Source organism: Mesorhizobium sp. CNPSo 4688 (assembly GCF_057784295.1).
The window spans coordinates 1-90,994 of sequence record NZ_JBWLUY010000021.1; the positions used below are offsets into that span (position 1 = coordinate 1).

A 90,994-nucleotide genomic window follows, 5' to 3' on the forward strand; every position below is an offset into this window, starting at 1 on the left:
CGGTGATTTCCTCGGCGCGGCCATTAGAACGCCAGATGGCGCGCGGAAACTTGCCGACGATGCGCTCGAGATCGGCGAAGACGCGGTAGCGCCGCTCGGCATGGAGCTGGTCGATCGCTTCCTCGAAGAACCGCTGATAGTTCATGTCGCCTTCCCAGTTTTGCGCGGGATCATAATCATTGGCCCATTCGCCGTCCACCGGGCCTGTTTGGTCAAAATGCCACGCCCCGCCACTGTTCCTAACGACCCGGGATCGTGCCTTATTCCCTTGATGTGCATCAACTTTGTTTCACTACGATGCCTTGGGCCGCTGAGACTGTTACGGACTTAACATACCGGTCTTGTATAGCCCTGCGATGGTCTTTCCAGTAAGGCGGCATTTGGGACAGTTTCCGATAAATCTTGAATAGCGAGGATACGGAATGACGGTTTTGGTGACAGGCGGCGCCGGCTACATCGGCAGCCACATGGTCTGGGAACTGCTGGATGCCGGCGAGAGCGTCGTCGTTCTCGACCGGCTTTCCACCGGCTTCGAATGGGCGGTGGCGCCGGAAGCCAAGCTGGTTGTCGGCGATGTTGCCGATAAGGAACTGGTCGGCCAGATCATCCGGGAGAACAAGGTCGACGCGATCATCCATTTCGCCGGTTCGATCGTGGTGCCGGAATCGGTTGCCGATCCGCTCGCCTATTACGAGAACAACACCTCGAAGACCCGCACGCTGATCGAAACCGCGGTGCGCGAGGGGGTGCCGCATTTCATCTTCTCCTCGACCGCCGCCGTCTATGGCGGCGCAGGCCTCGAGCCGGTGCGCGAGGATGCCCGCCTGGCGCCGGAATCGCCCTACGGCCTGTCCAAGCTGATGAGCGAATGGATGCTGCGCGATGCGGCGCTTGCCCATCCCTTGCGCTACACGGCGTTGCGCTATTTCAACGTCGCCGGCGCCGATCCCAGAGGCCGCACCGGCCAGTCGACCCCGGGCGCCACCCATCTGATCAAGGTCGCCTGCGAGACCGCGCTCGGCAAGCGCCCCTTCATGCAGGTGTTCGGCACCGACTATCCGACCCCGGACGGCACCTGCATGCGTGACTACATCCATGTCAGTGACCTGGCCGCGGCGCATCGCCTGGCGCTGGAGCGGCTGCGCGCAGGCGGCGACAGCCTCGTCGCCAATTGCGGCTACAGCCATGGCTATTCGGTGCTTGAGGTCATCGACAGCGTGCGCCGCGCCTTCGGCCGCGATTTCGAGGTCAAGATGGGCGACCGCCGCCCGGGCGACGCCGCTGCGGTGGTCGCCAATTCCGATCTCGCCCGCGCCGAACTCGGCTGGACCCCACAACGCGACGATCTCGACCAGATCGTTGCCGACGCGCTCGCCTGGGAGCGTATCCTGACCGGCAAGAACTCAGCCCGGGGCTGAGCCGAGAGGCTCCCAACGCCCCCCAAAGGGCTCGCAAGGCGCGCGGCGAAGCGCTATTGAAGGCATTCGCAAGCAAAGCGTGGAGGCACTGCGCCGCGAAGAGCTTTTGGGGGGTGGCATGAGGATAACGGTGCTCGGCGCCGGCGTTGTCGGTACGGCGGCGGCCTACTACCTGGCCGCCGATGGCCACGAGGTCACCGTGGTCGAGCGCCATCCGGCGCCGGCGCGCGGCACCAGCCAGTCCAATGCCGGCCTGGTATCGCCCGGCGACGCCACCGCCTGGGCCTCGCCGGCGGCGCTGAAGACTTTTCTGCGCGCGCTGTGGAATCATGATCTCGGCATCAAGGTCAGGCTGCGCTTCGATCCCTACTTCCTCGCATGGAGCCTGCGCTTCCTGCGCCAATGCACGGTGGCGCGGCTGCGCGCCAACAGCCGAGTCAAATTGCGGCTGGCGCTCTATTCGCGCGACCGCATCAACGCCATTTCGGCCGACACCGGCATCCATTATGACGAGCGCAAGAAGGGCATCCTCTATTTCTTCCGCTCGCAGCACAGCCTCGACACCGGCACCGACAATTATCGCTATCTCGCCGAACACGGCCTGCCAATCGAGATCGTCGGCCGCGACCGGCTGATCGAACTGGAGCCGGGCCTCGCCGGCGTGAAGGAAAAGATCGCCGGCGGTGTCTATTCGCCGATCGACCAGACCGGCGATTCCCGGCAGTTCGTGGAAAAGCTCGCCGCCTATGCCGCCGAAAAGCTCGGCGTAAAATTCCTCTATGGCACGACGGTCGAGGGCCTCGATATCGAAGGCGACCGCGTGCGCGCGGTAATGACCTCGGCCGGTCCGGTCACTGGTGATGCCGTGGTCATCTCCATGGGGCCGGAGAGCGGCCTGCTCGGCCGCCGTTACGGCATCGACCTGCCGGTCTATCCAGTGAAAGGATACACCGCGACCATACCGCTGGAGGACCAGAGCAAGGGTCCGACAATGGGCGGGGCCGACGAGGACCAGCTGATCGCCTATTCCAGGCTGGGCAACCGCTTGCGGCTGGCTTCAACCGCCGAATTCACCGGCTTCGATCGCACCCATCGTCCAAGCGACTTCGCCGCCATGTTCCGGACCGGCAAGGATCTGTTCCCCGGCGCCTTCGACGAGAAGAAGGCCGAACTCTGGGCAGGCTTGCGACCGATGATGCCGAACTCAGTACCGGTCATCGGCCAGGCGCGTTACAAAAACCTCTATCTCGACACCGGCCATGGCCATGTCGGCTGGACCATGGCTTGCGGCTCCGGCAAATTCCTGGCTGACCTCGTCGCCGGCCGCAAGCCGGAGATCGACCCGCAAGGTCTGGTCTACGGAGGCTAGGTATGTCGGGACCGCAAGTCGCCATCGACCTTGGCCGTATCGAGCGCAATGCGCGCACCATCGTCGAACGCTGTGCGCTGTCGGGCATCAAGGTCTTCGGCGTCACCAAGGGCACCTGCGGCATGCCGCAAGTGGCGCGCGCCATGCTGCGCGGTGGTGTTTCGGGCATCGCCGAATCGCGTTTCGAAAACATCCGCCGGCTGCGAGACAACGGCGTCAGCGCGCCGATCATGCTTTTGCGCAGCCCGCCAATGGCGCGCGTCGAGGAGGTGGTGCGCACCGTCGACATCAGCCTGCAGTCGGAGCTGACCACGATCCGCGAGATATCGCGCATCGCCGAGCGCATGGGCCGCGTCCACGACATCATGCTGATGATCGATCTCGGCGATCTCCGCGAAGGCATCTGGCCGAGCGATCTCATCCCCACCGTAGAGCAGATCTTGGCGTTCAAAGGCGTACGCATCGCCGGCATCGGCACCAATCTCGGCTGTTTCGGCGCGATCATGCCGACGCCGGAAAATCTCGGCCAGCTTGTCGCCCATGCCTACAAGACCGAGCGCCTGTCCGGCAAAAGCCTCGACTTCATTTCCGGTGGCGCCTCGTCATCGCTGACGCTGCTGCTCGAAGGCAAGCTGCCGGCCGGCATCAACAATCTCCGGGTGGGCGAGGCGATCCTGCAAGGCGGCATCGAAACCTTCCGCGATGTGCCATGGCCGGAACTCGAACCCGATGCCTGCCGGCTGACCAGCGACATCATCGAGGTCAAGCTCAAGCCGTCGCGGCCGATAGGCGAATCCGGTTACGACGCTTTCGGCAACCAGCCGGTCTTTCCCGACGAAGGCGACCGGCTGCGCGCCATCGCAAATATCGGCCGCGAGGACGTGCTGGTCGAAGGGCTGACGCCGATCGCCAAGGGCGTGAGGGTGCTCGGCGCTTCCAGTGATCACCTGCTGCTCGATGTGCAGGACGCCGATCCACGGCCTGCCGTCGGCGACCGTGTCGCCTTCCGCATGAACTATGGCGCCATGCTCTTGGCGATGACTTCGGAATATGTCGAGAAGGCGCCGATGCACGACGTCGCCGACTTTTCCGGCCGCAAGATGGTGTCGATCTCGGCCGAACAGGCAGCCGCCGGCATCCTCGCCCGCGAAGGAACCGGCGCGCGGCTGGAGGCGATGAATTTCGACGTGGTGGAACTGGCCGACATCGAACGGCCACCCTCAGGGTTGATCCGGCTCGCTGCCGGCGCCGACCGCCGCATCGCCCACAAGGCAATGACCGCAACGGCGCGCGCGACGCATTCCTTCGGCCTGATCTGGATCGATTCCATCGCCGCCTTGATGCCTGAGGATGAAGAGGGCAGAGATCTGCCGGAAACCTCTGTGCTGGCGCGTACACTCGGTCTCGACCACAAGGTCGGCGCACTGCAACCGCAGTTGTCGCCGGAAAATGTCGTCATCATCGGCCTGCGCCATGCCGATCCGGCGGAAGCGCGGGTGCTGAAGGATTCGCGCGTTTCCGCCTTCACCATGACCGACATCGACGCCATGGGCATGCGCGACCTGATGCATGAGGCGATCCGCATCGCGACGTCAGGCACGCAAGGCTTTCACGTCAGCTATTCGCCAACGGCCACCGAATTCGCCGGGTGGGCCGCGGGCTCTGGCGGGTTGACGGTGCGCGAAACGCATCAGGCGATGGAGGCGATCTCGCTCTCCGGCGGCTTGCTGTCGATGGATGTCTCGGGCCTGACTGCTGGTCTGGAGTCCAGGATCGGCACCGACGTGGTCAACTTCGTCATGTCGGCCTTCGGCAAGCGGATTCTCTAGCTGTATTGACGTGCGATCGGACCGTAGCTTCACTTCAGAGAATTTGGCATTGCTTGGGTGTCTGGATGGCGCAGACTTGGAAAGTAAATAGATCTTATTTCATCCTGGTCGCGGCAACTGCATTTTTGTCGGGGCTTATTTCCTGCCTTCTAGTTAAAGTCAATAATTGTGATTATAATATCGGAATTGGTATACCCTACGGAGATCGTGGAGCAGAGTGCGATTCGTATCTATCCACGAACTATGGAATAGATATCTTATCGCAATCTAGTAAATCTCTATTTGATATTCTGGCGTTGCCAATGATTATATACATGGCTGTCGTGCTTGTCGTTTATTTATTTTGGCTAGTTTCCAGAAAATTTAATTTTTCGATTATGAGCTATCTCTCCGTCAGTAATTTTGTGATTTTGTATTCCTCATACCTTTTTCCATTGATCATGCTTTGATGCGACCGCCTTGCGCCAGGCGCTGACATAGGCCGCCCAGATCGGGTCGGTCTGCGGGTCTATTCGCTCGCCCTTGCCGTGCGCCGGCTTCTCCTCGGATGCCAGCAGTGCCGCGCCGATGCTGGTGCCGGTGGCCGCCTCGGAGGCGATGACGGTGCGCGCGGTCGCTGCGGCGAGCATGCCGACAAAGAGGCGGTTGCGGGCAAAGGGTCCTTCCACGGTGGTCGGGCCATCGGCGCCGATCAGCTCGAGGCAGGTCGCCGTCATCAGCGCCAGATAGAACGAGATGGCGGCGAAGCGCTCGCCCTTGCTGATGCCTTCGGCATTGAGCCATGCCGCGGCATGGTCCGGAAATGGCCCTGATCCCTGCTGTGTCGAGGGCAAAAGCAGCATTTTTCTTGTCAGAGCGGCCAGCACATCGCTGCCGCTGCAATCCTGCGGTTTGTCCTTGGTCAGCAGGGAAAACTCACGACCACCCATGAACCTCGCCGAGGGTACGGGAGCACCAAGTGCACTGACATTGACCAGCGTATCGCGCGCCGCATCGAGTGCAATCTCTTTGCCGCCGACGGCCATCGACACCACCCAGGTGCCGGTCGAGACGACGGAAAAGGGCGGCGCGTCGGACAGGAGATGCGGCAGCAGCGAGGCGTTGGAATCGTGCAGGCCGCAGAACACTGGTGTCTGCGGACCAAGCCCGGTTCGTGCGGCAAGCGAAGGCAGGATCGGGCCGAGCCGATCCCTGGCCGGCCGCACCGGGGCCATCAGGCTGCGCCATTTCAGGCTGTCGACGATCGACGAAAAATCGGCTGTCCACGGTTCCCACAGATCGGTGTGGCAGCCGAGCGAGGTCACCTCGTTGGCGGCGACGCCGGTCAGCCGCAGCGCCCAATATTGTGGATACATCAGCATCGCGGCGGCCTTGGCGAATTCGGCGGGAAAACGCTTCTGCTGCCAGAAGAATTGCGCGCCGAGATTGAGGCCGAGCGGCAGGCGCGGCGTGCCGGTTTCAGTGAACGGCGGACGGATTGCGTCATACTCCGCCGCCAGTCTGTCGGGGGCATCGAATTCATAGTCGAGCACCGGCAGCACCAGTTCTCCCGAAGCGTCGACCAGCACGCCTGTTGCGCCATGGGTGGTGATCGAAATGGCGTCGATGCGCTGCTCGCGGTTGAGGCTGGCCAGGCTGTTGAGGATGAACGTCCACAGCCCTTCGACGTCGTGATGCGGGTAGGGCGGCTGCCGCAGCGGCGCATTGGCCATCCGGCGCAAAGCCACCTCGCTCAGCGTGACGAGATCGACCAGCGCCACCTTGGCGTTGGTCTTGCCGATGTCGATGACGGCGATATGCCGAAGGGCGCTCATGCCATATGGAACATTGTTTCCAGCGGTATGGCCACCGGCTCGTTGTCGGGTCTGGTCTCCATGATGTCGGCCATATGCGCCCACCAGCGCTGCATCACTGGATGGCTCGGCAGGTCGGCCATGCCATGATCGTCGCGCCGCCACAGTACGCCGAACAGGATGTTGGTCTCATCGTCGAGATGGATCGAATAGTCGGAAACGCCGGCCTGTTGCAGCAGCGCCACTAGTGGCGGCCAGATCTCGTCGTGGCGCTTCTTGTACTCGGCCTTCATGCCGGGCTTAAGCTGCATCTTGAAGGCGTATTTCTCAGGCATCAGCTGACACCACGCAGCCGCCGCCAGACGATCGGCAGCGCGATGACGACAATCAGCAGCAGGCCGATGAAGATCGACATGACGATGCCAGGCACGTTGAGCAGGCCGAGGCCGAAGGTCACCAGACCCATGATGAAGGCGGCGAGCACGACGCCTAAAATGCTGCCGGAGCCGCCCAGAATGCTGACGCCGCCCAGCACCACCATGGTGATGACTTCGAGCTCATACCCCTGCGCGATCGACGGCCGCGTCGAACCGAGGCGCGAGGTGATCAGCACCGAGGCGATGCCCGCCATCAGCCCAGTCAGGCAAAACAGGATGAATTTGATACGGCCGACGCGCACGCCGGAAAACTGTGCGGCAACCGGATTGTTGCCGATGGCGAAGACGCGGCGGCCGAAACTGGTGCGATGCAGCAGGAACCAGTAGACGACGGCCGCTATGAGAAACAGCACCAGCTCGAACGACACCACCCACCAAACATAGCCCTGGCCGAAGAACGCGAAGCGCTCGGGGTAACCCTTGTAGGCCTGGTCGCCGAGGATGATGAAGGCGATGCCGCGAAACAGGCTCATCGTGCCGATGGTGACGACGATGGAGGGTAGGCCGAGCCTTGTCACCAAGAGCCCGTTGAAGGCGCCGCAGCCGAGCCCGACGACGATGCCGATCGCCACCAGCACGGGAGTATCCGCGCCGGCCTGCACCGCCATCCCCATCATGGTCGACGCGAGCGCGATGATAGCGGCGACCGACAGGTCGATCTCGCCCGAAATGATCAGCAGCGCCATGGCGAAGGCGATCAGACCCTTCTCGGTGAAATTGAAGGTCAGGTCCGACAGCGAATAGGCGTCGAGGAAATAGGGCGAAGCGAAACTGTTGATGGCAAAGATGGCGACCGCCACCACGACCAGCAGCGCCTCCCAGGAAAAGATCGCCGAGGAGAGCGGCTTGTCGAGCCGGTCGGGGATGTGGCGCGGAGCAGGAACGTCGCTCATGCCGCCTCCGCTTTTCTGAGGATGATGCGGCCCTGCTGGCGTTCGCCGCGCGCGTTGAGCACGACGGCCAGAATGATGGCGCCGCCCGAAATCGCCATCTGCCAGAAGGGCGAGATGTTGATGACCGGCAGTGCGTTGGAAATAATGCCGAGGAACAGCGCGCCCAGCACTGCGCCGCCGACCGAGCCGATGCCTCCGGCAATCGAGATGCCGCCGATGACGCAGGCGGCAATGATGTTGAGCTCATAGCCATTGGCGACCTCGACCGAGGCGATGACATAGCGCGAAATCCAGAGATAGCCTGACAGGCCGCCGATCATTCCGGAGATGCAAAAGACGATGAATTTGGTGCGACCGACATCGATGCCGGCATAGACCGACGCCGTCGGGTTGACGCCGATGGCGTAGATCGAGCGGCCGAGCGCGGTGCGCGTCATCAGGATGAAGAACAGTGCGATGACCAGGATGGCGATCCACGACAGAACCGGAATGCCGAGAAAGGCCGCCCGCTGGAAGCCGATGAAATCGGGGCTCATCTTGTCGGCATTGACCCAGGCGCCGCCGGACAGGACGAAGGTGGCGCCGCGATAGATGGTGAGCGTGCCCAGCGTCACCACGATCGACGGGATGTTCAGCCGCCAGACCAGCAGCCCATTGATGGCGCCGAGCACCAGCCCGACCGCGAGCGCAATGACGATCAGCAGCGGGATCGGGATCGCCGGATGCGCTGCGTTCAGCATCGCCACCACCATGCCGGTGAAGCACAGGTTGGAGGCCATCGACAGGTCGATCGACCGCGTCAGGATGACAACCATCTGTCCCAGCGCCAGGATCATCAGGATCGAGGTGTCGTTGAACACCTGGCCGAGATTGCCGGGGTCGGCAAAGGCCGGGAAGCGTATCGAGATCAGGCCGATCAAAACGACGATGGCCGCCGCCAGCCAGATCTCGCGGTATTTCAGGAGAGCCTTCATGCCGCGATCCCCGCTGCCGTCCTGACCAGCGTTTCGGCGTCCAGCCCCTTATTGTCGTAGACCGCCGCAACCAGGCCTTCGCGCATGACGACGACGCGGTCGGACATGCCGAGGATTTCGGGCAGTTCCGACGACACCATGATCACAGACAGGCCTTGGGCAACGAGCTCGGCCATGAAACCGTGCACGGCGGCCTTGGAGCCGATATCGATGCCCTTGGTCGGCTCGTCCAGGATGATCACCTTGGGCGCTGTCGCCAGCCATTTGGCGATGACGATCTTCTGCTGGTTGCCGCCCGACAGGGTGCCGACATCCTGGCTGAGTGAGGAGGCGCGCAGGTCCAGCCGCTCGGTGTAGGAGCGGGCGAGCGAAAATTCTTCCGCCAGCCGCAGCAGGCCGGATTTGGAAGTGCGCTTGAGCGAAGGCAGTGAGACATTCTGGAAGATCGGCAGGCCGATCACCACGCCTTGCTTGCCGCGTTCTTCCGGCACGTAGACGATGCCGGCTTCGATCGAATCCGCCGCCGATCTTGGCGCGATCGCCTTGCCTTCCAGCGTGATCGTCCCGCCCGATACGCTGGTGATGCCTGAGATCGCTTGCATCACCTCGCTGCGCCCGGCGCCGACAAGGCCATAGAAGCCGAGGATCTCACCCTTGTGCAGCTCGAAGCCGATATCGTTGAATTCGGTCGGGTGCGACAGGCCGGAGACCGACAGCACCGGCGCGCCGATCTCGGCCTTGCGCTGCGGAAAGATGTGATCGACGGAGCGGCCGACCATCATGCGCACGATCTGGCTCTGGCCGGCATCCTTGATCAGCCCTTCGCCGACCATCTCGCCATCGCGGAACACCGTGTAGCGGTCGGCGATGCGATAGATCTCGTCGAACTTGTGGCTGATGAACAGGATCGCCTTGCCATCCTCCTTGAGGAATTCGATCAGCAGAAAAAGCTCCTCGATCTCCTTCATCGAAAGGGCTGCGGTTGGTTCGTCCATGATGACGATCTGCGCGTCGATCGACATGGCGCGCGCCACCGCGACCAGATGTTTGTTGGCTATGCCGAGGTCTTTCAGCCGCGCATCGGCGTCGATATGGCCGGCATGCATGGTATCGAGCACTTCGCGCGCATTTTTGCGCATCGTGCGCCAGTCGATGGTGCCTAGCCGTGTGCGCGGCGCATGACCGAGAAAGATGTTCTCGGCGACGCTCAGATCGTCGAACAGCACGGTTTCCTGATGGATGGCGGTGATGCCATGGCCGAAGGCGGCATGTGCGCTGGGCAAGGTCACCGGCTGGCCGTCAATGCTGATCGTGCCGGTGTCGGGCTGGTAGATGCCGGTCATGATCTTGACCAGCGTCGACTTGCCGGCGCCGTTCTCGCCGATCAGCGCGGTCACTTGGCCGGGGTAAAGCGACAGGCTGACATTGTGCAGCGCGCGCACACCGGGAAAGCTTTTGGAGACGCCGGACAGCGTCAGGCGCGGGGTGATCTTACCCTCCCCCTTGTGGGGAGGGTCGCGAACGATGTGAGCGGGGTCTACTAGCATATCAAGGTCCTGGCATATGGAGATGTCGCCACCCCCACCCCGTCTCGCCGGTTTTGCTTCGCAAGACCGCCTCGCCGACCCTCCCCACAAGGGGGAGGGTACTGGCGCTCCGGATCAATAGATCTTGGAGAACTTCTCGATGTTGGTCTTGTCGAACTGGAAGGGCGGAGCCATCGCAGCCGAGTTCGTATCGTCGAGCGTGACCTTGCCGACGCGGCCGATCGACAGTGTCGCGCCGGGCTTGGCCTCTTCCTTCTTCACCGCCAGGTCATGGGCGAGGTAGACGGCGGAGTAGCCGAGGTCGATCGGGTTCCACAGCGCGACCGCCTGGCTGGAACCATTGTCGATGAACTTCTTGAACTCCGACGGCAGCGCCAGGCCGGTGACATTGACCTTGCCGATCAGGTTCGCGTCGGTGACGACCTGGGCGGCGGCGACGACGCCGACGGTGGTCGGCGCGATGATCGCCTTGAGGTTCGGATAGGACTTCAGCAGGCCCTTGGCTTCGTCGGTGCTCTTGGCCGAATCGTCATCGCCATAGACGGTGGCGACGAGTTTGATCTTGGGGAATTTCTCCGGCAGCACCTTCTTGGCCGCTTCGATCCAGGCGTTCTGGTTGGTCGCGGTCGACGAAGCCGACAGGATGGCGACCTCGCCGCCTTCCGGCAGATAGTCGGCGGCGAGCTTGATGATGGTCTCGCCGATCAGGCCGGTGTCGGACGGGTTGAGGTGCAGCTGGCGGCCTTCCTTGGCGACGCCCGAATCCCACGAGATGACGGTGATGCCGCGCTCCATGGCCTTCTTCAGCACCGGCACCAGCGCGTCGGCGTCATTGGCGGAAATGGCGATGGCGTTGACCTTCTGCGCGATCAGCGAATTGACCACTTCGATCTGCGCTTCGGCGGTCGCCTTGGTCGGGCCGGTGTAGATGATGTCGACATCGCCGAGTTCCTTGGCCGCCTCTTCGGCGCCCTTGTTGGCGGCGTCGAAGAAGCCGTTGCCGAGCGACTTCACCACCAGCGCGATCTTGACGTTTTCGGCATAGGCGGCGTTCACGAACATGGCGGCCGAGAATGCCGCCGTCACCATCAATTTCTTCAAGAAGCTCATTGTATTTCCTCCCTTTGAGCGTTGCATCCCATCGTCGCTGCGGTTGGTCTCAGGCCTGCAGCGAAGATTCTTCCTTTGCCGACTTGCGGGCGACGATCAGCGTCACACCTGCGGCTTCCAGCATGTTGGCTTCGCGATCCTCGATGCCGTCATCGGTGATGACCGTGGCGATGCGCTTGAGCCCGCACAGGATCAGGCTGGAGCGCTGGCGGAACTTCGAGGAATCGACCAGCACCACCAGCTCGTCGGCCTGGTCGATCAGTTTCTGCTCCGCCTGGATCAGAAGCGGGTCGCCTTCCATCAGGCCGAGCGGGCCGAGCCCCTGCGCACCCATGAACATGCGGCGCGCATAGAAATTGCGCGTCACGTCATTGTCGAAGGGCGACAGGATGATGTTCTGCTCGCGGTAGATCGTGCCGCCCGACAGCATCACCGTGTTCTTCGAATGCTTGAGCAGATGCTCGGCGATCGGGAACGAATTGGTGAAGATCGGCATGCGGCGTCCGGTCAGGAAATGCACCATCTGGAAGGTGGTGGTGCCGCCATTGATGATGATCGGCTCGCCGTCTGTGCAGAGCTCCACCGCTTCGCGCGCAATCGCCCGCTTCTGCGACGCATTCAGCGTTTCGTTGACGGAAAAGGGCCGGCCGGCGAGGCCGATGAACTGTGGAGGCGAGATTGCCTCGGCGCCGCCGCGCACCCGGCGCAGGCGCTTTTGCACGTGAAGGGCTGCGATATCGCGCCGGATCGTCGCCTCGGACGAGTCCGTCAGGTCGACCATCTCCTGCACCGTCACCACAGGCTTTTCCTGGACGGCGGACAGAATGATCCTGTGGCGCTCTTTTTCGTGCATGGTTCCTCCCTGCAGGGTCATGAGGCACTAGAAAACAACCAGTGTCAATCATTTCCGATCATATAATTTCATGGTGCAGTGCAATATGATCGATATTGATCGTTTGTGATTGACAAGCAGCGTGCTTGCGTAGACATTTCCGGCAAAAGGGACCGCGCCTTTTTGCGTCCCAGGGAGGATAATTATGCTCGACAAGCGCTCCGGCTCGCGCCTTGCCAATCTGTGGGACGATGCGAAAATCGAAGGGATGAGCGGGCCTGAGCTTCTGGTCTATCGCTCGAACACGCTCGGCTCCGACAAGCGCGTCACCAACTATGGCGGCGGCAACACCTCCTCGAAAATCTGGCAGAAAGACCCGCTCACCGGCGATGATGTCGAAGTGCTCTGGGTCAAGGGCTCGGGCGGCGATAGCGCCTCGATCAAGCTTGACGGCTTCGCCACCCTCTACATGGACAAGCTCCGCGCGCTCAAAAGCCTCTATCGTGGTGTCGCGCATGAGGACGAGATGGTGGGCTACCTGCCGCACTGCACCTTCAACCTCAATCCGCGCGCGGCCTCGATCGACACGCCGCTGCATGCCTATGTGCCGAAGCCTTTTGTCGACCACATGCATCCCGATGCCATCATCGCCATTGCCGCCGCCAAGGACTCCAAAGCGCTGACCAGGGAGATCTTCGGCGACGCCATCGGCTGGCTGCCGTGGAAGCGGCCGGGTTTCGAGCTCGGCCTGTGGCTGGAAAAATTCTGCGTCGAGCACCCCGAGGCCAAGGGCGTCATTCTCGAGAGCCACGGCCTGTTCACTTGGGGCGACACCCCCAAGGAGTGCTACGAGACGACGATCTCGGTCATCAACCAGGCGGTCGAATGGTTCGAGCGCCGCTCCGAGGGTCTCGCGATCTTCGGCGGCGAGGCGGTGAAGTCGCTCGATGCCACTGAGCGCCGCGCCATTGCGGCGAAACTGATGCCGAGGATTCGCGGCTTGATCTCGGAAAAGAGCCACAAGCTCGGTCATTTCGACGACCAGCCCGCCGTGCTCGAATTCGTCAACTCCAGGGATTTGCGCCCGCTGGCCGCACTCGGCACCTCATGCCCGGATCACTTCCTGCGAACAAAAATCCGGCCGCTGGTGATCGAGTTCGATCCGGCCAAGCCTGATGTCGATGCGGTCATCGCGCGCCTTGCCGATGACATTGCCGCTTATCGTGTCGGCTACCAGGCCTATTACGACAGCTGCAAGCACCCGGACTCGCCCGCTATCCGCGATCCCAATGCCGTGGTCTACCTGATGCCCGGCGTCGGCATGTTCACCTTCGCCGGCGACAAGGCGACGGCGCGCATCTCGGGCGAATTCTACGTCAACGCCATCAACGTCATGCGCGGCGCTTCGACCGTCTCGTCCTATGTTGGCCTGCCCGCGCAGGAGGCCTTCGACATCGAATACTGGCTGCTCGAGGATCTGAAGCTACAGCGCATGCCGAAGCCGAAGTCGTTAGCCGGCCAGATCGCTTTGGTCACCGGCGGCGCCGGCGGCATCGGTCGCGCCACCGCCAGCCGGCTGCTGCGCGAGGGTGCCTGCGTCGTGCTGGCCGACATCGATGAAGCCGCTCTCGCCAGCGCCAACGACGAGCTGGCCAAGGCCTATGGCAAGGATTTCGTCCGCCCGGTGCTGATCAACGTTACTGCCGAGGAGCAGGTCATCTCAGGTTTTGCCGAGACGGCAGTCGAGTTCGGCGGCATCGACATCCTGGTCTCCAACGCCGGCCTGGCGTCCTCGGCACCGATCGAGGAAACCACGCTGGCGCTGTGGAACAAGAACATGGACATCTTGTCGACCGGCTATTTCCTGGTCTCGCGCGAAGCCTTCCGGCTGTTCCGCGCCCAGAAGATCGGCGGCAATGTCGTCTTCGTCGCCTCGAAGAACGGGCTGGCCGCCTCGCCCAACGCCGCCGCCTATTGCACCGCCAAGGCCGCAGAGATCCATCTCGCCCGCTGCCTGGCGCTGGAGGGCGCGGAAGCGCAGATCCGGGTCAATGTTGTCAATCCGGATGCCGTGCTGCGTGGCTCGAAAATCTGGACCGGCGAGTGGAAGGAACAGCGCGCCGCCGCCTACAAGATGTCGACCGACGATCTGGAGGAGCACTACCGCTCGCGGTCGATGCTGAAGCGCTCGGTCTTCCCGGAAGACATCGCCGAGGCGATCTATTTCTTCGCCTCCGACATGTCGGCCAAATCCACCGGCAACATCGTCAATGTCGACGCCGGCAACGCGCAGAGCTTTACGCGCTGAGCTAACGTCGAAGCGCTTCCCTTCCCCCCGTCACTATACGGGGAGAAGGTGGCCCGAAGGGCCGGATGAGGGGCAGCGCTGACCGAACGCATTTGGGAGGAATAGCACTTGTCCGAAACCATCATCTCCGCCGACCTCGTCGCCAGCCACAACGCTGCCCGCAAATCCGACCTCGAACGCGACTACGCCTCGCTCGGCGAACGCCTCGACCGTCGCGGCATCGCCATCGATGCCATCCGCGACAAGGTCGAGAAATTCGCCGTCGCCATTCCGTCCTGGGGCGTCGGCACCGGCGGCACCCGCTTTGCCCGCTTTCCCGGCGCCGGCGAGCCGCGCGACATCTTCGACAAGATCGAGGACTGCGCCGTCATCAGCCAGTTGACGCAGGCGACACCGACCGTCTCGCTGCACATCCCCTGGGACAAGGCCGACCCGAACCGGCTGAAGCAGGCGGCCTCCCGCTTCGGCCTCGGCTTTGACGCCATGAACTCCAACACTTTCTCCGACGCCAAGGATCAGAAGCTCTCCTACAAATTCGGCTCGCTGTCGCATGCCGATGCCGGCACGCGCCGTCAGGCCGTCGAGCACAATCTCGAATGCATCGAGATCGGCAAGACGCTCGGCTCTAGAGCGCTGACGGTATGGATCGGCGACGGTTCGAATTTCCCGGGCCAGGTGAATTTCGCCAAAGCCTTCGAGCGCTATCTCGACGCCATGAAGGAGATCTATGCCGGCCTGCCCGCCGACTGGAAGCTGTTCACCGAGCACAAGATGTACGAGCCGGCCTTCTATTCCACTGTCGTGCAGGACTGGGGCACCAACTACCTCATCGCCAGAGAGCTCGGCGACAAGGCCTTCTGCCTGGTCGACCTCGGCCACCATGCGCCCAACGTCAACATCGAGATGATCGTGTCGCGGCTGATCCAGTTCAAGAAACTCGGCGGCTTCCACTTCAACGATTCCAAATATGGCGACGACGATCTCGATGCCGGTTCGATCGACCCCTATCGGCTGTTCCTCGTCTTCAACGAACTGGTCGATGCCGAGCTTTCCGGCGCCGAGGGTTTCGATCCCGCCCATATGCTCGACCAGAGCCACAACGTCACCGACCCCATCGAAAGTCTGATGCTGTCGGCGGTCGAGGTCCAGCGCGCCTATGCGCAGGCGCTGCTGGTCGACCGCAAGGCGCTGGAAGGTTTCCAGGACGGCAATGATGCGCTGATGGCGACACAGACGCTCAAAAGCGCCTACCGCACCGATGTCGAGCCGATCCTGGCCATGGCGCGGCTGAAGAGCGGCGGCGCCATTGATCCGGTCGCCGCGTATCGTGCGGCAGGATACAGGACGAAGGTCGCAGCGGAACGGCCTGTGGTTGCGGGTGGCAGCGGCGGGATTGTTTGAGGTTGGCTGATCTCCCCCCTCGTGGGGGAGATTAGCAACTCCTCGGCGAGCGGGCGAACACCAATATGTGTTCGCTCATATTGATGATGGACTCGGCCGCTCCAAGTAGCTCTTCTAGGCACACTGAACTTGGAGCACCGCCATGCCCTTGACCCGCCGGACGCTGATTGGCGTCACCCTTTCGCTCGCAATAGCGCTGACGCCATCCGCAGCCGTCTTCGCTGCCTCGCCGCAGCCGGCGAAGGGCGGGCACGGCATGGTCGTGACCGCCCAGCATTTCGCGTCGGAAGCCGGCGTCGAGGTGCTGAAGAAGGGCGGCAACGCCGTCGATGCGGCGGTCGCCGTCGGCTATGCGCTCGCGGTCCTCTACCCTAATGCCGGCAATATCGGCGGCGGCGGATTCATGACCATACGCTTCAAGGACGGCAAATCGACGTTCCTCGATTTCCGCGAGCGCGCGCCGCTTGCGGCAACCAAGACCATGTATCTCGACAAGGACGGCAAACCGGTGAAGGGCGCCAGCCTTGATGGCTATCTCGCGGTCGGCGTGCCGGGTTCCGTGGCCGGTTTCGAGATGGCGAGGGAAAAATACGGCACGCTGCCACGCCAAGACTTGATGGCGCCGGCAATTGCCTATGCCAAGGATGGCTTCGTTCTCGACCAGGGTGACGCTAATTCATTCGCAAGCAATGCCGCGCGGCTGGCGAAGGACCCTGCCGCGGCCGCCATCTTCCTGAAGCCGGACGGCAAGCCCTATGGCGCCGGCGAGCGTCTCCTCCAGCCCGACCTTGCCGCCTCGCTCGCCGCCATTTCCGAAAAAGGCGCCGATGCCTTCTACAAAGGCGCCATCGCCGATGCCATCGTCAAGGCGAGCGGCGCCAAGGGCGGCATTCTCGCCAAGGCCGATTTCGAGCAATATGCGGTGCGCGAACTGAAACCGGTGAGCTGCACCTATCGCGGCTACGAGATCATTTCGTCGCCGCCGCCGAGCTCCGGTGGCGTCATCATCTGCGAAATCCTCAACGTGTTGGAAGGTTACCCGCTATCCTATCTCGGCGCCGACTCGGCCGAGACTGTTCATGTCATGGTCGAGGCGATGCGCCATGCCTATGTTGATCGCAACTCGGCCCTTGGCGATCCCGATTTCGTCGACAACCCGGTCTCGAAGCTGCTCGACAAAGGTTACGCCAAGGACATCCGCGACAAGATCGACCCGTTCCGGGCTGGGGTCTCTCAGGACCTGATGCCGAAGGGCTTTGGCGAGTCGAAGGAGACGACGCATTATTCGATCATCGACAATGACGGCAATGCGGTCGCGGTCACCTACACGCTGAACGGCTCGTTCGGCGCCGGCGTTGTCGCCGATGGCACCGGCATCCTGCTCAACAATGAGATGGACGATTTCACCCAGAAGCCCGGCGTGCCCAATCTCTATGGTCTGGTCCAGGGCGAGGCGAATGCCATCCAGCCGAGAAAGACGCCGCTATCATCGATGAGCCCGACCGTCGTGGCCAAGGACGGCAAGCCGTTCATGGTCATCGGCAGCCCCGGCGGCTCGCGCATCATCACCATCACGCTGGAAGCCATCGTCAACGTCATCGACCACGGCATGAACATCCAGGAGGCAATCGACGCGCCGCGCATCCATCATCAGTGGCTGCCCGATACGATCTATGTCGAACCGTTCGGCCTGTCGCCCGACACCGAAAAACTGCTGGCCGGCATGGGCTACCACCTCGATCTCGCTGATTCGACCTGGGGTCAGGCGGCCGGCATTCTTGTCGGCGGCAAGAGCCTTGCGGAAATCGAGAAGGGTGGCGGCGCCCGCTACAACGGCGCCATCGACAGCCGCGCCGCATCCGGCGAGGCTCTAGGATACTAGATCACGATCAAACAAAGATCGATCAAAGGACGAGCGTGAGGGTCGATCCCACCAGCATCAGCGCCGCGATGCCAACGAACAGCGCGTAGATGCGCGGCCGGTCGAGCAGCAGCGCATTGCCCGATATCCAGGCGGCGGTCGCGCCGCCAAGCGCGAACAGGAAGCCGTTGCGATGGCCGAAGGCCATGGAAGCGGCCATCAACCCGCCAATGATCAGCGCGCCGAAGACGATGATCACGGCGACGGCGTATTTCTCGAAGTCGTTGCCGCCACCCATGGCCGGGCCGATCGCGTTCAAATTCGGCAGATCGTCCGGATCGAAGGGACTGGTCGACCCATATTCATCTTGACCGACAGGTTCTCGCATCACTCATTCTCCGCTGACCGGCAACAAATCATCAACATCTGCCGAGCGCAACCGGATCGCGCCTTGCCGAAGGCGGCCGATGCGGTCTTCAACACCTTCTGATGCCGACTTGCCACGGTTTTTTCGGACAGGGTCGCAAAATCCGCCACGCTTTAAAGCAATTCCAGGAAAAGTGTGATCGGTTTTCTGTCCGGAATTGCGCCGAAACAAAGAGATAGAGCGGTTCGCCGTTTCCGTGAAACGGCGAAAGGATGCCGAGCGCCTCGATCGTGCGCCGGACGTCGCCGTCATTGCGGCCAAGTGTCTCGCGGATCACATCGGCCTCATAGCGCTCCAGCCGTTCCGGCAGCGATCTGGCGTCATCCGTTTCCGCCGAGGTGGAAGGCGGCGCATCACCCGCTTCTTCCAGCCCGAGCACGAAACGCTCGGCGAAATGCGCGAGTTCGCGGACATTGCCCGGCCAGTCATGCTGGCTGAGATAGCGGTGCACCGAAGCAGGCACGGCCGGCATTTGACGGCGAAAGCGGGCGGCCGCGCGTTCGGCGAAGTAGAAGAACAGTAACGCCACGTCGTCGCGGCGCTCGCGCAGCGGCGGGATCGAGATCGTCACCACGTTGAGCCGGTAATAGAGATCCTCGCGGAAGGCGCCGCGTTGGCCGGGATCGCCGAGATCGACCTTGGCAGCGGCGACGACACGCAGATCGACCGGCCGGATCTCATTGGTGCCGAGCGGCGTCACCTCACGCATTTCCAGCACCCTGAGCATCTGCACCTGGGTCGAGGCCGGCATGCTTTCGATCTCGTCGAGGAACAGCGTGCCGCCACTGGAATGCTCGATGCGGCCGATCCGCTTCTTCTGTGCGCCGGTGAAGGCGCCGGCCTCATGGCCGAACAACTCGCTTTCGATAACCGTGTCCGGCAGCGTGCCGCAATTCAGCGCCACGAAATTTCCCTTGGCGCGCCGGCTCCAGCGATGCAGCAGGCTCGCCACCACCTCCTTGCCGGAGCCGGTCTCTCCGGTCACCAGCACGTCGACATCGGTGTCGGCGATTTGCCTGAGCGTCCGGCGCAGCCGTTCCATCGCCGGCGTCTGGCCGATCAGCGGCAGGCCGTCCTGCGCCTGTTCGGCGCTTTCGCGCAAGGCGCGGTTCTCCATCACCAGGCGGCGCTTTTCCGCTGCGCGCGCCACGCTTTGCGCCAGCCGGTCGGCGGCGAACGGCTTGGTGATGAAGTCGTAGGCGCCGTCCTTGATCGCCTTGACCGCAACCGCGATGTCGCCATGCCCGGTGACCAGGATCACCGGAATGTCAGGATCGAGCCGCAAGACGCGGTCGAAGAGCTGCAGGCCGTCAATGCCGGGCATTCTGATATCGGACACCACCACGCCGGAGAAGTTGGCGTCGAGCCCGGCCAGCGCCTCGGCCGCCACCGCAAAGGCCGACACTGAAAAGCCGGCCAGTTCCAGCGTCTGCCGCGTGGCTCTCAGCAGCTCGCTGTCGTCGTCGATCAGGATGACCGGTGCGGTGTCCATCATCGAGCCTTGGCGAGGTGAACGGTGAAGCGCGTGCCGTCTCTGCCGCTGGAAACCTCGATGCGTCCGCCATAATCGGCGACGATGTCCTGCGAGATGACGAGCCCGAGGCCGAGGCCTTTCTCCTTCGACGTGTTGAACGGCGTGAACAGCGATTTGAGGATGGCGGGCGAAATGCCCGGTCCGTTGTCGGCGACGGCAAGCGCCACGCCGTCGGCCGTTTCCTGCGCCGACACTTGCACCCTGGCGCCGTCGCGGCCGTCCAGCGCCTCCAGCGCGTTCTGGAAAAGATTGATCAGCACCTGCTCCAGCCGCAGCCGGTTGCCCATCACCTTGAGTGTCTGCGGTGGCAGCGTGATGTCAAGCGCGTCCAGCCGGCCGGCAAAGCGGCTCCTGAGCAGCACCACGGCGCCTTCGATGACACCGCGCAACTCGACCGGTTCGGCTGCCGTGCGGCCCTTGCGGGCAAAGACCTTCAACTCTTCGGTGATGCCGCCGATGCGCTCCGTCAGCGCCGCAATCGCGCCAAGGTTCTCCTCGGCCGAGGCGGTCTGCTTGCGCTCCAGGAACACACGCGCATTGTCGGCATAGGCGCGGATCGTCGCCACCGGCTGGTTGATCTCATGCGCGACGCCGGCGGCAACCTGGCCGAGGGTCGCAAGACGGTTGGCCTGCACCAGTTCCTGCTGCATGACCTGCAGCTTGGCCTCCGTGCTGCGGTGATCGGTGATCTCGGCCTGCAGCCGGTCGCGCGCCAGGCTCAGATCATGCGTGCGCTCGACGACGCGGCGTTCGAGCTCTATGCGCGCCGCCTGTTCGGCGGCAATGCGCATCTGCGCCGACTGCCGGCGCCACAAGAGATAGCCGGCCAGCGCCAGCAGCGGCACCACGACGCCCAGCGCCAGCAGCCGCATTTCACGCACCGCAGCCGCGATCGGCGCTTCGGCCGGGACGAGATAGTCGAGCCGCCATGGCGTCGATTGGACCAGTGTCGAAAGTCTGAGATATTCGGCATCGCTGCCGCCGGGCGTCACCGCATGCACCATCGATACGTCAGGGCTCAATGCCTCAGGGCGGGTGATCGGCAGCGGGATCAGCGGCGCGTTACCGAATTGCTGGCTGCTCCGGATGGTGGCAGCCAGCGGGCCGGCAAGCGGTGCCGTGGTCATGAAGCGCCAGGACGGCACGCTGGTGATCAGCACGACGCCATGGTCGTCGCTGACATAGGCGGGGCGGTTGGCCTCGTGCCAGTCGGCTTCGAGCTGATCGAACTCCATCTTGACGACGACGACGCCAAGCGGTGCGGCCGCATTGCCGACGCGCCGCGAAATGTAGAGGCCGGGGCGCTTGCTCGTATTGCCGAGGGCGAAATATTCGGCGGTCCCGGATTGCATGGCGCCGGAGAAATAGGCACGGAAACCATAGTCGTTGCCGACGAAGCTGGTCGCCTCGCGCCAGTTGCTGGAAGCGATTGCGAACCCGTCGACGCCGGTGACATAAAGCACCGACGCCTTGGTGCCGGAGACCAGCCCTTCGAGTTTGCGGTTGAGCACGTCAATCGCGACTGCGCCTTTGTTCTGCAGGGCGTCATGCACCTGCTGGTCTTCCGACAAAAGCAGCGGCAGCGCCCGCGGGCTTTCCAGCACCGCGCGCAGCAGCGCAACCTTCAGGTTGGCATCGGTGCGGCCTTGCGCCGCCAGCGTTGCGACCTCGGCACGACGCGCATAGAGGCCGGCGCCGGTGAGCGCCGTCGCCACGATCACAAGCGCTATTCCCGCAAACAGCAGCCAGGCACGGCGCGCGCGTTTGCCGAGTTGCTCGGGCGTCGGCGACAGGACCGCGGCAGGGCGTTGCAGCATCGCCTATTTGTGCATGATTTCGCACAAAGCACAATTCGCTCATGCGGATGTCCGCACTTCCCTCAGGTTAACACAGCGTTGGTTCTCTAAAATAGTCAATAAAATCAAGGCGTACGACCTCGCCACGCAGTCTGGCACGGCAGTTGCAATGATCCATTCAGCAGTCGCGAGGCTGCTGGAGGTCAAAACAAATGCCCCGGGAGGTCGAGCTTTCGATCGGGGCGCCATGGAGGACGTCATGCAGCCAGCATCCGCTGCCGCCGAACCGCGCGGCAAGCTACCCTTTTACCGGCATCTTTACGTGCAGGTCCTGACGGCGATCGCCGCCGGCGTTCTGCTCGGCCATTTCTATCCCGAACTCGGTGCTTCGCTGAAGCCGCTCGGAGATGCCTTCATCAAGCTGGTCAAGATGGTGATCGCGCCGGTCATCTTCCTGACGGTGACGACCGGCATTGCCGGCGTCTCCGACCTGAAAAAGGTTGGCCGCGTCGCCGGCAAGGCGATGATCTATTTCCTAGTCTTCTCGACCCTGGCGCTGGTCGTCGGCCTGGTCGTCTCCAACATTGTACAGCCGGGCGCCGGCATGCACATCAATGCGGCGACGCTCGATCCCTCGAAGGTCGCGACCTTCGCCGAGAAGGCGCATGACACGACCATCGTCGGCTTCCTGCTCAACATCATCCCCGACACTATCACCGGCGCCTTCGCGCAGGGCGACATCCTGCAGGTGCTGTTCTTCTCGGTGCTGTTCGGTATCTCTCTCGCCCTGGTCGGAGACCGCGGCCGCCCGGTCGTCGACTTCCTGCAGGCGCTGACGTCGCCGATCTTCCGCCTCGTCGCCATCCTGATGAAGGCCGCCCCCATCGGCGCTTTCGGCGCCATGGCCTTCACCGTCGGCAAATACGGCATCGGTGCGATCGCCAACCTCGCCTTCCTGATCGGCACCTTCTATTTGACGTCGCTGCTCTTCGTGCTGGTCGTGCTTGGCGCTGTGGCATGGTACAACGGCTTCTCGATCCTGGCGCTGATCCGCTACATCAAGGAAGAGCTCCTCCTGGTGCTCGGCACCTCGTCTTCGGAAGCGGCCTTGCCCGGCCTGATGGCCAAGATGGAGCGCGCCGGCTGTAATCGTTCGGTGGTCGGCCTGGTCATCCCGACCGGCTATTCCTTCAACCTCGACGGCACCAACATCTACATGACGCTGGCCGCTCTGTTCATCGCCCAGGCGACTGATACGCCGCTCACCTATGGCGACCAGATCCTGCTGCTGCTCGTCGCCATGCTGAGCTCCAAGGGTGCTGCCGGCATCACCGGCGCCGGCTTCATTACGCTGGCCGCCACGCTCTCGGTGGTGCCTACGGTGCCGGTCGCCGGCATGGCGCTGATCCTCGGCGTCGACCGCTTCATGTCGGAGTGCCGCGCGCTGACCAACTTCGTCGGCAATGCGGTGGCGACCATCGTCGTGGCGCGCTGGGAAGGTGAACTCGACCAGACCAAGTTCGCCGCCGCCATGGCCGGCACATTGTCCGAGGAGGCCGACCTGGCGCTGTCGGGCGATCTGCAGCCCGCCTGATCTCCCAAGGCGTTCGACCTCAAGGCCGCAGCCGGCGAAACCGGCTGCGGCCTTGTTTCTTTAGCAGCCGGTACCCGGCGCGGCTGGTGCAGGCGACGCCTTCGCGGCTAGGGTGCGGGCGTTTCCTAACCCGAAAGGCCGGTGCATGAGCAATCCCTATCCCGAGATCTATCTGGTACGTCACGGCGAGACCGAATGGAGCGCGTCGGGAAAGCACACGGGCCGCACCGACATCCCGTTGACGGCGGCGGGCGAGGCCGCGGCCCGAGCCGTTGCGGACCGGCTCAAGGGCCTGTCCTTCCAGGCGGTGTGGTCGAGCCCGTCGCAGCGCGCCTTCAACACCTGCACGCTTGCCGGCTTCGGCGCTGCTGCGGTGAAGAAGGACGATCTGCAGGAATGGGACTATGGCGCCTATGAGGGCGTGAAGACCAAAGAGATTCTGGCCGAGCGCCCCGGCTGGCAATTGTTTCGCGACGGCTGTCCCGGCGGCGAGTCCGCCGCGGATGTCGGCGCCAGAGCCGACACGATCATCGCCGGGCTGCGCGCCATCGAGGGCAGCGTGCTGGTGTTTTCGAGCTCGCATTTCCTCAGAGTACTGGCAGCACGCTGGCTCGGCCTGCCGCCCGAGGGCGGCGCGCATTTCGTACTCGACACCGCCAGCATCAGCATCCTCGGCTACGAGCACGACCTGACCGAGCCCGTCATCCGCAAGTGGAACCAGAAATAGTTTTTGCTGGACTTCTTTCCGGCAGAGCCAAGGCCCCCTCATCCGGCCGCTTCGCGGCCACCTTCTCCCCGTGGGGAGAACAGGCAAGCGTCGGCGCCTGCCCCTCTTCTCCCCTCGGGGAGAGGTCGGATTGCCCCGAATTGCCCTTCGCAATTCGGTTGGCAATCCGGGTGAGGGGGTTACGGCGCTCTCGTAGCCGAAAGCAGCGCCAGCTCCTCGGCGGTAAGATGCCGCGCCTGACCCTTGGCGAGCTCGCCGAGATGCAACGCGCCGATCGCCACCCTGACCAGCCTCAGCACCTCGACATCGAAAGCGCCGAGCAGGCGGCGGATCTGCCGGTTGCGGCCCTCGTCGAGCACGATTTCCAGCCACGCAGTGCGGCCGCCGCTGCGCAGCAGATCGATCGAGCTTGCGGTCAGCAGTTCCCCGTCGACATCAGCGCCTTTGCGAAACCGCGCCAGCATCGCCTCGTCGGGCGCGGCGCCGATCTGCACGTGATAGGTCTTGGCGACATGCGATGCCGGATCGAGCAGGCCATTGGCCCAATGCGTGTCGTTGCTCATCAGCAACAGGCCTTCGCTGGCCTTGTCGAGGCGCCCGACCGGCGACACGAAAGGCAGGTCGAGCCCGGTGAGGCAGTCATAAACGGTGCCGCGCCCCTCGGGGTCGTCGCGGGTGGTGACCAGTCCGCGCGGCTTGTTGATCATCAGATAGACCTTTGCCCCGGCAGCGATGCGCGCGCCGTCGACGGCAATGTGGTCACGATTGAGATCGACGCGAAGCGACGGATCGCGCACCACCTTGCCGCCGACCCGCACGCGCCCTTCGGCGATCAGCAGCTCGGCCTGCTTGCGCGAACACAGGCCAAGCTTGGAAAGCGCCCGGTTCAGGCTGACGCCTGCGCCCGGGGCCGGTTGTCGGTTAATATTGGATGGCTGTGCCATGATCCTGTTTGCATCACAATAAGCGGCAGCGACAGATGGCACGCGGCACCTTGGTGGCGCAACATGCTGGACAGAAGCCGAGCTCTCCAACTCAGGGGCGTCGGGCTCAGCGCCGGCAATGGAACGCGGCCTCGCGAAAGACGTTGTTGCTGACGAGCGAACTGTCGCGAAGGGCATTGGTATGAAGAAAATCTATGAAAAACCGACGCTCGTGAAGCGAGGCAGGCTCACCAGGCTGACGGCCCAGATTGTCGCCTCCGGGGTCATTTTGGGAGAGTGATTTCCGATCGAACTGCAGGCAGGAGAACAATTCAATGAGCGAGCGCGGCGTTGATTTTATGCAAGGCTGGATACACGAGCACCTGCCGGGTGAACTGCCTGCCGACAAGGCAACAGCTCGAATCCTGACCACGCTGGCAGCCCTGGATGCTCGGCATTCAGGCCTTGAGGTCAGCGAGATCGAAGAGGATTTCGGTTCGCTGGAACAGGTGATTTTCGAGGCGCTCGATCAGCCCGACATCTTAGTCCATCGCAGACAAATACCAGCCCATCGCCTTCTTGGCGGTGGGCTTTTCTATGATTGCCTCCGTGAGGGCGCAGCCCTATGCGGCACGCATCGATAGCGCTGCCCGGGCTGGCGGCAATTCGAATACAGTGGCGCCGTTCTCCTGGCCGCGCTCGACATAACCGATGACGCGGAACCATTTGGCGACGTCGGCCCGCTGCAGCCAGCTGCGCGAGTGGATGGGAAGGTTGCCGGCGAGCGCCTGGACATGGCGGATGTGACGACGACAGAAGCGGACCGTCGCGGCGCTGAAAAAACCCTCCTGCGCGGCAAACAGCGTGTCCGCAGCGTCGCTGTTCTCGTGCCAGGCGATGATAGCCACCGTCTTGTCGCCCTCGACCAGCGCGTGAGCGCGGCCTTCCTTCAAATTCATCATCAGATTGTCGTAGGCGGCCTTGATGTCCTTGCCGGCGGCCGCATACTCGTCCGACATACGCGTGGACAAATCCCGAAAAACACTTTCGAGATCGCCGATCGTAGCTGCGCGTGCTCGCATTTCTCCTCCTGCAGCCCCGGCAGATAGTTTGCCCTAGGAAGAGGGGATTACCAAGCAAATCAAATCCGCAATCTGGCCCCTGTGCGCAAAGTGATTTCGGCAAGCGGGTTTTTGTGTTGGCAAATCGTGCCTGTGGAACCGAACTGGCTCTCCCGAATTGACTTGCGGTCGCGTTCGGGAGGGAAAACATGCAAGACCAGCGTTCGATGAGCCGGTTCGCGTCGCGCTCGGCAGGTCCAGAAACACGATCTACAAGGTGGAGCGTGTTGCCCAGGCCGCCGACATCCTCATCAACCGGTGGCCGGTGAAGACAGGCCGCTATCACGTCGCCGCCCGCAAAGCCTGCCTTGGCGCTCTCGAAGGCCTGAAAGAGGCCCGCTACGCCCGCGCCGCCTTCGTCAATGCGGCGATCGAGGCCGATATACTGGTTGAGCGCGATGCCTAGAGCGGCCCGTTGCTTTTCATCGCCGCTTCGTTTGCCGTAACGTAGAGTTGGCAGTCCGGTCCGGAGCCTTCCATGTGCAACGATTATGAACAGCATATTCTCTGGGCTGAATATTGCCGGATGCTGGAGTCGTTGGCACTCGAGATCCCCACCCACCAAACCGAACTCGACCTGCCGCAGGCGGACGACATCCACATCAATGATCCGGCCCCGATAATGCGCGCCGCGGGCGACACCGGCGTTGTTGAACTGGTTTCGATGACGTTCGGATTTCCACCGGCCGGACCAAAGGGCGGACCGGTGTTCAATTTCCGCTCCGAAGGTCGGCAATTCGGGAGCAGCAAACGCTGTCTCGTACCGGCGTCCGCCTTCTTCGAATTCACCGGCACCAAATATCCGAAGGCGAAGCATCGCTTCACCCTCAACGGCTCTCCGTTCATGGCCATCGCAGGGCTTTGGCGTGAAGCCGTCGGCAACAAGCCGCCAACCTTCACCATGCTGACGACCGAGCCTGGACCCGATATCGCGCCCTATCACAATCGGCAGGTCGTGGTCCTTCAACCTGAAAATTGGTCCGCCTGGCTCAATCTGACAAAGTCCGAAGCCGAACTGTTACAGCCGCTGCCGGCCGGCTCGCTGGGCGTGGAGACCGTGCGCGCCGGCAGTTCATAGTTCGGTTGCGCAGGCGCACCGGCATTCAGCGGCCCGAGATCCGGAATCCGCCTGCCGCCGACAAGAGGTCACGCACCTGATTTCTTCGGAGAAAGAGATGGTGCCCAGAGGCGGATTCGAACCACCGACACGCGGATTTTCAGTCCGCTGCTCTACCAACTGAGCTATCTGGGCCTCGCCGGCAAACGAGATATCGTTGGCCGGATTTCAGGAAAGCACCGTGGGCGCCCCTTGAAAGCGCGTGGGTTATAGCACGGGAATCCGGCCTGTCCAGCGCCTAAGCGCCATTTTCCGGGGCAATTGTCGCGGATAGGTGACGGGGCTCGATAGGCGTCGGCAAAGCAGCAATCGCGCAAGGTCGGCCAAGTGAAATTGCCGACATTGGTGCCGCCCCTCATCCGCCTGCCGGCACCTTCTCCCCGTGAACGGGGCGAAGGGGATTGGCCGCAACGTCGGCGCTTATGCCCTACTTTGGCTCGTCGCTCTCCTCCTCATCATCACGCGCGGTGATGACATAGGCGCCCTTCAGCCAACGGTTGAGGTCGATGTCCTTGCAGCGCGTCGAGCAGAAGGGATAGGTCTCGCGCGCCGACGGCTTGCCGCATTCGGGGCAGGGGCGCTTCGGGCGCAGCGGGGTGACCTTGTCGTCCAGGCTCATGGCCGCGCGGTGTGCCAGTTGGTGTGGACCTTGAAGCCTTCGCCGGAAAGCAGCGCCACCGTCTCGTAGAGCGGCAGGCCGACGATGTTGGTGTAGGAGCCGACCAGCTTGACGACGAAGGAGCCGGCGAGACCCTGCACGGCATAGCCGCCGGCCTTGCCGCGCCATTCGCCCGACGCGACATAGGCGTCGATCTCCTCGCGCGGCAGTCGCTTGAAGCGAACCCTGGATTCAACCAGCCTTTGGCGCAGTTTGCCGCCCGGCGTGATTAGGCAGATGCCGGAATAGACCCGGTGCGAACGGCCCGACAACAGCCCAAGGCAATTGGCGGCGTCATCCAGCGTCTCTGCCTTGGGCAGGATGCGGCGCCCGACCGCGACCACCGTATCGGCGGCCAGCACGAAGCCCGGCGCATAGTCTTCCTCACTTTTCAGCGAAGCCAGCGCCTTCTCGGCTTTTTCCGTCGACAGCCGCTTGGCCAGCGAGCGCGGATGCTCGGCGCGCAGCGGCGTCTCGTCGACATCGGCCGGCAGCACGCGGTCCGGCTCGATGCCGGCCTGCTGCAACAACTCGATCCGGCGCGGTGAACCCGAGGCAAGCACCAGCTTCTGCAAACTGCTCATCGCGGTCCGGATCTAATTCTTACTTGAAACGATAGGTGATGCGGCCCTTGGTCAGGTCATAGGGCGTCATTTCGACCAGGACCTTGTCGCCGGTCAGCACGCGGATGCGGTTCTTGCGCATGCGGCCGGCCGTATGGGCGATGATCTCGTGTTCGTTTTCGAGCTTCACCCTGAACATCGCATTCGGCAACAATTCCGTCACGACACCCGGAAACTCGAGGACTTCTTCCTTCGGCATTCGATACCTTTGCTTGGATTGCAGTTCCGGCGTCCTGGAGTGCCCAGGCGGGAATTTCGGCGGAACCTATATGATAATCGTCCGCTTGTGAACACGCTTAGATCGCGTCATATGCGACGCGATCTAAGCTTTTGTTATGCATGTCGTTATCTCAAAACCGGGACCACTTTTGAGCGACATGGATTAATCCGCCGCGTTTTTCGCCTCTGGGAGCAGAAAACGCCGGCTTATACGCGTTTTCAGCCGCTCGCGGACGTCGCGGTAGCTGGCCATGATCTGCTCGCGCCTGCCCCCGACATCGGTCGGGTCCGGCATCGGCCAGTATTCAACGTCGACGGCAAGCGAGCGGGTGAGTTCGAGCGCTGCATGGTGCGCTTCCGGCGCCAGCGTAACGATCAGGTCGAAATAGTCGTCCTCGAGATCCTCCATTGCTCTCGGCTGGCGCTCGCCCAGCGTCAGCCCTTCTTCGGCCAGCACCGCATCGACAAACGGGTCGCGCTCGCCCCTGTGCACGCCGGCAGAGGCAACGAAAGTGGTCGGCGGCAGCATGCGCCGCGCCAGCTGCTCGGCCATCGGCGAGCGCACGGCGTTCATGCCGCACAAAAACAGGATGGAGCGGGGCAGCGCGGCCACTAGAGCATGATCCCGAAAAGTGGGAACCGGTTTTCTCGGACAAAACGGGAATAGTTTTGTCCCGAGATCATGCTCCAACAAAGAGTCAGATCGGGATGGCCATTCAACGAAACGTCATCCTGATCTAACCCCGCCAGTGCAGCACACAGACCAGCGTGAAAAGCCGCCGCGCCGTGTCGAAGTCGATGTCGATCTTGCCGGCAAGCCGGTCCATCAGCGTCTGCGAGCCTTCATTGTGCAGGCCGCGCCGGCCCATGTCGATCGCCTCGATATGGCTAGGCGTCGACGAGCGGATGGCGTCGTAATAGCTTTCGCAGATCAGGTAATAGTCTTTGACGATGCGTTTGAGCGGCGTCAGCGACAGGATGTGGGTGACGACGGCCGCACCGTCCTCGCGGGCGACCGCAAACACCAGCCGGGATTCGGCCAGCGACAGCTTCAGCCGGTAAGGCCCGGCGCCGTCGTCATTGACCGGCTGAAAGCTGTTTTCCTCGATCAGGTCGAAGATCGCCACCGCGCGCTCATGTTCGACGTCGGGCGTCGAACGGCCGATCGATTCGTCGAGTTCGACGTCGATCAGTCTTGCGCGGATTGGATCGCCGTCCGCCATGTCCGCCTACATGTTCAGCCGGATGGCGACGGAGCGGCCATGCGCGTCGAGGCCTTCTGCCTTGGCCAGCGCGATCGCCGCCGGCGCAAGTGCTCTCAGTTGCTCTGGCCCGAGCTTCAGGATCGAGGTGCGCTTGACGAAATCGAGCACCGACAGGCCAGACGAGAAGCGCGCCGAGCGCGCCGTCGGCAGAACGTGGTTGGAGCCGCCGACATAGTCGCCGATAACTTCGGGCGTATGGCGGCCCAGAAACACCGCACCTGCATTGCGCATCCTGGCGAGAAAACCTTCGGCGTCGTCGATGGCCAACTCGACATGTTCGGCGGCGATGCGGTCGACCAGCGGCAGCGAGGCCTCGATTGTGTCCACCAGGATCACCGCGCCGAAATCGCGCCAGCTGGCTGCAGCCGTCTCTGCGCGCGGCAAACTTTGCAGCTGGCGCTCAACCGCCTGTTCGACGGCTTTGCCAAACGCGGGATCGTCGGTGATCAGGATCGATTGCGCCGACACGTCATGCTCGGCTTGGGCCAGAAGGTCGGCGGCAATCCAGTCGGGATCGTTGCTGCCGTCGGCCACCACCAGCACCTCCGACGGGCCGGCGATCATGTCGATGCCAACCGTGCCGAACACCTGGCGCTTGGCCGCGGCGACATAGGCATTGCCGGGTCCAACGATCTTGGCGACCGGCTTGATTGTTTCGGTGCCATGGGCAAGCGCCGCGATCGCCTGTGCACCACCGACGCGGTAGATTTCCGCGACGCCTGAAATGTCGGCCGCCACCAGCACCAGCGGGTTGATGACGCCGCCCGGCGCCGGGACCACGATGACGATGCGCTCGACGCCCCCCACCTTGGCCGGTACGGCGTTCATCAGCACCGAGCTTGGATAGCTGGCTGTGCCGCCCGGCACATAGAGCCCGACCGCCTCGATCGCCGTCCAGCGCGAGCCCAATTCGACGCCGGCGGCATCGGTATAGCGGTCGTCCCTGGGCATTTGACGTTCGTGATGGGATCGGATGCGGTCACGGGCGAATTTCAGCGCCTCGACCGTCTGCGGATCGGCTTGCTTGTAGGCCTGAGCAATGTCGTCCCTGGAGACGGCGATGCCGAGCTGGCTCAAATCGGCCTTGTCGAACTTCCGGGAATAGTCGATCAGCGCCGCGTCGCCTTCAGCGCGCACGCGGGCGATGATGGCGCGCACGGCGGTGTCGACGTCCTCCGAGACTTCCCGCTTGGTGGTCAGGAAGGCGGCGAAGCGCTGCTCGAAATCGGCATCGGACTGTCGGAGCGTGATAGCCATGGGCTGCGTCTAGATCATGATGAGAGTTGGTTGAAATCTCACCATGATCTAACCCTTTGTTGGAGCATGATCTCTGGACAAAACGATTCCCGTTTTGTCCGACAAAAACCGGTACCCATTTCTTGGGATCATGCTTTAGCCCCTGTGCACCGGACGCGAGGTGGCTTCCCAGGCGCCGCTTATATCGGCAAGCCGCGCCTCGATGCACTCGACGTCGAGCATGATCGTGCCGCCGCCCGAAAAGACCAGTTCGACGATGCCGGCGGGCTTGCTGATCTCGACGAAGCTGATCGCCAGCAGCGACAGCACCTCAGCCGGTCGGTCGCGGGCGATGCCGTTGGTCTTGGCGCCGAGCACGCGATCGAAATGCAGCACCGCCTGGCGCCGTTCATTGTGCTGTCTGAACAGGCCGGACTTCGCCTCCCAGACGAAGCGGTTCATGGTCAGCAGGAAACGCTTGGCCGAAGGCAAATATTCGAGGTCCGAGACCTTCATCACGGCGTCCTGGACGTGGGCCGAGACGATGCTCAGATCCTGATCGTCGAGCGCAATGAGTTTGAGGGCTGCCATGCCGAATGCACACCTGAAAGTTGGTTTCAGCCCTCTGTTAGGCGGTCTTTCCGGTCCGTGCAACCGCGGCCCGGGGCTGGCGCCTCGGGTTTAAGGTGTCATCGGGGAATGAAGGCAGCACCAGACTCCTGTTTGTCTGGAATAACTGCCGCGCAGTTAAGCCGAAATCCGCTCGATCACCGCGCCGCACTTGGACAGCTTTTCTTCCAGCCGCTCAAAACCGCGGTCGAGGTGGTAGACGCGGTTGACCGTGGTCTCGCCTTCGGCAGCAAGGCCTGCGATGACCAGCGACACCGAGGCGCGCAGATCGGTCGCCATGACAGGCGCGCCCTTCAGCTTGGCGACGCCGTCGACGATCGCCGTCTGGCCCGACAGCGTGATGTGGGCGCCGAGGCGGGCCAGTTCCTGCACATGCATGAAGCGGTTTTCGAAGATGGTCTCGGTGATGCGCGACTTGCCCTTGGCCATGGTCATCAGGCCCATGAACTGTGCCTGCAGGTCAGTCGGGAAGGCCGGGAAGGGCGCCGTCGTGACGTCGACCGGCGCAATGCCGGCACCGTTGCGCCGCACACGAATGCCGGAATTGGTCGGCGTGATCTCGGCGCCGGTCTGCGCAATCACGTCCAGCGCGGTCTGCAGCAGCTCGGGGCGGGCGCCTTCCAGCACCACGTCGCCGCCGGTCATGGCCACCGCCATGGCATAGGTGCCGGTCTCGATGCGGTCCGGGATGACGCGCACGCGCGCGCCTGACAGCGATTCGACGCCGTCAATGGTGATGGTCGGCGTGCCGGCGCCGGAGATCCTGGCGCCCATGGCGTTGAGGCATTCGGCGAGGTTGACGATTTCGGGCTCGCAGGCGGCGTTTTCCAGCACCGTCTCGCCCTTGGCCAGCGACGCCGCCATCATCAGCACATGGGTGGCGCCGACCGAGACTTTCGGGAACACGTAGCGGTTGCCGACAAGGCGGCCATTCTTGGTCTTGGCCAGCACATAGCCGGTGTCGACATCGATGTCGGCGCCCAGCGCCTGCAGGCCTTCGAGGAACAGATCGACCGGCCGCGTGCCGATGGCGCAACCGCCGGGCAGCGACACTTTCGCCTCGCCCATGCGGGCCAGCAGCGGGCCGATCACCCAGAACGACGCCCGCATCCTCGACACCAGCTCGTAAGGCGCGGTCGTATCGACGATGTTGCGGGCCGAGAAATTGATGGTGCGCGAATAGCCCTCATTCTGCTTTTCGCGGCGGCCGTTGACCGAATAATCGACGCCGTGATTGCCGAGGATGCGGATCAGCTGCTCGACATCGGCCAGATGCGGCACATTTTCCAGCGTCAGCGTGTCGTCGGTCAGCAGCGACGCGATCATCAGCGGCAGGGCTGCGTTTTTCGCGCCCGAAATCGGAATGCTTCCGGCGAGCTTGTTGCCGCCGACAATTCTGATGCGATCCATGAGAGAATGTCCCCTCGGCCCGAAAGGCCGGTTTTCGTCAGTTTGAGTATCGGCCCGTCTAGACCATTGGCCGGCTTGGTTCAAGAAATAGGATTTCCTGCCCCTTTGGCCAAGGTGGCGGGCCAGTGTGGCGGCTTTTGGTTAGTCCTTGTGCATTTTTTCAGCAGCCGCCAGGCCTTCCGGCCGCTGCTCGGCGTCGCCGGCGCGCTGCTGGTCGGCGTCGCCGGCGCGCTGCTTGTCAGCGTCGCCGTTGCGCCGTGAACGCGCCTGCGCCTTGCGCTTCATGAGATTGGCGCGCAGCTGCTCTGCCAGGCGGTCCTTGCGGTCCGTTCCGCTCTTTTTTGCCGGATCGGCCCTTTTCGGTGGAATTGTCTTGTCGTTCATCGTCCCGTCCCACCCGTGACTGGCAGGCTTGCCGTTCTGGGATAGCTAGCATTGTGGCGCGGCCATGTCAGCGAAACTTGTCTGGCAAAGCCTTTCACAGATGCCTTGCGCTTGTCGGTTCGATATGGCAGAAGCCCCGCCATCAGCGGCTGCGGTAGCTCAGTGGTAGAGCACTCCCTTGGTAAGGGAGAGGTCGAGAGTTCAATCCTCTCTCGCAGCACCAGCCTACCTCCTTGAAATTGTTGAAGTCATTGACACGCAACGGTTATTGTCCATTCTGACGTTACAAATACCGTAACAGATCGGGTGGAATTTATGACCGGCCGCGTTCGAAATCTCCTGAATCGAGACGGCCGCTATATCGAGACGGCCGCTATTTTGCGCGACTTGTCATTCTCAAAGAGCTGCGGCCGTATATCGGGAAGGCCGAATTGCGAAAAGCGCTCGGCCCTGACTACCGGACAGCCCTGAAGATGTTGCCAGGTGCTGTCGCCGTCCGACAGCACGAGATTGCGCTTGGCGAGCGCCGCGCCGTTGCCGCTGGCGAACAGTCGATTGCTGTCAGCCGCTATCCACTTCTTCCGCCGCAAATAGCCAGCCGAGACTATCAAATGCGGCCGGCCGACGATGCGCTGATCCGGGCGCAACATTATCAATATGCAGGCTTTGAGGTCGACTACGAGGGAGCTCGGCGCTTTCGCGATGGCTACTCGGGAAAGCTCCCCGATGATGAACTTGAACGGCTCGTCGGCGATCGCCTCGAAGAGTTCAAGTCTTCTGCCGATGCGTAGCTACCTCTCTCAGGTAAGATTCTAGTCCGGCAGTTGGGAGGCAGGATCGACATAGTGCGTTTGCACCGCCTCGCAGACCTGCTCAAACATCCATGTCAGGCCGGCATCTGCCATCACCGCTTTCTGGGCGATAACGCAGATCGGGACGTAGCCAGTGTCGAGCGGAAGGTCGACGCTGACCAGGCCGAGACGCGGACCCTGCCTCGCCGCCAGCACGGCCGGCACGGCGGCGATGAGGTCGGACTCGGCGACCGCTGCCAGCGCCATGGTGTAATTGGGCACCGTCAGCACAACACGTCTCGCTAGGCCGCACGCTTCCAGAGTTTCGTCGATCAGCCCCTTCCTTTCGCCGGTGAACGAGACCACCAAATGGCGCATAGTGCAGTAGCGTTCCAGCGTCGGTTCCTCGGCAAAGGGATGACCGGCGTGCATCACGATCACAAAACGCTCCTTGAGCATAGCGCGCCGGGTGAAGCGCGTCGGCACGTCGTCCAGCGGCGCGACGGCGATATCCACTAGGCCGGCGTCGATCTCGGCAAGCACCGGCCGCCAGGTCCGTTCGATAGGCCCGCCTTTGCGATAGGGCAGCATTTGCAGCACCGTGAGATCGATATTGGGCGCGGCCGTGGCCAGCTTTTCGACAAGTGGCGGCAGGAACACCGCCGAAAGCGCGTCGGCGGCGCTGATGGTGAAGCGCCGGTTCGACGTCTCCGGGCGGAAAGGCTCGACCGCCACAACCATTCGCCGGATCTGCGCCAAAATATTGGCGATAGGCTCGGCCACCTCCAGCGCGCGCGGCGTCGGCACGACGCCCTTCGGCGTCTTCAGGAAGAGCGGATCGTCGAGCAGTTTGCGCAGCCTGCGCAGCCCGTGGCTGATCGCCGAGGGAGACAGCCGGAGACGGTCGCCAGCTCTCCCGACATGGCGCTCCTGGAGCACCACCTCGAACAGTTTCAGCAAATTGAGATCGGCGCGCGATAGGTCTATTTCGTTCAGCATGATGCTGAATTGATATCATTGGATTCATCAGAACCCAAGCACGATACTGGCGCCACAAGGGTTCCAGACCCGTTGGAGCATCCATGCAAGAATCGGGTGGCGGGGCGCGACGCACTCTGATGGGATGGCTGATCGGCCGGGAACCGGGCTGGGGCTCGTCCGGCACCTCGGCGAGCGCTGGCTGACGGAGCAACCTTTTTCGGGTGAATTGAGCAGTGTCTCACCCGAAGCGGAGGAGGGGATAAGCGGCATGGCAAGATCATCCGCATACAAGCTCGATGCCGAGCAGGGCGAGCGGCTTCGCTTCAGCGGTGCCGATTTCGTGATCAAAGCCGCGGGCGACACCACCGGCGGCGCCTTCTCTATCATCGAGGAGATTGATCCGCTCGACACGCCCTTGCACAGGCACACCAACGAGGATGAGCTCTTCTACGTCATCGCGGGCGAGCATGTCTTCCGCTGCGGTGACCAGGAATTTCGCGTTGGTCCGGGCGGAATGATGTTCGCGCCGCGTGGTGTGCCGCATGCGCATAGGCGCGTCGTGCCGCGCACCGGCCGGTTTCTCACCATGACCTCGCCGGCCGGCTTCGAAGGCTTCTTCCGTGAGCTATCCGCCGCCGAGGCGAGCGGTGCCGTGATGCCCGAGGCATATGCGGCCGCGTCGCACAAATACAGGATCGACTGGCTATAGGAGATATCGTCATGACACTGGACGCGCTGATCGTCGGCCCAATGCTGCAGGCCTTGGAGAGCCAGCGGCCTTCCGCAACGGAGGATGCCGGTCTGGGCGAGGCTTCCACAGGCGAACTCTTCCAGCGAGCAGCCGATCACGCCACGCGTTTTCGCGACGCCATTGCCTCCGGGCCGCAGCGGCCGCTGGTGTCGTATCGGCAGGCGTTGGACAGTTTCCGCGAGCCACTTCCCGAACGAGGCAGCGCTGGGCTCGGTGTGGTTGACGAGCTTGCCGCGAAGGCTGAGCCCGGCCTGCACAGGATGACAGGTCCGCGCTTCTTCGCCTGGGTTTGCGGCAATTCCCATTCGGTCGGCGTTTGTGCCGACTGGCTGACCAGCACCTGGGGTCAGAACACGGGCAACCATCACGCCACGCCGTCGGCCTCGGCCGTCGAGACGATCGCCGGCGGCTGGCTGCTCGAGCTTCTCGACCTGCCGCGGGAAAGCTCCATCGGCTTCGTCACTGGGGCGACCATGGCCAATTTCGTCTGCCTGGCAGCGGCCCGCGGCGCGGTCCTGCGGCAGGTCGGCTGGGATGTCGAGGCGCAAGGCCTGTTCGGCGCGCCGCCGATCACGGTGCTGATTGGCGAGGACGCCCATGCAACGGTTTTCTCGGCGCTGCAGTTCCTCGGCCTTGGCCATGACCGCGTCCTGCGTGTGAAGACAGACGACAACGGCCGTATCGCGGTAGCCGATTTTGCTGCGACGGCCGCCCAGATCTCCGGCCCCTGCATCGTCATCCTGCAGGCTGGGCAGATCAACACCGGCGCCTTCGACGATTTTGCCGGTATCGTTCCCATCGCCCGCCGGATCGGTGCTTGGGTGCATGTCGATGGTGCGTTTGGTCTCTGGGCGCGTGCCTGCCCCGAACGCAGCTATCTGGCCGAGGGCGCCGATGCCGCTGACTCTTGGGCAACGGACGGCCACAAATGGCTGCAGACGCCCTATGATTGCGGCTACGCCATCGTGCGCGACGAACAGGCCCATCGCCGTGCCATGACGATCGCGGCGAGCTATCTGCCGTCAACCTTCGAGGACGAGCGCGACCCGAGCCACTATGTGCCCGAACTGTCGCGACGGGCGCGGGGCTTCGCCACATGGGCGATGATCAAGCACCTCGGCCGCGACGGCATCGCCGCGATGGTCGAGCGACATTGCAAGGTGGCGGAAGCGATGGCGGAAAGGCTGCGCGCCGACAACGCCGTTGCCGTGCCCAACGACGTCGTGCTGAACCAGTTCGTCGTGCGTTTCGGCGCCGACCGCCCGGACGAGGAGGCCGACCGGCTGACGCTGCAGACGATCGCCCGCCTGCAGGCCGATGGCGTCTGCTTCGCCGGCGGTGCAAAATGGCACGGCCGCCAGGTCATGCGGGTGTCGGTGATTTCCTGGTCGACCGACGACAGGCAGGGCGAAATTGCCGCCGACGCCATGATCGCGGCTTGGCGGGCGGTAAGGTAGGCGAGGGCTCGACGTGATCGGCTTGCCGTAGGACGTCTACCCTGTCGGCTGGCCTTGTATTCAAGAAAATGCTAATATTGTGCGGGCCGGCGAATGCCTTTCCAGCTTCGCGTGGCTAGTGGCGGCAGCTGGCGTCGAGGGGACGGCATGCGGATCGCAATGATAGGGGCGGGCGGCATCGGCGGCTATCTCGGCGCAAGGCTCGCCGAGGCGGGGGGCGACGTCAGCTTCATTGCTCGCGGCGCCCATTTGCAGGCAATGCGCCAGGGCGGCCTGCGAATTCAAAGCGATCTCGGCAACGTCTTTCTCCCCAGTGTGTCCGCGAGCGACGCGCCGGCCGACATCGGTCCCGTCGATCTCGCGATTTTTGCGGTCAAGCTCTACGACAGTGAGAAGGCCGCCGCAGCGCTAGGACCGCTCATCGGCAGGAATACGCGCATCGTGACGTTGCAGAATGGCATTGACAGCGTCGAGACGCTCGGTCGTCATCTTCCTGGCGACCAGGTGATTGGCGGAGCCACCTACTTGTCGGCATTCATCAAACAGCCGGGAGAAGTGGTTCATGCTGGCGGACTGCGCGACATCCTCGTCGGCGGGCACCGCGAGCCTCTCATCAAGGACCTTCAGGCACTCTGCGATCGTGCTGTGGGGCTTGAGCTGAAGCCGGTTGCGGACATCGACAATGTGTTGTGGGAGAAGTTCGTGACACTCGCGGCCTTTTCCGGAGGGACGGCGCTCATGCGCTCCGGAATCGGTCCGATCCTCGACGACCCCGAGGCACGGATTTTCATCGAGCAACTGCGCGACGAGGGAATGGCGGTCTCGGCGGCGGCCGGCCATCCGATGGCCGAGGGGTTCGAAGGGCGCGTCACGACCAGATGGACCGCACTCCCCCCGCACGTAAAATCGTCGATGGCCAACGACCTCGAAAGGGGCAAGCCAATCGAGGTCGCCTGGCTGTCCGGGCGGATGCATGAGTTAGGCATCAAGTTTCGTATTGCGACCCCTGGCCACACGGCGGTCTTCCGCGCCTTGCATCTGTACGCAGCGGGTGCCGCGCCCTAGCGGTGTCCCATAACGTTCCTTGGGAGAATATCATGGCAAGTTCGTCGAGCGAGAGCATGCCGGTGACGACAGCTGACGAGGCAACCGGCACCCAAGACATATTCAACAAGGAGTTGGAGACTTATCGCAAGGTCGTGGCCACCAACCTCATGTTCCACCGCGAGGTCTATGGGCGCCTGCGCGATCTGCTCGTCGAGCATGCTCCAGGGTCGTTTCGATTCCTCGACGTGGCGTGCGGCGATGCCGCTGCCTCGGCCGCGATGCTGAAGACAACCGCCATCGGCGGCTATGTCGGCATCGACCTGTCGGAAGCGTCACTGAGGCTGGCCGATCGCGCGCTCGAGGGGCTCCCTTGCCCGGTCGAGCTGCGCCGCGGCGATTTCGCGGAAGCGATGGCGAACTGGTCGGAGCCCGTCGACGTGATCTGGATCGGCATGTCGCTGCACCACCTGGCGACCGAAGGCAAGGCGAGGCTGATGCGGCACGCCCGCAGGGCCTTGGGCGGCCTGGGCCTATTCGTCATCTGGGAGCCGACGCTGTTCGAGGGAGAGGATCGCGCCGCTTGGCTCGCCCGCTTCTCCTTGCAGCGCGATACATGGTCAACTCTTTCCGACGAGGAGTTCGCTGCCATGAAACGTCATATGCTTGTGGCCGATTTCCCCGAAACCGCCGACACATGGCTCGGCATGGGGCGGGATGCCGGGTTTCGCCGCGCGGAGGAGATTTTCATGATGCCGAACAGAATGGGCAGAGTATTCCGCTACTGGAATTAGCCGGCGCGTCGAGATGTCATCAAACCCGAAAGAGGTCCCCCCGAGAGACGCTCCGATCCCCGCCGCCGTCGTGCTGGCCGGTCGCTGGGGAGGCCTGCGCCCGCTCGACGCCGAGCGCGACGCATCCTGTCTCTACCCGCTCTCGCATGACGAGCACACGAATGCCACTTGGGTCGACATGAAGGTTGGCCCATTCGCAAGTGAGCAAGCTTTCGCCGACCATGTCGCCGAGCTGGTGGCCGACAAGAAACGGGCCTTCTTCGCCGTAGCCGGCCTCGACGACAAGCCGCTGGGATGGCTTTGCCTCATGGAGGCAAGACCCGCCCATCATGTCGTCGAGCTTGGCTATGTGCTCTACACACCTCCCCTGCAGCGCACAGGGTTGGCCACCGAGGCGCTCTACCTGATCCTGCGCCATGTCTTCGACGATCTCGGCTACCGGCGCCTTGAATGGACATGCACCTCAACCAACCAGCGTTCGCGCAAGGCGGCTGACCGGCTCGGTTTCGTCTATGAGGGCACGCAGCGCCAAGGCCTGTTCCTGAAGGGCAAACCTTGCGACATCTGCGTCTATTCGATGCTCTCCAGCGAATGGCCGGCCCATCGCTCTGCTTTTGAGGCCTGGCTCGATCCTGGCAATTTCGCGAACGGGCAGCAGCTTCGCTCGGTTGCGGAGATCAGGGCCGGCCTGGGAGTCATTTGAGGATGGCGACACTTGTGTTTTCGATCGATCGGGCTCGTCATGCGGATGCCGGAGCCTTTGTCGGTCATGTTTTCGAAATGAAAAATGTCGGTCGACGAAACTGAACGCCGGTAACTCGCCGGCAGGGCAGGACTTTGTGAACGCGCTCGAAATCTCCAATCAGCAACTGTCGCGGCTGGCGGACGAGGCGATAGACCTCGCCAGGACCTATTAGGCGTCGCTCGATGAACGTCCGGCCTTTCCATCAACCAGCGGCAAGCAGACGACGGAACTCTTCTCGCGGCCCTGGGCCGAGGAGGGGCGAGGTCCGGACGTCCTGCAGGACTTCAAGTCGATTGCCGAGCATGGGCGGCCATCCACCGGCAGGTTCTTCGGCTATGTCCTCGGTTCGGGCGAGCCGATGGGCGCCCTAGGAGAATTGTTCGCGGCGGTGCTCAATCAGAATGTGACGTCGTGGCGATCGGCTCCGGCAGCGACATCGATCGAACACAGCGTCGTCGGATGGCTGGCGCAAGCAGTCGGTTGCGCGGGGTTCACCGGCAGCCTATGCGGCGGCGGCTCGGCGGCGAACTTGATGGGGCTGGCAATGGCTCGGGAAGCAAGGTTGCCGGCCAACGAAACAGGGATACGCGGCGGCGTCATCTATGCGTCCGAGCAGGTGCATATGTCCATTCCCAAGGCGGTGGCGCTGCTTGGCATCGGCAGAGCGAACCTTCGCCTAATCCCCGTCGACGACCAGTTTCAGATGCGGCCGGATGCGCTCCAGGCAACCATGGCCGCCGATCGTGAGGCCGGAGACATTCCCATAGCAATCGTCGCCACGGTTGGCACCACCGTCACCGGAGCGATTGATCCGCTGCCGGAGATCGCTGATATCGCCAGCCGCGAAGGGCTGTGGCTGCATGTCGACGGTGCTTATGGGGCTTTGGCGGCGCTGGCATTGCCGGACAAGCTCGATCCATTGGCTCTGGCAGATTCCCTGTCGCTGGACGCGCATAAATGGCTGTATCAACCGCTCGATTGCGGCTGTCTGCTGCATCGCCATCCGGCAATCGCGCGCACGACTTTTTCGCACAGCGACGATTATGTCGGGATGCTGAGCCAGGACCCGATTGAAGCCTTCGCCTTCTTTGAGGAGTCGTTCGAACTGTCACGACGCTTCCGGGCGCTGAAGCTTTGGCTGTCGCTGCAATATCATGGGCGCCGGGCCTTTCGTGAGGCAATTGCCGAGGACCTGCGACATGCCCGGCTTTGGCGGAGACGGTCAAGGCGCATCCGGAGTTGGAGCTTCTGGCTCCGGTGCCTCTCAGCGCAGCCTGTTTCCGCCACCGCGCCAAGGACAATCGGGCGATCCTGAGGCGCGTGATCGCACGCGGGCGCGTGTATCTCTCGAACGCGACAATCGGCAACCAGTTCGCCTTGCGGGCATGTTTCGTCAACCACCGGACGACAGACGAAGATGTGCTCGAAATCGTGTCCGAAGTGATTGCGGCGGCCGGCGAACTGAACAGTTGAGGCAAGGCTTAGCGATTGTATATTTGGCATACCAACGGACGGATTCATTCCTGCCTGTGACAGGCCGGCACTGATCTGACTCGCTAATTTCGCCCGAAACAGTAGGCTTCCATAACGCATTTCGTGCGTGTCATGGGTGGGAGATTTTCCTGTGATTGCTGTTATTTCTGAATTGTGGCCCTACCCGGATCGGCAAAGTGACTACGATACCCTGGCGGCAGAGTTGCGCCCGCTACTGGAGTCCATCGACGGCTTCATCTCGGCGGAGCGGTTCGAGAGTTGCCAAGAACCCGGAAAGTTTCTCTCTTTTTCGCTCTGGCGCGACGAAGCTGCGCTGGCACACTGGCGCAATCTCGAAGAGCATCGCATTATTATGGCTAAGGGGCGTGACGGCATACTGCGCGATTATCGTATACGGCCACCAATGTCCTCTGGGTTTACAGCTTGAAGGGGCGTTCCGAAGCGCCCGCTGATTCTCGCGCATTGTTCGGCTAGCGCTACCCGGCGGTCATTTCGACTTCATGGCCATGTGGGGTCATTTCTACGGCCGTCACAATGTTACAAAGTGTCTCGTAAGTTATTGATTGTATTAATACAACCTAGAGTTCAATCCTCTTTCATTTTTGAGGGGCTCGTTGCCTTTGCCACTATTGCACGTTCAGATGACTAACACCGGAGCAAAACCGCCGCCTGGTGTGCGGAAATTCGTAGTCTGACCCTGGTAGAGGCGCGCGGCCGCGAGCAGGACCTGGCCATCATAAGTATAAAGCCGCACGTCCATCTTGCGCGGTGCAGGTGCGCCGTCGATCTCGATCATGCGTTGCCCCGGTGAGGCAAACGCCTGGGCCACATAGCCGCCACGGGCGATCTCGGCCCACACCCCTTTCGTTACCTTGTCGCCGCGGTAGACCGCCTTGCTGCCGTGGCCTGAGACCGGCTTGAAGAACATGTCCTTACGGGATTGCCAGGCGGCATCCGAATTGTCGGGCGTGACCAGCGTGGTCCGTGGGACACTGGCAAGCCGCGAGCGCATCTCCGGAGGGAGGCCGAATGCTTCGAGTGCTGCCGGATCGGACAACAGTGTCAGATTGCGCTTGCTTGCAAAGAGCGCATGGTTGTGCGGATTGGGTGTGACCACCACGGCGCCGTCCTTATAGGCCGCTCTGAGCGCGGCATGTTCCGGGCGATCAAGTGTGAAATCGACCAGGCGATTATAGACGAGGTCAACCTCCTGCCCGTCGAGGCGAAGCTTGCCGCCATCATATTTCAGCTGGCTCGCATCCCCGATCGTCGCGTCCACGCCGTTCTTCAGCAATAGCTGCCGGGCCAGCACGAATTCAGGATAGAGATACTGGCCCTCAGGCTGATCATCGACGATCGCGATCCTTCGCGGCGAACCGGCTCCCCGCTGGCGGCGCCATTCGCTCTCGAACATCGCAACGACGTTGGCTTCGAAGTGATCGTTCCCAGCGCCGATCAACACCCGATCGACCTCGGAACAGCAGGCCTTCTGTGCTCTGGCCAGCAGCGCGTTGAGGAAAGCGCCGCCAGCGTTGGTGTTCACCTCGATCAGCTTGGGACCGTCGTCGTCGAGATGGAAATCGTAGCCCATGAGAGCGCCGACGGGTCCAAAATCCCTCTGCGCAATTTCGGGAGCCCAGGAGAGGGCGGCATCGCGGTAACCCTCAAGCTCGGCTGCCGCTTCGACGGCTACGACGATTGCCTGCATCTCATCGAGGGCGGACGCGGCGAGGAAGACCGGGACATTGGAAAACAGATGCGGCCGCGACGCCATGAAGTTTTCGCAGAAGCCGCGCTCTCCGGCTTCGCGATCCAGCGCGGCCCAAAGCGCTGTCCGGTCGAGCGTTATGCAGAAGCATTTGCGGTTGAGCCGCGTCGACTGGGACGTGCTCAGATCCACCACGCCGGGGGCTTTAAGCATGAGAATATCTCCTCATTGCCGTTTTGGCCCAAAGTCGGACGGCCAGCAAAAGGTATCTGATCCGGATCCCATGAAACCTGACCAGATATGAAATTTCACCGGTTTGTGGACATTGATTTGCGTCAAAGTGCTGGCGGGAAGTTGGGTTATGATGAAACCATGAAAGTCGCGTTGGCTCAGCTTCGGTTATTGCTGTTCGTGATCCTCCTGATCGCGGGCGGTGCCGTTGCTGGTGTCATCGGGCCGGCTTCTGCAAAAGGCTCTGTTGCCGACGTTGCAACGCTCTCGACGAGCGCCTTGCACAATGTGATAGGTCACGTCGCGTCTACAGACCAGGACAACCATCGCGCCTCATGCGATGGCTGCCTGGATTGCATGCACTCGACCGGCTTCGGCTGTTGTGCTGCAGGCATTTCCGCCAGCGAATGCGGCGTCTTTGATGATGCGCCGGTTGCAATCCGCTTCATGGCGGGCAAGGCGCTGCTGGCAACGGGCATCGACCCCGAGGCCCTCCTGCAACCTCCCCAGACCCTGGCCTGATATCGCGCAGTCGCAGCCCTAGGGACTGTTGAATCCAGCAGTGCTGTCAAGGCCCATCACGCGCGACCGATCCGCCATAACCAGCAGCGGCGATCTGGGCGGCCTTGCGCACCGTTTAGAGCTCGTTTGTCGGTTCACGCCAACGACAAGGAACCAGTCATGAAAACCCACGTTCGATTGATCACGCTTGCCGCATTCGCAACCCTGTCCGGTGCGGCTTTTGCTCAGACGGATCCGCACCATCCGGCGGCCGACGCACCACGAACTACGACAACGGCACCAGCCGCGGAGGCGATGCCGGGCGGGTTGCCCGAGCAGTGCACGGCGATGATGTCCACGATGCAGAAGATGATGCCCATGATGGAGAAGATGGCTCCCATGATGCAGCAAATGATGCCGATGATGCAGGGCGGCGGAATGCAGGGCGGGCAAGGCGGCATGATGCCAGGCGGCCAGGACGGCATGATGCAGGGCGGCGGCATGACCAACATGCCGATGGACACGGCCAATATGCCCGAGTCCTCCAAGGCTTATATGGCGGCCATGAAGCGAATGGACGGGCCGATGATGCAGGGCATCCAGGCAGGCGATCCCGATGTCGCTTTCGTCCAGGCGATGATCCCTCACCACCAGGGCGCCATCGATATGGCACGGGCGGTCCTGCAATTCGGCAAGGATGATCAGGTCAAGGTTTGGGCCAATCAGATCATCACGGCTCAGCAGTCTGAGATCGCCGCCATGCAGGAATGGCTCAAGCAGCACGCGAAGTGACAGGAGGAAGACATGGACAAACTCAGCGTCCTGTCCGTCGGCATTGCGCTGGGCGTGACGTCGGCCCTGATGAGCATGCCCTGCGCTTTGGCCGTCGCTATCTGGCCAGAGGCAACACTCGATTTCTTCGGCGCTATCATGCACGGGCTCGACCTCAGCGCGGTCAGGTCTACGGCGCCGATAAGCCCTGTCCGAGTTCTCTACGGCGTTCTCGGGCTTGGCATCGTCGGGTTGCTGGCGGGTGTCGTTTACGCCTCGATCTACAATGTCGTCGCCACGGGGCGGCGGTAAAGCAAGTCGAGGGTCAGCCCATGAAAGCCACAGTCAATCCATGGACGATGTCGTCGATCACTCTTGCTCTGGCGGGGATGATCATCGCCGGGATCGGACTGTATTTCATCGCCCTCAGGCCACCATTATTGCCCGAGGATGTCCGCTATATGGACCTCTCGGTCGCCGAGCTCGATGCCATCGGTCCTCGGCTTGCAATGTGGCTCACCCAGGTTTTCCGGGTGCTCGGCGGCTACGCCCTCGCCACCGGTGTTCTCCTGGTTGCGCTGGCAATCACCGCGTTCCGCGCGCGCCATCCGGTCGCGGTGGCCGGTGTTCTGATCGGAGGAGCGTCGTCCATCGGCTTGATGTTTGTGGTCAACTTCACGATCGGCTCCGACTTCAGGTGGCCATTGTTCGCCTGCGCGCTGGTCTGGGCCGTAAGCCTCATCGCCTATGGGCTCGAAAGCTCCCGCAATGACAATCGATGACAAATAAGGAACCCATCCCATGAATACCAACAACGTTCACCGCATGTCCGATCCGCCAACCGGGTCCGAACCAGAACCGGAGACCGAGGCTTGCGGATTTTGGACTTCGAAGGCCGGCCTGGCCACGATCGCCTTCCTGCTGATCGCCGCGTTTTTCCTGCTCACGGAGCACCGGGCTCATACCCTCGGTGTCCTTCCCTTTCTGCTGCTGCTCGCCTGTCCTCTGCTTCACACGTTCATGCATGGCGGCCACCGCGGGCATGGCGGTCACGGCGGCCAGGCCAGGCACAAGAAACCTGAGCCGGGCGCGCAAGACGGCACCACCCACCACAAAGGAGCATGACGATGGTCGAGCAATCTCCTGCCTACGGCCTCTGGGGCTTGGTCATAATCAATTCGGCGGTTTTCATTCTGTTCGCATTCAGCTTCTTCAAGCCGCGAACCGGCCGCGACTGGCGCTCCTTCGGTGCTTTCAGCGCCTTCCTGGTGGCGTTGTTTGCCGAGATGTATGGCTTTCCCCTGACGATTTACTTGTTCTCGGGGTGGCTGCAGTCACGATACCCCGGCATCGACTGGTTCTCGCATGATGCCGGCCACCTCTCGGAGATGATGTTCGGTTGGCGTCTCAATCCACATTTCGGCCCGTTTCACGTTCTCAGCTTCTTCCTGATCGGCGGCGGTTTCATGCTGATCTCGACCGCGTGGCGAGTGCTTTACGACGCGCAGCATCACAATCGCCTCGCAACGCGCGGTCCATATGCCTCCATCCGGCATCCGCAATATGTCGGCTTCGTTCTCGTCATGGCGGGATTCCTCATGCAATGGCCGACGCTGCTGACGCTGGTGATGTTCCCCATACTGGTCGGCATGTATGTGCGGCTTTCCTTCATCGAAGAGCGTGAAGCCAGAAAGGAATTCGGCGACGCATACGACCGTTACGCGGCCCGCGTGCCCGCCTTTTTTCCGCATCTGGCCAAGCTGTTCGGTTCCGCCGGCGAGCGCCGAGCGCCCTAAAGAGAGGCCCCGTTGGGGTCTGATTCTTTCGTGCTGACCAAAACAAACGAAACTCCGAAATCTGAACTCGAAAGCAAGGAAACGATCATGGAACGCCGGGATATTCTGAAGGCCGCAGTGACAGGCGCAGTAGCTTTTGCGATCCCATCGAGCTCTCTTGCGGCAGCCTTCGCCAATCAGTCGGGCGGCCAGCCGCTTGGCATCTCGCGCCGCACGATCGAGGTGAACGGTAAAGCTGCAAGTGTCTTCGGCCTGCAAAGGGCCGACGGCGCGCCTGGCCTGCGCTTGCGGGCGGGCGAAGCCTTCAATGTGCTGCTTCGAAACGATACTGCTGAGCCGACGATCATACATTGGCACGGGTTGACGCCGCCGTGGCCGAGCGACGGCGTCGCCGACGCGCCACTGCCGCTCATCGGCGCCAAGGCCAATCGCAGCTTCGATTTTCCGGTCGGCGGGCCAGGCACGTTCTGGATGCACGCCCATACCTTGCAGGAACAATTGCTGCTCGCGGCTCCGCTCATTGTCGCCGATCCCGCAGATGACGCAAAGGACGAGCAGGAGGTTGTCATCTTGCTCCACGATTTCTCGTTCTCGTCGCCGCAGGAACTGCTGGCCGGGCTGCGGAGTAAGAATACCGGCGGCTCCATGCCGATGGACGGCATGGATATGTCGGGAGCGCAAACCGACGCCATGGCTGGGATGAACGATGGCGGCATGATGACCGATATCAACGACATCGATTATGACGCCTATCTGGCCAATGACCGGTCCCTGAACGACCCCGAGATCGTCCCAGTCGAACGGGGCGGACGCGTGCGGGTGCGGATCATCAACGGCGCCACGGCGACGGCGTTCACAGTCGACTTCGGCGAGCTTGAAGGCGAACTGATCGCGGCCGACGGTCAGCCTGTCGAGCCGGTCAGGGGCCGGCGGTTTCCAATGACGATGGGCCAGCGCATCGATGTGCGCGTGCAACTGCCGCGCGACCTCAGCTCTTCTTTTCCGATCCTGGCGCTACGCGAGGGAAGCAAGGAACGGACTGGAATTGTCCTGCGTCCGGCGGGGGCGGCCGTGGCCAAGCTCGAGACGGCGGCTGATGTCGACGCTCCGGTTTTGGACCTGATGCTTGAGGCGCAACTTCGAGCAATCGCGCCACTTGCGTCGCGCGTCGCGGACAAGACCTTCGAAATGGCGCTGACCGGCGATATGGCCGCCTATCGCTGGGGCCTCGAAACCAGCGCGCCCATCCTCGTGGACAACGGAGATCGCGTCGAAGTCACGCTGCGCAACGACACCATGATGGCTCACCCGATGCACCTTCACGGCCACCATTTCCAGGTGGTCGCGATTGACGGGCAGCGCTTGCAGGGCGCCGTTCGCGACACCGTGCTGGTGCCGCCGATGCGCTCGATCACCATTGCCGTCGATGCCGTCAATCCCGGCAAATGGGCATTCCACTGTCACCATCTCTACCACATGGCGAGCGGCATGATGTCGACCTTTGCCTACCGAAGCTGAGACATCGCGGGCGGTGCGATTGCTGCCACGAACCGCGGCACGGAGAACGATGATGAAAAAGGTCAATCTGGAAGTGCGCGACCTTGTCGGCATGATGGATTTCGCGGCGGTCGAAAAACGTCTCGTGGCTCTGCCGGGTGTCACCAGTGTCGCGATGAACGCGGGATCGACAACCGCGAGCGTCGAATTTGACGAGGGCCAGACGAGTCCGGAAGCCCTTGCGATGGAAATCAAGGCCTGCGGCTTCCATTGCCATGGCGAGGTCGTGCCGCGGCATCTGTGCACTCCTGGCAGCATGACGATTCCGCCGGGGCATCCGCGCGCGACCGCCGGGCAGGATCACACCGAGCACGATCATGGGGGGCACGCCGCCAGGATCGAGCCGGCTCCGGTGGGCGAGAGGACGGTCGCAGCCAAGGCACCGCACGCCGCCATGGCCCACGAGATGGGACACGGGCCCGGCATGGACATGCAGGGCATGGTCAAGGACATGCGCAACCGGTTCTTCATCAGCCTGGTCTTTACCCTGCCGATTTTCGCCATGGAGCCGATGGGCCTGGGAGAGCCCTGGCTGCGCCCGCCCTTCGGTCTCAGCGAAGACCTTGCGATGTTCTTCCTGGCCAGCGCCGCGATCCTCTATCCGGTCTGGCCTTTCCTGGTCGCCGCCTGGCGAGCCTTGCGCAACGGCGTCCTCAACATGGCCGTTCTGGTGGTGCTGAGCGTGGGCACTGGCTATCTATTCAGCGTCGGCGCGACCTTCTTCTTCGAGGGGCAGCAATTCTACGAGGCGGCGAGCGTGCTGCTCGTGTTCATTCTGCTCGGCCATTGGCTGGAGATGCGCGCCCGCGCCGGAGCCTCGGCCGCGATCAGGGCCCTGCTCGACCTCGCCCCGCCCAGGGCCTCCGTCTTCCGCGATGGCAAGGAGGTCGAGGTTGCGACCGCGGACGTCGTGCTCGGCGACATCGTGGTCCTGCGGCCTGGCAACAAGCTTCCGGTCGACGGCGAAGTGGTCGAGGGCACGTCGACGATCGACGAATCGATGCTGACTGGCGAATCGATGCCGGTGACCAAGAAGGTCGGGGACAAGGTCATCGGCGCGACGATCAACAAGAGCGGCACGCTGCGCTATCGTTCTACCAAGGTGGGCGCCGACACTGCCCTTGCCCAGATCGTCAAGCTGGTCCAGGAGGCCCAGAACTCGAAGGCGCCGGCCCAACTGCTCGCCGATCGCGCTTCACAATGGCTGGTGCTTGCCGCGATCCTCATCGGGCTTGCGACCTTTGCCGTCTGGTTCTGGTGGCTCGGCCAGCCTCTGCTGTTCGCGATGACCTTGACCATAACCGTCTTCGTCATTGCTTGTCCCGATGCGCTCGGCCTCGCCACACCGATGGCCGTCATGGTCGGCACCGGCCTTGGCGCATCAAACGGGATACTGTTCAAGAATGCTGCCGCTCTCGAGGAGGCGACCAAGCTCAATGTGATCGTCTTCGACAAGACCGGCACGCTCACGATGGGTCAGCCGAAGGTCGTCGAAATCGTGCCGGCCGCCGGCGTTTCGCTCGACGAGGTTCTGCAAGTCGCGGCCGCCGTGGACCAGGGCTCGGATCACCCGCTGGCCCTCGCCATTGTCGAGCGGGCCAGGGACTTGAAGCTTCCCAAGGTCTCGGGCTTTCTGAATATAGAAGGCAAGGGCGCCAGTGCCGCAATCGGAGGGAGTCCGGTTTTCCTCGGCAACCGGCGCCTCATGGACGAGCAGAAGATTGATCTTCTGGCGCTGGGCGAAAAAGCCGAGACGCTCAAGGGCGAAGGCCGCACCGTTATTCATGTCGCGCGGTCCGGCAAGCTGCTCGGACTGATCGCGATCGCCGATACGCCGCGCCCGACGGCCATCGCAACGATTGCCAAATTGCACGACCAGGGTGTTCGTGTGGCGATGCTCACGGGTGACAACGCTGGCACCGCCAACCGCATCGCTGACGAACTCGGCATCGACATCGTCATGGCCGATGTCTTGCCAGGGCAGAAGGCGGAGAAGATCAAGGAACTGAAAGGGCAAGGCCTCAAGGTCGGTATGGTCGGCGATGGCATCAACGACGCGCCAGCCCTGACGCAAGCCGACGTCGGATTTGCGATCGGTGCAGGCACCGACGTCGCCATTGAGAGCGCCGACATCGTGCTGATGAAGAGCGATCCCTACGATGTGGTCGGTGCGATGACGCTCTCGCGAGCCACGCTGCGCAAGATGCACCAGAACCTTTGGTGGGCCGTCGGCTACAATCTCATCGCCTTCCCGATCGCGGCAGGCGTGTTCTATCCATTTCTTTTGAGTCCCGAGCTTGCAGCGCTGGCAATGTCGGGCAGCTCGGCTCTCGTGGCCGTCAACGCCTTGCTGCTCAAGCGAACCAGACTCGAAGGCATTCGACCTGCGGCAGCATCGATGACTGAAGGCGTCGCTCATCAGCACCCTACGGGCGCACAGGCATGAGCGTGTCGAAGCGACCTCGCCTGCCGACGTCGCGATAGGCCCTGGGCGCACTTCTCACCTCAGCCTTTGTCGTTGCGCTCGGCTATCCGACATCGCCGACCGCGCCGGCGTTGCCTATCAGATCCTGACGAAAATCCGACGAGGTGACCGCGACGTCGACGTGAGCCTCCCTTCGATCGATGCGGCTCGCAGCCGAACCCCGGTCATCGTGGATGACATTGCCTCGTCGGGACGAACCATGACTGAAACGCTGGATCATTTGAGGCAGCTCGGTCTGCCGCCCGCAGTCTGCATCGTCATTCATCCGATATTCGCCCAAGACGCCTACGCGCAACTGTTGGCGGCCGGCGCTGAAAGGGTCGTGAGCACGGACTCGATTCCGCATACGTCGAATGCGATTTCCATTGCCAGCTTGCTGGCCGAGGGTAGCGTCGAATTGTTCGGGAACGCTCTTCCAAAGGAAACGTCATAAAACGTAACGCCCCTATTTCTCAGCCTTGGCCGCATCCACGCGAACCCAGTCCATGCCGATCAAGCAGTTGGCGTCGACTCCTGATTAGACTCTCTCAACCAGCCGCCTTCAAATCCTGCCCGTTGCAGGCCGTTGTGGATATACGGGCACGAGCGCATCAGCCGCCATAGGAAGCCGCTGCGGTCGTTCTCGATCATCAGGACAACCGGGCCTTCGTTGAGGCCGAAATGCCAAGGCGAAACCCACCATCCAAAGGCGTTGCCGGATGTTCCCGGATGCGTCGGATTGAAGGCCGCCTTGAAGCCATAGGCGTTGGCGGCCTTGAGCTTGGCCTGGTGGATGCAGAAGCTGATCGCCGGCCGGACAATTTCGGGAGCAAAAGGCAAGGAGGCAGCGACGGCCCACGGAGCGAGCGTGCCATCGTCGGGACCATAGGGAACACCGCGCCCGACATAGCCCTCGAACCGGCGCTCGATACCGTTCAACTTGAGCGTGGAGGGACCAGGCCCCTCGCTTGCGGTGATGCCCCAGCAGTGTTCGCCATAACCCTCGAATCCACGCGGATTGTCGACAGCATAACGCTGGTGGACGAAGGTGGCGCGTCGGCTGTTCTCGAAATAGTCGCTTCCCTTGCTGCGCATGAAGGCATCCTGCACACCGCGAAGATCGATCCAAACGTGCGAGAGCTGGTGAATGAACAGCGGTCCCGCATAGAGGTAGTCGTAGCCGTAACAGTGCTCCCATCGGAATGTCGCGGTCCAGGCTGTGTAGCTGGTCTTGGGCAAGGGATGTGTCGGCGAACCCAATCCAAGGACATAAAGCAGGAGCGCTTCGTCATAACCTTCCCAGCGATACTTCAGGAACCCGTGCTCGGGTGTCCACCCATGGGTGACGGTTTCTCCTTGGTCCTGCGCCCAGCACCAATCGGCTCGGTGATAGAGCGCCTCCGCCAAAGTGCGAATTTCGGCTTCGGCCTCGGCGTCGGCATCGAAATACTGCCCTGCGGCCAGCGCGCCCGCCAGCAGGAGCGTGCTGTCGATGGTCGACAGCTCGCATTGCCAGGCCCTCCGGCCGGTCTGCATGTCCAGGAAGTGGTAATAGAAGCCGCGATATCCCGTGGCGTCCGGCTCCGGGCCTTGTGGGCTATTCCAGAAGAAGCGCAGCGTAGTCAAAGTGCGTTCGACAGCCGCGCTCCGACTCATGAATCCGCGTTCGACTCCTACTGGATAGCAAGACAGCGCAAGGCCCGTGGCGGCGATGCTTGCGGGCCAATTCGCTTCGGTCTTGTCCAGAATGAGACCGTTGGCCGGGTTTGCTTCATGGATGAAGTAGTCGAATGTCTCTCGCTGCAATATCGCCAGATCGTCTTGCATGGCAGGGATGTTCACCGGATGATCGGTCGCGCGAGGGTGCGACAGCATCGCTGTATGCCCTCCCGGACCGCAGTTCACGGATGGGCCAGATACAGGTGGTCGAACACACCTTTGACGCCTCTGACGCCCTCGGCAACCACGCGGACGGCATCCCGTTCACTCTGCGACCTGACTGCACCCGAAAAATGCACCAGACCATCGCTCACCGTAAGCGTTAACGCGTCTCCTTTGACCCCTGCGTCGTCTCGCAGTCGGGTAAGAATGCTGCGCCGGATCGCATCGTCACCTGCCGCCGTAGCGTCGTCGAACTTCGTCGCAACGACAACACGCAAAAGATCGGCGCGGCTGACGACGCCGACAAGACGCTGTTCTCTCATCACCGGAATGCGCTTGATGCCATGCTCCTGCATCAGCGCAACAATTCGCGCTATCGGGGTTTCCTCGTCTGCCACGATGACATCCGAGGTCATCAGATCCGCCACTTTCCAGCTGTGGCCCTTCACATAGCCGCGAGCCTCACCTGCCGGAAACGCTGAGGCACCGAGCTCCGACCTGCGCAGGAAATCACCTTCGCTGACAATTCCGACCAGGCGGCCGTTGTCATCGACGACAGGCATGCCGCTGATGCGATGATCCAGCATGATCCGTGCTGCATGTCTTACGCTGTGGTCAGGCGACACGGTAACAACCTTTGCAGTCATTACATCCTTTGCTTTCATCCGCCTCATCCCTAGCTCAGTTCAAGTGAACAGGCGCCCGAGCACCAATCGGCGGCATCGTAACGTGGATGCCGCCGACCTCCTTTGAGGCAAATCAATATCGGTTCAGAACCAGCCGATCCGGGCGACTTGATCGGCCGTTCCCGGTCCTTGTTGGTTGCGGCGCTGGCACACGTAGTGGCCTTCGGACCCCGTTTTGATTTGCGTCAATGTCGCGCGCACCCCAACGGGTGACTGTGGCAAGCGACGCGACAGGTGCCTCAAAATCCCTAACGGCCATGGCTGACACCGTCTTCACTGCAAAAGCGCTGACCAAAACCTACACCTCGGGTGAGACGCAGGTGCTTGCGTTGCGTAAGCTGGACCTTGAGATTTCGGCGGGAGAGATGGTCGTTCTGCTTGGCCCGTCGGGCAGCGGGAAGTCGACCCTGCTCAATATCATGGGCGGGCTTGACCATGCCACGAGCGGCCAGTTGTTCTTCAGGGACCAGGAGCTGACCAACCTCGACGATCGGCGGCTGACTGCCTATCGGCGGCAGCACGTTGGATTCGTTTTCCAGTTCTACAACCTGATCCCCAGCCTGACGGCTTACGAAAATGTCGCCCTGGTCACGGAGATTTCCGACCATCCAATGCGCCCGGAGGAGGCTTTGGCGCTGGTTGGACTTGAACCGAGGATGCACCATTTCCCGGCTCAACTCTCCGGTGGCGAGCAGCAGCGCGTGGCCATTGCCCGCGCGATCGCCAAGCGCCCCGATGTGTTGCTCTGCGACGAGCCGACGGGCGCCCTCGATTCCAAGACGGGCATTCGGGTGATTGAGGTATTGCTCAGTATCAATGCGCAGTTAGGCACCACGATACTTATCATCACGCATAACGCCAGCATCCAGGATGTCGCCGACCGCGTGCTGTTCTTCGCCGATGGCCAGATCTCCAGAATTCGCAAGAACGAGGTGCGCCGGGCTGCCGCCGAGCTTGTCTGGTGATCCGGATGCGCGCTCTGGATATCAAGCTTCTTCGCGACTTCAGGCGGCTCTGGGCGCAGGCGCTGGCGATTGCACTCGTCATTGCCGGAGGCGTGGCGACGCTCATTCTCGCGGTCGGATCCTACCGTTCCCTCGACGAGACGCGCACCGCATACTACGAACGTTACCGGTTTGCTGACGTCTTTGCCACGGTGAGCCGCGCGCCAAGGGCGCTTGTCGACCAGATTGCCGAGATTCCCGGCGTTGCTTCGGTCGACGCGCGAATAGCCAAGCTCGTGCTGCTTGACATACCAGACTATCTGGAGCCGGCCACGGGCGAAGTCATCTCCCTGCCCGAGATCGGGGAGGCTTCGCTCAACCAGCTCTACATGCGCGTTGGCCGCATGCCGGAGCCTGGCCGCGCCGAAGAGGTCGTCGTGAACGAAGGTTTTGCCGTGTCCCACGGCTTTCAGCCCGGAGCCCGCTTCTCGGCAATATTGAACGGCCGAAAGCGCGAATTGACGATTGTCGGGATCGCGCTGTCTCCAGAGTTCATCTACGCGGTCGGGCCTGGCGATATCATGCCGGACGACCGCCGCTTCGGCCTCATCTGGATGTCGGAAAAAGCGCTCGCCAGCGCGTATGATCTCGATGATGCGTTCTCGTCCGTTTCGTTGAAGTTGCTGCGGGGCGCGTCCGAGGGTGAGGTCATGATGCGCCTCGACGCGATGCTTGAGCGCTACGGTGGGCGGGCGGCCTATGGCCGGAAGGACCAGACTTCACACGCCTGGCTGAACCACGAACTCGATATGCTCAACAACATGAGCCGGACGCTGCCACCGATTTTCCTTCTGGTGTCGGCATTTCTGGTCAATCTCACCCTCAGCCGGCTCGTTGTTCTGGAGCGCGAGCAGATCGGGCTGATGAAGGCGCTGGGATACAATAACGCCAGCATCGTCGTGCACTACCTCAAATTCGTCATTGTCATCGTTGTGATCGGCATTGTGATCGGCAGTGCGGCGGGCACGTGGCTGGGGATGCGCATCACCAATCTGTTCGGCGACTTCTTCCATTTTCCGTTCCTCGTCTTCACCAGGAGCCCTGACCTCTATGTCATCGCCGCCACGCTCAGTCTCGTCGCTGCAATAATCGGGGCAGTGCGCGCGCTTCGGGAGGTGGTGCGATTGGCGCCGGCCGTCGCGATGCAGTCGCCGACGCCTCCGCGCTATCGGCGGCTGCTGCCTGCGAGCTTCACTGTCGACAGGTTCATGTCACAACCGACCACGATGATGTTGCGCAACATCACTCGCCATCCAGTCAGGTCGTTGTTCACGACGCTTGGAATTGCACTGGCGACAGCCATCCTCATCGTTTCACTTTTCACCGGCGACGCGATGGAGCAGCTCATCGACGTGACGTATTTCCTGGCTGACCGTCAGGACGCCACGGTGAGTTTCGTGGAAAAACGCCCACGGGTCGTCGCCCTGCAGATCGCTCGGCTTCCGGGCGTTCTCGCCGCTGAGTCTTACCGCGAGGTGCCTGTCCGCATCAGGAGCGGAAACGTCGAACGCCGGATCATGATCAGCGGCAGGCCGCGCGACGCCGATCTCAACCGCATCATCGACGTCCACCTGCGACCGGTCGTCCTGCCCGAAGCGGGCCTCGCGATTTCGAGCATGCTTGCCAAGATTCTCGGAGTGCGGGTTGGCGATACCGTCGAGGTCGACTTGCTCGAAGGAACTCGGCGGACGGATGTCGTCCCTGTGGCGGCGCTGGTCGAAGATTACTTCGGCATCCGTGGGATGATGGATTCAGAGACGCTTGCGCGCCTGATGCGCGAAGCGCCATCGCTGAACAGCATCAACGTTAGCCTGGACCAGAACAGCCGGGAGCCGTTCTATGCTGCCATAAAGGGCATGCCTATCGTCAGCGGTCTGGCTCTGCAGCGCGTCTCGCTGGCGAATTTCCGCAAGCTGGTCGCCTTACTCATCACGACAATGGCCAGCATTTACACCGCGCTGGCTGCCGTCATCGCGTTTGGTGTCGTCTACAACAGCGCCCGCATCTCGCTTTCCGAACGCGCGCGAGAGCTGGCCAGCTTGCGCGTCCTCGGCTTCACTCGGGGAGAAGTGTTGCGCATCCTCCTCATCGAACTCACCCTGCTCACGTTGATCGCACAGCCGCCTGGATGGGTCATTGGTTATGGGCTGGCCTGGATCATGCAGAAGAACCTGGCCGGCGAATTGATGCGGGTGCGTCTGATCGTCGAGCAATCCACCTACATCGTTGCTAGTGCGATCGTAATAGCTGCGGCCGTGCTGTCGGTACTCGTTGTTCGTCGAAGACTTAACGAGTTGGACCTAGTCACCGTTCTCAAGACGCGGGATTGAACCATGCGCACGATCTGGATGAAGCGAACGTTGGGCATTGCGGCCTTGGTGGCGTTGAGCGCCGGCGCCGTCTGGTTCGCATGGCCGCGGCCGATTGCAGTGGATCTGGCAACACTGACGAAAGGGCCTATGGAAGTCACGATCGACGACGAGGCGAAAACGCGCGTGCGTCATCTCTACACAGTGTCCGCCCCCATCGCGGGCAAGGTCCTGCGCATCTCTCCACCTCTCCACATCGGGGACCAGGTCACAAAGGACGAAACTGTAGTGGCGGTGATGCAACCGACGCTGCCGAGCTTTCATGATGCGCGCACCCATGAGGAGCTGCGGTCGGCGCTGGCTGCGGCCGATGCGGCGGTAAGCCTTGCGGCAGCCGAAATACGCCGTATCGAAGCCGCGCTCGCATTTTCGCGAACGGAGTTGGGGCGGGCCGAAGCGCTTGCGCGCACCGAGGCGATCTCCCTGAAGGTCCTCGACGGAGCCAGATTCGACGTCGAGACCAATGAAGCGGCCTTAGCCAGTGCGAAGGCTCAGCTGGAGGTTCGCCGAAACGAGCGCGACAGCGTTGAAGCACGGTTAGGTGAACAGTCGGGGGCCATCCCGGATCCAGATCCGGCCTGCTGCATACCGTTGCGCACTCCCGTGACAGGCAGCGTCCTGAACATCATCCAGGAGAGCGAAGGTGTGGTTCAGGCCGGTGCACCGCTGATCGAAATTGGTGACCCGCTCGATCTCGAAATCGTCGCGGACCTCCTGTCAATCGACGCTATCAGGATCAAACAAGGCGCGCCCGTGTGGATCGACAACTGGGGTGGATCCCCGGTCCATGGCCGCGTCGAACGCGTCGATCCCGCGGGCTTCACGAAGATTTCCGCACTCGGCATCGAGGAACAACGCGTCCGCACGACCATCGACTTCACCGACCCTCCCGCAAAATGGTCGGCACTGGGACACGATTATCGGGTGATCGTGCATGTCACGATTTGGAAAGCCACGGACGTCCTGACCGTGCCGGTGGGCGCCCTGTTCCGACAAGGGGACGACTGGGCGGTGTTCGCAGTCAAGGATGGTCGTGCACGGGCAACGATCATCAAGGTCGGTCAGCGAAACAATCGGATGGCGGAGGTTCAATCAGGCCTTGCCGCAGGCGATCGCGTGGTTCTGCACCCGAGTGATCGAGTCACGGACGGCGTGACCATAGCGGAGCGTGATGTGCGATAGGGCGGAAATGCCTCCAGCAGGCGGACCGGAAGCTGGAGTACAAGCGCGTCCAGGCGGCCAAGCTCGTCCACAGGATGGCATCGGGCACACACAAGGAATGGAAAAGCGGGCCCGCAGGAGAGCACGAACTGCATGTTTATCCTCGCTCTCGCGGGCGCGTCCTGCGGCACGTCGGCACAGCGCTTGAAGGGGCCTGCGAGTTACTTGTCCAGTATCGCGAAGCGAGCCTCCTCGGCTCACGCAACGGCGAGAAGAAGGCAAGCTAGGAGCGACCTAGCCGAGTGTGTCCCGGCCACGGCACCTGAAGGCGCTTGCTCGGCGGGCAACCACGAGGTGACAATGACAGGCCCGGATTTGCTGGCCGGCAGAGCAATTTGCACCAAAACGGATACGCTCGGCCAATACCTCGATGGGCTTCTGCTTGCCGGTCAAATACGATGCGCCAACTATCTGCTTGAGCGGTCAAGACAGATCGAAGTGCAGCGGGTGTCCTCGACTGCTTTGACAACCCACAAGATTAGGAGCAATATTCTTAGTTCGCTTGGCTTTGCGGAGGCAACGTGCAGATGATCGAGTCCATCCCGCCTTTCCTAGTCGTGCTGGCAGCGATTATTCTGCTACCGCTCATACCGGCGCTTTTAATATACATTCTTTTGCCAAGTAATGCACAAGTAAGTGGACCGCTACAGGGCTTTAGCGTTAATCTAACTGGTGCGTTTGCAGGATATTTTGCTCTAGTTTTACTGTCAGTCGGCATAACATACGAAATACTGCCGGATGAAAAGGAATTTCCAAAGTATGAAGAATATACAATTCTGGGATCTATTGATCTTACTGGTCCAGAAGTTGTTGTAGACTCACGCATGACCCAAATGTCGCTTTATCCTCCCATAGAAAATGTAAGACAGATTGGATCTAATCATTTGGAGTGGGTTGGCAAGATACCAATGAAAAGAGAGTCATCCGGAAAACTGTCTTTTCCTTATGAACGATTAGTTTTCGAATACCCGGGGTACATCGCACAGCAGATGTATCTTAATCTGGGGAAGATTGAGGAAGACGCTCACAAAATTACCTACGAAGCCGTCGCTATGAAGGAAAAGCCAGCTAAAGCCGATTTGAAGAAAGTGGAGATGACAGGTGCGCACTAGTCGCCGTTTTCGGACACTTTCAGGATTTGTGATGTGCCTTGTGTTTTTTGGGGCTGAGGAAGTGCGGGCGGGTGGTCTGCTTGGAGACCTCATTACCGGGCCTGCCCAACCGCTCCCTCTCGCCCCAATTACCCTTTGCCCCAGCGGCGTTGCGCCGGGGGACTCTTGCCTAAACGGGATAACGGGATCAGACGGCTCTTTCTATATTCCCGATGTTCCCCCTGGTTCCTACGATATCACCACGCCAGGACCTGGCGACAAGAATTTGTCCGGCCAACTTGTGGTCCCGAACACCGACGACGATTTCGGTGTTGTGCTCCAAGCTAAATAGGTGACTTTGTGGTGACTTGAGAAACGGACAGCGTTCCGGAATAACCTAATGCCAACCTTGTTCTTTGGACACAGGGGTGGTACACAGATGCAGTAGCGGGAAAAGAATAACCGATAAAATTCAGCTAGTTAGGATGCTGAGGGGCGAGTTCAATCCTCTCTCGCAGCACCAGCCTATCTCCTTGAAATCATTGAAGCCCTTGATTTGCAAGGCAAGGCTTTCCTTGCCGCAAGTGGTTCGCGCACCTGACTCGTGTTATCGTAGTTCCGGGAGACGGCGGACGCGCCGTGAGTGCCCGCCCGCTCCCACCATGGGAGGAACAAATGGCTTATTACGTATTGCTGTCAAATTTCACAGATCAAGGTATCAAGAGCATAAAGGATACTCAGAAACGTGCTGAGGCCTTCAAGGCGATGGCCAGCAAGAACGGCATCAAGGTTCACACCCTGTTGTGGACGCTTGGTCAACATGATGTTGTGGCGATTGCTGAAGCCGACGACGACATTGCTGCGACCGCACTAGCCTTGTCGATCGCATCGCTAGGCAACATCAGAACTCAGACATTGAGGGCGTTCGACGCGGCGGATATGGCCAAGATAATGGCAAAGATGGCCTGACCGCCGCTGTGCTGCCTTGCGCAGACGGTTGAAGCCGACTGCTGAGCCGAACGGCGGCAAGCCTGTCCGTTTTCCATTAAGCGAAACCCCGGCAGAGCCGGGGTTTCTTGAGGGATGTCCAACTCGACGCATGGGGCCTTTCCGGCTGGATCTACGAGGTCATGACCTCGTGATCTACTTGCCTAGGCCAAGCTGGTTCATCAGGTCCCCAGGCGACGAAACCGGCTGAGGCTCGCGTAGTTCTTGCGCGGCCCTTTGACCCGCCACGCCTCGGCCCATTCGTCCGGGCTACGAAACAAGAAGCGCCCGGCATAGACATCGGCGCCGCAATGATGCTGGACGCTTTGCACTGCCTTCGGCTCGAGCAGGATGAATTCGCTGCCGTCGGCACGAAGTATCCCGACTAAGTGGCCGCGCCGCTCGAGCTTGTAGGCTCTGCTTGCCGGCATCGCATGAGCACCGATTTGCATGATGCCGCGCTCGGTGAATGCATCCGCGGTCACCACGGCGTTGCCGGTGAAATTGTATGTCGCACCAGCAAGGAAATCGATCATCGTGCGGCGGACCGTCCAGTCGCCGGCAAGGCTGTCGGCGATGCTGTGCCACGGCCTGGCGTCGGCGCCGGCCGCATCTTCGGTCAAATGGATGCGATCCACATTATACCCGTAACAATACCGCGCTTCGCGTCGTGTCACGGATAACAATAAAGACCTGGACAGCGTCGGGCAAAGCCATTCGACCATGACGCCTGTCAGGGTCACAAAACTGGCGATTAGCTTCGTTTTATAACGGCCGTCTGACAACAGACACCAGTCTTGCACGGCGGCATGCAGGACGTGCCGCATCCGGGCTCATGGCACGGTGTTCGACGATCGCAAAGTCACTGCCGGCCGCTATGTCTTCGCTCCAGCCGCGTGCGGCCGGAAAGTTCTTGCCCTGGAGTGAACAAACTCACAGTCCGGGAGCAACATGTCTGTATAGCAATCGAGATCGACAACACATCGTTGTCGATGCGCTCGATTTTATTGATGTCTTGCGCAACGATCTTAACAGGGCAGGGAGGGTGAAATGGCCAAGAATTGGGAATTGAGAATTACGCGTACCGGTGAGCAGACAAGAGGCCCGAAGCGCAGAACAGTCGGGAAGTACGAAGTCTTTCACGACGGTGTCAAAGTGGCTGGTCTTTCCGGCGTGACTGCCGAAACGAAAGGCCCGGGCGACAACGGCACTGCCGGCAACAATCGTTGTGTCGAGGCCGGCACCTATAATCTGTTCACGCAAGCCGGTGCCAAATATGTGACGATCGGCTACACATCGAACGTCAATCCGGCCGCGCTGAAGCGTCCCGGCCTGCTGCTGCTGCCGACCGGCAAACGGGTCGGGATACTGATGCATCCGGGCCGCGGCTTCCTGTCGTCGATCGGCTGCATCAATCCGGCGGCGAAGCTTGCAACCGCCACTGACGACATCAATTTTGTCGACAGCCGCCAGCGCGTCATCGCCATCATCGACGACATGAAGGCGTTTCTCGGCGCGTCCTTCCCGGGCAGCAATGGCGTCAAGATTCCGAACGCGACGATCGTGATCAAGTAGTGCAGCTCCAGGCGAAGCGCCGGGGGGCTCACGCCACCGACCAGCCACCATCGACCAGGATGTTGGCGCCGGTGATCAGCGATGCCGCCGGCGAAGCCAGGAACACCACGGTTCCCGCGACGTCGATCGGGTCGCCGATGCGGCCGAGCGGAATGTGGTTGAGCACATGCGCATGAAACTCCGGCTCGGCCAGCGAGGGGCGGGTGCCATCGGTCCAGATGAAGGTCGGCGCCACGCTGTTGACGGCGATGCCGTGCTGCGCCCATTCGGCGGCCAGGCAGCGGGTCAGATGGTTTATCGCCGCCTTGCTCATGCAGTAGATGGCCTCGCCCTTCAGCGTCACCGTGCCGGCCTGCGAGCTGATGTTGATGATGCGCCCACCGTTCTGCGCAATCATCAGCTTTGCCACCGCCTGGGTGGTGAAGAAGGTGCCCTTGAGGTTGACGTTCACCGTCAGGTCGAAATCGTCCTCGGTGACGTTCTCGGCCAGGTTTTCCGGCCCGAGCCCGACATTGTTGACCAGAACGTCGATGCGGCCGAAGGCGGTATGCGCCTCGGCGACCGCCTTTCGCACGGTGGCGAGATCGGTCAAGTCCATCTCCACCGCCAGCGCCCGCCTGCCGATGCGCTCGATCTCGGCGGTCAATTCCGCCCCGTCGGCCTTGCTGCGCACGCCGACAATCATGTCGGCGCCGGAACCGGCGCAGGCCAGCGCACAGGCGCGGCCGATTCCGCGTGAGGCCCCGGTGACCAGCACCACCTTGCCGGCCAGATCGAATTTCGGCGTGTAATCCGTTGTCATCGCAAACCTCCCCTAAGAAGCCGTCAAGCCTGACTTGCATTATCCGGCGGCCGTGCTGAACAGTATCCGCTCGCAAGCTGAAAGCCAGCCAGCGCCGTGCGCATCGCCGACGACAAGAACACAGCTCGCCCAAGGACTTGCCATGGGGCGGCCATCATGATGCCATCTCGTTTGCGCAAGATATCGCTGGGTTTTGCCTTGACCATGGCCGGCCGCGCCGAAAACAACGTCGCTCATTTCGAAGAGGCGGTGTTGGTCCTGCGTGAAGCGATCGTGGTGCAAAAGAAGATCAATTCGGTGCCGGCTGTCGCTTGCACGCAGGACAGCCTGTGCGACGTGCTGGCCGACCTGGGCGCGGCCCGCAAGGACAAAACGATGGCCGAGGAAGCCATCGCCGCCTGTCAGGAGGCGCTCGGCATCTTCCGCGAAAAGAAGATGGACGATCTCGCCGCCGGTTCGGAAAAGAACCTCGCCGAAGTGCAGGCGCTGCTCGCCGAACTGCACTGAAACTGGAGTGCCGCGCTCCGGCGGGCGGACGAATGGTCGTGACGCCAGCGTTAACGCTATAGCGCAAGCAAATGTCATCGGCTCGCCATGGCATGACAGGGAAGCGATGTGGCAGTATCGGCACTTGCGCCGGTTGCCGTCACCATCCAGGACACTGGCGCGACTATGTTCAGTTGGAGCTCTAGATGACCGTACTCACCCGCCGCAGGCTTCTAAAAACAGCCGCGGTAGCCGGCGTCGGCGGGGTCGGTCTTGCGGCGATGGCCAGGCTCGGCGGCTGGGCTGCGGCCGCTCCGGAGCCTGTGGTGCTCAAGACGGCAAAGATCCAGGCGAAGCTCATGGATGTCGGCCAGACCCGGGACGTGCTGACTTATGGTGTATCAGGAATGCCGCCGGTGTTGCGGATGAAAAAGGGCCAACCCTTCGCCGCGCGCCTCGTCAACGCCATCGACGATCCGACGACCATCCACTGGCACGGCATTCGCGTTCCAAACAAGATGGACGGCGTCCCCTTCCTGGTTCAGCCCTACGTCTATACCGGCGATCATTTCGACTACGCTTTCACGCCGCCCGATGCCGGCACCTTCTGGTATCACCCGCATTGCAACACGCTGGAACAGATCGGCCACGGCCTGACCGGCGTGATCGTGGTCGAGAATCCCAACGATCCGAAATTCGACGCCGAGGCGGTCGTCAATCTGCGCGACTGGCGGCTGGGCGACGACGCCCAGTTCATCCAGCAGTTCAGGCCACGCGATGCCGCAAAAACCGGAACCTATGGCACGGTGCGCACCGCCAACTGGCTCGACCAGCCGCAGTTCGACGCGCCGGCCGGCGGGCTGGTGCAGCTACGGGTCGCCATCACCGACGTCACCCGCATCTACGCCTTTCGTGTAGAGGGCGCGGAAGCCGCGGTCATTGCGCTCGACGGCAATCCGGTGCCGCAACGTTTTGCACCGGACGCCTTGCTGCTTGGACCAGGCGAACGCATGGATCTCGCCATCCGCATGCCCGACGAGGAGGGCGCAATCGTCAGCCTCGGCGATGTCCGGGGCACCAAGCCCAAGACGCTCGCCACGCTGCGCGCCACCGGCAGCTCGCTCAAGCGAGACCTGCGTGACCTCCCGCCCCTGGAGGTCAACCCCGTGGCGGAGGTGGATCTCGCCAGCGCGAAACACATTGCGCTCTCGCTCAGCGCCACGGCGGAAAACGTCCCGAGCGACGGCGTATGCGGCTCGCTCGGCTACAGTTTCTGGGCCATCAACAAGGTGCCATGGCCCGGCGACACGCCGGACCCGACCGCACCCTTGGCCGAGTTGAAGCTCGGCAAAAGCTATGTCGTGGACATGGAGAATTTGACGCCGCAATCGCATCCGATCCATCTGCACGGCATGAGCTTCAAGGTGCTGTCGTCGTCGACGCGCCAGGTACAGCCGGTAATCTCCGACACCTATCTCATTCAGCCCAACGAGAAGGTGCAACTCGGCTTCGTCGCCGACAATCCCGGTGACTGGCTGCTGCATTGCCACATCATCGAGCATCAGAAATCGGGGATGACGAGCTACATCAGGGTGGTTTGAAGGGACGCTCGGGCCATCCGCCTCAGGAGCGGGTTAACCTGGCCGGCCGAGCTTATTGTTCGAGAAATTGCCGCGGTCCGCCGGTTTCGTTGGCAAAGCAGGGCCGTTCCCTGCTATTCCCGCCTGCAAATCAAGAAGCCGTGGACACGCTTGCATGACCAATGTTGCCCTGACCGGACTGGCCCGCGATCTCGCCAGGCGCGCCGCCGAGGGCAAGCCGGTGCGCATCGGCGTCATCGGCTCCGGCGAAATGGGCACCGATCTCGTCACGCAAGGCATGCTGATGCCGGGCATCGAGGTCTGCGCCGTCTCGACGCGCCGCCCGCACACCGCGCGTGATGCCATCCGCATTGCCTATGGCGATGAGGCGATGGCGGTCGAGGCCGACACGGCATCGAAAGTCACCACCGCGATCGAGGCGGGGAAAATCGCCATCACCTCGAACGACATGCTGGTCACAAATCCGCTGATCGACGTCGTCATCGACGCCACGGGAAAGCCCGGTGTTGCCGCCGATTTCGACCTCAAGGCGATGGAGCATGGCAAGCATCTGGTGATGATGAACGTCGAGGCCGATGTCACCATCGGCTGCTATCTCAAGCAGCAGGCCGACCGGCTCGGTGTCGTCTATTCTGTCGGCGCCGGCGACGAGCCGTCGAGCTGCATGGAGCTGATCGAGTTCGCCTCGGCGCTCGGCTACACCATCGTCTCGGCTGGCAAGGGCAAGAACAACCCGCTCAACCACGATGCCGTGCCGGATGACTATCGCGAGGAAGCCATCCGCCGCAACATGAACCCGCGCATGCTGGTCGAGTTCGTAGACGGCTCGAAAACCATGGTCGAGATGTGCGCCATCGCCAACGCCACCGGGCTGGTGCCTGATGTGCCTGGCATGCACGGACCCAAGGCCGACCGCGACCAGCTGGCAAAAGTGCTCGTTCCACGCGCCGATGGTGGCATCCTGTCGAAGAAGGGCGTCGTCGACTACACCATCGGCAAGGGCGTGGCGCCCGGCGTCTTCGTCATCGTCGAGGCCACGCATCCGCGCATCGTCGAGCGCATGGACGATCTGCATATCGGCCACGGCCCCTATTACAGCTTCTTCCGGCCCTATCATTTGACCTCGCTGGAAGTGCCGCTGACCGCGGCGCGCATCATGCTCTATGGCCGACCCGACATGGTGCCGCTGCCGAAGCCGGTCGCCGAGGTCTGCGCGGTCGCCAAGCGCGATCTCGCCGTGGGCGAAACGTTCGATGCCATTGGCGAGACCTGCTACCGTTCCTGGACCATGACCGCTGAAGAGGCCCGTGCCCACCGCGCCGTGCCGGTCGGCTTGCTCGAGGGCGGCAAGGTGCTCAAACCGGTCAGGAAGGGTGAATTGCTGACCGTGGACAATGCCACGCCCGACCAGACGACAAGGCTGTACGCCCTGCGCAAGCTGCAGGATGAGATGCTTTACGGGGGTTGAGATTGCATGGCAGGCCAGCCTCTGGTTTTGTCATGACAAGTTCACTATATTGTAGTGACAACGACCGGAGGCTTCCAAAATGAATCTCCAGATCAGAGACCCGCGCGCCCGTGACCTCGCCCGGCAACTTGCCGAAAAGCGAAAGATTTCAATGACCGAGGCGGTAATCGAAGCGCTCGAATCCGAGCTTCAGCGCGAACGCGAACAGGTTCCGCTGGCTGAACGGCTGGCCGCCATCTCGAACGACCTGAAGGCCAAGGCGGGAAGCGGCGGCAGGGATTTGACCAAGGATGAGATCGACGAGATGTGGGGACATTCCTGATGTTCATCGACACCTCGGTGGTGATCGCTGTCCTCTCCGGAGAGGAAGACGCCGCCGAGTGGAGCCGCCGGATCGGGCAGGCCTCGATACGGATAACATCTCCGCTGGTCGTGCTCGAAGCGGCGATGCGGCTTTCATCGAAGTTGGTGGTGGAGCCGCTCTTCGCCGAGAGGGCGATAGAAGACTTCCTGCGCGAGGCCGCGATCGAGGTGGTTCCGATCGAAAGTGGTGATACCAAGCTCGCGATCCAGGCTTTTTCGGACTATGGCAAAGGTCGCGGCCACCCGGCTCAGCTCAATCTCGCCGACTGCCTGTCATATGCATCGGCAAAAAGCCGTGGCATGCCCTTGCTCTACAAAGGGAAAGACTTTTCCTACACCGATCTGGCCTGACCTACTTCCCCAGCTCTATCGACCGCAACCGCGCCGCTTCCACCGCTTCGGTCAGCAGCTTGGTCAGCCGGTCTTCGCCCATCAGCACGGCAAGTGCTGCGGCGGTCGTACCGTTGGGGCTGGTGACCTGCTGGCGCAGCAGGCCGGGCTCCTCGCCGCTTTCGGCGGCGAGCGCGGCGGCACCATAGACGGTCTGCATGGCCAGCAGCCTGGCGGTCTCGGCCGGCAGCCCGGCCTTCTCGGCGGCAACCGTCAGCGCCTCGATGAAGTGGAAGATGTAGGCCGGGCCGGACCCCGAAACCGCCGTCACCGCATCCATCAGGCCTTCATCGTCGATCGTCGTCACCACCCCGCTCGCCGACAGCAACTCGGCGACGAAACGTCTGACATCGTCGGTCACCAGCGGGTTGGAATAGACCACCATCATGCCCTTGCCGATTGCCGCCGGCGTGTTCGGCATGCAGCGGATGATGGGTGCGAGATGGCCGAGGATATGCTCGAACGTGGCGACAGGCGTGCCGGCGGCGATGCTGACGAAGGTGGTCCTGCCATCGGCGAAACGCTTGTAGGCAGTGGTGACGTCACGGATGACTTGCGGCTTCACGGCGATGACGACGAGGTCGGGCTCAGCATCGGCCGGGATGCCGTTGGCATCCTCGGCGACACCGCAGCCAAGATGCTCGGCGCGCTTGCGCAACTCGGCATTGGGCTCGACCACGAACACGGCATGCGGAGCAAGCTTGCCGGATTTCAGCCAGCCCGCCAGCATGGCGTAACCCATATTGCCGCAGCCGGCGAGAACAAGCCTGATCGTCATTTGAGAGCCCTCCGAGACAGGCTTCTCCTTAAACGCTCACCGACGGGCGGGGAAGACCCTCAAGGCTGGCTGGATCAGGCCAGCCGGTAAGAGCGCCGGCGCACCGCGATCGGCCGCAGCGACACTTGCCTCAGGCCAAGCACGCCGAGCACGAAGAACAGCCAGACCGGGTCGCCGCGATGGAAGAAGAAGCTTTCGAGGAAAGCGTTCAGCGCCGTAAACAGCACCACCATCATGAAGAAGTCACCGAGATAGATGTTCTCCTTGCGCGGCGGGATGCGCATGTAGTCGCGCAGCGGCGCGATCAGGAAGGTGTAGACGGCCACACAAAGCGCCGGAATGCCCATCAGCACGGCGATGTCGAGATAGCCGTCATGGCCATGCACGATTGTCCGGATGTCCCAGGGCCGGTCGAAAGGCTGGTCCTGGCTGAGCAGCAGCGGCGTGCCCCAAAAACTTTCATAGCCGTAGCCGGTCCACGGCTTCTTCGCCAGCATCTCGCCGGAGAACTCCCACAGCGTCGTACGTCCGGTATAGGTGAGGTCGGGGAAATAGGTCGCCGCCAGCTCCTTCACCGGCGGGATGAAGACGATGCCGAGCGTGCCGACCGCCGTCGCGATGATCGCCAGCGCAAACAGGATCGGCGTGCCGAACCGCATGCCGATCAGGCCTGGCAGCACCACGATCAGAATCGAGAACGGCACCAGGCCGGCCGTCGTCTTGGAGCCGGTGTGCAGCATGAAGACCATCGCCGCGCTGAAGATCGCCACGCCCCAGAATTTCTGGCCGCGCCGGAAGAGATAGAGCCCGGCAAAGCTGAAACAGGCCATGATCGGCCCGGCGATGTTCTTGTGGGCGAAGACGCCGCGCCACAGGCCCGCATGTTCAGGCTCCTGCGAGTCGGCCGTGTGCAGCGCCTCGTGCGGAAAGACGATGAGGCCGATATAGGACAGGCCGATGACGACGATGGCGCAGAAGATGATGACTTTCGAAAAACTCTCGGCGTCGCGCGGCAGCACCAGGACCGTCGCTATCGTCAAGACGCCGAGCAGCGTGAAAAAGGCCGCGCGCATCGCCGAGGACGGGTCGGTCGCGTTGATGACCGAAAGCATGAAAAAGCCGAGGATCAGGATCCAGGACGGGCTGAGCAGCGAGCGCACCACCTTGGGGTCGGCGAACGTCAGCAGTGAGAAGATCGAAATGGCGCCGAGCGAACTGAAGCCGAGCTGGTTGACGATGTCGCCTCCGTCGCCGGTCAGTTCCGCACCTGCCGGCTGAAACGGCCGGAACGACACGATGATGACGGCAAACAACAGCGCGGCAATCGCCGTCGCCACGCCGTCGCGGGTGACGATGCCGCCCAGCAGCAGCTCGTCAGTTCTTTTCAGGCTGCCTGTATTGCTCATTGGCGTATCCGAATTCGGCAAGCACGCGGCCGAGCGCGACATAGACGGGATAAAGCGCCGTCGACAAGGAGCCTGTCCGCGCCAGCTTGATCGCACCGCGCAGCGGCGAAGCGGCAAGCAGCGCCAGACTTTTGGCAAACACCTTGACGCCGGCCAACGGCGTGCCGGCGCGTTTCTTTTTCTCGACCAGGGTCGAGATCACGCCGTTGCGCAAGGAGCGGGCGCGGATCCAGTCGGCCTCGACGCGCCTGGCCGGAACGCCTTCGCGCACCTTGGCCTCGGCGCACCAGCCAAGCACGAAACCTTTCTGCGCCGACCGGCTGAGGAAGTCGGAATCGCCGCCGCCCATGAAGTTGAAGCGGAGGTCGAGGAAGGGCGGTCCCATGGCGGTGAGCACGTTGCGCCCGACCAGAAGGTTGCCCGAGGAGTAGAGTGCGGCCACGCGCCCGGTCTCGCGATAGGGCGGCGCAAACACGGGGTGCTCGGCCCATTTGGCGTGAGCCTGATCGGCAAACACCGGTACTTGCGGCCCGCCGACAATGTCGGCGCCAAGCGTCTCCGACGCCTCGCACATCCGCTCCAGCCAGTCGGCGTCGGCGATCTCGTCATCGTCGATGACCAGCAGATGGCGGAAGCCAGGAAAATGCAGGATCGCCGTCTGCCAGCCGGCATTGTAGGCGCTGCAATTGCCGCGCTCATGCGCGATGATAACCATGCCCTGGATATCAGCGCGCTCGAACAGCGGCACTGCCGCCTTGGCGCCCTCACGCGCTTCAGCCTCATTCTCGATGACGATGACGGCAAAACGCCTGGCAGTCGTTTGCGCCTTGAGCGACGCCAGCGTTTCCAGGAGCAGTTGCGGCCGCTTGAAAGTCGGCAGCGTGACGACGGCTTCGATGGTGTCGGCGGCGAGCCCCGGAGAGCGTCCCGCGATCGATACCGAACCATCCGATGGCAAAGGGATCATCCGCTCCAGCCGCATGTATTAAATCTGGCTTCCGATAGCACCGCGATGATAACGTTTCGTTAATCACCTTTCGCAGCGAGCCTGCTGATCGGTGCCTTTCATCCGCTGCTTTGCATGACTTAATCAAGGGTTCACCCAGCTTTGATAGTGGCTGACGCCTGGATAGGTGAGATGCATCTGCTGTTCGCCACATCGATCGTGCCCGACGGCGCACTCGCCTCGGGCTATGAGATCGCCAACGCTGCGATCATCGCTGCCTTGCGGCGCGCCGGCGTGCGCGTCACCGTTATAGGCTTTATCTGGCCGGGCAAGGCGGCAAGCGACCCCGAAAACACCATCGTGCTCGGCGCCGTCGACGTGCGCACGGAAAGCGCATCGGCGATGCGGAAGCTCGCCTGGCTCGGCAAGGCGATGCTGTCAGGACTCACCTTCGCTTCTGTGAAGCTACGCGCGGTTTCCGACAGCGAAGTCCGCGCCGCCATCGAACGTGCCGGCCCTTTCGACGGCTATGTCCTGAATTCCGTGCAGCTCGCTGGCGCCTTTGAAAAACTGTTCGCCGACCGCCCATCGATCTTCGTCGCCCACAATGTCGAACATGCTTCGGCCAGGGAAAATGCGGCCGCAGCAAACAGTCGCTTCCAGCGCCTGCTGTTTGCCCGCGAGGCGAGGCTCCTCAAGACCATGGAAGAGCGGCTCTGCCGCCGGGCCCGCTTCGTCTTCACGCTGGCCGAGGAAGACCGCGCCGCACTCGGCGTTGCCTCCGACGACCGCTCGGCGGTGCTGCCGCTGGTGACCACTGCGACAGTGCCGAAGCCGGCAAGGCCGCGCCGCATCGATTGCGACGCGGCACTGATCGGCACCTGGACCTGGCAGCCGAACCGCATCGGCCTCGACTGGTTCCTGGAAAAAGTCGTGCCACATCTCAGGCGCAATTTTCGCATCAGGATCGCCGGCAACATGCCGTCCGACATCACCTCTGCGCATCCCGGTGTCGAATTCGTCGGCCGTGTGCCCGATGCGCAGGCTTTTGTGCGCGGCGCCGCCGTCATTCCGCTGATCAGCACCGCCGGCAGCGGCGTGCAGCTCAAGACCATCGAAACCTTCGAGCTCGGCCTGCCGTCGGTCGCCACCAGCCGCTCGCTGCGCGGCATCGACCATCGCCCGGCCAACTGCGTGGTGACAGACGATCCGGCCGCCTTCGCCGGCGCGCTGGAAGCGGCGGCCGCCGATGTCAGGGATGTAGACGGCACCGCATTCCATCGCAGTCAAATGAAGGCACTCGACGCCGCGATCAGGCTCGGCCTGGAAACGCTGGGGCCGGTCGGGCAGGAGGTGTTTGCATGAATATGCACACCGCCCGCGCCGCCCTTGGGCTAGACACGCTGAAGATGATCCTCGGCATTTCGGTCCTCGCCATCCGCTGGGATGACGCGATCGCGCTGCTGGCCCGGCTGATTGCCGAGCGGCGCTTCACCAAGGTCAGTTTCCTTAACGCTCACAATGCCAACATCGCCTATACCGACCCGGTCTTTGCCGAAGCGCTCGACGATTTCCTCATCCTGCCCGACGGCGTCGGCGTCGATCTGGCGGCAAAGCTGCTCTACGGCGCGCCATTCCCGGACAATCTCAACGGCACCGATTTCATTCCGGCCTTTCTGCAGGCATCGGCAAGGCCGCTGACAGTCGGGCTGCTTGGCGCCACCCGCGCCAACGCCGAGGCGGCGTCGATCAAGCTGACGGCGCTGGCCGTGCAGCACAAATTCGTCGTCATCCATGACGGCTATTTCTCGCCCGCCGAAGAGCAGGCAATCGTCGACCGCATCGAGGCGTTGCGGCCCGACGTGCTGCTTGTCGCCATGGGCGTGCCGCGCCAGGAATTGTGGATCGCCCGTCATATCGACGCTCGCCACTGCACGCTGCCGATCGCCGTTGGCGCGCTGCTCGATTTCCTCTCCGGCTCCGTGCCGCGAGCGCCGCTGTGGATGCGTCGGCTGAGGCTCGAATGGCTGTTCCGCCTGTGCATCGAGCCGGGCCGGCTGTGGCGCCGCTACGTCGTCGGCAATCCGGTGTTTCTGTGGCGTGTCGTCAGGCAGAAATTTTCGCATCGGCCCAGGCCTGCCGGAGATCTGCGGTGAACAGCCGCTTCGTGCCTGATACCGCCGCCGACACGGGCGTCCTGCCGCAGACGCCGACAGCGGCGGTGGTGACCGCCAGCTATGCGCCGGATTTCGAGCGCTGCCGCCTGCTGTGCGAGACCCTCGACCGCCATGTCTCCGGCGTGGCGCATCACTACATACTGGTTGAGCATCGCGACGTCGCGCTGTTCCGCCAATTGGAAAACAGCCACCGCACTGTCGTCGACGAACGCGACCTGCTGCCGCGCTGGCTGCGCGTGTTCGACGATCCGATGAGCCTGTTTCGCCGCCGCCTCTGGCTCAGTTTCAAGACCCAGCCGTTGCGCGGCTGGCATGTGCAGCAGCTGCGCCGCATCGCCATCGCTGCGCATGCGGGGGAAGACGTGCTGGTCTTCTGCGATTCCGACGTCGCGTTCGTCAAACCGTTCGATCTGAACGCCTTCTGGCGCGACGGCAAGGTGCGGCTGTTCCGCCGCGACGGCGTGCTGTCGAGCGAGGGTCACGACGAGCACCGCATCTGGTCGCGCAATGCGGGTTCGGCGCTTGGCATCGATCCATCCGAAGTTTCGACCCACGACTATATTTCGACGCTGATTGCCTGGCGCAGGCAGACCGTGACGGCGATGTGTGCTCAGATCGAGAAGGTCCATGGCCGGAACTGGGTCGAGGTCATCGGCTCGGCGCGCCGATTCTCCGAATGCATGATCTACGGCCGCTATGTCGATGATGTGCTGAAGGGCGCCGGCCATTTCCACGGCTCGGAAGAATTCTGCCGGGTGCATTGGACCGGAGAGGCGCTGTCGGATGACGAATTCCGAAGCTTCGTCGCCGCCATGGCGCCGGGGCAGGTGGCGATCGGCATGCAATCCTTCATCGGCACCGATATCGGCCGCATCCGCCGTCTGATCGGGCTGGACTAAATAGCTTTTGCCGGCTTGCGCATCGCCGAGTAAGTCAGCAGTGCCGAGGCGAGATAGAGCAGCAGGAAGACGACATTGAGCGACAGCACCAGAGTGGGCGTGTCGACGATCGTGGTCAGCACATAGGTCAACAGCAGCGCCTTCAGCCCGGCCAGCAGGCCGAGATTGAGTGCGCGGATCGCAGTCTGCCCGCGCGCGAACAGAAGCTCGGCCTGGTATTCGACCAGGTTGCGCAGTCCCGGCACGCCGATTGCCAATGCCACCAGCGGTGCTGCCTCGGCGACATTCCTGCCCAGCGCATTGGGGAAGAAATGCAGCACGATGCCGAGTGCCGCCAGTGCCAAAGTCGACACCAGGAACACGCCGGCTTCGATGCCGCTCTTGACCCGCAGTCGCGACAATAGCTCCGGCGCCCGCATCATGCGCTGCACCAGCATCATCGAGAAGGTGCGGATCGGGATTGCGGTCAGGTCGACCAACCGCATGATGATGGCATAGATGCCCGCCAGATGCGGCCCGCCGATCGCCAGCACGAGCAGTTTGTCGAACTCCGACTGCAGGTAGAACAGCACTTCGGCGCCGGCGACATAGATCGAATCGGCCAGCCGCCGCAGATACAGCTCGGTGCGCAGCCTGAGCCGCTGGCGCGGATAGTAGAAGCCGAAGGCAAGCAGCAGCGAGGCAGCGTTGGCGCCGATGTAGAACAACGACCACACCCAGACGCTGTGCTGCCCCGACAGCATGAACAGCACCGCGCCAAGCGCGCGAAACGCCGTTGTCACGATCGACAGCACCGCGGCACGGCCGAATTTGCCGAGCCCATTGTTGACGATCAGCACCACCTCGACCGGCCGCCACAAAAGTGCTTCGGCAAAGACGATTGCGGTAAAGATGGCCAGCGGCACGGTGCTGGCGAAGAAGATCAGGTAGACGCCCCAGGAGGCTACCGCCAGCAGCGGCAAGGACACGACGCCAAGCATCAGGAAGCCGGCGGTGAACGTGCCGATCAGGTTGGGGCGGATGGTGGCGGTACGGTAGAGCGCCGAGATGAAGCCGAAGGCGAGGATCCGCGACAGCATGACGCCGGCGGCGGAAGCGGTGGCGAACATGCCGAACTCGGCGATCGACAGCGTGTTGGCGAGTGCGATGAAATAGGCGAGTGAGAACACCAGCCGCCCGCCGGCGCCGCTGATCGCTGAGAGATAGTCGCGGACCAGCCCCCGTCGTTCGGCCACGAAGGTACCGATCCGGGCGAGTGTCCGCCTTTGCGGTGTGTCGCTGGCCTGCATCATGTCGAGGAAAGCCATAGGCCGGAAAGTTTAACGTGCGGTTCTGACCACCCTTTTACGCTCTCGACAATGTGCGGCAGAAGCCAGAAACTTCGGCTTCGGGCCAAGGAAATTAACCTTTTGTTTCCCATGCCTGTTTAGCGTGGCTTAACGATTGGCCGATCGCCGCTCCCAAGCCGCCAAGGGTAAGTTTCAAGACAATGGTCGACAGGGAAAACCGTGAAGACTGGAGGCGCGAGCGCTCGCTCCTGGCGCTCGGCAAGGCTGTGCGCGGCGACGAGGCGGCGGATGCGTCGCCGGTTTCGATCGGCGACCGCGCCGATCCGTCATGGCGCGAGGACGCCGCCACGCGTCATCGGATTGCCCGCTCGCAGCGCGAGGCGCGGTCGAATCCCGCGCCAGCGTCACCGCCCGACCCGCCACGAGCCGACCGCGAACCTGTTTCGGGCGACGCGTCTGACTTCAGACCGCGCGCCGAGGCTACGCGTTTCGAAGCCTACCGTTCACAACCCCGCTATGCCGGCGACACGCAGCGGCCGGACCGCGACGATGACGACGATCAGCAATGGAAGCCGCTGATCGACCCGGTGCAGGTTGTCCGCGGCATCACCCGGTCCAAGCTGCTGATCGTCTCGACGACGATACTGGGAACGGTACTGGGCGTTGCCATTGCCGTCTCGACGCCGAAGAAATACGAGGCCACCACCCAGGTGGTCATTGAGCCAGGCGACCTGAAGCTGTCCGACAACGATCTCACCCAACCGGTCGGGCAGCCAGATGCGGCGCTGGCCGTTGTCGAAACCCGTATCAAGATGGTGACATCAGGCAAGGTCCTCGACAAGGTCGTCGCCGATCTCAATCTCGTCGACGATCCGGAGTTCAACGGACAGGGTTCCGGCGGTCTTGGCGTCATGTCGCTCATCCGCTCGATCCTGTCGCGCCAGGATGGGCCTGGCGGTGCCGGCGAAGTGCGCCGCCAGGCGCTGGCGGTTGGCAATCTGGCCAAGAGCCTGTCGGTCGAACGCAGCGGCAAGAGCTTTGTCGTTTCCATCAGCGCCACCACCCAAAGTGCCGACAAGTCGGCGGAGATCGCCAACACGACGAGGGACGTTTTCCAGCAGGAGGCGGCCCAATACCAGTTCGGGATGGCCGGACGCGCGACGGACCAGCTGACGGCCAAGCTCGATGACCTGCGCAAGGATGTCGAGACGGCCGAGCGCAAGGTCGAGGATTTCAGGGCCACGCATGATCTCGTCGACGCGCAGGGCCATCTGATCAGCGACGACCAGATGCTGAAACTTAACGAGCAGCTCTCCGTCACCCGAGCCCGCACGCTGGAACTCAATGCGCGGGCCGCGTCGGCGCGTTCGCTGGACGTCAATTCGGTTATCAACGGCACCTTGCCGGAAGAAATCAATTCCAACACGATGAGCGAACTGCGCGCACAATATGCAGCTTTGAAGCAGGAGGCCGACCGCGCCGCCGTGCGTCTGGGGCCGCGCCATCCTGAATACCAGGCGCTCAACGCCCAGCTCGACGGCTCACGCGAGCGCATCGCCGGGGAACTGCGCCGCATCGCCTCGTCGCTGCAGGTCGACTTGAAGCGCTCGGTCCAGGTTGAGCAGGATCTCGCTTCCCGCCTGGCCCAGGCAAAGGTCCAGAGCGGCGACGTCAACAGCGATCTGGTCAGCCTGCGCGAACTGGAGCGCGATGCCACCGCCAAGCGCTCCGTCTATGAACAATATCTGCTGCGCGCCAAGGAGACCGGCGAACAGCAAAACATCAACACCACCAACATCAACGTGCTGACCAAAGCGCAACCGCCACTCGAACCCAACGGACCGTCACGCGCTGTGATCGCGCTGGCCGGCCTGCTGCTCGGCCTTGCTTCCGGCATCGGTCTCGGTGCGATGCGCGGCGCCTTTGCCAGCCTGCGCGACGCCGCCAGTTCGCGTTCGCGCGGCCGGATGGACGAGCGACGGCCACCCGTCGAAGACAAGGTCTATCGCGCGCCGCTGCCTGCACCTGCAGCACCTCCGATGCAGCCGGTCGAGACGGCTCCTACCCGGAACCCAGGTCTGTTCGGCGGGATGCTTTCGGCCGTCCGCAAAGCCATACCACGCGGCGAGGCGCCGCTGGAAAGACCCGCCAAGACAGGCCACGCCCAACCAGCCACGCCGGCCATCGCCGAGCGCACGAGACCGATGCAGGAGCCCGTCGGCTATCGTCAGCCGGACTTCCGGCACGAGGCGCCGCCCGCCTATGAGCAGCAGCCCGGCTACGCGCAGCCCACTCAGCCGGCTGACTACGCCTATTCGCAGGCCCAGCCGTTGCAGGCAGCGCCAGAGAGGTGGTCTTCTGCGCAGCCGGCCGAGACGGCGCCGGACGACCAGCAAGCGCAAACCGACGATATCCGCGCCGGCCTGCGCGAATTTCGCGAGGCGGTTCGCGAACTCACCGAAAACCGTTCGCGCCGCCGCTATTTCTGAGCAATTCCAGGAAAAGTGTGAAGCGGTTTTCCCGGGAAAAGCGCGTAGCGCGCTTTCCCTTGGGAATTGCGTCAAAACAAGAAATAGAGCGGTTCAGCCTTTCCGTGAAAGGATGAGCCGCTCTGACCCCGCCAGCACGGAATAAAAGCTGCCGGTTTCGAGTTAGCGGCATCCGACGGCGCTTTGACGGGATTGCCTGGGCCAAATTTCGTGAAAATGCCGCGCAAGCATGGCGCCCAAAAAGCGCTGCCGTCGGGCTTGACCCGAACGGGCGGAACGTTTGGAACAACGACATGCACGAAACAATGCTCAAGGTGCGCTTTGCGCCTTGGCTGGAATGATGTCGAGGATGGTTCATGGCCGAAGTGATTGACGGAAAGATCGTCGCCGGAGACGTGGTTCAGAAGGTCAAGACCTTGACCGCGGACCTGATCGCCAAGGGTAAGGCCAAGCCCGGCCTGGCGGTGGTCATCGTCGGCGAGGATCCGGCAAGCCAGGTCTATGTCGCCTCCAAGTCGCGCACCGCCAAGGAATGCGGCTTTCATTCGCTGCAGCACACACTGCCGGCGGACACGTCCGAAGCGGCGCTGCTCAAGATCATCGGCGAGCTCAATGCCGATCCGGCCGTCAACGGCATCCTGGTGCAGCTGCCGCTTCCTGCCCATATCGATGCCGGCAAGATCATCCAGGCCATCGCGCCGCAAAAGGATGTCGACGGCTTCCACTTCATCAATGTCGGCAAACTCGGCACCGGCGAACTCGAGACCGCCTTCGTGCCTTGCACGCCGGCAGGCTCCATGCTTCTGATCGAACGCGTGCGCGGCAAGGATCTTTCCGGCCTCAATGCGGTGGTCGTTGGCCGCTCCAACATCGTCGGCAAGCCGATGGCCAATCTGCTGCTTGCCGCCAATTGCACCGTCACCATCGCCCACAGCCGCACCAGGGACTTGCCGGCGCTGGCCCGCACCGCCGACATTCTGGTGGCTGCCGTCGGCCGGCCTGAAATGGTCAAGGGCGACTGGGTCAAGCCGGGCGCCACCGTGATCGATGTCGGGATCAACCGCGTTCCGGCGCCCGAGAAGGGCGAAGGCAAGACCCGCCTCGTCGGCGACGTCGCCTATGCCGAGGCGGCGAAGGCGGCCGGCGCCATCACTCCGGTGCCCGGCGGTGTCGGACCGATGACCATTGCCATGCTGATGGCCAATACGTTAGCCTCAGCCTACCTTGCGGCCGGCTTGAAGCGGCCCTCCTTCTGACCCGGAAAGCAGCTTCTTTGCCGAACCCCATTGTTCCCTCTGAACGGCCGGTCATGGATGATCCCGTTCAAGGCGGCCGGCAATTCGCGTTCCTGCTGGTCGACAAGTTTTCGATGTTTTCGCTGGCCGCGGCAATCGACACTTTCCGCTCGGCCAACCGCCTGCTCGGCCGCGATTTCTATGGCTGGACGACGGTTTCGGCCGACGGTGATCCGGTCATGGCCTCCAACGGCCTGCCACTCAAGATCGACTATGCCGTGGCCGACCTGCCGCCGGTCGACATCCTGTTCGTCTCGGTCGGGCTGACCACCGAATTCCCCGGCAAGAGCAAGGTGCTGGCCGCGCTGCGCAGCTGGGGTCGGCGCGGCAACGCGCTCGGCGCGCTGTCTGTCGGTTCCTATCTGCTTGCCGAAGCCGGCCAGCTCGAAGGCTATCGCTGCACCATCCATTGGGAAAACCGCGCCGGCTTCGTCGAGCGCTTTCCCGACATCAATTGCACTGGCAACGTCTTCGAGATCGACCGCAAGCGCTACACCTGCGCCGGCGGCACCACCTCGATCGACCTGATGCTGGAGATCGTGCGTGGCGATTTCGGCTCGAACCTCGCCAATGGCGTCGCCAACCAGTTCCAGCATGAGCGCATCCGCTCCGCCGGAGACCGCCAGCGCGTCGGGCCGGAACGTGATCTCACCGGCAAGTCGGAGAAGCTGAGGCGCATCGTCGAACTGATGGCCGACCATCTCGACGAGCCGCTGTCGGCGGTGCAGCTTGCCAAGTCGGCGGGCCTGTCGGTGCGCCAGGTCGAGCGCCTGTTCCTGCGCCATCTGAGCGTCACCCCCGGCCGCTATTACATGCGGCTCAGGCTCGAGCGGGCGCGCGAATTGCTGCGCCAGACCAACATGCCGATCCTCGATGTGGCGATCGCCACCGGCTTCACCTCGCACTCGTATTTCGCGCAGAGCTACCGGCTGCAGTTCGGCCGTCCGCCTTCCGAGGAGCGGCGCACCACCTATTGATGCGGTGCTGGGCCAGCCCCGGAATAGGTCGTTGGCCCGGGCCGATCCTGTTACACTGCAACCGTTCGTGACTCGCTCTAGGCTTGTGTCCGAACGCGCCGTCAAATAGCTTCCGGCGCGGACCAGAGGGCGGCCTCAAGGAGATTCCAATGGCGGGACTTTTGCGGAGCGTCGCTGCGGCGCTGCTCCTTTTGTCGATGACGTCGCTCGGCTTTGCCGCAAACAAGGTCATCATCATCCTTGACGCTTCAGGCTCGATGTGGGCCCAGATCGACGGCAAGCCGAAGCTCGAAATCGCGCGCGAATCGCTCAGGACCGTTCTGCAGTCGGTTCCGGCCGACGACGAGATCGGCTTCATGGCCTATGGCCATCGCGAGAAGGGCAGCTGCGAGGACATCGAGCTGATCGTGCCGCCGCAGGCGGGCTCGGCCAGTGCCATTTCGGCCGCCGCCGACAGCCTGAAATTTTTGGGCAAGACGCCGCTGACCGCTGCCGTCAAGCAGGCGGCTGAAGCCTTGAAATACACCGAGGACAAGGCGACCGTCGTTCTCATCACCGACGGGCTTGAAACCTGCGAAGGTGACCCGTGCGCGCTTGGCAAGGAGCTGGAAGCGTCGGGCGTCGACTTCACCGCCGATGTCGTCGGCTTCGGCCTGACCGCCGACGAAGGCAAGCAGATCGCTTGTCTCGCCGACAACACAGGCGGCAAATACATCCAGGCCTCGGACGAGAAAGCGCTGCAGGAAGCGCTGGTCGAAACCGTCGCCGCCCCAGCACCAGCGCCTGAACCTGCGCCGGCGCCTGCTCCGGCACCGGCGCCCGAACCGGCCAAGCCCGAATTCAATTTCATACCGAGCGTGGTCATGGCCGAAGGCGGCGATCCGATCACCGATGGCAATGCCTGGGAGGTCTACAAGGCCAAGTCCGATGGCACACGCGGCGAGTCCGTCACCACCCAGTACAACAGCTACGAGGCCAATCTCGAGCCGGGCGACTATATCGTCGTCGCGCGCGCCGATGAGGCCCAGGTCGAACAGAAGGTCAAGATCGAGGCCGGGCAGGTCTACAAGCCGCTCTTCACCTTGAACGCCGGCACCATGCTCATCCATCCGAAGGCCTACCAAGGGGCCGATATCAGCGACGAAGCCCATGTCGACTTCGCCTTCCCGGGCGGCAGCACCACTCACTATGGCGATACCAAGATCATCGTGCCGGCGGGTGAGCAGAAGGTGACGGTTGCGATCGGCAGCGGCTCGGTGACCGAGACCATCCAACTCGCCGCCGGCCAGACGGTCGAAAAGGACATCGTCGTCGGCGTCGGCCATGCCGTCGTCAACGCCTATTACACCCCGGGCGGCGACAAGGCCGACTCGTCGGGCATCAGCATCCAGATCGTCAAGGCCAAGAAAAAGATCGACGGCTCTCGTGAAGACGTCGCTCATTCCTATGGCCCTGACAGCAAGTTCTGGCTGCCGCCGGACGACTATGTCGCGGTCACCGCGCTCGACCTCGCGACCGTCGAGCAGCCGTTCAGCGTCAAGGTCGGCGACGACCAAGACGTTAAGGTGACGCTCGATGCCGGCGTGCTGGCCATGTCGGCGCCGGGCGCCTATTCGATCGAGGTGCTGTCGCCGAAGAAGGACATCCAGGGCAACCGCAAGGCGCTTGGCCTGAGCTATGGCGACACCTGGCAGCAGACCATTCCGGCCGGCGACTATGCTGTCGTCCGCCACATGTCCGGTGAAGGCCAGGACAAGGAAATGCCGGTGACCGTCAAGGCCGGCGAACGCACCGAGATTACGGTCCAGCCGTAGTTAGAGCAATTCCAGGAAAAGTGTGAGCGGTTTTCCGTCCGGAATTGCGCAAAAACAAAGAGATAGAGCGGTTCGCCGTTTCCGTGAAACGGTGAAACGCTCTGGCGTTTCATCCCAAACGAAAAAGGGCGGCCTTGAGCCGCCCTTTTTATATCGCAGGAAATGATGGTTCAGGCCGTGCCGAAAGCGCTGGCGCCATGATCGGCGCGGCCGACCAGCTGGCGGAAACCGGCGAACAGCTCGCGGCCGAAGCCGAACTCGTTGCCGATGAGATCGATGTCGGCCGTGCGGCGTAGTGCGAGCTCGGGGCCCGGCACCAGCACTTCCAGCGTGCCGGCGTCGGCGTCGAGCCGGATGATGTCGCCGTCATGGATCCGGGCGATAGGCCCTTCCTCGACCGCTTCCGGCGTCACATGGATCGCCGCCGGCACCTTGCCGGAAGCACCCGACATGCGCCCGTCGGTGACCAGCGCGACGCGCTGGCCGCGATCCTGCAGGATGCCAAGCACAGTGGTCAGCTTGTGCAGTTCCGGCATGCCGTTGGCCTTCGGCCCCTGGAAGCGGATGACGGCGATGAAGTCGCCTGTGAGCGTGCCGGCCTTGAAGGCTTCGTTGAGGCCTTGCTGGCTGTCGAACACCTTGGCCGGCGCCTCGATGACGCGGCGTTCCGGCTTCACGGCGGAGGTCTTGATGACCGCATGGCCGAGGTTGCCGGCCAGCACCTTCAGGCCGCCGGTCGGCTGGAAGGCCTTTTTGAAAGGCGCCAGCACTTTCTCGTCGCCGCTCTGCAGCGGCGAGGCTTCGCGCACCACGCTGCCGTCTTCGCCGAGCCTGGCCTCGACCGCATAGGGCCGGAGGCCTTCGCCCCACACTGTCTGGACATCCTCATGCAGGACGCCTTCGTCGAGCAGTTCGCGGATCAGGAAGCCAAGCCCACCGGCGGCATGGAAATGGTTCACGTCGGCAAGCCCGTTCGGATAGACGCGGGCCAGAAGCGGCACCGCTTCCGACAGGTCGGAAATGTCCTGCCAGGTCAGCGTGATGCCGGCCGCCGCGGCCATGGCGATGAGATGGATGGTGTGGTTGGTCGAGCCGCCGGTGGCGTGCAGGCCGACCACGCCGTTGACGAAAGAGCGTTCGTCGATCATGCGGCCGACCGGCGTGTAGGCGTTGCCCAGCGCGGTGATCGCCAGCGCCCGCTTCGTCGCCTCACGCGTCAGCGCGTCGCGCAGCGGCGTGCCCGGATTGACGAAGGAGGCGCCGGGCGTATGCAGGCCCATGATCTCCATCAGCATCTGGTTGGAATTGGCGGTGCCGTAGAAGGTGCAGGTGCCCGGCCCATGGTAGGATTTGGACTCGGCCTCAAGCAGTTCGGCGCGACCGGCTTTGCCTTCGGCATAGAGCTGGCGAACCTTGGCTTTCTCGTCATTGGGCAGGCCCGTCGTCATCGGTCCAGCCGGCACGAACACCGCCGGCAGATGGCCGAAGGTGAGGGCCGCGATCACCAGCCCCGGCACGATCTTGTCGCAGACACCGAGATAGACGGCGGCGTCGAACATGTTGTGCGACAGGCCGATCGCGGCGGCCATAGCGATGATGTCGCGTGAAAACAGCGACAGCTCCATGCCGGGCTGTCCCTGGGTTACGCCATCGCACATGGCCGGCACGCCGCCGGCCACCTGCGCGATGCCACCAACTTCCCGCGCGGCATCCTTGATCAGCGCCGGAAACGTCTCGAACGGCTGATGCGCCGACAGCATATCGTTGTAGGAAGTGATGATGCCCAGGTTCGGCACCTTGTCGGCGCCGAGCGCCAGCTTTTCAGACGGGCTGCAGACGGCAAAGCCATGCGCGAGGTTGCCGCAGGACAGCACCGATCGGTTGGCGGTGCGGTTCGAGGCCTCGGCGATGCGGCCGAGATAGCGCTCGCGGCCGGCTTTCGAGCGCTGGCGGATGCGTTCCGTGATGGCTTCAATGTCGCGTCTGGCTGTCATGGTCGGTCCTTTCGAGCCCCGGAGAACGTCCTCCCACTGTTTGCCGGGACTGCTTTCGTGAAAATCAGGGTGCCCAGAACACCTCTACTGGTATCGGGGCTGCTTCGAGCACTTTGCGAATGGGCTTCTTCGCACCCGGTCCCATCGCATTCTCGAAGGCGGTGCGCTTGTCCTCGCCTTCGATATGCAGCGCGATGAAGCCGGCGGCGATGATGCGCGCCATCGATAGGGTCAGCCGCGGCTCGCCGCCGCTCGGTGCATGCACCGGCAGCACGATCCTGCGCGAAGCAGGATCGAGCAAGTCGCTGAGGTTATCTGCATCGGGAAAGAACGACGCGGTGTGGCCGTCGCCGCCCATGCCGAGCACGACGACGTCGAGCGGCCAGGACAGTGCCTTGAGTGCAGTGTCGTCGGACGCTGCGGCAGTCTCGATGCTTGCGGCCTCGTGATACATTGGCACGAAGTGTGCGGCGGCGGCCGCGTTCTGGAGCAGATTGGCGGCAACCAGCCCGGCATTCGAGCGCGGCGAGGACGCCGGCACGAACCGTTCGTCGACCAGCGTGACCGTCACCTTGTTCCAGGCGATCGGAATGGTCGAAAGCGCTGCAAAGAATTTCGCCGGCGTGGTGCCGCCTGAAACGGCAAGGAGAGCCGTGCCGCGCTCGTCGATGGCCTTGGTCAGCCGCGCCGCGACATTGCCGGCAAGGGCTGCCGCCAGGTCCTGGCGCCCGGCAAAGCCGTTCCAGCTGTAGGCCGGCTCGGTCAATTGCTCTCGTGCCATGTCCGCCCGTCGCGTTCGATCAGCGCAATCGAGGCCGAAGGGCCCCATGTGCCGGCCGTATAGCCTTGCGCTTCCTGCCTGGCGCTTTCCCAGGCGTTCTGGATCGGATCGATCCACTTCCATGCCGCCTCGACTTCGTCGCGGCGCATGAACAGCGTCTGGTTGCCGCGTACCACATCCATGATCAGCCGTTCATAAGCGTCCGGCGCACGACCATCGAAGGATTGCGCGAAGCTCATGTCGAGCGGGATCTGGCGCAGCCGCATGCCGCCCGGACCCGGATCCTTGATCATGATGAACTGCTTGACGCCCTCGTCGGGCTGCAGCCGGATGACCAGCTGGTTGGCGAAGATCGGTCCGGCGCTGTCGCCGAAGATCGAATGCGGGATTGGCTTGAACTCGATGACGATTTCAGAGACCCGGGTCGCCAGGCGCTTGCCGGTTCGGAGATAAAACGGCACGCCGGCCCAGCGCCAGTTGCCGATCTCGGCCTTGATGGCGACGAAGGTCTCTGTGTTACTGTCCTTGCCCAGCTCGTCGACATAGCCTTTGACGGCGCCACCGGCCGAGGCGCCGGCACGATACTGGCCGCGCACGGTGTGCTTGGGCGCTTCGTTGCCGTTGATCCGCTTCAGCGCGCGCAGCACCTTCAGTTTCTCGTCGCGCACGGCGTCCGCATCCATCGACGACGGCGCCTCCATGGCAACCAGGCAAAGCAGTTGCAGCATATGGTTCTGCACCATGTCGCGCAGCGCGCCGGCCTTGTCGTAATAGGTGACGCGGTCTTCCAGGCCGACGGTCTCGGCGACCGTGATCTGCACATGGTCGACATGCGCCGAGTTCCACAGCGGCTCGTAAAGCGCATTGGCAAAGCGCAACGCCATCAGGTTCTGCACCGTCTCCTTGCCGAGATAGTGGTCGATGCGGAAGATCTGGCTTTCGTGGAAGTCGTCGCCGACCAGGTCGTTGAGCTTGCGCGCCGAATTGAGGTCGCGGCCGATCGGCTTTTCCAGCACGATGCGCGAATTCGGCGTGATCAGATTGTGCGCTTTCAGCTGGTGCGAGATGTCGCCGAACAGCGCCGGCGCCACCGCCAGGTAGAAGGCGCGGATGCGGTCGCTGTCGCCGATCGCCTTTTTCAGCTTGTCGAAGCCGGCGCCCGTCGTCGCGTCGGCCGACACGTAGCACAGCCGCGCCAGGAATGTCTTCAGCTCCTTGGCGTCGATATCGGCCCGCTTGACGTGATCGGAAATCGCTTGGCTGGCGAAGGCCTGGAATTCCTCGTCGCTCATCTTCGAGCGCGACGTGCCGATGATGCGGGTCGGCTCGGAAAACTGATGGTCGCGCTGGCGATGGTAGAGCGACGGCAGGAGCTTGCGTTCCGACAGGTCGCCCGTGCCGCCGAAGATGATGAAGTCGAAAGGATCGACGGGGATGATCTGGCTGGTCATGGTCTGTCCGCTTTGACACCGCTCGCTGTGACGCGGCTGATATAATCTAATCGATTTAAATTATCCAGTGCCATGGTGTCACATCAAGGACCAATCACTCCATATTGATTCGGTCCAAATGTGCCTTGACACTGGCTGCCACCCGGAGGCTTGTCGTTATCAGAGGGTCCCGGGGAGCTTTCGCGCCTGCAACATAGAGCGGGAATGTGACGAAAGCTAAGGGCAAAATTCACTTGCAGGGTGATCTTCAATGAGCGGGAAAAGCATGCGTCTGGAAAACAAGGTCGCCGTCATAACCGGTGCTGCGGCGGGCTTCGGCGAAGGCATGGCCAGGCGCTTTGCCGAAGAGGGCGCCAAGGTCGTCGTCGCCGACCTCAACGCCAAGGGCGCGGAGCGTGTCGCCGCCGAGATCGGCGAGGCCGCCATCTGGACCCAGACCGATGTTTCGCAGCGTTCCGAATTCGACGAGATGGTCTATGCCGCAAAAAGCGCCTTCGGCCGCATCGACATCATGGTCAACAATGCCGGATATACCCATCGCAATGGCGACATGCTCGATGTCGACGAGGCGACCTTCGACCTGATCACATCAGTCAACATGAAGGCGATCTACCATGCCGCACTTGCCGTGGTGCCGATCATGGACCGCCAGGGCGGCGGCGTCATCCTGACCACGGCTTCGACCGCGGGTCTGCGGCCGCGGCCGGGCCTCACCTGGTACAATGCCTCGAAAGGCTGGGCGATCACCGCGACCAAGTCGATGGCGGTCGAGCTAGCGCCCAAGAACATCCGCGTCAACTGTCTCTGCCCTGTCGCCGGCGAAACCGCCATGCTGGAGAAATTCATGGGCGCCGATACGCCCGAAATCCGCGAGAAGTTCCGCGCCTCGATCCCGCTCGGCCGGCTGTCGACGCCGCTCGATATCGCCAACGCCGCGCTGTGGCTCGCATCCGACGAAGCCGCCTTCATCACCGGCGTGGCGCTGGAGGTCGATGGCGGCCGCTGCATCTGAGTTGGCCTGCGCTTTGCATTGCCGCAGTTTGACTTGGTCATTGGGGTGAAGGCATAAAGCAGCGGTGCTTGGGGAATCTGGCGGCGCCATGAATGCGAAACTGCGGAAAATTCGCAAAAGCCTTGGGCAACGCCTCCGGGCTTATAGGGCAAGGCGCGCGCGCTCAAAAAGCCACGCGACGTTCATCGGTATAACCGGCAGCTCGGGAAAATCGACCGTAACGGCGCTGCTGGGGCACATATTGGCCAGCCACGGCTCTGTCCATGTTGAACTCCTTTTCCATTCGCTGGAGATGCTGGCGAGGATGCTTTCGCGCCGGATCGGTGGCGTAAACTACGTCGTGGTTGAGGTGTCAGCGTCAGGGGTTAATTCCGTCAAGCCGTTGGCACAGATGTTGCGGCCGCATGTAGCTGTCGTCACCATGGTCCGGCTTGAACATGTCTCCAGTTTCAGAACCCTCGAGAATGTCGCTCATGAAAAACGCGCGCTCGTCGATATGCTGGAACCGGGCGGTCTTGCCGTGCTCAATGCCGATGATCCCAATGTGCTGGCCATGGCATCCGGCCAGGCGCAGCGCTTCGTCACATTCGGAGAGTCGGAAGCTGCTGACTATCGCGTTGCCGAGATCAGTGCCGCGTATCCCCGCATGCTTGGCTTCAGATTGCACTGGCGCGGCGGTGTGCTCGACCTTAAAACCCCATTCCCAGGGGAGCATTTCTGGCTGCCGGCGGCCGCCGCTGCAGCTACGGCCCTTGAACTTGGGGTACCTCCGCAAACCGTCAAGGACAGGATCGAGACGTTTCAGCCGCGGGAAAACCGGTGCGAGGTGATCATCCCTGAGGGTGGGCCGCACTTCATTGTCGACTCTGTCAAGGCGCCTTGGCATTCGCTGCCCCTTGCTTTGGATATGGTGGCGAAATCAACCCTTGGCAAAAAGCGGATCGTGCTTGGCCAGCTGTCGGACTTTAGCGATTCAAACACAAAATATGCGCGCGCTTATAAAAGCGCGCGCGAGATCGCGAACCAGGTGATCTATGTTGGCGAGCATGCGCATCGCTCGAAGGCCAGCCAAGCCGACCTCGACAACGACCGCTTTATTGAACTGCGCACGCCGAAAGAGGTCTCGGATTACATCAGGAAAACGGCAGAGCCTGGCGAGTTGATCCTGCTGAAGAGTTCTTCCAATCTTCACTTGGAACGCATCCCGCTTGCCTGGGCCCATGATGTGAAATGCTGGGTTCCGGTATGCGGTAAAACCGAGGGATGCCAGCAGTGTGGCCTCTATGAAGTGCCCTTTGAACAACATCGGGCCTTTGTGAGGCAACGCAAACTGGAGCGTCGTCATCGGCGTTTCAAGCGGCTCTTCAAGCGATGAATCCTCTATGGATCAGGCTGCGGAAAATTCGAGACGACCTTAGACGTCGATCTCGGCGCACTCAAGCCGTGCGGGAGCGTGCGAAAAACAAGGCAATTTTCATTGGCGTTACCGGCAGTTCCGGCAAGTCGACGACGACAAGTTTGCTCGGACATATTCTCGCTAGTCATGGCACAGTCTACGCGCGCTCTCTCGCTAACACGATGGAGTCGATGGTAAACACGCTGTCCAGGCGTCTGCAGACGGCAGGCGAGGTGGAATACGTCGTTTTCGAGCTCGGCACTTTCGGCCCTGATTCGATCAGGCCAATGGCCGAAATGCTGCAGCCGCATGTCGCCATCGTCACCATGGTGCGCCTCGAACATGTAAAATCGTTCAGAACCTTGGAGAGCGTCGCCCAGGAAAAACGCGCCTTGGTCGATGCCTTGCAGCCGAGCGGCCTTGCGGTCCTCAACGCCGATGACCCACACGTCGTCGGCATGGCCTCCGGGCGCCGTTTCGTCACCTTCGGCCAATCAGCCGGGGCGGACTATCGGGTAAGCGATGTCCATGCCGCCTATCCCAACCGGCTGACGCTCACGATCCATTGGCGGGGTGGCATGCTGGAACTCCAAACGCGATTCCCGGCCGAACATTTCTGGTTGCCGGCGGCAGCTGCCGTTGCCGCCGCGCTCGAACTCGGCGTGCCCGCGGAAAAGGTGGCGGCGATGGTCGCGACATTCCAGCCGCTGGTCAATCGATGCGAGGTGCTCGTCACCGATGGCGGCCCGCAATTCCTGGTCGATGCCGCCAAGTCGCCTTGGCATTCGGTTCACCTTGCCCTCGACATGATGGCCAAGGCCACTGCCGGCCGAAAACGCGTCATTCTTGGCCAGATTTCTGACTATGCCGGCTCGACCCGAAAATATCGCTACGCCTACAAAACAGCACGCGAGGTCGCCGACCAGGTCATCTATGTCGGTGACAATGCACATCGCTCGGGTGCCCCGCAGGCCGATCGCGACACTGACCGGTTTGTCGAAATGCGCACACCCAAAGAGGTTTCCGACTACATCAAGCAGACAGCCGTGGCCGGCGAACTGATTCTGGTGAAAAGCTCATCCAATCTTCATCTCGAACGAATTGCGCTCGCCTGGAAGCATGACGTCAAATGCTGGATCCCGATATGCGGCAAACGCGAAGGCTGTGAAACATGCGGTCTGTTCGAGGTGCCGTTTGAGCAACACCGCGATCATCTCAGGCAAGCGAAGCATGCGAGACGGCGGCGGCGCTTCCTGCGGCTTATCGGCCGATGAACACGAGAAGGCTCACGCCCCGGTCTTGATGTAGCTCTTGTAAATCCAGCCGCGCTTGCCGTTGTAGACGATCTGGCACCATTTCTTGCAGCTCACCACCTGCACCGATGACTTGGCGGGCACGGTTCCCATGGCGGCGGCATTCTTCTTCGGACCGGTGCGCATTGTCACTGTCCTGAGTATGCGTCCGGTGGCATCGGCAGCTGCCACCTTCTGTGGCTGGGCCTTGGCCTGGGCATCATCCGCTGCCGCGGAAGATTGCGCATCCGGCAGTTGCGGTTTCGGTGTCGGGATAGCGGCGGTTTCCGCGCCGTCGGTGTGACCGTCCTTCGCAGCGGCGTCTGGTGCAGCAACCTTGGACAGCTGCGTCGTGGCATCACTCTGTGCCGACGGCTCCTCGTAAGCTGCCGCGTCGGCCGGTTTGGCGGCTGTCTGCTCAGTCGCGGCCTGATCGGAGGGGGTGGCTTCAGCGTCGCTGTTCGATTGCGGCGCAGTCCAGCGCGGATCGTTGGCCGCCAGCGCCGGTATCGCGGTCGCCCCAGCAGCCACCGTCGGCGAAACCGCATCGCCCTTACGTGCGGCCTGCGGCGCCGCTACCGCGGCAACTGTGGCCGCAGGGGTGACCGGGGCGATCTTGGTTGTCTTGACCGGGATGGTTGGAACGCTCTGCTGCGAAAGAGGCTGTGTGCTGGCGCTCGCCTGCCGGTCGTTGGCCGGCAACGCCAGCCAAAGCGCGATACCCGCCACGCCAAGCAGCGCTGCGGTGCCGACCGCGGCGATCACCAAATGCGAATTCGTGCGCACCCCCTGCCAGAAGGAGGGCCGCATGTCGTAACCGAACTGCATGGCAAAGCGCCGTCGTTCCGGCGCACCGAAACTGAAGGGCTCGTTCACGTTTGCCACCTCCAACATGCGGCCGATGTTCTTTCGATCAGCGCCGGAAGGCCGGCATTCGATCGGCATCGGTCCCAAAAACAAGCGGGCAGGCCCGCAAAAGTCCCCGTTCAATCACCCAGAACCGGCACCTTTTACCCGCGATTGTGGCATCAGTGCGCCCCAACCGCGGATTCTGCACCCTTGTTAAGGATTCTGCAATGTGTCGCTCAAGCAACGAATATTACAGACGGAATCGCTTGTTGCTCTAGATTCGATCGCGCAGCGCAAACCAGTTGAGCGCCAGGAACAGCAGCGGCGTGCGAAAGCTTCGGCCGCCGGGGAAGGCCGGGATTTTCAGGTCCTCGATCAGCTTCAGCCGGTCGCGGTTGCCGGCGACGGTCTCGGCATAGAGTTTGCCGAAGAAGTTCGACAGCATGACGCCATGGCCGGAATAGCCGCCGGCCGAGATCACATTGGGCATCACCTCGCGCACGAACGGCTTTCTCGGCACGGTGATGCCGACATAGCCCCCCCAGCCATGGGTGATCTCGACATCCCGGAGGTCCGGATAGAGTTCCGCGATCTGCCGGCGGATATGGATATGGATATCCTTCGGATCGTTGACGCCGTAGACCTCGCGCCCGCCGAACAGCAGCCTTCCATCCCTGGATTTGCGGAAATAGCGCACGACGAAACGCGAATCGTCGACCGCCTCGCCGCCCGGCAGGACTTTCGAGTCCGCTCCGAGCGGCACGGTGGCACCGATGAACGACCCGATCGGCATGATGTGCGCGGCACTCACCGGCTCGAGGGTGCCGCCATAGGCGTTGACGCCGATCAGGCATTTCTGCGCGGTGATGGTGCCTCTCGGCGTCGTGACCCTGACCTTGCCGCCGCTGGACGTTATGCCGGTCGACGGCGTCTGCTCGAACAAGTGGGCGCCGGCCGCAGCCGCCACCTTTGCCGTGCCGATCACCAGTTTCATCGGGTGGATGTGTCCGGTGCCGGTGTCGCGGGTGCCGCCGAAGTAGCGTGTGGAGCCCAGTCGTTCGGCCGTTTCCCTGGCATCCATGAAGGCGATGTGCGGATAGTTGAAGCGGCCCGCCATGATCTCGGCATGCGCCTTGTAGTCGTCGACATAGCGCTGCTTGTGCGCCACCGACAACTGGCCGGGCATATAGTCGATGTCGATCTGGTTGACGGCAGCGAATTCGAGCAGGTGCGCCTTGGCTTCCTCGGCAAGATCGAACAGCGCCTTGGCGCGGGAGAAGCCGTATTCGGCCTCCATCTCCTCGGCCCAGGCGCGCTGGCCGGTGCCGAGCTGGCCGCCATTGCGCCCGGACGCGCCATCGCCGAAGCGATACGCCTCGATCAAGACGACATCGGTCCCGGCTTTGGCCAGATGTGCTGCTGCGGACAGGCCGGTAAACCCACCGCCGATGATGACGACGTCGCATTGGCGATCACCGTCTAGCGAAGGGTACTCGGGCCGTGGCCCAGCGGTATCCTCATACCAGGAGCGGCCGGGAGAAATGGGGGATTGGTAAGGCATGATGCTCGCTAGGGCAGTAGGGCAGTAGGGCAGTAGGGCAGTAGGGCAGTAGGGCAGTAGGGCAGTAGGGCAGTAGGGCAGTAGGGCAGTAGGGCAGTAGGGCAGTAGGGCAGTAGGGCAGTAGGGCAGTAGGGCAGTAGGGC

87 protein-coding genes, 2 tRNA genes and 2 pseudogenes are annotated in these 90,994 nt (G+C 62.5%); 53 read left to right on the forward strand and 38 right to left on the reverse strand.

Features of this window, described 5'->3' with window-relative positions:
• A pseudogene (locus AC04SH_RS29180) lies at window positions 1-145 on the reverse strand (5-aminolevulinate synthase); the annotation flags it as partial.
• A 277-nt stretch (window positions 146-422) separates the two neighbouring features.
• Here AC04SH_RS29180 and galE point away from each other — a divergent pair.
• The 3 genes from galE to AC04SH_RS29195 all read left to right on the forward strand — a co-directional run bounded on the left by galE (window position 423) and on the right by AC04SH_RS29195 (window position 4,616).
• Window positions 423-1,418, forward strand: a complete 996-nt coding sequence (galE, locus tag AC04SH_RS29185) for a UDP-glucose 4-epimerase GalE (protein ID WP_477237381.1) — start codon at window positions 423-425, stop codon at window positions 1,416-1,418.
• Window positions 1,419-1,536: 118 nt separating this feature from the next.
• The gene (locus AC04SH_RS29190) at window positions 1,537-2,787 is read left to right on the forward strand and encodes a D-amino acid dehydrogenase (RefSeq protein ID WP_488577600.1); all 1,251 of its coding nucleotides are present in this window, start codon (window positions 1,537-1,539) and stop codon (window positions 2,785-2,787) included.
• Between the two features lie 2 nt (window positions 2,788-2,789).
• Window positions 2,790-4,616 carry an alanine racemase gene (locus AC04SH_RS29195; RefSeq protein WP_488577601.1) on the forward strand — a complete coding sequence of 609 codons (1,827 nt, stop codon included), beginning with the start codon at window positions 2,790-2,792 and terminating at the stop codon, window positions 4,614-4,616.
• Between the two features lie 419 nt (window positions 4,617-5,035).
• On the opposite strand, the gene AC04SH_RS29200 is transcribed toward AC04SH_RS29195, so the two are convergent.
• The 7 genes from AC04SH_RS29200 to AC04SH_RS29230 all read right to left on the reverse strand — a co-directional run bounded on the left by AC04SH_RS29200 (window position 5,036) and on the right by AC04SH_RS29230 (window position 12,223).
• Window positions 5,036-6,430, reverse strand: coding sequence for an FGGY-family carbohydrate kinase (locus tag AC04SH_RS29200; RefSeq protein WP_488577602.1), 1,395 nt, complete (start codon window positions 6,428-6,430; stop codon window positions 5,036-5,038).
• Window positions 6,427-6,744: an L-rhamnose mutarotase gene (gene rhaM, locus AC04SH_RS29205; RefSeq protein WP_488577603.1), complete on the reverse strand. Its 318-nt coding sequence runs from the start codon at window positions 6,742-6,744 to the stop codon at window positions 6,427-6,429. Before rhaM ends, AC04SH_RS29200 begins: the two co-directional genes overlap by 4 nt.
• Window positions 6,744-7,739, reverse strand: a complete 996-nt coding sequence (locus AC04SH_RS29210) for an ABC transporter permease (RefSeq protein WP_488577604.1) — start codon at window positions 7,737-7,739, stop codon at window positions 6,744-6,746. The genes rhaM and AC04SH_RS29210 overlap by 1 nt, the downstream gene beginning before the upstream one ends.
• A complete protein-coding gene (locus tag AC04SH_RS29215; protein ID WP_488577605.1) occupies window positions 7,736-8,713 on the reverse strand; it encodes an ABC transporter permease in 978 nt (325 codons plus the stop codon). Before AC04SH_RS29215 ends, AC04SH_RS29210 begins: the two co-directional genes overlap by 4 nt.
• On the reverse strand, window positions 8,710-10,260 hold the full coding sequence (locus AC04SH_RS29220) for a sugar ABC transporter ATP-binding protein (RefSeq protein WP_488577606.1): 1,551 nt from the start codon (window positions 10,258-10,260) through the stop codon (window positions 8,710-8,712). Before AC04SH_RS29220 ends, AC04SH_RS29215 begins: the two co-directional genes overlap by 4 nt.
• A 114-nt stretch (window positions 10,261-10,374) precedes the next feature.
• Window positions 10,375-11,370 carry a rhamnose ABC transporter substrate-binding protein gene (gene rhaS / locus AC04SH_RS29225; RefSeq protein WP_477237397.1) on the reverse strand — a complete coding sequence of 332 codons (996 nt, stop codon included), beginning with the start codon at window positions 11,368-11,370 and terminating at the stop codon, window positions 10,375-10,377.
• A 49-nt stretch (window positions 11,371-11,419) separates the two neighbouring features.
• The gene (locus AC04SH_RS29230) at window positions 11,420-12,223 is read right to left on the reverse strand and encodes a DeoR/GlpR family DNA-binding transcription regulator (RefSeq protein ID WP_488577607.1); all 804 of its coding nucleotides are present in this window, start codon (window positions 12,221-12,223) and stop codon (window positions 11,420-11,422) included.
• A 184-nt stretch (window positions 12,224-12,407) separates the two neighbouring features.
• Here AC04SH_RS29230 and AC04SH_RS29235 point away from each other — a divergent pair, with 184 nt between their 5' ends.
• From AC04SH_RS29235 to ggt, 3 genes are all read left to right on the forward strand, one after another.
• On the forward strand, window positions 12,408-14,510 hold the full coding sequence (locus tag AC04SH_RS29235; RefSeq protein ID WP_488577608.1) for a bifunctional rhamnulose-1-phosphate aldolase/short-chain dehydrogenase: 2,103 nt from the start codon (window positions 12,408-12,410) through the stop codon (window positions 14,508-14,510).
• Window positions 14,511-14,618: 108 nt separating this feature from the next.
• A complete protein-coding gene (gene rhaI, locus AC04SH_RS29240; RefSeq protein WP_488577609.1) occupies window positions 14,619-15,911 on the forward strand; it encodes an L-rhamnose catabolism isomerase in 1,293 nt (430 codons plus the stop codon).
• Between the two features lie 142 nt (window positions 15,912-16,053).
• Window positions 16,054-17,793, forward strand: coding sequence for a gamma-glutamyltransferase (ggt, locus tag AC04SH_RS29245; protein WP_488577610.1), 1,740 nt, complete (start codon window positions 16,054-16,056; stop codon window positions 17,791-17,793).
• A 22-nt stretch (window positions 17,794-17,815) separates the two neighbouring features.
• Here ggt and AC04SH_RS29250 read toward each other — a convergent pair whose 3' ends face one another.
• The 3 genes from AC04SH_RS29250 to AC04SH_RS29260 all read right to left on the reverse strand — a co-directional run bounded on the left by AC04SH_RS29250 (window position 17,816) and on the right by AC04SH_RS29260 (window position 21,550).
• Window positions 17,816-18,160 (reverse strand): hypothetical protein, encoded by a 345-nt coding sequence (locus AC04SH_RS29250; protein WP_477237405.1) that lies wholly within the window; start codon window positions 18,158-18,160, stop codon window positions 17,816-17,818.
• An 88-nt stretch (window positions 18,161-18,248) separates the two neighbouring features.
• Window positions 18,249-19,694 carry a sigma-54-dependent transcriptional regulator gene (locus tag AC04SH_RS29255; RefSeq protein ID WP_488577611.1) on the reverse strand — a complete coding sequence of 482 codons (1,446 nt, stop codon included), beginning with the start codon at window positions 19,692-19,694 and terminating at the stop codon, window positions 18,249-18,251.
• On the reverse strand, window positions 19,691-21,550 hold the full coding sequence (locus tag AC04SH_RS29260) for a sensor histidine kinase (protein ID WP_488577612.1): 1,860 nt from the start codon (window positions 21,548-21,550) through the stop codon (window positions 19,691-19,693). The genes AC04SH_RS29255 and AC04SH_RS29260 overlap by 4 nt, the downstream gene beginning before the upstream one ends.
• A gap of 238 nt (window positions 21,551-21,788) precedes the next feature.
• Between AC04SH_RS29260 and AC04SH_RS29265 the strand changes: the two genes are divergently transcribed.
• Both AC04SH_RS29265 and AC04SH_RS29270 read left to right on the forward strand, forming a co-directional pair.
• Window positions 21,789-23,123, forward strand: a complete 1,335-nt coding sequence (locus AC04SH_RS29265; protein ID WP_488577613.1) for a dicarboxylate/amino acid:cation symporter — start codon at window positions 21,789-21,791, stop codon at window positions 23,121-23,123.
• Between the two features lie 145 nt (window positions 23,124-23,268).
• Window positions 23,269-23,850 carry a histidine phosphatase family protein gene (locus tag AC04SH_RS29270; protein WP_488577614.1) on the forward strand — a complete coding sequence of 194 codons (582 nt, stop codon included), beginning with the start codon at window positions 23,269-23,271 and terminating at the stop codon, window positions 23,848-23,850.
• A gap of 179 nt (window positions 23,851-24,029) precedes the next feature.
• Here the strand turns inward: AC04SH_RS29270 and AC04SH_RS29275 are convergent, their stop codons facing one another.
• Window positions 24,030-24,794: a pseudouridine synthase gene (locus AC04SH_RS29275; protein WP_488577615.1), complete on the reverse strand. Its 765-nt coding sequence runs from the start codon at window positions 24,792-24,794 to the stop codon at window positions 24,030-24,032.
• Window positions 24,795-24,912: 118 nt separating this feature from the next.
• On the opposite strand from AC04SH_RS29275, the gene AC04SH_RS29280 reads away from it, so the two are divergent.
• Window positions 24,913-25,074: a hypothetical protein gene (locus tag AC04SH_RS29280; protein WP_488577616.1), complete on the forward strand. Its 162-nt coding sequence runs from the start codon at window positions 24,913-24,915 to the stop codon at window positions 25,072-25,074.
• Between the two features lie 34 nt (window positions 25,075-25,108).
• The gene (locus AC04SH_RS29285) at window positions 25,109-25,417 is read left to right on the forward strand and encodes a hypothetical protein (protein ID WP_488577617.1); all 309 of its coding nucleotides are present in this window, start codon (window positions 25,109-25,111) and stop codon (window positions 25,415-25,417) included.
• On the opposite strand, the gene AC04SH_RS29290 is transcribed toward AC04SH_RS29285, so the two are convergent.
• A complete protein-coding gene (locus tag AC04SH_RS29290) occupies window positions 25,397-25,855 on the reverse strand; it encodes a hypothetical protein (RefSeq protein ID WP_488577618.1) in 459 nt (152 codons plus the stop codon). The two genes, AC04SH_RS29285 and AC04SH_RS29290, sit on opposite strands and share 21 nt — an antisense overlap.
• A gap of 256 nt (window positions 25,856-26,111) precedes the next feature.
• Here AC04SH_RS29290 and AC04SH_RS29295 point away from each other — a divergent pair, with 256 nt between their 5' ends.
• Window positions 26,112-26,300, forward strand: coding sequence for a DUF982 domain-containing protein (locus AC04SH_RS29295; protein ID WP_488577619.1), 189 nt, complete (start codon window positions 26,112-26,114; stop codon window positions 26,298-26,300).
• A 72-nt stretch (window positions 26,301-26,372) separates the two neighbouring features.
• Window positions 26,373-26,972 carry an SOS response-associated peptidase gene (locus AC04SH_RS29300; RefSeq protein ID WP_488577620.1) on the forward strand — a complete coding sequence of 200 codons (600 nt, stop codon included), beginning with the start codon at window positions 26,373-26,375 and terminating at the stop codon, window positions 26,970-26,972.
• A gap of 98 nt (window positions 26,973-27,070) precedes the next feature.
• Here the strand turns inward: AC04SH_RS29300 and AC04SH_RS29305 are convergent.
• The 10 genes from AC04SH_RS29305 to AC04SH_RS29350 form a co-directional block, all read right to left on the reverse strand.
• Window positions 27,071-27,146: transfer RNA gene (locus AC04SH_RS29305), tRNA-Phe, on the reverse strand.
• Window positions 27,147-27,438: 292 nt separating this feature from the next.
• Entirely contained in the window at window positions 27,439-27,630 is a 192-nt protein-coding gene (gene yacG, locus AC04SH_RS29310) for a DNA gyrase inhibitor YacG (protein ID WP_436258269.1), read from the reverse strand.
• Window positions 27,627-28,253, reverse strand: coding sequence for a Maf-like protein (locus AC04SH_RS29315; RefSeq protein ID WP_192252197.1), 627 nt, complete (start codon window positions 28,251-28,253; stop codon window positions 27,627-27,629). Before AC04SH_RS29315 ends, yacG begins: the two co-directional genes overlap by 4 nt.
• Before the next feature lie 19 nt (window positions 28,254-28,272).
• Entirely contained in the window at window positions 28,273-28,491 is a 219-nt protein-coding gene (infA, locus tag AC04SH_RS29320; protein ID WP_006200926.1) for a translation initiation factor IF-1, read from the reverse strand.
• A 183-nt stretch (window positions 28,492-28,674) separates the two neighbouring features.
• A complete protein-coding gene (locus tag AC04SH_RS29325; protein ID WP_488577621.1) occupies window positions 28,675-29,124 on the reverse strand; it encodes an arsenate-mycothiol transferase ArsC in 450 nt (149 codons plus the stop codon).
• A gap of 124 nt (window positions 29,125-29,248) precedes the next feature.
• Window positions 29,249-29,734: a UPF0262 family protein gene (locus AC04SH_RS29330; RefSeq protein WP_488577622.1), complete on the reverse strand. Its 486-nt coding sequence runs from the start codon at window positions 29,732-29,734 to the stop codon at window positions 29,249-29,251.
• 6 nt (window positions 29,735-29,740) lie between these two features.
• Complete coding sequence (hisD, locus tag AC04SH_RS29335) at window positions 29,741-31,033, reverse strand: histidinol dehydrogenase (RefSeq protein WP_488577623.1); 1,293 nt, start codon at window positions 31,031-31,033, stop codon at window positions 29,741-29,743.
• Window positions 31,034-31,168: 135 nt separating this feature from the next.
• Window positions 31,169-31,603 (reverse strand): DUF2948 family protein, encoded by a 435-nt coding sequence (locus tag AC04SH_RS29340; protein WP_477237434.1) that lies wholly within the window; start codon window positions 31,601-31,603, stop codon window positions 31,169-31,171.
• 156 nt (window positions 31,604-31,759) lie between these two features.
• On the reverse strand, window positions 31,760-33,052 hold the full coding sequence (murA, locus tag AC04SH_RS29345) for a UDP-N-acetylglucosamine 1-carboxyvinyltransferase (protein ID WP_477237436.1): 1,293 nt from the start codon (window positions 33,050-33,052) through the stop codon (window positions 31,760-31,762).
• A 141-nt stretch (window positions 33,053-33,193) separates the two neighbouring features.
• Complete coding sequence (locus AC04SH_RS29350) at window positions 33,194-33,436, reverse strand: hypothetical protein (protein WP_477237438.1); 243 nt, start codon at window positions 33,434-33,436, stop codon at window positions 33,194-33,196.
• A 148-nt stretch (window positions 33,437-33,584) separates the two neighbouring features.
• Here AC04SH_RS29350 and AC04SH_RS29355 point away from each other — a divergent pair.
• Window positions 33,585-33,659: transfer RNA gene (locus tag AC04SH_RS29355), tRNA-Thr, on the forward strand.
• A gap of 208 nt (window positions 33,660-33,867) precedes the next feature.
• Complete coding sequence (locus AC04SH_RS29360; protein ID WP_477237440.1) at window positions 33,868-34,227, forward strand: hypothetical protein; 360 nt, start codon at window positions 33,868-33,870, stop codon at window positions 34,225-34,227.
• A 21-nt stretch (window positions 34,228-34,248) separates the two neighbouring features.
• On the opposite strand, the gene AC04SH_RS29365 is transcribed toward AC04SH_RS29360, so the two are convergent.
• Window positions 34,249-35,226, reverse strand: coding sequence for a LysR family transcriptional regulator (locus AC04SH_RS29365; protein WP_477237442.1), 978 nt, complete (start codon window positions 35,224-35,226; stop codon window positions 34,249-34,251).
• 124 nt (window positions 35,227-35,350) lie between these two features.
• Between AC04SH_RS29365 and AC04SH_RS29370 the strand changes: the two genes are divergently transcribed.
• The 8 genes and pseudogenes from AC04SH_RS29370 to AC04SH_RS29405 all read left to right on the forward strand — a co-directional run bounded on the left by AC04SH_RS29370 (window position 35,351) and on the right by AC04SH_RS29405 (window position 41,967).
• The gene (locus tag AC04SH_RS29370; RefSeq protein ID WP_477237444.1) at window positions 35,351-35,917 is read left to right on the forward strand and encodes a cupin domain-containing protein; all 567 of its coding nucleotides are present in this window, start codon (window positions 35,351-35,353) and stop codon (window positions 35,915-35,917) included.
• A gap of 41 nt (window positions 35,918-35,958) precedes the next feature.
• Window positions 35,959-37,416, forward strand: coding sequence for a pyridoxal phosphate-dependent decarboxylase family protein (locus tag AC04SH_RS29375; protein WP_488577668.1), 1,458 nt, complete (start codon window positions 35,959-35,961; stop codon window positions 37,414-37,416).
• Between the two features lie 147 nt (window positions 37,417-37,563).
• Window positions 37,564-38,481 carry a ketopantoate reductase family protein gene (locus tag AC04SH_RS29380; protein WP_488577624.1) on the forward strand — a complete coding sequence of 306 codons (918 nt, stop codon included), beginning with the start codon at window positions 37,564-37,566 and terminating at the stop codon, window positions 38,479-38,481.
• A 32-nt stretch (window positions 38,482-38,513) separates the two neighbouring features.
• A complete protein-coding gene (locus AC04SH_RS29385) occupies window positions 38,514-39,254 on the forward strand; it encodes a class I SAM-dependent methyltransferase (RefSeq protein ID WP_488577625.1) in 741 nt (246 codons plus the stop codon).
• A gap of 13 nt (window positions 39,255-39,267) precedes the next feature.
• Complete coding sequence (locus AC04SH_RS29390) at window positions 39,268-39,957, forward strand: GNAT family N-acetyltransferase (protein WP_488577626.1); 690 nt, start codon at window positions 39,268-39,270, stop codon at window positions 39,955-39,957.
• A gap of 400 nt (window positions 39,958-40,357) precedes the next feature.
• On the forward strand, window positions 40,358-41,314 hold the full coding sequence (locus AC04SH_RS29395) for a pyridoxal phosphate-dependent decarboxylase family protein (RefSeq protein WP_488577627.1): 957 nt from the start codon (window positions 40,358-40,360) through the stop codon (window positions 41,312-41,314).
• Window positions 41,315-41,319: 5 nt separating this feature from the next.
• On the forward strand, window positions 41,320-41,472 hold the full coding sequence (locus tag AC04SH_RS29400; RefSeq protein WP_488577628.1) for a hypothetical protein: 153 nt from the start codon (window positions 41,320-41,322) through the stop codon (window positions 41,470-41,472).
• 151 nt (window positions 41,473-41,623) lie between these two features.
• A pseudogene (locus tag AC04SH_RS29405) lies at window positions 41,624-41,967 on the forward strand (antibiotic biosynthesis monooxygenase family protein).
• Between the two features lie 163 nt (window positions 41,968-42,130).
• On the opposite strand, the gene AC04SH_RS29410 reads toward AC04SH_RS29405, so the two are convergent.
• Window positions 42,131-43,084 (reverse strand): ATP-grasp domain-containing protein, encoded by a 954-nt coding sequence (locus tag AC04SH_RS29410; protein ID WP_488577629.1) that lies wholly within the window; start codon window positions 43,082-43,084, stop codon window positions 42,131-42,133.
• Here AC04SH_RS29410 and AC04SH_RS29415 point away from each other — a divergent pair.
• The 10 genes from AC04SH_RS29415 to AC04SH_RS29460 all read left to right on the forward strand — a co-directional run bounded on the left by AC04SH_RS29415 (window position 43,067) and on the right by AC04SH_RS29460 (window position 50,975).
• Complete coding sequence (locus AC04SH_RS29415; protein WP_488577630.1) at window positions 43,067-43,474, forward strand: hypothetical protein; 408 nt, start codon at window positions 43,067-43,069, stop codon at window positions 43,472-43,474. The two genes, AC04SH_RS29410 and AC04SH_RS29415, sit on opposite strands and share 18 nt — an antisense overlap.
• 27 nt (window positions 43,475-43,501) lie before the next feature.
• Window positions 43,502-43,954 (forward strand): hypothetical protein, encoded by a 453-nt coding sequence (locus AC04SH_RS29420; RefSeq protein ID WP_488577631.1) that lies wholly within the window; start codon window positions 43,502-43,504, stop codon window positions 43,952-43,954.
• 159 nt (window positions 43,955-44,113) lie between these two features.
• Entirely contained in the window at window positions 44,114-44,725 is a 612-nt protein-coding gene (gene copM / locus AC04SH_RS29425; protein ID WP_488577632.1) for a CopM family metallochaperone, read from the forward strand.
• Window positions 44,726-44,737: 12 nt separating this feature from the next.
• Entirely contained in the window at window positions 44,738-45,016 is a 279-nt protein-coding gene (locus AC04SH_RS29430; protein ID WP_488577633.1) for a DUF5676 family membrane protein, read from the forward strand.
• 20 nt (window positions 45,017-45,036) lie between these two features.
• On the forward strand, window positions 45,037-45,486 hold the full coding sequence (locus tag AC04SH_RS29435) for a hypothetical protein (RefSeq protein WP_488577634.1): 450 nt from the start codon (window positions 45,037-45,039) through the stop codon (window positions 45,484-45,486).
• Between the two features lie 19 nt (window positions 45,487-45,505).
• Entirely contained in the window at window positions 45,506-45,829 is a 324-nt protein-coding gene (locus tag AC04SH_RS29440; RefSeq protein ID WP_488577635.1) for a DUF2933 domain-containing protein, read from the forward strand.
• A gap of 2 nt (window positions 45,830-45,831) precedes the next feature.
• On the forward strand, window positions 45,832-46,500 hold the full coding sequence (locus tag AC04SH_RS29445) for a methyltransferase family protein (protein ID WP_488577636.1): 669 nt from the start codon (window positions 45,832-45,834) through the stop codon (window positions 46,498-46,500).
• A gap of 87 nt (window positions 46,501-46,587) precedes the next feature.
• Window positions 46,588-48,018, forward strand: coding sequence for a multicopper oxidase family protein (locus AC04SH_RS29450; protein WP_488577637.1), 1,431 nt, complete (start codon window positions 46,588-46,590; stop codon window positions 48,016-48,018).
• 52 nt (window positions 48,019-48,070) lie between these two features.
• Window positions 48,071-50,503 carry a heavy metal translocating P-type ATPase gene (locus tag AC04SH_RS29455; protein ID WP_488577638.1) on the forward strand — a complete coding sequence of 811 codons (2,433 nt, stop codon included), beginning with the start codon at window positions 48,071-48,073 and terminating at the stop codon, window positions 50,501-50,503.
• 91 nt (window positions 50,504-50,594) lie between these two features.
• Window positions 50,595-50,975, forward strand: coding sequence for a phosphoribosyltransferase family protein (locus AC04SH_RS29460; protein WP_488577669.1), 381 nt, complete (start codon window positions 50,595-50,597; stop codon window positions 50,973-50,975).
• Window positions 50,976-51,034: 59 nt separating this feature from the next.
• Here AC04SH_RS29460 and AC04SH_RS29465 read toward each other — a convergent pair whose 3' ends face one another.
• A complete protein-coding gene (locus AC04SH_RS29465) occupies window positions 51,035-52,396 on the reverse strand; it encodes a glucoamylase family protein (protein WP_488577639.1) in 1,362 nt (453 codons plus the stop codon).
• A 26-nt stretch (window positions 52,397-52,422) separates the two neighbouring features.
• Window positions 52,423-53,067, reverse strand: a complete 645-nt coding sequence (locus AC04SH_RS29470; protein WP_477237472.1) for a CBS domain-containing protein — start codon at window positions 53,065-53,067, stop codon at window positions 52,423-52,425.
• A 278-nt stretch (window positions 53,068-53,345) separates the two neighbouring features.
• Here AC04SH_RS29470 and AC04SH_RS29475 point away from each other — a divergent pair, with 278 nt between their 5' ends.
• From AC04SH_RS29475 to AC04SH_RS29495, 5 genes are all read left to right on the forward strand, one after another.
• Entirely contained in the window at window positions 53,346-54,053 is a 708-nt protein-coding gene (locus AC04SH_RS29475) for an ABC transporter ATP-binding protein (RefSeq protein ID WP_488577640.1), read from the forward strand.
• 5 nt (window positions 54,054-54,058) lie between these two features.
• Entirely contained in the window at window positions 54,059-56,422 is a 2,364-nt protein-coding gene (locus tag AC04SH_RS29480) for an ABC transporter permease (RefSeq protein WP_488577641.1), read from the forward strand.
• Between the two features lie 3 nt (window positions 56,423-56,425).
• Window positions 56,426-57,643, forward strand: a complete 1,218-nt coding sequence (locus AC04SH_RS29485) for an efflux RND transporter periplasmic adaptor subunit (protein ID WP_488577642.1) — start codon at window positions 56,426-56,428, stop codon at window positions 57,641-57,643.
• A gap of 566 nt (window positions 57,644-58,209) precedes the next feature.
• Complete coding sequence (locus tag AC04SH_RS29490) at window positions 58,210-58,794, forward strand: hypothetical protein (protein WP_488577643.1); 585 nt, start codon at window positions 58,210-58,212, stop codon at window positions 58,792-58,794.
• A gap of 654 nt (window positions 58,795-59,448) precedes the next feature.
• Window positions 59,449-59,742 (forward strand): GYD domain-containing protein, encoded by a 294-nt coding sequence (locus AC04SH_RS29495; protein WP_142869763.1) that lies wholly within the window; start codon window positions 59,449-59,451, stop codon window positions 59,740-59,742.
• Window positions 59,743-59,942: 200 nt separating this feature from the next.
• Here the strand turns inward: AC04SH_RS29495 and AC04SH_RS29500 are convergent, their stop codons facing one another.
• Window positions 59,943-60,587, reverse strand: a complete 645-nt coding sequence (locus tag AC04SH_RS29500; protein ID WP_488577644.1) for a DUF6314 family protein — start codon at window positions 60,585-60,587, stop codon at window positions 59,943-59,945.
• Between the two features lie 328 nt (window positions 60,588-60,915).
• Here AC04SH_RS29500 and AC04SH_RS29505 point away from each other — a divergent pair, with 328 nt between their 5' ends.
• Window positions 60,916-61,335 (forward strand): hypothetical protein, encoded by a 420-nt coding sequence (locus AC04SH_RS29505; RefSeq protein ID WP_488577645.1) that lies wholly within the window; start codon window positions 60,916-60,918, stop codon window positions 61,333-61,335.
• Window positions 61,336-61,363: 28 nt separating this feature from the next.
• Here AC04SH_RS29505 and AC04SH_RS29510 read toward each other — a convergent pair whose 3' ends face one another.
• A complete protein-coding gene (locus AC04SH_RS29510) occupies window positions 61,364-62,137 on the reverse strand; it encodes an SDR family NAD(P)-dependent oxidoreductase (protein WP_488577646.1) in 774 nt (257 codons plus the stop codon).
• A 156-nt stretch (window positions 62,138-62,293) separates the two neighbouring features.
• Here AC04SH_RS29510 and AC04SH_RS29515 point away from each other — a divergent pair, with 156 nt between their 5' ends.
• The 5 genes from AC04SH_RS29515 to AC04SH_RS29535 all read left to right on the forward strand — a co-directional run bounded on the left by AC04SH_RS29515 (window position 62,294) and on the right by AC04SH_RS29535 (window position 66,406).
• Window positions 62,294-62,644 (forward strand): hypothetical protein, encoded by a 351-nt coding sequence (locus AC04SH_RS29515; protein ID WP_488577647.1) that lies wholly within the window; start codon window positions 62,294-62,296, stop codon window positions 62,642-62,644.
• A gap of 185 nt (window positions 62,645-62,829) precedes the next feature.
• Window positions 62,830-64,224 carry a multicopper oxidase family protein gene (locus tag AC04SH_RS29520; protein WP_488577648.1) on the forward strand — a complete coding sequence of 465 codons (1,395 nt, stop codon included), beginning with the start codon at window positions 62,830-62,832 and terminating at the stop codon, window positions 64,222-64,224.
• A 154-nt stretch (window positions 64,225-64,378) separates the two neighbouring features.
• Window positions 64,379-65,692, forward strand: a complete 1,314-nt coding sequence (locus AC04SH_RS29525; protein WP_488577649.1) for an NAD(P)H-dependent oxidoreductase — start codon at window positions 64,379-64,381, stop codon at window positions 65,690-65,692.
• A 79-nt stretch (window positions 65,693-65,771) separates the two neighbouring features.
• A complete protein-coding gene (locus AC04SH_RS29530; RefSeq protein ID WP_488577650.1) occupies window positions 65,772-66,014 on the forward strand; it encodes a type II toxin-antitoxin system VapB family antitoxin in 243 nt (80 codons plus the stop codon).
• A complete protein-coding gene (locus AC04SH_RS29535) occupies window positions 66,014-66,406 on the forward strand; it encodes a type II toxin-antitoxin system VapC family toxin (RefSeq protein ID WP_488577651.1) in 393 nt (130 codons plus the stop codon). Before AC04SH_RS29530 ends, AC04SH_RS29535 begins: the two co-directional genes overlap by 1 nt.
• Window position 66,407: 1 nt before the next feature.
• Here the strand turns inward: AC04SH_RS29535 and proC are convergent, their stop codons facing one another.
• The 3 genes from proC to AC04SH_RS29550 all read right to left on the reverse strand — a co-directional run bounded on the left by proC (window position 66,408) and on the right by AC04SH_RS29550 (window position 69,596).
• Window positions 66,408-67,223, reverse strand: a complete 816-nt coding sequence (proC, locus tag AC04SH_RS29540) for a pyrroline-5-carboxylate reductase (RefSeq protein WP_488577652.1) — start codon at window positions 67,221-67,223, stop codon at window positions 66,408-66,410.
• A 74-nt stretch (window positions 67,224-67,297) separates the two neighbouring features.
• The gene (locus AC04SH_RS29545) at window positions 67,298-68,629 is read right to left on the reverse strand and encodes an O-antigen ligase family protein (RefSeq protein ID WP_488577653.1); all 1,332 of its coding nucleotides are present in this window, start codon (window positions 68,627-68,629) and stop codon (window positions 67,298-67,300) included.
• Entirely contained in the window at window positions 68,598-69,596 is a 999-nt protein-coding gene (locus AC04SH_RS29550; RefSeq protein ID WP_488577654.1) for a glycosyltransferase family 2 protein, read from the reverse strand. Before AC04SH_RS29550 ends, AC04SH_RS29545 begins: the two co-directional genes overlap by 32 nt.
• A gap of 171 nt (window positions 69,597-69,767) precedes the next feature.
• On the opposite strand from AC04SH_RS29550, the gene AC04SH_RS29555 reads away from it, so the two are divergent.
• From AC04SH_RS29555 to AC04SH_RS29565, 3 genes are read left to right on the forward strand one after another with little or no spacing between them, the layout of a single operon-like run.
• Window positions 69,768-70,940 carry a glycosyltransferase gene (locus tag AC04SH_RS29555; protein WP_488577655.1) on the forward strand — a complete coding sequence of 391 codons (1,173 nt, stop codon included), beginning with the start codon at window positions 69,768-69,770 and terminating at the stop codon, window positions 70,938-70,940.
• Window positions 70,937-71,731: a WecB/TagA/CpsF family glycosyltransferase gene (locus tag AC04SH_RS29560; RefSeq protein WP_488577656.1), complete on the forward strand. Its 795-nt coding sequence runs from the start codon at window positions 70,937-70,939 to the stop codon at window positions 71,729-71,731. The genes AC04SH_RS29555 and AC04SH_RS29560 overlap by 4 nt, the downstream gene beginning before the upstream one ends.
• Window positions 71,728-72,651 (forward strand): DUF6492 family protein, encoded by a 924-nt coding sequence (locus AC04SH_RS29565; protein ID WP_488577657.1) that lies wholly within the window; start codon window positions 71,728-71,730, stop codon window positions 72,649-72,651. Before AC04SH_RS29560 ends, AC04SH_RS29565 begins: the two co-directional genes overlap by 4 nt.
• Here AC04SH_RS29565 and AC04SH_RS29570 read toward each other — a convergent pair.
• On the reverse strand, window positions 72,648-73,943 hold the full coding sequence (locus AC04SH_RS29570; protein WP_488577658.1) for a lipopolysaccharide biosynthesis protein: 1,296 nt from the start codon (window positions 73,941-73,943) through the stop codon (window positions 72,648-72,650). The genes AC04SH_RS29565 and AC04SH_RS29570 overlap by 4 nt on opposite strands.
• Window positions 73,944-74,140: 197 nt before the next feature.
• Here AC04SH_RS29570 and AC04SH_RS29575 point away from each other — a divergent pair, with 197 nt between their 5' ends.
• The 4 genes from AC04SH_RS29575 to AC04SH_RS29590 all read left to right on the forward strand — a co-directional run bounded on the left by AC04SH_RS29575 (window position 74,141) and on the right by AC04SH_RS29590 (window position 80,515).
• Window positions 74,141-76,429, forward strand: a complete 2,289-nt coding sequence (locus AC04SH_RS29575) for a GumC family protein (protein ID WP_488577659.1) — start codon at window positions 74,141-74,143, stop codon at window positions 76,427-76,429.
• A 356-nt stretch (window positions 76,430-76,785) separates the two neighbouring features.
• Window positions 76,786-77,685, forward strand: coding sequence for a bifunctional methylenetetrahydrofolate dehydrogenase/methenyltetrahydrofolate cyclohydrolase FolD (gene folD, locus AC04SH_RS29580; RefSeq protein WP_488577660.1), 900 nt, complete (start codon window positions 76,786-76,788; stop codon window positions 77,683-77,685).
• 53 nt (window positions 77,686-77,738) lie between these two features.
• On the forward strand, window positions 77,739-78,701 hold the full coding sequence (locus AC04SH_RS29585) for a GlxA family transcriptional regulator (protein WP_477237510.1): 963 nt from the start codon (window positions 77,739-77,741) through the stop codon (window positions 78,699-78,701).
• A 149-nt stretch (window positions 78,702-78,850) separates the two neighbouring features.
• A complete protein-coding gene (locus AC04SH_RS29590; protein WP_488577661.1) occupies window positions 78,851-80,515 on the forward strand; it encodes a vWA domain-containing protein in 1,665 nt (554 codons plus the stop codon).
• A 170-nt stretch (window positions 80,516-80,685) separates the two neighbouring features.
• Here the strand turns inward: AC04SH_RS29590 and edd are convergent, their stop codons facing one another.
• The 3 genes from edd to zwf all read right to left on the reverse strand — a co-directional run bounded on the left by edd (window position 80,686) and on the right by zwf (window position 84,741).
• Window positions 80,686-82,509 (reverse strand): phosphogluconate dehydratase, encoded by a 1,824-nt coding sequence (edd, locus tag AC04SH_RS29595; RefSeq protein WP_488577662.1) that lies wholly within the window; start codon window positions 82,507-82,509, stop codon window positions 80,686-80,688.
• A gap of 64 nt (window positions 82,510-82,573) precedes the next feature.
• Window positions 82,574-83,290 carry a 6-phosphogluconolactonase gene (gene pgl, locus AC04SH_RS29600; protein ID WP_488577663.1) on the reverse strand — a complete coding sequence of 239 codons (717 nt, stop codon included), beginning with the start codon at window positions 83,288-83,290 and terminating at the stop codon, window positions 82,574-82,576.
• Window positions 83,272-84,741 carry a glucose-6-phosphate dehydrogenase gene (gene zwf / locus AC04SH_RS29605; protein WP_488577664.1) on the reverse strand — a complete coding sequence of 490 codons (1,470 nt, stop codon included), beginning with the start codon at window positions 84,739-84,741 and terminating at the stop codon, window positions 83,272-83,274. Before zwf ends, pgl begins: the two co-directional genes overlap by 19 nt.
• Window positions 84,742-85,006: 265 nt before the next feature.
• On the opposite strand from zwf, the gene AC04SH_RS29610 reads away from it, so the two are divergent.
• The 3 genes from AC04SH_RS29610 (at window position 85,007) to AC04SH_RS29620 (ending at window position 88,423) form a co-directional block, all read left to right on the forward strand.
• Window positions 85,007-85,753 carry an SDR family oxidoreductase gene (locus AC04SH_RS29610; RefSeq protein WP_488577670.1) on the forward strand — a complete coding sequence of 249 codons (747 nt, stop codon included), beginning with the start codon at window positions 85,007-85,009 and terminating at the stop codon, window positions 85,751-85,753.
• An 88-nt stretch (window positions 85,754-85,841) separates the two neighbouring features.
• Window positions 85,842-87,128, forward strand: a complete 1,287-nt coding sequence (locus AC04SH_RS29615) for a Mur ligase family protein (RefSeq protein ID WP_488577665.1) — start codon at window positions 85,842-85,844, stop codon at window positions 87,126-87,128.
• A complete protein-coding gene (locus AC04SH_RS29620) occupies window positions 87,125-88,423 on the forward strand; it encodes a Mur ligase family protein (protein ID WP_488577666.1) in 1,299 nt (432 codons plus the stop codon). Before AC04SH_RS29615 ends, AC04SH_RS29620 begins: the two co-directional genes overlap by 4 nt.
• Before the next feature lie 12 nt (window positions 88,424-88,435).
• Here AC04SH_RS29620 and AC04SH_RS29625 read toward each other — a convergent pair whose 3' ends face one another.
• The gene (locus AC04SH_RS29625; protein WP_477351361.1) at window positions 88,436-89,317 is read right to left on the reverse strand and encodes an SH3 domain-containing protein; all 882 of its coding nucleotides are present in this window, start codon (window positions 89,315-89,317) and stop codon (window positions 88,436-88,438) included.
• Window positions 89,318-89,564: 247 nt separating this feature from the next.
• Window positions 89,565-90,851 (reverse strand): NAD(P)/FAD-dependent oxidoreductase, encoded by a 1,287-nt coding sequence (locus AC04SH_RS29630; protein ID WP_488577667.1) that lies wholly within the window; start codon window positions 90,849-90,851, stop codon window positions 89,565-89,567.
• Between the last annotated feature and the right edge of the window lie 143 nt (window positions 90,852-90,994).

Coding starts and splice junctions, on each gene's coding strand:
- galE (WP_477237381.1), top strand. CDS start 423: ATGACGGTTTTGGTGACAGGCGGCGCCGGCTACATCGGCAGCCACATG.
- AC04SH_RS29190 (WP_488577600.1), top strand. CDS start 1,537: ATGAGGATAACGGTGCTCGGCGCCGGCGTTGTCGGTACGGCGGCGGCC.
- AC04SH_RS29195 (WP_488577601.1), top strand. CDS start 2,790: ATGTCGGGACCGCAAGTCGCCATCGACCTTGGCCGTATCGAGCGCAAT.
- AC04SH_RS29200 (WP_488577602.1), bottom strand. CDS start 6,430: ATGAGCGCCCTTCGGCATATCGCCGTCATCGACATCGGCAAGACCAAC.
- rhaM (WP_488577603.1), bottom strand. CDS start 6,744: ATGCCTGAGAAATACGCCTTCAAGATGCAGCTTAAGCCCGGCATGAAG.
- AC04SH_RS29210 (WP_488577604.1), bottom strand. CDS start 7,739: ATGAGCGACGTTCCTGCTCCGCGCCACATCCCCGACCGGCTCGACAAG.
- AC04SH_RS29215 (WP_488577605.1), bottom strand. CDS start 8,713: ATGAAGGCTCTCCTGAAATACCGCGAGATCTGGCTGGCGGCGGCCATC.
- AC04SH_RS29220 (WP_488577606.1), bottom strand. CDS start 10,260: ATGCTAGTAGACCCCGCTCACATCGTTCGCGACCCTCCCCACAAGGGG.
- rhaS (WP_477237397.1), bottom strand. CDS start 11,370: ATGAGCTTCTTGAAGAAATTGATGGTGACGGCGGCATTCTCGGCCGCC.
- AC04SH_RS29230 (WP_488577607.1), bottom strand. CDS start 12,223: ATGCACGAAAAAGAGCGCCACAGGATCATTCTGTCCGCCGTCCAGGAA.
- AC04SH_RS29235 (WP_488577608.1), top strand. CDS start 12,408: ATGCTCGACAAGCGCTCCGGCTCGCGCCTTGCCAATCTGTGGGACGAT.
- ggt (WP_488577610.1), top strand. CDS start 16,054: ATGCCCTTGACCCGCCGGACGCTGATTGGCGTCACCCTTTCGCTCGCA.
- AC04SH_RS29250 (WP_477237405.1), bottom strand. CDS start 18,160: ATGCGAGAACCTGTCGGTCAAGATGAATATGGGTCGACCAGTCCCTTC.
- AC04SH_RS29255 (WP_488577611.1), bottom strand. CDS start 19,694: ATGATGGACACCGCACCGGTCATCCTGATCGACGACGACAGCGAGCTG.
- AC04SH_RS29260 (WP_488577612.1), bottom strand. CDS start 21,550: ATGCTGCAACGCCCTGCCGCGGTCCTGTCGCCGACGCCCGAGCAACTC.
- AC04SH_RS29265 (WP_488577613.1), top strand. CDS start 21,789: ATGCAGCCAGCATCCGCTGCCGCCGAACCGCGCGGCAAGCTACCCTTT.
- AC04SH_RS29270 (WP_488577614.1), top strand. CDS start 23,269: ATGAGCAATCCCTATCCCGAGATCTATCTGGTACGTCACGGCGAGACC.
- AC04SH_RS29275 (WP_488577615.1), bottom strand. CDS start 24,794: ATGGCACAGCCATCCAATATTAACCGACAACCGGCCCCGGGCGCAGGC.
- AC04SH_RS29280 (WP_488577616.1), top strand. CDS start 24,913: ATGGAACGCGGCCTCGCGAAAGACGTTGTTGCTGACGAGCGAACTGTC.
- AC04SH_RS29285 (WP_488577617.1), top strand. CDS start 25,109: ATGAGCGAGCGCGGCGTTGATTTTATGCAAGGCTGGATACACGAGCAC.
- AC04SH_RS29290 (WP_488577618.1), bottom strand. CDS start 25,855: ATGCGAGCACGCGCAGCTACGATCGGCGATCTCGAAAGTGTTTTTCGG.
- AC04SH_RS29300 (WP_488577620.1), top strand. CDS start 26,373: ATGTGCAACGATTATGAACAGCATATTCTCTGGGCTGAATATTGCCGG.
- yacG (WP_436258269.1), bottom strand. CDS start 27,630: ATGAGCCTGGACGACAAGGTCACCCCGCTGCGCCCGAAGCGCCCCTGC.
- AC04SH_RS29315 (WP_192252197.1), bottom strand. CDS start 28,253: ATGAGCAGTTTGCAGAAGCTGGTGCTTGCCTCGGGTTCACCGCGCCGG.
- infA (WP_006200926.1), bottom strand. CDS start 28,491: ATGCCGAAGGAAGAAGTCCTCGAGTTTCCGGGTGTCGTGACGGAATTG.
- AC04SH_RS29330 (WP_488577622.1), bottom strand. CDS start 29,734: ATGGCGGACGGCGATCCAATCCGCGCAAGACTGATCGACGTCGAACTC.
- hisD (WP_488577623.1), bottom strand. CDS start 31,033: ATGGCTATCACGCTCCGACAGTCCGATGCCGATTTCGAGCAGCGCTTC.
- AC04SH_RS29340 (WP_477237434.1), bottom strand. CDS start 31,603: ATGGCAGCCCTCAAACTCATTGCGCTCGACGATCAGGATCTGAGCATC.
- murA (WP_477237436.1), bottom strand. CDS start 33,052: ATGGATCGCATCAGAATTGTCGGCGGCAACAAGCTCGCCGGAAGCATT.
- AC04SH_RS29350 (WP_477237438.1), bottom strand. CDS start 33,436: ATGAACGACAAGACAATTCCACCGAAAAGGGCCGATCCGGCAAAAAAG.
- AC04SH_RS29365 (WP_477237442.1), bottom strand. CDS start 35,226: ATGCTGAACGAAATAGACCTATCGCGCGCCGATCTCAATTTGCTGAAA.
- AC04SH_RS29370 (WP_477237444.1), top strand. CDS start 35,351: ATGGCTGATCGGCCGGGAACCGGGCTGGGGCTCGTCCGGCACCTCGGC.
- AC04SH_RS29375 (WP_488577668.1), top strand. CDS start 35,959: ATGCTGCAGGCCTTGGAGAGCCAGCGGCCTTCCGCAACGGAGGATGCC.
- AC04SH_RS29380 (WP_488577624.1), top strand. CDS start 37,564: ATGCGGATCGCAATGATAGGGGCGGGCGGCATCGGCGGCTATCTCGGC.
- AC04SH_RS29385 (WP_488577625.1), top strand. CDS start 38,514: ATGGCAAGTTCGTCGAGCGAGAGCATGCCGGTGACGACAGCTGACGAG.
- AC04SH_RS29390 (WP_488577626.1), top strand. CDS start 39,268: ATGTCATCAAACCCGAAAGAGGTCCCCCCGAGAGACGCTCCGATCCCC.
- AC04SH_RS29395 (WP_488577627.1), top strand. CDS start 40,358: ATGGGCGCCCTAGGAGAATTGTTCGCGGCGGTGCTCAATCAGAATGTG.
- AC04SH_RS29415 (WP_488577630.1), top strand. CDS start 43,067: ATGGAAATCGTAGCCCATGAGAGCGCCGACGGGTCCAAAATCCCTCTG.
- AC04SH_RS29410 (WP_488577629.1), bottom strand. CDS start 43,084: ATGGGCTACGATTTCCATCTCGACGACGACGGTCCCAAGCTGATCGAG.
- AC04SH_RS29420 (WP_488577631.1), top strand. CDS start 43,502: ATGAAATTTCACCGGTTTGTGGACATTGATTTGCGTCAAAGTGCTGGC.
- copM (WP_488577632.1), top strand. CDS start 44,114: ATGAAAACCCACGTTCGATTGATCACGCTTGCCGCATTCGCAACCCTG.
- AC04SH_RS29430 (WP_488577633.1), top strand. CDS start 44,738: ATGGACAAACTCAGCGTCCTGTCCGTCGGCATTGCGCTGGGCGTGACG.
- AC04SH_RS29435 (WP_488577634.1), top strand. CDS start 45,037: ATGAAAGCCACAGTCAATCCATGGACGATGTCGTCGATCACTCTTGCT.
- AC04SH_RS29440 (WP_488577635.1), top strand. CDS start 45,506: ATGAATACCAACAACGTTCACCGCATGTCCGATCCGCCAACCGGGTCC.
- AC04SH_RS29445 (WP_488577636.1), top strand. CDS start 45,832: ATGGTCGAGCAATCTCCTGCCTACGGCCTCTGGGGCTTGGTCATAATC.
- AC04SH_RS29450 (WP_488577637.1), top strand. CDS start 46,588: ATGGAACGCCGGGATATTCTGAAGGCCGCAGTGACAGGCGCAGTAGCT.
- AC04SH_RS29455 (WP_488577638.1), top strand. CDS start 48,071: ATGAAAAAGGTCAATCTGGAAGTGCGCGACCTTGTCGGCATGATGGAT.
- AC04SH_RS29465 (WP_488577639.1), bottom strand. CDS start 52,396: ATGCTGTCGCACCCTCGCGCGACCGATCATCCGGTGAACATCCCTGCC.
- AC04SH_RS29470 (WP_477237472.1), bottom strand. CDS start 53,067: ATGAAAGCAAAGGATGTAATGACTGCAAAGGTTGTTACCGTGTCGCCT.
- AC04SH_RS29475 (WP_488577640.1), top strand. CDS start 53,346: ATGGCTGACACCGTCTTCACTGCAAAAGCGCTGACCAAAACCTACACC.
- AC04SH_RS29480 (WP_488577641.1), top strand. CDS start 54,059: ATGCGCGCTCTGGATATCAAGCTTCTTCGCGACTTCAGGCGGCTCTGG.
- AC04SH_RS29485 (WP_488577642.1), top strand. CDS start 56,426: ATGCGCACGATCTGGATGAAGCGAACGTTGGGCATTGCGGCCTTGGTG.
- AC04SH_RS29490 (WP_488577643.1), top strand. CDS start 58,210: ATGATCGAGTCCATCCCGCCTTTCCTAGTCGTGCTGGCAGCGATTATT.
- AC04SH_RS29495 (WP_142869763.1), top strand. CDS start 59,449: ATGGCTTATTACGTATTGCTGTCAAATTTCACAGATCAAGGTATCAAG.
- AC04SH_RS29500 (WP_488577644.1), bottom strand. CDS start 60,587: ATGCGGCACGTCCTGCATGCCGCCGTGCAAGACTGGTGTCTGTTGTCA.
- AC04SH_RS29510 (WP_488577646.1), bottom strand. CDS start 62,137: ATGACAACGGATTACACGCCGAAATTCGATCTGGCCGGCAAGGTGGTG.
- AC04SH_RS29515 (WP_488577647.1), top strand. CDS start 62,294: ATGATGCCATCTCGTTTGCGCAAGATATCGCTGGGTTTTGCCTTGACC.
- AC04SH_RS29520 (WP_488577648.1), top strand. CDS start 62,830: ATGACCGTACTCACCCGCCGCAGGCTTCTAAAAACAGCCGCGGTAGCC.
- AC04SH_RS29525 (WP_488577649.1), top strand. CDS start 64,379: ATGACCAATGTTGCCCTGACCGGACTGGCCCGCGATCTCGCCAGGCGC.
- AC04SH_RS29530 (WP_488577650.1), top strand. CDS start 65,772: ATGAATCTCCAGATCAGAGACCCGCGCGCCCGTGACCTCGCCCGGCAA.
- AC04SH_RS29535 (WP_488577651.1), top strand. CDS start 66,014: ATGTTCATCGACACCTCGGTGGTGATCGCTGTCCTCTCCGGAGAGGAA.
- proC (WP_488577652.1), bottom strand. CDS start 67,223: ATGACGATCAGGCTTGTTCTCGCCGGCTGCGGCAATATGGGTTACGCC.
- AC04SH_RS29545 (WP_488577653.1), bottom strand. CDS start 68,629: ATGAGCAATACAGGCAGCCTGAAAAGAACTGACGAGCTGCTGCTGGGC.
- AC04SH_RS29550 (WP_488577654.1), bottom strand. CDS start 69,596: ATGATCCCTTTGCCATCGGATGGTTCGGTATCGATCGCGGGACGCTCT.
- AC04SH_RS29555 (WP_488577655.1), top strand. CDS start 69,768: ATGCATCTGCTGTTCGCCACATCGATCGTGCCCGACGGCGCACTCGCC.
- AC04SH_RS29560 (WP_488577656.1), top strand. CDS start 70,937: ATGAATATGCACACCGCCCGCGCCGCCCTTGGGCTAGACACGCTGAAG.
- AC04SH_RS29570 (WP_488577658.1), bottom strand. CDS start 73,943: ATGATGCAGGCCAGCGACACACCGCAAAGGCGGACACTCGCCCGGATC.
- AC04SH_RS29575 (WP_488577659.1), top strand. CDS start 74,141: ATGGTCGACAGGGAAAACCGTGAAGACTGGAGGCGCGAGCGCTCGCTC.
- folD (WP_488577660.1), top strand. CDS start 76,786: ATGGCCGAAGTGATTGACGGAAAGATCGTCGCCGGAGACGTGGTTCAG.
- AC04SH_RS29585 (WP_477237510.1), top strand. CDS start 77,739: ATGGATGATCCCGTTCAAGGCGGCCGGCAATTCGCGTTCCTGCTGGTC.
- AC04SH_RS29590 (WP_488577661.1), top strand. CDS start 78,851: ATGGCGGGACTTTTGCGGAGCGTCGCTGCGGCGCTGCTCCTTTTGTCG.
- edd (WP_488577662.1), bottom strand. CDS start 82,509: ATGACAGCCAGACGCGACATTGAAGCCATCACGGAACGCATCCGCCAG.
- pgl (WP_488577663.1), bottom strand. CDS start 83,290: ATGGCACGAGAGCAATTGACCGAGCCGGCCTACAGCTGGAACGGCTTT.
- zwf (WP_488577664.1), bottom strand. CDS start 84,741: ATGACCAGCCAGATCATCCCCGTCGATCCTTTCGACTTCATCATCTTC.
- AC04SH_RS29610 (WP_488577670.1), top strand. CDS start 85,007: ATGCGTCTGGAAAACAAGGTCGCCGTCATAACCGGTGCTGCGGCGGGC.
- AC04SH_RS29615 (WP_488577665.1), top strand. CDS start 85,842: ATGAATGCGAAACTGCGGAAAATTCGCAAAAGCCTTGGGCAACGCCTC.
- AC04SH_RS29620 (WP_488577666.1), top strand. CDS start 87,125: ATGAATCCTCTATGGATCAGGCTGCGGAAAATTCGAGACGACCTTAGA.
- AC04SH_RS29630 (WP_488577667.1), bottom strand. CDS start 90,851: ATGCCTTACCAATCCCCCATTTCTCCCGGCCGCTCCTGGTATGAGGAT.